The following is a 113,945-nucleotide window of genomic DNA, read 5'->3' as shown; positions in this document are numbered from 1 at the left end:
CCTTGCCGGTCGTTCTTTCTGGCGGGCGGCGAAACCGTCGTTGGTTGAGCGTTTCCCTGACGGTACCGGGGATTTTTGCGAGCATGGGTAAAATGACAAAGAAGGTAAGTGCCATCATGCCAATCAGACCACCCAAGGCGGTACCGGCATTGCTTGAAAGGTAGCTGATGAAACCAAGGTCCAGTATGGCGTCTGGTGAGGTTTGAATAAACATGAAATATAACAACGCCAGCGCCAGGACCAGTGACATCATAAAACCGGCTACAATCAACATGCTGCGCTCCCTTACTCAATGAAATTGACGAAAGCGACATCCGGCTTTCTTGCGTTGTACTTGATTTCAATGATCTCTCCGGGGGCCACATCGTGGATGAAGTTCGGCGGGAGATTTTTAAATTCTTTAACGGTATCCAGGTAGGCGATGCTGGCATCGTGTAGCGGCTGGTGTTCGCCACCGAGAAAGGTGCCATTCGCTCTGATCGACAGTACTTTGCCTTTGGTGACCGCGTTGCAATGGGCTTTTCTGTATTCCTTTGCTAACAGTTGCCAAGCCAGGTGAATGCTGAACAGGCCACCGATTAACCAGGCAGGTGAATCAACAATAGCCATGACGATTGAAAGCACCGACATCCCTAGTACGATATAACCGTAGGTTTTCATAGCTGTCCTTAAGCGTATTGACACAGTGGGAATATACAGAAAGTTACAATCAATATGCAGGGGATGACGCAAAAATAGCTGCTATTGGCAACTAAAAGTGGCTTATGGCCGGTGTAATGTCAGGTTTGATGAACCCGGGGCCGAGAGTGTTCTCGCAACCAGGACGCCCCTTCGGTCTTTCACTGTGCGGCTACAGGCAGCAGAGGCACCTGGTTCACATAGCCCAGTCGCGTACACTGCTATCTGCGTGAAAGCGGTGGTTGGCGCTGGTGCTGTGGGCGTGATATGACGCCAGCACCGCCCCTTATGTACCGCCTTAGAGTATAGCGTTGCTGGTCTTGTGATCTATTTTGCAATGGTTCCGTCTGCGTTTTTAACGTACCCTTGGGTCGGTGCCTGGTTCAACGCGAATGAACGATACAGCATCACAACAGACGTGACATTCTACCCGCAGGGGTATCAGCGCAAAAGGAATCACAATTGGAAACGAAATACTCTGAACATCCAGCCATGTTCAAGAATAATCCGCTCGGGTTCATTCTTGCGGTCTTGTTGATTCCACTCGCAGTAGGCATTCTGATTCTTCTCATTTGGTATTTGAAGTGTAAGTCCACCACCCTCGAGTTCACGGGTAACGACCTTATTCTTGAGAAGGGATTGTTAAGTAAAGATCGCACTGAATTGAATGTTAGAAGTATTCGTACTGTGAAGGTCTATCAGACGTTTCTCAACCGGATATTCGGGGTCGGCAAGATTTCCGTGTTTACTGCGGGCGACGATGCGGAAATTGAAGCAGCCGGGGTACCACGACCTCATGATCTGAGAGATATGATCAAAGCTCACCTGGCTGAATAACCATGGCCGATGACACTGGAAAGAAAGACGAGAGGGAGGCCAGAACGATTGCGATAGCACTGATTGTTCTCGTGGCTCTGCTCTTTATTGGCGGTTTCTTTGCATTACCCATGCTGGCTGAGTTCAATCAGGTTTACCTGGCACCGGGTGTGGGTATAAAAGATGCGGCGGTCATTGCGTTTACCCTGACTGTCTTGGTTCTCATCGTTTTTGCGGTTGCTGCCGGTGATGGACTACTCGGTGAAATACAATTCTTACTTATTGGGTTTTTTGCCTTTTTCGTTGTCCTCTGGTTGCTGATCTCTTGGGTGTTCTGACGCAGGACTCGTGATACGCCCAGACTGGGCGGCATCAGCCCATGGTTTTTGACGGCTTTGACGCGTGCAGACGTTGGCGGCTACCCTTGCGACTATGCATACCAAGAGAAACGACACCAGATTCGCAAATGCGTTGTATTGTGAGGCCGGAGGCCTGGAGCTTCTGCGGGAAGCAGTCACATTGGCCGGGGTCAATGAGTTAAAGGTACCCGAGGTATTTTCGGTCAGTGAAGGTCAGCTTCAGATGACTGAAGTTGATGCATCACCTCCCTCTGACACTCTTTTTCGGGCACTGGGGAAAGGGCTTGCCCTTATTCATCGACTGCCGCAAAGCCACGTCGGTTTTCACCGTGATAATTATATAGGTTTGAACCCCCAGAAGAATGGCGAAAGTGACAACTGGGGTGATTTCTTTCTGGAATACAGGCTTGGCTATCAGGTAGGGATGATCAGTGATGCTCGGCTAAGGGATCAATTCAGTGAGGTACTTCACCTAAAGGGCAACATTCTGGCCGCGTGGTTAAATGAGCATACGGGTGCACCCGCTTTGCTTCATGGCGACCTATGGTCCGGCAACGTGATGTTTGATCGAGCGTCGAGCTGGCTGATTGACCCGGCTGTCTATTACGGTGACCCGGAAGCGGACCTGGCCATGACTGAGATGTTCGGTGGCTTTGGAAAGCCTTTCTATCAAGCCTATGAGGCGGTGCGGCCGCTTAGCACTCACTATGGTCGCAAGCGAGAGATCTACAACCTTTATCACTTTCTGAACCATTACAATCTGTTTGGTAGTGCGTATTTGGCATCCTGCCAGAAGGCGTTTAATAGCATCGAGAACCTCTAGCCCGGGTGTTCCGTTTACGCCTGGGCATTAGAACAGCGGCGCCCGACTATCGCTTCCGGTCGCCGCTTCCGGCCTGGTTATGCTTCGGTTACTGCCTGGTGAGCTCAATGCCTGAATAGTACAGGCCGGTTCGAATGGCGTCGTCAATTAGCGGTGGAAACGCCGCACTCCTGTGCGCTACACGATCCTTTAACACCAAAAACCCCGGAATTCCGGGGTCTTGGTCCTGGTGTTTGGAGCACGCTGTAAAATTGATCCACACTGAGTAGGGTTTCTGTAACGTGCATCACCGGATGGGGGTTCAGAATCCATCGACCGGGCGTTGATGACCGGTGGGTTCTTCAACCTCAAGCGCCTGCAGAGAATTGGGAACCCGGGTATTGACGTAATACACCCGGCCTTCGTCTTCGCCAGCGGGTAATACTTCAATCAGCCGGTGTGGCCCCGGTGCCATACCGCGCATCAGGACGTTATCGGGCGTTGAATCCAGGTCGCCCAGTATGACCAAGCCCAAACCTGGGTTGGTGGCGATCACCGCCCCGATGTATCCGTCACGCCAGAGAAACACCTCGCTGAGCTCTGTCATGTTGCTGATGGAATCTCCCTTTCCCGTGGAGGACGCCCCAAACCATTGAGCGTCGGGAATCTCCAGTGAATCGCTGCCATCCATCTTCATGGCGACGGCGTGGTCTTGCCCGGTGTGGTCGGCGCGGTTGTAGTATATCCAGCCGCTGCGGCTGCCCAGCACGTCGGTCATGATCCCGGCAAAGGTTGTTGTGCTGTCATCCAGTACCTGCCGGTCATTACCGGTTGTGTCCCAACTGACGACCTGGCTGCCTACCGAGGCCGCCACCCGGCCATCGCCCGCGATGATAAAACCCGTATAAAAGCCCAGCGAATCCTCCTGTTCAGCGAACAGGCTCCAGTTGTCGCCTTCGATCCGGTACAAGTCCTGTTGCCCCAAGCCTGATGCGTTGGCTATGCCAAAAAACAGCACGTTGCCTTTGCGCGCCATATGGCGATCGGCGGGCATGAAAGGTGCCCCCGCAACGCCGGTGGGGAAAATGAGTGGTTCATCTGCCCCATTCAGTACCTGTGTCAGGCCTGAACTTACCGGCGCGGATGGATCATAGCGCCATACTGAAGCTTCCTGCGCTGTACAGTCAGCCTGGTTCAGGACATTAATAACCAGGTATTGGGTCTTATCCGTTAATGGGCCACCCAGCGGAGCGGCGAAACTCGCCTCCCTTGTGTTCGGGAGCAAATTATCTACACCGAGGCTCGTTGAGCCGTTTGAATTGGAGGTCGCGCGCGACAAAAAATAGCCGTTACATAACGTGGCGTCGTCGGTTTTCAGCGTCAGGTATCTGTAGCTCCCGGAATCACTCGCTACATGATCAACGGGTGTAATGTACTCGATAAGTTTTGAGTCTGGCATTAACGGGTCGTCTGCTGCGGGGTAATCCATTCGCACGAGCATCTTGTTACCTGCCCCACCGTAGCTAAGTTCCGTTCTATCGGCGTTAATATAGGTTTGCCGCAACGTTGCGCCAATACTGCTCATATTCTGCGCTTCGGTGAACGTTTCCGAAGACACCCTCACACCCATTTGGCCGTTTAGAAAGAGGTCTCCATCGGTGCTTGCCCGGGCGAAGCCTTCTGATGACGCGATGCCGGATTCCCGGTTGTGCGCGAACAGCACGTCGGATACCCGATAGTTATCAACACGGCCGTCGTTTTCATCTATGTCGGCTTCAACTAGTGGGCGGTACAGCGTCCGCCCAATCGACTCGGGGTTGTCGCCCGTTCCTTCCACGGTCAGGTGTTGCCGAAAGATGCTGTCGGGGTTAGCCGGGTTCATCGCATACAGGGCGGAATGGTTGCCGTCATCGTCCTGGTAGCTATTGCTGAAGTACAGTATGTCCTGGTTATCGGCATCGCCCTCCAGGCCGGGTAACTGAGGCAGGGTCCAGTCTGCGCCAGATCCGTTGTCGCTACCTCCGGAGTCATCGCCACCTGCGCCATTTCCTCCACCTCCTGAACTTTCCCCACAGCCTGTGATGACTGCGCTGGCCAGCGCGAGAGCAAGTAATCCATTGATTCTTCTGTGCGAAGTCATTGTCTACCTCGTTATTGTCAGGTTTGTTTTTTACCGCCTAACCATAACGGGGTTGATGCAACACCGGTGTCCTGCAAATGCTGTACACGCCCACTGACCCGACATCTGAAGGATACCGGCTTAACCATGTCATCCCTAACATTGCCGGGCTAAGTGCATCCCTTTAAAGGAGAAGACGCATGAACAGTATTGGAATGACAATGGCGCGATGGCAGCTTGCCGCCGTTCTGATAACATTATTAAGTGCCTGTGGTAGAGGAGGCGGTAGCTCTGACTCTGCTGACGAAGGAAGAGGCGAAACGGATGGCGATACCATGGCCGTTGCTGCCAACGCCGAGTACAGCACCGCCACAGGCACTCAGGCCAGTGCCGAAGAACAAGCTGACAACGACGGAAACAACACGGGGGCTGTATACCTTTACTGATCGTCTGAATCAATCGTGAAAACGGGCGTCTATTGAATGGCACTTAGTAGGCGCCCGTTTACGGTTACCTCTCCATATTCAGCGCCGGATTGCCATTCGGCAAACGAATACCGCAGTAGTTGCCCTGGCTGTGTTGACTGCTTGTACTGACGGTGGCAACTTCTCAGCTTACCTCACCAGCTTCTGCATATATGACGTCAGAATCAACCTATGCACCACACATTAACCCCGGAGATCGAGTGATCCTGTTTGACGGGGTCTGCAGGCTCTGTTCTGCCTGGGCACGTTTCCTGATCAAGTTTGATAAGGAGCGCAAGTTCAAGTTGGCTACCGTGCAGTCACCGGAAGGTCAGGCCATTTTGCAATGGTATGGTTTGGCAACCGATCATTATGAAACCATGCTGCTTATTGAAGGGGCAAGCATTTATACGAAGTCTTCCGCCTTCTTCAGAGTGATGCGTCGATTGCCATGGCCCTGGCCTATGGTATGTATTGGCTGGGTAGTGCCATCGATTATTCGAGACTGGCTTTATGATCGTATTGCATTAAACCGCTACCGTTTATTTGGTCGTTTTGACGTTTGCGTTGTGCCGACTAAGGATCATGAATCGAGGTTTCTGGGTGAATAGTATTCATGTCAGGTATGCAGTGTGTCGGCCCTTTCGATAGTGGGGTTACAGTTGCGAAAATTGATGACCGACAACGTTAATCTATTATCTGATGTTCCATAAGACCCCCGCAGGCAGCACTTATGCTCACCTGCCACATTACAGCTTACGGTGCTTTCGGCGGTGGGGTCTTGTCTTGCCGCCAGGGGGTGCCATTGCAGGTTGGGTAGCTACTGCAATTTGGCAGGCAACCGCGGCAGGGGAGCCGGTTCGGTGTAGCGGGAGGTGTCGCGTGGGGTTGTGACATGGGCTTATGCTCTGTTCGGTATTGATAGATGTTGATACGGGTCCCCTCTGCTTTTGGACGACCTCAGCCCTGGCCATATTGATACCCCGCGTGCAGGGGGAGTTATTGGACAAGGCGTTCAGGTGATCTGCATCGGCGTCTGTTGCCTTGCCATACCGCCGTTTCCGGCCACGCCCGTTGAGTCCGTCTGACTGCGGTTGCCTGACCGCCAGGGCCTGTTGGTTAATTGCCTGAGCGACGGCTTTATTGGATAATCGCCGCTTTGCAGCGCGGTATTGGATAAGTTGTCTCATGGATTTGAAGGTTGGCCACACACGCGTTTCAGGCGGGTTCACGCTGGTTGAGCTGGTTCTGGTAATAGTCATTCTCGGCGTGCTGGCGGCCGTTGCACTCCCTCGCTTTGTCACGCTTTCATCGGAAGCCCGTATTGCGACCATCAATTCGGTCTCGGGTGCGATGAAAAGCACCGTTGGTATTGTCAGAAGCAAAGCCTATGTCAGCGGTCTCTCGCCTGCTGCCAGCAACCCCGGCGGCAGTAATCAGCTGGATTACGTGATAGAGACCGAGGTTGGGCGGTCGGAAGTAGACTGGCGTAACCTCTGCCCCGAAAGCCAGGCCGAGGTGGGCGACGCGCTCACCATGCTGGATTACATTTCTCTGCAAGCCAGCAGCAGTGCCAGTCTCAAGACGTTCGTTGATAACCGGTATACCCGGGTAGGGTTTAACCTCCCGTCAGATCCCGGACCGGGTTGCTACGTTGAATACGATTCGTTTGGCTTCCCCGACTGCACTGTCACTACCGTTACTGTCGACTGTTGAGCGTCTGCTTGCCGCCCAGCTTTGGGGGCGTGCCCTATTCCGACACCTGAACCTCCCGGGTATGGGCATCCACAATGGTCCGGTACTTTTCGCTTTGAAGGAGGGTGTTGTGGGCTTCATTGAAGCGGTCTACAAAGGTTGCATCGATCGATGCTTTGGAAAAAATGATATACGCTGGGTCGGATGACAATTTGATCCCGGTGCTGACAATTCTGTCCTGAAACCCCAGCTGGCTGATTTCCATTAAACCGGTCAGGTAGCTGGCCGCTACGGCGTCAATGCGATCGCGATCGAGCATTTGCCACAGCACAGGGCGGTTTGGCACCAGCGTCAGCCTGCCTTCCAGGTCACCGTTTGCCAGTGCTTGCTGGTACTCGGGGCCATAATTCACGCCAATTTGTCCGCCGAGCGTGATATCGCTTTCGAGCAGGTCGGAAAACTGCTGCCAGGCAACCGCACCGGGGTTGTCTGCACGAACAAAGATGACGTTCGGTGAGGTGTCACCCTGGTTGGCATAGTGGGCATAGGCCCGGCGTTCGGGGGTATCAAAGGCACCACTGACGATATCGACCCGTCCTGTTTGTAGCGCCGACAAGGCACGCGCCCAGGGCATATCGACAAACCGGACGTCGCAGCCCAACTCGCTCAGCACGGTACGTATGACATCGGCGGATATGCCGCTGACACCGCCCGGTGCGTCAGCTGAGGCGTAGGTGTAGGGCGGGTCGTCGGTCCAGCGGAAGGTTTTTACACAATCTTCGGCCAGCGCGGGCGACGCCAGCACACTGCTTAGAATGATACAGCCGGCCAGGCACCGGCCGTAGGGGGATGACGTACTACTCAGCGTCATCAGCAGGTGCTTTATCATTCGGGTATCCTTGTTCGGTAATAGCGTTCAACGGGCCATCGGGCTGTGCAGGTCTTATGAGTCTAGTCGGTCTTTTTTAAGGTGGCAGCAAAAGTGACCGGACTGGCTATGCTATGCTTCCGCCCGGTTCAGAAAATTGATTCTGGATACTCTGGAAAACCCCGAAACAGCAGGCTGCTGTTAAGTTGATACTGCCCAATGACCATACCCGTTGAAGACATCACTGATCCAACCGTCTCCTGCTCAACCTGCCAGGCCTGTTGTTGCCGCCTGGAAGTGATGATTATTACCGATACTGGCGTTCCGGCCCGGCACATCGCCGTTGATAAGTGGGGTGGTGAGACCATGCTGCGTTTGGATGATGGCTGGTGTTCAGCGCTGAACCGTGAAACCTTTCTGTGCACTATTTACGAGAATCGCCCGTTGATCTGCCGGGAGTTCGAAATGGGGTCTTACGAATGCCGGGTGGAGCGGGCAGCGGGTTTGTGAGCCCGTGTCGTTGTCACCTTAAACCGGGAAAAACAGGCCATATGGCCCGCTAGCCGCGTTATGGCCCCGTCCATGAACGCCACTCTTTACGAATAGCGCCAAACAGGCGCCGAAATGGGCCGGCGGCGTCATTGACCTGCTCGGCCAACCGGGCTTCTACGCGGCGTCGAAACCCCCGGTACCAGCGCCAGAATAAGAAACCGGCGACGGCCAGGGCAGTAAAGAAAACGATGCGAACCCAGTTGACCGGCCGGTACCCTGGTTCCACCATTTTCATGTCGACCAAATTGGGAAACAGCGACAGCAACTGGATGCGCCAGCCGTAATAAGTCACCTGTACAAAGGGCTTGTCACCGGAAGATAAAATGCTTTGCGTTCTGGCCGTCATGTCGGCGCTGTCGAACTTGAAATAGGGTGGCCAGTGCCAGCCCGTGTCTTCATTGCGGTATACCCGAACCTTGTCTTCCGCCGTAATGGCATTGATAAAACGAATATCCCGGGTGTAGGTGGGGGCCACTCGTTCGACGTTGGCTCCTTCATGATCCAGGTAGCGCCCTTTGCGGGTGTCCATCCGTTTAACGTCGGTGCCGGTGAGCTGTACCACGGCTTCACTGGGCAGGTAGTAATCGAGAAAAGCCGCCAGGCCGACTACCACCAACGTGCAAAAAATCCATTTGATACTTGTAAGAAAGACCTTCATTGATTCATCTCCAGGGGGCGCTGTCGGGTCGTTGATCACCATGGCGGGTGATGTATCGGCCTGCATAGCTCTGCTTGGCCGGTGGCCAGTGCTCAAATTGTTGCCAGAATAAAGCGCGGTTCCACCGGTACAGATAGCGAAAGTGTTCGGCACGGTAGTGGGCCAGTAAGTGGTGGATCAGAGGTGCCATGTCACCCCCTTTGGGTTCGACCAGATAGAAGAACGCGTCACCCGTTGCCAGCGAATCCAGATCGCTGCTGCCCTGCTCCAAAAGGCGAATCGCTGACAACAGGGTTTTGGCGACGTCTGGCAACGCATCCCAGTGCCGATGAATCAACTGAGTCTGGTCGCTAGCGGTCAGAGTGGAAAAGTCGCCATCCTGGTGGTCGCTGGCGTACTGGTCGAGCAGGAAGCCGCGCAGTATTTCCTGCAGTGATTCGAGGTTCGATATTGTTTGTACCAGCCGGCGATCGGTCAGGTACCGGTAGACCTGCTCGCTGTCCTGTATGCGGTGATGCTGAATCTGGGGGTTACCTCTGCCAAGGGGTTCTACCTGAGGGTCGACCGACAGAATCACAATTCGCCGGCCATGGTCGAACCGGTACAAGCCGCCGAGATGACGCGTAAAATAGTGACGGATCTGGTAGGTCTCATCGATGGGCGCTACCGGGTGGCGGCGGATATCCCCTGTTTTTTCAGCCAACTGTATAAGGTTGTTCAGGCGTGCGTCATCGAGCCAATGTTCAGGCTGTTGCATCAAATCGTCGATGGTCTCATGTATGCGGCCCGCCGCGTCAAGCAAGCCATCGGGTGTCTTTAATGAGATGGACACCGTTCTCATATCGAGCAGTTCGTCTACCGATTCCAGCCGATAAATGGAGTTCTGAATTTCTCCATAAACGGAGTCTCTTGCCATAAGGGTGAACAGTTGGCTGCGGTTCACCTCCATAAAGCTTTTCAGGATATCCGCCGTCCAGGAAAACATGGGGCCGTGCAGCGTTAAATTCTGTTGTTCGGGTATCAGCAGAATAAAACGCCGGTTAATGCCATGAGGGTTCAGGTAGTAAGGGTCCTGAAGCTCCTCTGCGATTTCAGGGGAGAACCCGGTCAGGTCGATGTGAAAGCGCCCCAGCTCGGTTCTGCACCCGCACAGTTGCTCCATCGCCCGGTTGTACCGTTCCTTTAACGTGTCGCTGCTCACCAGAAACCATTCGTTGTTGCAGAATGTCCAGTTGAACACAGGCTCGGACGGGAGTGGGTTCTGGGTGTCCATCGGCTGCATTTACTCGCCCTGCCGCAACCGGCGCTCTGCTTCCAGCTGCCATTTAATCTGGCGCACACGTTCGGTGATTTCGGCTTCATCGGATGCACCGGCATAGCGGAATTCGCTGTCGGCATAACGGTTGATTTCCTGAATCACCATCTCCGGGGTTATTGGCGTCATCAGCTCGCTGAGCATGGCGAGTTTGGTGTCGTAATCGCGATGTAAGAACTGATCCGGGTGTTCCATCCAGTCGTCCGGCAGTTCGAAATCCATGGCTCTCAATTTTACCGCATCGGTAATGTTCTTGATGGCCCGGCCGGTAAACCGTTCGTCGACTTCCTGAATCGCTTTTAGGTAGCCACCCAGGGAAGCGATCGTTACGTTGCTTGCCGAGCCAGTGAGCATTCGATCAAATACGTCGGCCAGCGCGGGTGCGGTAGGGCGGTTGTGCGCGTCGAACGAGCGTTGCACAGCGCCTTGTATCGCCTGATTCGCGTACAGATCATGATCACCCAGCGGTATATCGTGGTTTTTGCCGAGCAACAGATTCAGAATGTCGACGTAATCTTCGCGCGATTGTGGTCCGTCGATCAAAAAGCGGGCACCGGCTCGCTGGCGCAGGGCATCATCGACCTGTTCCGGGTAGTTGGAGAACATGCCAAAGGTGCAGTTACCGCGAACCACGGTGCTGGCACCGGCGAAGCTTTCCATCAGCACGGCGGTGATTTCCTGCTGCCCGGCCGACGACTGGCGGTCACCCCGCTTGCCGGCGACCTGGTCAATATCGTCGATGGTGCCGAAGCCAATGATGTTCGGGTCGGTGACGTTGCGGATAAACTGTTTCGCGTTCTGGCCGGATTTACCCTGAAAGCTGTCTACGTTGTCGGTCGATAAGTTTTCATAGCGGAAGGTGTAGCCTGCGACCTCGCAATAGTCGTTCAGCAGACCGGCGAGCATCTGAATCAGCGTCGTTTTGCCCGTGCCGGGTTTACCGTCGCCCATAAAAGTAAAGATGAAGCCGCCCAAGTCAACGAAAGGGTTCTTCTTATGGGTGAAATCGTAGGCCATCAGCATTTTGGCGAGTTTCAGCGCCTGGTACTTGGCAATATGGTTCCCGATAACCTCTTCCGGTTTCTTGAAGCTCATGACCAGTTGGGTGGCGCGGCCGCGCTGGGAGACTTCGAAACCATCGACGGTAAAGGCATCGGCCTCAACCCGGTAGGTTGCGGATAGAAAGGGCTCAAGCCCTGGCATGCCGTGCCGGCGAATGTGCAGCGCATCGATCAGGCGGGTTGCGTAGTCGCGCACCACTTTTACCAGGGCTTCATCGCTTTCTGCATGGTCATCAATAAAGCGGTCGAGTTCCCATAAGGCACCATTCAGGGCATCGATGGGGTTGTCCAGTACGATCTCTTCGGGGTCGGGAAGCGTGATCGACAGGTTATCGGCCTCGGTCAGGTAGTCGCTGAGTACGTACTGCAGGTAGCTGGCAAAGGTGAACAGCCCGATCAAGCCGGAAGCGTTAAGCAGTTCGCCAAACTCCTTTCGTTGCAGGTCGCCCAGGCGTCCCTGGGTGTTTTCCCGCTTAAGGCTGTTCAGCGGAGTTTGGTCCCCGAAGGTATCGATCAGGGTATTGGCAACCGCCAGGCCGCGACGCAGCACCCGAATAATATGGCTCTGTACTTCAGTGGGTAAGGGGTCGTCCGGAGTGACGCTGGCAATGGTGTGGGCCAACCCGGCCTGCGAAGACGCCGCCGATTGCGTAACGGGCGACATACCCGGAATGGTGTTGCGAAAGCGCCGCCGTGAGAAGCCACCACGGCTGGTCTGGGGTTCATCGTCTGCCGAGGCAAATTGTGGGCGGTGGCTGAGCGCGCTCAGCGTGTGAAACGCCGCTTCATAGTGACCACGAATGTCTTCTTCCTTCAATTGCATGGCTTGTTGGGGTTGCGTCATCGTTCTTCCCTATTGAATTCGGTGCAGCAGTGAGCCTTCCGGTCCCACCACATATTTGGTCATGGCATTCAGGCGTTCGTCGTTGAGCGAACGCATGCTTTGGTATGGCCCTATGGGCATGATCATGTAGCGATCGATTGAAGAGGCACCGGCGGAGACCAGATCGGGGCGGTAGGCATCGATGTGGTAGGTTTCTCGCCGTCCGCTGCGGAACAACCCGCGCGACACCTGGCGGCTGTCTTTTGAAACCAGAGTTTCCACCGTCCATTCAAATACCCAGTCCTGACCGGGGCGGCCCGCCTGCTCGGCCAGAACCCGGCGGATGGCATCGGAGTGGCTGGTGAATTCGTGCAGGTACAGGGGGCCTGCATGTATACGCCGAAGCGTCAGGGGGTGAATATCCGGGAAGTCTTCATCGAGGCCGTGCGCAATGGTCAGCAAGGTCAGGGATGACAAAGACTGGTTCAGCAATGCCTCCCGGTAGGCGTGCCAGCGCTTCTCGTCTTCGTGGAGCGGAACGGCGCCGCTTTCTTCGATCAAGCTGAAATAGAGGTTGGGCAGGTTTCGCTCGGAGTCGAATACCGCCCAGTGCAGCAGGTACCGTCTGGGAACCGTTTGGGTTTTCGACACCAGGGTTAATTGAGGCCTATTGCGTGGCAGAAAGCAGGGCTTCAGTGTGAGCGCTTCGCGGTACAACCGCTGAGACAGCCGAAACTGCAGCTCGCGCGGTAGTGAACGGTGATTCAGGCAATGATCCAGAATCTTTTCTTCCAGTTCCGCAACGGTATCGGTGTTTGCCAGGCTCGCCTGGGCTACGTCGAAGTCGCCCGCCAGTTCCAGCCATTGCTGGCTGACGGGCAAGCCATTGTACACACTGAATTCCGATGGCCAGTAATGCTCGGGTACGCGTCCTGTCATCGCATTGCGCAACCTGAAGCATTCCAGGCTGTGAGCCAGCTGGCGCAGATATTCCTGCACGATGCCGGTGGCATTGTGAGCCCCCGGTGCACCGGGAGCCTCCGTGGCCATCAGTTCGATCAGGGCCTGGGTAACAGCACCCACCGTGGCGAAATAGTGCTGAGCCAGGCGGGGTTCAAACCCTTGTGCACTCGCTTGCATGAATCAATCCTTTGCAATGGATCAGTCTGCGCTGGCCGTGTAGTTGGCACGGTCGTGCCGTTCCATAACCGCTGCAAACCGACGCGCAAAGCGCTCGTCCGCTTTCGCTTTCTGTTCCTGCACCATCTGGCTAAAGGCCATGTTGCCTTCGTGGGCTTCGAGCATTTCAGCAATGCGCTGATTGGTGGCAGCACCAATATGAGCCATGGTGGTTTGTGCCTCGTTATCGACGGCCGAGCCGATATCGTTGATGCGGTGGGCCACATCCTGTTGCTGGGCAGTTTTAAGGGATTTGTTCAGCGCATCGTAGAGCAATACGCGCTGCTCGGTATCCGTTTGCAGTTTGTCGACCAGTACCATCTGGGTGGCCACCTGGTTCTGCAGGGAATCGACAAAGGTCTGGCCCATCTTGATGTACTTTTCCAGGGTTTGGCTCAGCGCCAGTTTCACCTGTTCTTGTTGTACCAGCTCGTTGTGGGTCTCGTTGATGTTCTGTAACTCGCTTTCAAGCTCCGTTCGCTTGGCGGCATCGGCTTCCATGGAAATTTTGTTTTCCAGGCGGATGATTTCCGGGTCCATCTGTTGCAGCTGGTTCCTGATTTGTTCCAGCTCGGAGACTACTTCGCCGCGTTGCGTCAGAACCACGCTCAGGTTATCGGAGACTTTCACCTGCTGGGTTTCCAGTTCTTTCAATTGTTCCTGCAGCAAACCGATAATGACGTTGGATTTACCAATCAGGTCTGCCAGCTTGCTGTCGATGTTGGTATTGCGAATACGACTGGCACGCATGGATTCAGACTTGTGGGAAGACAGAAAGCCTATCAGTTTTTCGCCCATGGTTTTTGAACGCATGGTGTCGAACTGTTTGCCAAAGCCAGCGGTGACTTCATCCAACTCGACAATAAGTTCAGCGATATTGCCGTTCATGGCTTCCTGCTGCAGTTGAACATCTTCCAGTTCTGCATTTTCGATATCCAGGCCGACCCCCAGTTCACCGACTTTGCTCTCACCCGATTGCAGCACAGAGGTGACTTTTTTCTGTCGTTGGCGGTTTTGTTCGATCTGAGACTTGACCGTCTCCATGGCACTATCGATATTACTCATAGCGTTCTCCTTTTTTAGTCAGATTCGCAGGGGTTAGGCAAGGGAAAGCGGGGCGTTGGCCCGCCTTCTAAAAGCGCAATTAGGGTGTGGTGTAAACGAGGTGTGTCGATACAGCTGATATCCTTATTCGCTGGGAACGTGGTCGACTGTACCCAGACAGAGTTCCGGCAGATTGTTCAATCCTTGAACGGAAGCGTGTGAAAGCCCGACCATCATGTCGGGATAGGGGCAGAAGATAAGGGAAAAACTCACTTCATGGGAACAGGGAACCGATGCCAATGCCATGTTTTGTGACGGACTTCTCTTCTAGCGCGTATAGGTCTGCGCTTCCAGAGGCATGAGTTCGGGGTTGTCACGTATCCACAGAACGGCCGGTTCGGCCAGCCGATTGAGATCGCCCCTTCGCCCTTTGATCTTTGTCGCCAGGGCTTCGACGTCTTTCAGGTGCTCACTACTCAGGCCATTACCGGTATGGATCAGTTGCTGGTAAGGGTTGAAGCGGTTGCGGTAAAACTCGAACTGTTCGCCAATGTCAGTCACTCTCTGGGCCATGAGCCCGTGCGGTTCTGTTTCTTGTGTCAGAAGGTAAGTGAGCGTTGCAACAGGCACTGATCCGCTATTTCACGCGAAACGGAGTAGGTGTATAGCCGGTTGTAGTCGAGCGACACTTCCCCCACGATGACCTTACCTATTTCGCTGGAAGGTGGCTCAATGCGTGTATTTTCCAATCCTGTGGGTGCCGGGTCGCTCTGGTTCGATAACCTGACCACCGCTGAAGGCACCCCCGTTGCCTATGACCCCCAGGCACGTGCTTTTTTGCCGACCCCGCCGTTCTGTGCGAACCGGGAAAAAATCGGCTGCAACTGGATAGCCCCGAAACAGGGGGCGTTTTGTCGATCCTGTGCCATGACTGCGCTGGCGCCCGATCCGACGCTCCCCAACGCCATTCCCAACTGGGCACAAACTGAGGCCGCCAAGCGCTGGGCGTTGGATAACCTGGGCCGCTGGCACTGGTTCCGCCCGGAAGACCCGGGCGCGCCGCCGGTGTTTCATTTGCTGGCGGAAGGGCCAACGCCGGTGCCGATGGGCCATGCGCAAGGTGTGGTGACCATCAGTGTCGCAGAGGTCGACCCCATTCTGGTCACCTCCCGCCGTGAAGCCTTGCAGGAGCCGTATCGAACCATGATCGGCCATATGCGTCACGAGATCGCTCATATGCTCTGGTGGCGCCTGAGCCTGCGGGAAGATTTTCTGGATGCGTTTCGCGCCATGTTCGGGGATGAACGCATCGACTACCAGGCAGCGCTGCAGTACCACTATGAAAATGGTCCGCCGGCCGAGTGGCGGCAACATTACCTGACCAGCTATGCGTCATCCCACCCGCATGAAGATTTCGCGGAAACCGCGGCGCATCTGTTGCACCTCACCGACATTGCTGACAGCTTTGTGGCGACCGGCCTGGCGTCGCCACAGATACCGGATTCGGGCTGGGACCCTTATTCGGAACCCGACGCTGAGCGGCTGATTCGCGTTGCGGCGTCGCTCACCGTGGGCGTCAACCATGTTAACCGTTCCATGGGACTGTCGGATCTGTATCCCTTCGTGCTCTCGGAGCACGCGCGTTATAAACTGGCGTTTGTACACGATTGGCTGCGGCGGGGAGCGCTGGGGCTATAGCAGGTTGTTGAAAAAGGCTTCCTGAGTTTTTCAAAACACGAGAACCAAAAATTGCGATTTTTGCTTCTCTCGCAAAATCAATGACTTAACAGTCATCAATTTTGCCGGAACGTCCATGTTCCGGTAACAGGCGGCTGAAATTCTTTGAATTTCAACAGCCTGCGAAGGGAAAATGTGACGGTGAATCCGGATATTAAAGCCAAATTCGACAGCTACCCAAGCCCGGCCAGGCAGCAGCTTGAACGTGTGCGTGATCTCATTCTGGCACAGGCAGCCGAGCACGAGCTGGGTGAAGTTGCTGAAACCCTAAAGTGGGGTGAAGCAAGCTTTCAGGTAAAGGGTGGCACCCCGATTCGGGTGGACTGGAAGCCCGAAGACCCGGACGCGATCAAGCTGTTCTTTCACTGCCAGATCCGCATGATCGAAACGCTCAGGGAGCGGTATCGGGGTGAGTTCCGCTTTGAAGGTAAACGGGCAGTTGCGATTCCCGTCGGTGCGGATATCAGACAACTGCCGTTAGCGCATTGCATCGAGGTGGCTTTGAAGTATCACAGCCTCAAGCATCTGCCATTGCTCGGCGTTTGCTGAGCCAGTTACTGCACACACATCAGGCTGTTTCTGCTTGCGCTGCAGCCTGGTCTTCCGCCAGTTTCTGGTCCTGCTGTTCGACGTTGATATAGGCCGGGCGCGAGATAATGCGTTCAATATAAGCATCAACCGCTGGGTTGGTATCTACCATGCCGAACTGACGGCACCATTTCAGTGTCATCCCCCAGAAAAAATCGACGGCGTAGGGTTTTTCGCCCAGTAAGTAGGGGGCTTTGGCAATCTGGTCGAACAGGGTGCTTTGCATCTGCTCGAAGCTTCGATACGGCATGATGGACGGATCACCCGGTTCGCGTTTTAGGGCACGGTCGACAACGGCGGGTTCAAAACTGCTGCCCTGATACGCCATCCAGCGCAGATAGGCACCGCGCTTCGGGTCATTCAGACCGGGGGCCAGACCCTTTTCAGGAAAGAGGTCAGCCAGGTAGAGGTAGCACGCAACCTGCTCGGTAATCACCATGCCGTTATGAACCAGCGTCGGGAACTTGCCAAGTGGGTTGATGTCCAGAAACTCCGGCTCCTGGTTCTCGCCTTTCTTTAGGTTCAGGATCTTCATTTCGTAAGGAACGCCCAGCTCTTCCAGCAGGAACCAAATGCCGGTTCCGCGTGTTTGGGGCGCATGGTACAGAAGGATGGTGTCTTTGCTCATGGTCAGTCTCCTTGGGTGGTATTGGGTGTCAGTGGTAGTGCTCGGGTCATGGTAGTGACCAAACCTGACATCTTGTGTCAGGTATAAGCGCTATACTGAAAAAAATTTTCGACACTGCCCGAGAGACCCTGACGCCATGAGAGCTGGCCGGTTACTGAAGCTGCTGATGACATTGCAAACCCACGACAAAGTGACCGCGACGGAGCTGGCGCAGGTCTGTGAGACCTCGGTGCGCACCGTTTACCGGGACATCGATGCGCTCAGTGAAATGGGGGTGCCGGTGTACAGCGAGCAGGGGGCTCATGGGGGGTATCGGTTACTGAACGGCTACCGCACGCGTCTGAATGGCCTGTCGGCCGAAGAGGCGGAAACCCTGTTTCTGGCCGGCTTGACAGGCCCGGCCCAGAAGATGGGCCTGCAGTCGACCTTGGCTGATGCCCAGCTGAAACTGATGACGGCGCTGCCGGAAGGCATGAGACGGGAAGCGAACCGGCTGCAAAGCCGTTTTTTGCTGGATGCACCCAACTGGTTTTCTGATGATGAAAAGGCAGAGCACTTGCCGCAGTTGATGACCGCGGTGCTTGATCAGCGGCTGGTTGGCATGTCGTATCAGAGCTGGAAGGGCGTGCGTCAGCGTGAGGCTCAACCGCTGGGCGTCGTGTTGAAGGGTGGGCAGTGGTATCTGGTGGCTCAGGTGGGGGTGGACATTCGAACTTACCGCGTTTCCCGGATAGAAGCACTTGAGCTGAGGGAAACGGTGTTTGAGCGACCGGCCGACTTCCATTTGACTGAATTCTGGCAAGCCAGCCTGCGACGGATGGAGGCCCTGCAGTTTCCAGTGATGGCCGAGGTACGGGTGTCGGCCACCGGGGTGAAAATCATGGAATTTCTCTGCACCAGCTATGTGCTCGACCATGCGACTGTCGAACCGGCCGATGCGACAGGCTGGCATCGCGTTACCATGCCCGTGGGCAACCCGTCTCACGGCTGCGGCGAGTTGTTACGGTTTGGCGCGGAGCTGGAGGTCATTGGCCCGCCCCACCTGCGTCGGGCGATGGAAAACCTGGTCTCACACCTGTCCCAGCGTTACCGTTCATCCGGGCCTGCTGTCGGGGGTGAGCCGCTTGCTGAGTAATTCAATGACAGTAACGCCGGCGAAGCCGGTGAGGGCACCGGTCAGGAAAGCACCGGCTTCTGTACTGACGACCGCGACCGGCAAGCCCAGGTAACCCACACCCAGCACACCCGCCACGTAGGCGATGATCGCGACCGCTAACCCTTCGGCGATGCGGGCGACGCCGGAACCACCCGAGGCGTTTCGGCTAAACCGTCGGGAAAACCCGCCCACAGCGCCACCGAGCAGTGCAGCCAGCACCGGGGTGGTGGGAAACCGTTGCGGTATGGTGATGCTGTCTGAATGGGCGCCCGCGGTCACCCGAACTGTCACGTCTTCCAGCCCGCGTGAGCGGAGCATGAACCTGGCATCCCCGTCCTGAAAGGTGAGCACCGAGGGCTCGGGAATAGCGCCACCGGCGGTCACTTCAATCGTTGCTCTTAGGTTGTTCAGGACATTGGCTTCGGTGCCGTCCGGCTGCAAGCGGACGACTCGTACCAGGGTTTCACCCAGCCCAAGTCCCACCATGGAATCATTCACCGGCCGCAGGGCGATTCTTGGCATGGCCTCAATCGGATAGTCGATATCAGTAATCGCCGAGCGCAGCTCCAGAACCGGCTGCTCTGTGGTAGGCAGGAACAGAAACTCGAGATGCTTTTCGTTGGCGATGCCGGTCTGCTCTAGCGTGACGGCTTCAAGGGGATCGGCGTTCAGGCCGCGAAAGCCAAATTGTACGGTAACCGGTTGTTGCAGGGTGGCGCCCGCAGGCAGGTTGTCGCCGCGTAGACCCAGCGACAGGCGCATTCGATATCGACCCAGGGTGCTGTCCCAAACCGCTGGCACCGGGCTGGCTTCCAGCGTGGGCTGAAACCAGCCTTCGGATACGGCAGAATCGGCTTCATCAAATCGGGTGACGGCAACACCACCGGGCAGGTCAATGGGTTCGCTGGTAAGACGGATCGTTACCGTACCCGCTGGCCGTACGATCAACTGGGATGCAGCGCGGGTAGTATTCAGGGTGGGCAATGCCGGCTGGGCGTAACGCTCGGGAGACTGGGCGTCGCGAATCATCGTGCGTCCCTGGAAGTCGGTAATCTCTACCTGGCGATCGCCGAAATCGCGTCGTTCGAGCAATTGCTGGAACTGGGTGGTGACGGCTGGGGCGCTGATGGTCAAAGCCTGGCTGCTGAGCTCCCGGGTTTCCTCTGCTGGCACAGATATCGACATCGTTGCGGCCGTGATGGCCAAGCCAAAACCCCGTACCAAACACCAAGTAGTCGTCTGCACGATACGCCCTCCCTGTAAGCGACAGAGGGCAGTATAGCCGGGCTTTTCGATGTCGCACTTTTATCGAGGGGTCAGTACGTTGCGGCGGGTTCTGGGCACCGGGGCGTTTGGAAACGTTCTACAGCCCGGCGCCCGTCGCTCATGAGCTTTCTCTGAGCGTACGATTGCGTGTCAGGCGTTTAAGCTTGCATTCAGGGTTATGTCTGCCTTCAGCAATTTCGAAATGGGGCAACCTTGTTTCGCAGCCTCAGCGGCTTCCTTGAAGGTTTTCTCATCGGCTCCCGGAATGCTGGCTTTCAACGTTAAGTGAACCGCTGTAACGGCGAACCCACCCTCGACTTCTTCCAGTGTGACATCGGCTTTGGTGTCAATGCTGTCGGCGGTCAGGTCTTTCTCGCCGAGTATCATCGACAGAGCCATGGAATAACAGCCGGCATGAGCGGCGCCAATCAGTTCTTCGGGATTAGTGCCTTTGCCATTTTCAAAGCGCGTGCCGAATGAATACTGTTGTTTGTCCAGTACGCCACTTTCTGTGGAAACGGTGCCTTTTCCGTCTTTCAGTCCACCCTGCCAGTGGGCGCTTGCGTGACGTTTCGTGAGCAGTCTCCTATTGTAATGAATGACGCTTGGGACGTTAGGCCATGCTGCTCAGAATTCAAGGCAAGCACTCGACTTGAGTGGCTTCAATCAATGCTTGTTATCGGGTAGCTGTGCTGTTTTTCGGGTGGTAATCCGTCTTTTTCTCCGGGTACTGGTAACTCAATACTTTGCTCGTTCTCAGGTTTAGATTCACCATAGCATCGGCGAAACTAACGGCGATGCGTACACCGTCGAGTACCGCAACAGCGGCTACCGCCAGGTACCAGGCTGGTTGAGGCGCAACTGGTAGACAGCCTGAAGGCTAACCGCAATCACATACGTTCGGCTCTGCAACGACTGGCATTGCGCCGTATCGTCAGCATTCAGCCCAATCGCGGTGCAAGCATTGCGCAACCCTAAAAACAATCCAGTCGATCTGCCAGAAAATCCATCAGCAATCGTATTCGGCGGTTGTGCTTCACATCCCGGTGGCAGCACAAATAGAGCGGTAGGCTTGGTAGCGTTATTTCAACCTCGACGGGCAGCAGCCCCAATGACGTAGCCAGTTGTTTGTGTGTCCCGACAATCCCACCACCGTGACACGCCATTTCCAGGTGCAGCGACATACTGTCCGTTCGAAAGTAAAAGTCCTCATTGCGAATCGACCAGCCCAAATCGGCAGCGCCGTTTTCAAATTGTTTGTCGCGGTCATAGCCCAGTAACCGATGTGTGAGCAGTGCATCCGCACTCGTCGGGTTGCCGTGCCTGGCGAAATAGCGGGCGCTGGCGAAAAAGCCAAGGGGAATATCAAAGAGGTGGCGCGCGATCAGGTCGGGCTGCTGCGGGGGGAACATTCGGATCGCAATGTCAGCATCGCGCTTGTCCAGGCTGGTGGCTTTGTTGGTGACTTCCACTTCGACCGAGAGTGCCGGATTGTCATCCATGAAATCCGGAAGAATTCTGGGTAAATAGTGAAGGGCGATCGGTTCGTTAGCCGACAAGCGAACCCGCCCCGTCACGGCCTGGTCCTGCCCGGCGGCCAGGCGTTCGAGCCGTTGGGCCGAGGTGCGCATCTGTTCGGCTTCCTCTATGAGGCTTTGTCCGAAGCGGGTTGGGGACAGCCCCTGGGTGCTGCGGTCGAACAGTGTCTGGCCGAGTTGTTGTTCCAGGGTGTGCAAGTGCCGCGACAGGGTGGGCTGAGAAACACCCAGTGCGTCAGCGGCCCGATTCAGGCTGCCTGCCTGTGCAATGTGCAGAAAGTACTGCCAGTGTTGCCAGTCGAGGTTATTCATATATGCATATCCACGGCCAATTATTGTCGATTCTATATATCGATATGAATAATAGAATGGCGGTATCAACTCAGACAGGCAAGGAGAATCACTATGAAAACTGCATTGATCATCGGCATTACGGGCAATTTCGGCGCACAAATGGCGCTCGCCCTGCGTGAGCAGGGCTGGGGTATCCGCGCGCTGATGCGCGACCCGGCCAAGGCACCCGGCTGGCTACAACCAGACTGTGTTATCAGCGGTAGCGCTCAGGATGAGTCGGCCGTATTACAAGCCGCACGAGGGGCCGACTTGCTGGTCTATGCTGCCAATCCGCAGTACCACCGCTGGCATCAGCAAGCGCTGGCCATGCTGGAACCGGCTGTGAGAGCGGCCGAACAGCTAAAACTTCAGCTCGTATTCCCGGGGAATGTGTATGGGTATGCGCCGCAGGCTGAGCCGGTTGATGAACAGGTTCGCATGAACCCACCGACCGACAAAGGCCTTATTCGTCAGCAGATGGAGCAGCGACTGCAACGGGCCAGCGAGCAGGGTGCGCGGGTATTGATCGTGCGCGCTGGCGATTTTATCGGCCCCAACACAACCATGACCTGGCTGGACCTGATGGCTTCGGTTAAAGGCAACAGGGTCCGACTGAAACTGCCACACGACGACCAGCATGTGCATTACTACAGTTATCTGCCAGATCTGTGTACGAATACGGCGAAGCTACTGAACGGGCCGTTGCTCGACTGGGAGGTGTTTCACGACCCCGGGTTGGCAGTGAGCAAAGCCGATTGGCAGAACGCCTTTCAGACGATGGGGATCAGCGCCAGGATGTCGGCATTTCCCTGGTGGGGGCTCAGATTGGCAGCGATAGTCAGCCCGCTACTAAAAGAGGTGATGAAGATGCGTTATCTGTGGCAGCAGCCGGTGATCATGAAGGGTGAAAAGATGATTCAGCGGCTGGGAAGTGACAGGCAGGCTACCGCGTTAACGGGTGTCATTCGGGAAGCGCTGTTGAAATGATGACATTGTTCTGTAGCAAACCAGCGTGTGTTTTAGGCATGCTGACAGCCGCTCTGACTGTGCAGTGGGCAATCAGTTCGATCTTCGGGTGCATAACTGGTGTGCGCTAGATCGTGCATTCAGCTGGATTTTTACTCAATGGGCCGGGGGAGGCCCTTAAAGAAAATTTCAGGGAAGAACGAGGTTCCGTATTTTGATGCGATCATTAACGGGAATAGTGGCACCATTGATGTACTCGTAAAATACGTCGTAGTTGCCGTTTAAAGCGAACAGGGTTGTTGGCGAGAGGAAACTTCTCCCCAGGTAAACCTCATTGTCCATGTCCGTTTTTTGCATCACGAATAGCGCATGCTCATCCAGGGTTGCCGGAAAAGGGAACCCGTTCAGGGTAAACGAAGGGTGAATTTGAGTGGCCTCCAGGTTCACTGGCAGTGCTGTGGTATTGTTTACGTCCACGTCGCTGAGGATGGTAGCGTGTTTGTTGCCTGGTACCTGACTACCGGTCACGTGCTCGTAAATTACATCATAAGTCGTTGGAATAACGCGGACTGTGCCACTGCCGTTGTAGCTGTTACCCAGAAATATTGTGTCACCTTCCTCAGACCCTTCCAGGAAAAACCGACCGTAGTGTACCGGGTTGGTTGTGAACGATGCGTCATTCAAACTGAACGTTGCGGTTGCAATCGCTGATTGCACGGCAATCGCCAGCTGTCCTGAACTGTTGAGTACGGTGGCTTGCATGACAACGGCATTGGTATTCTGTGGCACTGAACTACCGGTTTCGTGACGGTAAATCACATCGTATGTACCAGGAATAATGCGCACCGCCGCCGGGTCGGGGTCGTGTGTGTTGCCAAGAAAAAACAGGTCGTTCTGGTTGGTGCCCCGCAGGAAGATGTTGGCATCCTGGTATTCGCTGATCGGGAAGGGTACACCGTCCAGTGTATAGATTGGTGTTATGAGAATACTCGGAATGTTGGGCTCAGCGATGGGGGTAGCTTGGCTGATTTCCTGATCACTGAGGATAATCGCTTCAGTATTGGCCGGAACGGCCGTACCAGTCTCGTGCCGGTAAATAAGATCGTAAGTGCCTTCGATGACTCTTACAGAGAACGGCAGGTTGTAGCTGTCGCCCAGTTCGACCCTATCCTGAGTGGATGATACCAGCAGAAAGTTGCCGTCGTTGTACTGGCTGACTGGAAACGCAAGACCATCCAGTGTGGCCGATAGCCGAAAATCCGTTGCTTTTACATCGATGGTTATGTTGATGGCGCTATCGTTCACCACTACCTGCCCGACGATGGCGTTCTGGTTCAGGGGTACCGTCGCACCTGGCGTCTCCAGAGTGTAAATCACCTCGTAATCGCCGGGCATCAGCATGACCGGTGGAAGCACAGCGTGACTGTTGCCCAGCAGAATGCGCTCGCCACCATCCTCTGGCTGCAAGTAGAACAAAGCGTCGTCGTATTCACTGGCTGGAAACGGCGCACCGTTGAGGGTTAAGGTAAATTGCGCCTGGAACGCCGTGGCGTTGATGTCCAGCGACTGGTCTTCCAGCAAAGAGAACCCTGTCTCGATCTCCTTGCCCCTGTTGACAGGAACCTGTGCTCCTCCATAAACATGGCTGTACTGTGTTCGGTAGTTACCAGCGACCACCTCGGTCTGATAGCTAACACTGTATGTTTTGCCCAGTGGCGCTTCGTTGCCGTTGCTATCGGCCAGAGAGATTATTCCGTGTTCATATTGTGACGCCGGGAATGAGCCGCCGTTCAGGGAAAAGGCGCCGTTGATGGTTATGGCCGGAACGTTGATGTATACGGTTTTGCTGTTTGGGTCGCCGTCTGTATCACAGCCTGCGAGCGCAGCCATGGCAACCAGAGCCGGGAATGACTTCGATAGGTACATCAGGATTTCCCTCTCCAGAGCCTAAGCAGGACGGTACTAATATAGCGTTATAAAAGCCGTTGGTGCCATTCTTTACGGAACCACCGGTTGGGTCCTGAATAAGTCGGCCTGTTCAGAGCGGATTTACCGTTGCGGCGGCTCCTGCGCATAAGGCCAGGCAGCGAAGGTCGCCACATACAATGCTTCTACCTGATCCCGGGCCCACTGCGTGCGCCGCAAGAATTTCAGGCTTGATTTCACCGAAGGGTCGCTTTTAAAGCAATTGATATTGACCCGTTGGCTGAGCCCTTCCCATCCGTAATGCCCCTGCAGTCGAACCACGACCGTCTCCAGGGTGATGCCGTGAAGTGGGTTGTTGACTTGTTTCTCGGGCATGCTTGGGCCTTGTTATTGGGCAGACTCGACTGCGATCAATGCAGGTTAGCCTGACTGATAGTCTGCGGCAATAGAGGCGTGGTGGCCGGGCTCCGTGTTCTGTTTATCGCCGTCTCTGGCCCCAGTGCGGGTAGTGGGTGCAGCGGCTAAGTAACTGACCAGCCCGTACCCCGAATACGTATGGTAATATTGTCATTCCTTTGAACCCGTAAAACAGTGAGAGCACAATCATGGCCCAAGCCGCAGCACGTCATATTCTGGTTGCCGATGAAGCAACCTGTAACGACCTGAAATCAAAAATTGCCGCCGGTGAAGACTTCGCCGCCCTGGCACAGCAGCATTCCAGTTGCCCCTCCGGCCGTAATGGTGGTGATCTCGGCACTTTTGGCCCCGGTCAAATGGTTCCTGAGTTTGACCGCGTCGTATTCAGTGCCCCGGTCAACGAAGTCCAGGGCCCGGTTAAAACACAGTTCGGCTACCACTTGCTGGAAGTCACTCAGCGCACCGACTGAGCCAAATTAGTAGCGGGCACCCGGCCTAATCCGTTTCCAGGAGTCCGGGTGTCTCGCCGGGTCTCTTGAGTACCCCCACCCTTACCGAAAAGAACGTCGCGCCCCCGCCCATGTCGGATATCCGGGTATCAGTCAGATGGTTAACCGAGCGAAGGCCCTGTTGCGGGTCATCCCACCATAGCCCCAGTGATACCGCCGTGCCGGGCAGAACATCCTCGGTCACCTCAGCAACCAGCTCGCAACTGCCCCGGTTATTGAATACCACGACAGGATCACCCGATACTATGCCATCAGCCTGCGCGTCCTGCGGGTGAAGTTGCACCGTTGGTCGCTCGCCCTCCAGGCGTTGCATGCGTTCGTCGTTGCTGCAGGTTGAGTTCAGAAAGCGGTGATTGGGTGGCGTAATGAATGCCAGGGGGTAACGACCTTCCTGCTCGTCCAGGGGCGTATGCTCCGGCAGTGGTGGCAAACCCCGGGCGGCCATGGTGGCCGAATAAAACTCGAACTTGCCGGAAGGCGTGGGTATCCGGTGCGGGAAGAGCCCGCCTTCCGGTACCTTGAGCTTGGCCCAGCCATCGCGCCGCAGGCGAGGCAGATCAATCCCTTCAAGATAGGGGCTGTTTGAGTTCAGTGCCTGTTCAATCAGGGTTTCATCGGTGTCTTTAAAGCAATCGTCCTCAAACCCCATTTCAACCGCCAGGTTGCGAAACAGTTCCGGGTTTGAACGACACTCTCCTTGTATTGGCAGCACCGGTTCGTTGAGCTGCACATAAAGATGCCAGTACGATTTATAGAGATCCAGATTTTCAAAATGGCTGGTGGCGGGCAAAACAATATCGGCGTAGGCGCAGGTGTCGGTGAGGAACAGGTCGTGCACCACGGTAAACAGCTCCGGGCGCAACAGACCCTGCCGTAAACGGGTTTGGTCCGGCGCGACCTGGGCCGGGTTGCTGTTGTAGACGAACAGTGCCTGTATCGGCCGGGCGTCATCCAGCAGGGCATCAGCCAGTTGGTTCATATTTACGCGTCGGCCGTGCGGGTTGGGGTGTAGGTCGGGCCGTTGCAGGGTGGTGGTATTGAACTGCGCGTACCAGCCATTGCCCTTGATCAACCCACCGCCGCGCTTGCCCCATTGACCCGTTAAGGCGGGCAAACAGGTGATGGTGCGCATGATCATGCCGCCGTTGTCGTGATGTTGCAGGCCATTGCCGAGGCGAATCAGCGCCGGGTCGGCTGAGCCATACAGATGGGCCAGTTCCTCCACCTGGTTGGGTGTCAGACCGGTTAGCTGGGCGGTTGTCTTCGGGTCATAGTGCTGAACATGGTCGGCTAGCTCCGGGTACCCCAGGGCATACTGTTCAATGAAGGCGTGGTCGACGAGGTCATCCCGAATAAGAACATGCATCATCCCCAGCGCCAGGGCGGCATCGCTGCCCGGCTTCACCTGGTAGAACCGGTCACCCCAGCGCGCGGTGCGGTTGCGATGCACATCAATGACCACCAGAGTCGCGCCGCGCTTGCGTGCCTCATTGGCCAGCATAACCTGGTGCATGTTGGTGCTAACGATATTACAGCCCCAGACCAGAATCAGCTTAGCGTGTACGCTGTCTTCCGGGTCAACACCTGTTGGCGCCCCCAGGGTGTAGGCACTGCCGGCTGTGGCGGCGGAATTACAGATGGTTCGATCGAGATGGCAGGCACCCAGACGATTGAAGAAGCGGCGATCCATGGATTCGGCGCTGAGCACGCCCATGTTGCCGTAAAAGCTGTAGGGCAAAATGGCCTCGGCGCCTTGCCCGGCAATGATGCTCTGGAACCGTTGCGCGATCTCTGCCAGGGCTTCCTCCCAACTGATGCGTTCAAAATCATCGGGCGTTGCCCGCTGCACGGCCAACCCTTTGGGCCGCACCCGACGCATCGGGTACAGCAGCCGTTCCGGCGCGTGTGTGCGTTCCGGGAAGCGCTGCACTTTGTGGCAAATGGCACCCTGGGTAACCGGGTGGTCCGGATGTCCCGCGACCCGGGTGACGCGCCCGTCTTCTACCGTTACGCGAAGGGCGCAGGCATCGGGGCAATCGAGCGGGCAGACTGAGCGGTGGTGCTTCATAACGGAGGCTTGGTGACAAATTCGGAATCGATGGTATCGTTTTTTTGTGCCAATGGCCCGCGGCAAAGTTTTAATAACAGCCCTGGTAACACACCGATCAGAAGCTCAGACTTAGAGGCACTGGCCACTCAAGTTTCGGAGTTCGGGGTTGGCTGAGTGGCATTGGTCCGCACCGGCTACCGTGAGTGCCCCTGTGGGGTCGGCGTAAATCCGTCAATGGCGGTCCGACGTCTCGGGCCTAGACCGCAGCATCCCTGCTGCGGACTACCCCACAAGAGCACTCCCGGCAGCCGCCGCTTGTCACTGCAGCGAACTCCGAAACTTGAGTTAGGCAGTATCATTGCCAAATACTGCGGAGATAACGCTATGACAGAACAGCAGGCCCGGCATTGGGCCGAAGCGACGCGTGCCGCTTGTCAGCAGGCAGCGCAGAATGCATTTGAGGAGGCCTCAATATTGGGCTTGTGTCGGGAGGGGGCGATTGAAGCGGCACTGAGTGCCATTGAGATGGTTGATGTGAACGAGGTAAAAGCCAAACCATAGTCCGGCCTGGTAACCCTGCATGGGCGCCTATTGATTGATGTTCAATAGACGCCCGCTGGTGTCATGAACCAGGCATGTTAGTACAGGTAAACCACGCCCCGGTTATCTTTGGAATTATCGGCTTGCTCTTCGGCACTGGCTTGCGTACCCGTAGCATTGCTGCCTTCGCTTCTTGCTGCAATGGCCAGCGTCTCTCCGTCACCACTTAGGCTGACGGCATTGCCAAAACGGTCGCCATTGTCTGTGTTCGTGGCTTTCAGGTAAGCGTGCTGAGTCCACGCCTGGCCTGTGCGACGAAACACATAGGCGGCACCCGCTGGGTCTGTGTTGTCGAACTCATTGCCATTGATGCCGACGGCGGTACTGGCTTCATCCACTGCGCCAACCACCAGCACATTGCCAGTATGGCTCAAACTCACGGCGCTTCCGAAGCTGTCGCCGGCATCGGTATTGCTCGCTTTGAGGTAAGCCTGCTGCGCCCAGTCAGTGTCGGTACGGGTAAACACATAGACGGCGCCAGCACCGGGTGCTTCATTGTTTGACTGGTCGCCATCAACGCCGGTGACTGCACTGTCCTCAAATCGGGTACCCACCGCCAATGTGTTTCCGTCACCGCTGAGGCTGACGGAATCACCAAAGCGATCCTGCGTTTCTGTATTGCTGGCTTTAATAAAAGCCTGTTGTGTCCAGTCGACGCCGTCATACTCAAATATATAGGCGGCACCGGATTTGTTTGCTCCAATATCGAACGCGTCACCGTTGACACCGGTCTCGCTGCTGTCTTCGAAAAAGGCGCCCACGGCCAGGGTTGTTCCTTCGCTATCGACACTGATGGAGCGACCGAAGAATTCGTCACCCACGGCATCGCTGGCCTTAATGTAGGCCTGCTGCTGCCAGGTATCGCCATCATGGGTGAATACGTAGACCGCGCCGACGTTTGTGGCATTGTTGTTTTGTTGGCCGTTGATCACCTGGGCATCACTCCGTTCACCAGCAGCCCCTACGACCAATACCGTACCGGCATCGTTTAAGTCGATGGATTCGCCAAAGTTGTCATTGGCGTCCGAATTGTTGGCTTTGATGTAGGTTGGCTCAGACCAGACGCCCTCGGCACGGGTGAACACATAGGCCGCGCCAGCATTCCCTGCGTCATTGTTGGTCTCGTCGCCGCCGATTCCATCGGCATCACTGTCTTCGTTACTGGCGCCGACAGCGAGCGTATTGCCGTCTGCGCTCAAGCTCAACGCAACGCCGAAGTTGTCACCGGAACCACGAGTGCTAGCCGGTAACCGCTGTTGTTCTGTCCATTGGCCGGGGCCGGTTTTCGTAAAGACGTAAATAATGCCCACTTTATCACCACTGCCGTCAGAGAATGCCCTTGCTTGGGGGGCACCCACTGCCAGGGTATTGCCGTCGGCACTCAGGCTGACCGCTGTGCCAAAAAAGCTGCCGTTGTCGACATCACTGGGCTTGATGTAACCGATCAGGTCGTTCAGGCCGTCATCGATGGTGAGGGTGCTGGCGTCAACGCAGCCCACCTCGTTGCAGCTTTGCAGAATGTACTCGGCGTTAAACCGTGTATAGGTGGGGATTTCCAGTGCCAGGGTTTCAGTACCTTGAGCAATCGGCTCACCCAAGGGGCTGAACCCGGACACGCCGTCTGGGTTTTCCAGTAATATGTAGTGGGTGGCGCCTTCGACGTCAGTCCAGTCGAAGCGCAGGGTTTTTATGGCGTCAAAGCTCAGGCTGACCTCGGCTGCCGCGGGAGGTGTCGGATCCGTGCTTGTATCTGTGTTCGGGTCCGTGCCCGGATCAGGGTTGCCGTTCTGGGCGTTGTTTTCGGAACTGCTGGAGTTACAGCCGCCAAGCAGCGCCAGTAAGGCGAAGCTCAGTAGGAGGGCGATTGATCGCATGGGCATAAGCATGGTGAGGGTTCCTGTTTCCATTCATTTTACGGCCCGCCAATGAGCCATTGAGTCTGTGACGATGGGCGACACTGTTTTGGATGCATTCAGACATTTTTTTGTATTGGGCGAGTGAAAAATGCACTTGAGAACGGGTCGCTGTTTTCGGTCGCACCAAACCAATGCATAACGTTTGATGCTAAAGGCTGTTGCCGATGGTGTGTACCCTACAGTTGTCGGGGGTTTCATGAGCAACTGCCGGAGCCGGTCCAAATTTACGGTCTAGTGCATGACTCTCTGAGTGCCTTGGCAAAAACCAACACACCTTAAGGGCACGGACTCTGCGATAACATTTCTCTACTTATTCATGTAAAAACGTGCTTTGCTGCACTCTATATAGTGGGTGCAACACACAGGCCGAAGGCCTCTTTTAGGCCGAGTTAATAGGGCCAGTTTATGGTGGAATCGTTTAAGCCAGCGTTTGAAAACGCATGGTTTTGTCGAATATTTTAGAAAATGGCATAGCAGTTCGACTTTCGATTGCCAAAACCGCCTGGGGAGTAGCCTGCATGACGTTGACGATCACGACCCTTGGCGAGCTAACTCTGTGGAGCGAAGGCCAGGCTCTCAAGTTACCCGCCTCAAAACGTACGCGCGCCTTGTTGGCGTACCTCGCCATTACCAATCGACCGCATCGACGTGACCGGCTATGTGAAGTCTTCTGGGATTTGCCAGATGACCCGAGGGCAACGCTTCGCTGGTCATTGAGCAAGCTCAGGCCCCTGATTAACCGGGGTGCAACCGAACGTTTGCAGGCAGACAGAGAACGTGTGTCACTCTCCATGACCGACGTTGAGCTGGATATTCGTCGTCTTGCCAGCGCTATCGAAGCGCCCGACATAGCAGCCGACGTGCTGGAATCCATGCACCGGCAGCTAGCCGAACCTTTTCTGAACGGCATCGATTTGCCCGGCCAGCCTTTGTTCCAGAACTGGTTGACGTCAGAACGCCAGGATATTCTGCGCCTGCAGGGCAAGGTATTGGCGCGGCTGGCCTCACACCCCAGTGTTCCACGCGAAACCCAACTGAGCCATGCCCGCGCATGGGGAGAGCTGGAACCGTTTAGCCCGGCAGCGGCAAACCGTACGCTAACCCTGCTCGGCTTATTGGGGCGCCCGATGGAAGTCGCCCGTCTGACGGACACACTCAAGACCCGATTTCGCAATGCAGGCATTCAATGGACTGCCGAGGCAGCTCAGTCAAGGCGATTGGAAACGGAATCGATCAGTCAGGAACTGACTCGTCGTGAGATGCTGTCCCGTCAGAATGTTGCCTTTTGTCAGGCGGTTGATGGCGTTCGGATAGCCCATGCTTCAGTGGGAAAAGGCACCCCCATTATTAAAGCAGCGAATTGGCTCAGCCACCTTGAGTACGACTGGGATGCACCCATCTGGAGCCCGCTCTTTCGCGAGTTGGCCATGCATCACCAATTCATTCGCTACGATGAACGGGGCAACGGCTTGTCAGACTGGGAAGTCGATAATCTGTCGTTCGAGGCATTTGTTACCGACCTGGAATCGGTCGTCGAAGCCAATAACGTCGACAAATTCGCACTGTTGGGTATTTCCCAGGGGGCTGCCGTTTCGATTGATTATGCCGTTAAACACCCGGATCGCGTTACCCACCTGATTCTGTTTGGCGGCTATCCGGCGGGCTGGCGAATCAACGCCACAGAGAGTGAGGTTCAAGAGCGGGAAGCGGTGATGACTCTGACGAAAACCGGCTGGGGTAGAGATAACCCGGCTTATCGCCAGATATTCTCCTCGACCTTTATGCCCAGTGCCAGCTCAAAGGAACTGACCTGGTTCAATGAATTTCAGCGGCTGACGACATCGCCAGAGAATGCCGTGCGTTTCCTGTCGGTTTTTGGTGATATTGATGTGCGTGAACAACTGGCCAGGGTGACCGTTCCCACCCTGGTGATTCACTCATTGGGCGATCGCCGGATACCCGTCTCCGTGGGGCGTGACATTGCGGCCGCCATTCCTAATGCCGAATTTGTGGGACTGGAGAGCGACGGCCATTTGTTGCTGGGAAGGGAGGCCGCCTCCAAAGCGTTTGTGGATGCGGTTAGAGAATTCATTCAAAGGCACTGAAATACTCATTAAGGATTGGTATACACCCAAACGCAAAGAACGGGACAAAGCCCCGTTCTTAGTTGTTCCAAATAGTCAGGTTTGTTTAGCGGTGGCGCAATAACCGGACACTACCCAGCATCAGTGTGAGCAAACCAAACCAGAGCCCCAGGCTGCCACCACTGCTGCTACCGCCGCCGTTTGAGCCGGAAGAGGCTGAGGCATTAACGCGTTCAAAAGCACCGATGTCACAGCCTTTGCCGTTTTGCTGGCGGTCAACACCGCGCTGGTCGGTTGGCAAGCAAGTATCCGGGTTACCCGCATTGTCACCCAGGCTACCTGCGACGAGTGCGTGCGTCAGGGTTGGCCCGCCATTGCCGGCCAGGGGTGCCAGCAGTTCGGTCAACACGAGGGGTGCATTAATCAGTTGGTCAGTACTGTGCGTTGCGCAGCCAGTGCCATTGCCGATAACGTTATAGCCGAGCGAGCGAGCCCCTGGATTTAATTCGCAGTCCGGCCCTTCTGTGGCCGTATTACCCGCAATGATGCTATTGCCATACGCAAGCAGGCTGTCGGTAGCGCCCTGAAAAACACCACCGCCCAAATTAGAGGCAACATTGTCGGCCATCGTGACGTGGTTCAAATTGGCGATGGCTCCACTGTCCAGATACAGCGCACCGCCATCGCCACCCTCTACCCGGTTGCCGCTTAGGGTGGTGTTGAGCAGTACCACGGCGTTGTATTCAGCGAAGAGGCCACCACCACTAAACAGTGCGCTGTTGTCGCGGATAATTGAGTGTTCCGCCCGAAGCTGCGCACCTTCGAGATACAGCCCGCCGCCGGAACCGGCTGGGGCCGAGTTATCAGCAATGCTTGCATTCATCAGCGTCAACGCGGCCTCATAAAGATACGCGCCACCGCCATCGCTCGAGGTAGATGTATTACCCAAGACCGAGGTGTTGGTAAGCGTTGCACTACCGGGGTACTCGAGATAGAACCCCCCACCAATAAACGTACTGGTGTTGTTGTCGATTTGACTTTCAACCGCGTTCAACACGCCTTCATAGATATAGAGACCGCCACCGTCTGACGAGGACGAGTTGTCAGACACGGTGGATCCAAACAGGCCGACCGATGAACTGTAGAGGTATAAACCACCGCCGTCGCCTACGGCCTCGTTGCCTGTTAAACGAGTATTGACCAACTTTACCTGAGTGGAATAGTCGGTATAGATGGCGCCACCATCGTCACCGGCGAAGTTTTCAAATAAGTCGCTGTCTTCAATAATCAGCAATTCGTAGTCATTCATGCTGATCGCACCACCATCACTGCCTGCTTCGTTGTTGGACAGGAGGGTACCACTCAGTTCGACAGTGCCCTCGCTGTCTGAAGCTATCGCGCCACCATCTGTTGTCGCAGCGTTGTTCGTAAGGGTTGACTCGTTGACGACCAGGTAGCCTTCATCGCTGTATACCGCGCCACCATCACCTGTTGCTGTGTTTCCGGAAAACGTGCTTCGGTAAACGCGAACCGAGCTATCTATTCCGGCTATCGCTCCACCATCGGTACCTGAGTTGTTGCTGAATGTACTGTCGTAGACGGTTAGGAAGGCTTCTAGTGCATTAATGGCTCCTCCTTTTAAATCGCTGGCGTGGCCGCTGAATTGACTGTCACGTATGGTTACACTGGCATCCGGCATAATGGCCATACCAGCGCCAGCGAGCGGGCTGCCGCCATTGGCAATGCGTATGTTCTGCAGTTCAAAGTCAACCGCGTCGACCTCGGTACCGACTAAAAGCACTTGAACTGAATTGCTACCGTCGATGATGGTATCGGTCTTGTTGGCACCTTTGAGGATCAGATCTTCGGTAATGGCGAGTGTATCGTTCAACACGAAGATACCCTCGGGTAGCGTTACAAGATCTGTGGCGCTGGTCTCACCAGCCGGGCATTCGCCGGTGCTGTCACCGGAGGGGACATTGGTGTTTGCTGCAATGATGGCTTCCTGCAGGGAGCAGAAACCATCATTGGCCGTTGTGTTGTTGGTGGTCGATACGGTCAGCGTCGCGGCCTGAGCCGAGACGGCTGCGGTGGCGATCAGCAGGGTGTAAGGCAGTAATTTCATGTTGTCCTATTCCTTTAAGCGAATGTACGTAAACGGATATAACCCGGGCCTAGCGCCTGATATAGAGCGTCAGCAATATCTGGCTCGTTAAGACAATTAAGCCTGACGAGCCCCGTTTGATTTGCTCCCTTTGAGGCGCTAGCAAGAAGCATTGGTTCATAGACGACGGTCAACGACCGTTTGGATGCAATGGAGCGATATTTTATGGGGCTACCGTTTGAAAAAGCGTTTGAACTTGCTGAGTAGGGGAACTATTGACAGGAATCTGGTCTTGGGTAGTATTTGAAGAATGATTATCTGGATGCACGCACATCGATTTACTGACCTCCGAGTCCTGAAGCAGGGCACGGTGGTCTGACTTTTCCTGTCTGAAAAGCCAACTCCGGGCTCTGGGCTCGGAGGAACATTCCACAATCCCCCTTGGAATATTGCAGTCATGCCAATGCCGTGACTGCAGGCTTTTTGGAGAATTATTATGTCCATACATCTCACTGCCGGCCAATTGGTAGAGGCCCTCACGCTTCGCGATCTCAGTAACCCCAGCCAGGGCGTTCATGCCATGCAACTGTTGCTGGATGACATTCAACATGCCATCGAAACCCTTTGCGACTGTGAGCTGCAACGACTGTCGGGCCACCCTCTGGTTCGTGTGCAGGACAATTACGACGCCCTCGGTTACCCTGAAGATGGCCCAGCGCGGGAAAGCCGTTACAGCCGTTACCTGTCCAGGCGCTGGATGCTGCGTACCCAAACGTCCTGTCTGGTCCCTGAATGGCTGAGCAGTTGGCGCGATAAAACACCCCGGAGATTGGGGTTACTATGCTCAGGCCGAGTATATCGTCGAGACAGTATTGATCGGCTTCACGTTGGCGAACCGCACCAGGTAGATGTATGGGTGCTGTTACCTGTCAGCGAGGTTACCGATCTGCAGACGATGTTACGGGATGCCATCGATACAGTGATGGCCGCGATATTGCCCGAGCATCCGCTTCGACTGGAGGCGTCATCGCACCCTTATACCCGGGACGGCTTGCAACTGGAGGCACTCTCAGAACGCAATCAACTGGTAGAAGTTGGGGAGTGTGGTCGAATAGACCCGGCGTTGCTTGCTCGTCACGGTTGGGACCCGGATAAAGTCACCGGCGTAGCGATGGGACTGGGCCTCGATCGATTGCTGATGTTGCGCAAACACCTGCCTGACATCCGCTTACTGCATCATTCGGATCACAGAATAGTGGCACAGATGCAAGACCTTAAACGATGGCGGCCGGTTTCCTACCAACCAGCGATCATACGTGACCTGTCCATAGCTGCCGAGTCGGATATGGACAGCGAGGTGTTGGGCGACCGTGTTCGTGAAGCCATACCGGAAAAGCTTGACTGGTTGGAGGCCATCGAAATAGTCAGTGAAACCGCAGGTGACGACTTGCCTGCAGTGGCCGTTGACCGGTTAGGTCTGAAGTCTGGTCAGAAAAATGTGCTATTGCGACTGACCATGCGCCACCCAACGAGGAGCATTGGCCGTGACGAGGCCAATGCTTTACGTAACCGTGTATACCAGGTCTTGCACCAGGGAAGTGTGACGGTTCTGGCTCAATAGTGATTAAGGGGGAGGGTAAATTCAGTGGCGGGTGAAACCGCTTGTGCCGGCATTAACCCATGCGAGAGGGGTTGGAGGGTCGCTGGGAACCCTCGGTCCCTGTCGCTTACTATCGCCAGAACGGTTTGCTGGTTTCCCGAATGGCATCTGCTCTTTTCAAGCCAATATCTTTCAGGATGTAATCCGGCAAGCGGGCCAATTGTGCTCGGGTTTTGTAGTTGCGATACCAGTGCCGGGCGGAGCTATAACAGTACGACATTGCGCTGCGTACGCTGCGAGCGACCAGGGCGAAAGGAGAGCTTATTAGCGGCTGGTGACTGTGATCGACTGTTTCGGCGGGGTTACTCACAAGAAGGCTCCTCAGGTGTTAATCGAAAACGGGTATTTCCGATTGACACCATGTTAAGCGCATCACCTGAACCGGTACAGATGCAGAAAATAGGAAAATTGACCATAACAGATAGTGTCGATAAGCTACTGTTCCGGTTCGTTGTGAGCGATCTGTACTGGTCTCCAGAACCGCTAATGTCTGTAATGTTCTGGTCGATGCTCGACTGAGGGTGCTGATGGAAACTAATCTCTATGCTCAACTTGCTGACTCACTGGTTGAGCAGATCCGCCAGGGTGTGTTTCGACCGGCTGAAAAAATGCCTTCAGTGCGTTTACTGGCGCGACGTGAATCGGTGAGTATTTCCACGGTATCGGCTGCCTATGAACAGCTTGAACGCAGAGGTTGGGTCGAGGCACGTGAGCGTTCAGGCTACTTCGTGAAAAGCAAGAACGAAGAGGCGTTGTCGGCGCCGAAACAGGCGCGTACCCGGCCCCGGCCATTGCCGACGACCCTTTCCCAGCTGGTTATGGAGGTACAGCGCGGTTCCATTACCGAGGGCGCTAATTTTTCCCGGGCGATCCCCTCGTCAGACTTCCCAATCATCCGTCAGGTACAGCGCACCTATACGCGATTATCACGAACCCAGCCCTTTCTCGGCATTGGCTATGACTCCCCGGAAGGCTTGCTGGCGCTAAGGCAGCAAATCGCGCGTCGAGCGGTCGACGCTGGTGTCTTTGCCCCGCCGGAAAGCATCATCGTGACTACCGGGTGTCAGAATGCGATGGCGCATTGCCTGCGGGTAGTCACCCAGCCTGGCGATATCGTGGCAGTAGAGTCTCCCTGCTATTACGGCCAGTTGCAGATGATTGAAGCTCAGGGTTTGCAAACCGTGGAAATTCCAGCGCACCCTGAAACCGGTTTAAGCCTGGAGGCCTTGCAACTGGCTTTGGATAAGTGGCCGATCAAGGCCATCATGACGGTGCCTACTTTCTCTAACCCGCTGGGCTGCAACATGCCAGACGAGAACAAGCGGGCGCTGGTCGATATTCTGGATCGCTATGACATTCCGCTGATTGAAGACGATATCTATGGTGACCTGCATTATGCCGAGCAGCGACCGAAGGCAGTAAAGGCGTTCGACAGGAACGGCCGGGTCTTGTTGTGTTCTTCTCTGTCAAAAACCATCGACCCGCAATTTGGGATAGGCTGGATCATACCGGGGCGCTATTTCGAGGAAGTCGTGCACAGCAAGTTCGTCACCTCGCACGCCATGGCATCGTTGCCACAACTGGTGGCGGCGGAAATACTGGCGCAAGGGGCCTATGAGCGACACCTGCGCCTGGCCCGTGAAACCTATCGGCAACGCTACCAGTTTATTGTTGAGCGAATCACTGAGTACTTCCCGCCTGAAACACGGGTGTCTCGTCCTGAAGGCGGCTTGGTGGTCTGGCTGCAGTTTCCACAGCAAGTGGATACTACAAAACTCTACCACCGGGGGCTTGCTGAAAACATTCGCATCGCCCCGGGTGAACTGTTTTCAGTGACGGGGAAATACCGTAATTGCATGCGTTTGAATTATGCCCTTGGCTGGTCACCTGAAAAAGAAGAGGCGCTGCGCAAACTGGGGGGCTGGGTAACAGAGGTGATTAATGAGGAGTGAGAGGCTTCTCCCGATGGAATGCCGACTCAAGCTTCCCGGGTAGCTTCCTTTTCGCTGGGGCTGGCTTTTGGCAGGCGCAGGCTCTTGTCGAACAGGTCTTTGTAGAGACCGCGTGCTGCCTGAACGAAGTAATCGACGTTTTGCTGCGACCATGCACCAATCAACCCGCCTTGCAGCGTGGCCAGTACCTGACACGCTCGTTGATGGGCCTGGGTTTTGGGCAGGTTATCGCGCGTAAATATCACAGTCAGCCAGTTCAGATTGAGTGCATAAAAAGCGTCGACTGTAGCGTTGATGTCCGCCGTCAGGGTTGCTCTTTCGACACTCAGCATAGCGCACAAACACACTTGTTTGGAGTGCGTCATTTCGGTGTAAAACATCCGGATGTACAGTCGCAGCAGTTCCGCCGTGGCGAGGCTCGAGGTGGCCGGGTCGGGAAGGGCTTTTTCAAAGCGCTGGTTGTAGCGTTTGGCCACCGCAGTGCCAAGATCCGACTTGCTCGGAAAGTGGTAGTGCACGCTTGCGCTTTTGATGTTCAGGTCTTTCGCCAGATCGCGGAAGCTGAACGACCCGAAGCCACCCTGGCGAATGTAGTGTTCCGCACGATCCTGTAGTTGTTCGCGGGTATTACTCATGTTCATGGCCTTATTTGTGGGTAACGACTGTGTGCGCTCAGGCCCGTTTTTTGATCTTCGGGTTAGGTAAGTCAGTGATTGTACCGGCCCCGAGTTCAGCGGCAAGCCCCACGGTCTCGTGCAAGGTCGGGTGGGCGTGAATGGTCAGGGCGATGTCTTCGATGTCGGCCCCGAATTCGAGGGCCAGGCTGAGCTCGCCCAGCAGCTCCCCGGCGTTAATGCCGACAATGCCTGCTCCCAGAAGAGTGCCCTTATCTTTGTGGAAAATCAGTTTGGTCTTGCCTTCGCTTCGATCGGCGCCGATTGCGCGCCCGCTGGCGGTCCAGGGGTAGATTGCGGTCTCAACATTCAGGCCCTGGGTTTTGGCTTCTTTCTCGGTTAGCCCGGTCCAGGCGATCTCGGGGTTGGTATAGGCGATGGACGGAATGGCCTTTGGCTCGAACACCGCTTTGTGACCGGCAATAACCTCGGCGGCTACATGGCCTTCATGCGAGGCTTTGTGTGCCAGCATTGGGTTGCCGATGATGTCGCCGATGGCAAAAATGTGCGGAACCGATGTTCGTAACTGCTTGTCGACTTCGATAAAGCCGCGTTCATCAACGCGAATGCCTGCGTGATCAGCGCCAATTTTATTCCCATTCGGGCGTCGCCCGACCGCAACCAGAAGGGCGTCGTAGGTTTCCTGGCGGGTTGTACCGTTGGCGTCCTCAATCGTGACGTTGAGGCCATCCGGTAAAGCGTCTACTGCCGTTACCCGGGTTTTCAGGTGGACGTTGAACCGGTCTTTGTTGAATCGCTGGTAGACTTTGACCAGGTCGCTGTCGGCAGCCGGTATTAATTGCGCGGCAAATTCTACGACGGTGACATCGCTTCCCAGCGCTTGATAGACAGTGGCCATTTCCAGCCCGATGATACCGCCGCCAATCACCAGTAAACGTTGGGGAATAAAGGGAAGTTCCAGGGCTTTGGTGCTGTCCCAGATTCGGTCATCGTTGTGGGGGACGAAGGGGAGTTGCACCGGTGCCGAGCCAGCGGCGATAACGCAGTGGTCAAACTCGATCAGGGTATTTGTATCGCTGCCGGTTACCTCCAGCCGGTGCGCGTCTTTGAAAGTGCCGTACCCTTGCACCACCTCAACCCGAAGGCTTTTTGCCATGCCACCGACGCCACCGACCAGTTTATCGACCGACCGTTGCTTGAAGGCACGAACCGCATCGAGGTCGACCTTGGGTTCACCGAACTGAATACCGATGGAGTCGGATTCCCGGGCTTCCGTTAACACGGCAGCGACATGCAGCAATGCCTTCGATGGAATGCAGCCAACATTAAGGCAAACACCGCCAAGCGTAGGGAAGCGCTCAACCAGGGTTACCTCCTTCCCCAGGTCTGCCAGCCTAAAAGCGGCCGAATAGCCCCCGGGGCCAGAGCCTAGAACCAGAACCTCGGTCTTTAGTGTCGTTGCCATAGCGATGCCTCTGTTTATACCATACCTATCAGTAGGTAGGTAAAAGCATAGTCGGCCCCCTGGTTTTTGTAAATAGGGTGATGGTGGATGTTGAACTAAGGTTTTGGCGGTCGTTCCGAAGACTTTCCTTGCATTCGGTTCAAAGGGTGTGTTGCAGTTTCGCAGCCATTGCGGTGTTCAAACCGGGTGACTTCGGGGTATGGTGTTCAGTGACTACAGGATCGGACACAGGTTGAACCACAATGGAAGCGCTTCCCTATCTGCGTGAGATCGTCCTGAAACGGGATCAGGTAGACGGTTTCGACCGTTATCCCTTTTCTATTCCAGCGGTACGGGAGCTGGATTCACTCGAATTTGCCCCGGAAGTGACGTTCTTTGTCGGCGAAAACGGCAGCGGCAAGTCGACGCTGATGGAAGCGATCGCCGTCTCACTGGGGTTTAACGCAGAAGGCGGCACCAAAAACTTCAATTTCGACACCCGTGCTTCGCATTCTTCGCTGCACCATTACCTGAAAACCATCAAATCCTACCAACGGCCCAAAGATGGCTTCTTCCTGAGGGCGGAGAGTTATTTCAACCTCGCTACCAACATTGAAGAGCTGGACAAGGACGACCCGGAAAGCCTTATGCCACCGCCGCCACCGGTGATCGACTACTATGGCGGCGTATCGCTGCACGATCAGTCTCACGGCGAATCGTTTCTTGCCCTCTTGTTGCATCGTTTCGGCGGCAAGGGCCTGTATCTGCTCGATGAGCCCGAAGCCGCGTTGTCACCGACCCGGCAACTGGCGGTGTTGAGCCGGATGCACCAGTTGGTTGGGGATTCATCACAGTTTATTATCGCAACCCACTCTCCTATATTGCTTGCCTACCCGGGTGCCTGGATATACCAGATCGACAGCACGGGTATCAGCCGCGTGAACTATGAGGATACGGAGCACTATGCGGTGACGAAGGCGTTTTTGAATAACCCGGAGAAAATGTTGGACGAGCTTTTTAAGGACTGAGAAATTCAATTACATAACCTAAAGGATAGCAACCAACAATTCTTTCCACTGTTGTCTTCCTTTCTCATTACGGTAGTCGTGTACTCAAGTAATCCACCCGGGCTTAATATTAAAGTATTCAATTTATCAATTCGTATAGAAATCCGACACGTCATTGACTGAAAAAATTCGTTGGTCTCGGTGACATTAGCAAGTTACTTATTGATATATTTTGAAACATTAGTTAACGGACTTCATTCAATTCTCGGCTAATAATCAGCCTGGGTTTCGAGTGTGCAGTCCGTGACTCATTCCGTTCAGTCGACAATAAAGGAAGACATGGAATGAAAACGATGAAATCAATGATAGTGATATTCATGGGAATACTGCTCGCCGCATGTGGAGGGGGTGGTAGTGATGGAGATGGTGACAATTCAGGGTACTCTGGGAAGACCTCACCGGCAACGGTTGATGACTCGAACAGTACCGATGTGGCCAAGGGCGTGCATGTGGCTTCCAAGCAGGCCGTTAGTTCGGAAGAGGGTGGTGGTGCATTACGTTCGTTGTTTGTACCCGACTCTCCCCGCGACATATTGATTGAGCAAAGTCTCGCGGATTCACAATCGTTGTTTGCTCGAAATACGTCAAGCGGAGATTATTCCGAGTTCTGTAATGGCGGCGGCTCTGCTTCTTATACGCTCACGACGTCACAGGATGGTCAGTCAGGTGAATTCACCTATGTCTATAACAATTGCACCTATACCTATGGCGAGTACTCCATTAATTACAATGGCAGCATGTACTACGAGTATGATAACAACGGTAATTATTGGTTGTGGGAATACGATTTAACGGTTTCCACGAATTACATGGGAAGCTACACGTTAACCTCTTCATACGAATGTTCCGGTGACCTGGGTTTGGGCAGTTGCATCGTTTCTGAAAACTTCAGTGATGACGGCGTCTCTTATCGGGTAACCGACGTGTCCTTTAGCAGTTCAGGCAGTGATTTCGATTTCACCGCTAAGATATACCATGAGGATTACGGATACGTTGAAATCGTAGCGACTGACTTGGTGTTGTGTGACAACGGAGGTTTTTCAAGCGGTAGCATCGTTGTGACCGACTCGTCATCTACCGATGTACTAACGTTAACCTACTCCGGCTGTGATGACCCGGTGGTGGTTACCTATAATGGGACAAGCTTTAACGTGAATCAGTAGCGATCAGGTTGGACGGTTTAGACTGCAAAAAAGCCCGCGCACATCAAGCGGGCTTTTTTATTTTCAACGATCAATTTCAGAACAAACTACTCTGCCCACCCTTCATCAAAGCTTCAATGTCTCCCGGGTCTTTGGCCACATCCTGCGTCAGCACTTCACAGCCGTCTTTGGTCACCACGACATCGTCTTCAATGCGCACACCAATACCACGCCAGCGTTTCTCGACGTTCGTGTTGTGTGGTGAGATGTAGAGGCCGGGTTCGATGGTCATCACCATGCCGGGTTCCATGACGCGCCATTCGCCGCCGACTTTGTAGTCGCCCACGTCGTGCACATCCATGCCCAGCCAGTGGCCGGTCTTGTGCATGAAGAAAGGGGCATAGGCATTGCTGCTGATCAGGTCGTCGACATTGCCATCAAGCAAGCCCAGTTCGACCAGGCCTTCGACCAGAACCCGCACAGTGGTTTCGTGCGGGGCGATCCAGGGTTGGCCAGGGCGTACGGCTTCGATGCTAGCGTACTGGGCTTTCAGTACCAGGTCGTAAATGGCGCGCTGTTCGGTGTTGAAGTGGCCATTGGCGGGGAAGGTGCGGGTGATGTCGGAGGCGTAGTATTCCAGCTCGCAGCCAGCGTCGATCAGCACCAGGTCGCCGTCTTTGATTTTGGCGGTGTTTTCGATGTAATGCAGAATGCAGGCGTTGTCGCCGCTGCCAACAATGGCGGGGTAGGCAGGCCAGGGGCTGCCGGCCATCATGCATTCGTGCTCGATTTCGGCTTGCAGCTGGTATTCCATCACGCCGGGTTTGCAGGCCTTCATGGCGCGGGTGTGGGCACGGGCACTGATTTTAGCGGCCTCGCGCATGATGGCGATTTCCTGTTTCGATTTGAACAGGCGCAGGTCGTGCAGCAAGTGCGACATGTCAGAGAAGTCTTCCGGTGGCTGGGCACCGGTCCGCACCTTGGCGCGAATCTGGTTGACCCAGGTCATCAGCTGGTGGTCGAAGTCGCCATCGACCCCCATTTGCGAGTAGACGCGGCTGCGGCCTTCCATCAGGCCGGGCAGAATGTCGTCGATGTCGTCGATCGGGAAAGCATCGTCAGCCTGGTACTGTTCCACTGCGCCATCGGGGCCAGCGCGGTAACCATCCCAGATTTCACGGGCCGGGTCTTTGTCGCGCACAAACAGCACGTATTCGCCCTGCTCGCGGCCGGGCATCAGCACCAGTACGGCATCCGGCTCACGGAAGCCGGTGAGGTACATGAAATCGCTGTTCTGGCGAAAGCGGTGGTGCACGTCGTTATTGCGAATGGTTTCTGTGGCGGACGGCAAAATGGCGATGCTGTTATCGGCCATCTGTTCCATCAAACGCTTGCGCCGTTCGGCAAATTCCGCCGGGCTGATGTGTTTCATGCGGTCGTCCTCAGGGTCTGTCTTTCCAATAGAGTTAGCGTATTTTTTCGGCAAGCGTCCCGGGTCAGTGAACGACCGGGGGTTCGTCGTCGCTGGCGGCGTTGGCGTTGTATTCCAGAAACAGGGTGAGTACGCCCAGACGAACGTGTTCGCTGATTGCCAGGAAGTCGGCCTCGGCCTGGTCGCCTTCATCGTATTCGGTATCGACCTGGGCAATGGCCGACAAGTCTTCCAATACCTCTTCTACGGCTTCGGGCAGGGCCTGGCCTTCCGCCACAACGCCGACCGAGCCAAAGGCACCGAGAAAGCTGCCGCTCCAGTCGCTGAGCGCATCGAGGCGTTCATCGAGCGGGGCTTCGTCGGTAGGCAGTAGCAGGGTAAAGCCAAGGCCTGTGTCTTCGAGTGACTGCAATGTCCACACATAGAGGCCTTTGAGAATGATGTGGTGGCCTTCGGTGACGGTTTCCGTCGGAGCCAGTAGCTCCAGCGCCCAGTGCACCCAATCTTCGCTGCTCATGCGGTGGCCGGCGGCCAGAATGCCCGCCAGGGAGGCATGCAGTGAGGTTGGGGTTTGGCCGGTACCCAGGCGTCGAAACAGCTCGGCGAGGTCGTCATAGGCCATTTCAGGGGCTTCAGGGCGGGATTCAGGGTGTTTTGCTGACGAGTCGGACATGAAGTCTCCAATCGGAGGGCCAGGAGGGGGGTGGCCCAGAGAATGCGCGGGTCCGGGTCCAGTCCGGACATACTTTTTACCTGGTACTTTTTACCTATAAAACATGCTATCACAGCCCAGGCTGTGACCGCAGTCGTTGACCGTTACCAAGCCGCGTTTATATAGTAGAGCCCCGTAAACAATGCTGGCCTGCCAATGTCTGAACCATCCTTAACGAGTCTGGAACATAAACTGGACGCCTTGCTCGACCAATTTCAGCGCCTGGAGCAGGAGAACCAGCTGCTGAAAGCCGAGCGGTCTGCCTGGCAAGCCGAGCGCGCTAAACTGATTAAACAGAATGAGCTGGCCCGAGACCGGGTTGAAGCGATGATAGTGCGCTTGCGGGCCATGGAGCAATCGGAATGAGCAATGTACAGACCCTGACCGTCACCATTCTTGACCGCGAATACCGCGTCGCCTGCCCGGAAGGCCAGGAGCCCAAGCTGGAAGAAGCCGCGCGGGCGCTGGACCGCAAAATGAAAGAAATACGCGTAACCGGCAAAGTGTTCGGCATTGAGCGCATCGCGGTGATGGCGGCATTGAACCTGACCCGGGAGTTGCTCGATACCACCCCGGTGGCCGCTCACGATCAGGACACCCTGGCACGGCTTGAGCAGAAAATCAGCCAGGTATTGCCCGAGCAGATCAGCATAGCGATGGATCTGGATGAGGATGATTGAGGGTAACCTCATCCTGCGAAAAATTTTCGATCAGCGTTGCGGGGCCAGGGAGCGCGTCCCAGGCGAGCCGGGCGTTTCAAAGTGATCGTGAAGTGAATAAATCGTATCTGTCAAGACTGTCATTCGCCGCATTTTCATTATAATTCAAGACATCCCTGGGCTATGCGCCAGCTATGCAAAGTCCTCGAGCCGATAATTTTTACCCAGGTGTTTCTTAGCTGGTAATGTGAGCATGTCCGCTTGTCGGAAAGCCTAATTTATCACGAGGGACGCCGCCTTGAACTCTACGGTTCAAGGTCTCTCATGGCAGCGGTAGTCTGGGGATACCCGTTTTTTGGAGTCTGTTTCGGATGACTCAGCCCGACCCTGAAATAGCTCATCAGAAGCGTGCCTTGCGCAAAGACCTGCGTGCTCGCCGGCGCGCCCTGTCACCAACCGAACAGCACCTGGCTGCTGTAGGTCTGGTTCGTCAGGTTCGCCATCACCCCGATTACCCTCGCGCCCGACGCATTGCCCTGTATTGGGCGAACGATGGTGAGATCGATCTCGCTCCGCTAACTGAGCAGTTGAAGGCTGATGGAAAGTCTGTGTTCCTGCCAGTGCTTAACCCCCTCGATCCCGTCCGTCCGCATCTCTGGTTTTGCCACTGGCAACCGGGCGAGCCAATGCGAGCCAACCGGTTCGGCATTCCGGAACCGGCCAGGCCGAAGCGTATTCCCACCTGGACGCTCGATTGGGTGCTGATGCCGCTGGTGGGGTTTGATGCCGCCGGGGGCCGGCTGGGCATGGGCGGCGGTTTTTACGACCGGACTTTCGCGCAGGAAGGGCGCTGGCCACAACAGCCGCAACGCCTGGGCGTAGCGCATGAGTGCCAGTGTGTAGAGGCTATTCCCCAGGAAGGGTGGGACCTGCCCCTAGCGGCGGTGATCACCGACCAGGGCGTATACAAGTAGCGTGGGATGCAGCACCTGGCCTGAAGCCAGAGCGCCTATTGGCGGTTAAGCTCGGTTCCCAACAGGATACCGGACGCCTTGGCATTCACATCATTGATGCGTTCGCGATTGTCTCCCTTCGACATGCCGCTCAGGGTCAATCCTAACCCGAGGATCAGCGCCAGCATCACCAGAATATCCGGTTTACTGCGTTTCATAGTGGCTTTCTTTTTTAATAATGGATGTTGGTTAGCCGGTTTTACCGGTCTGTTCACCCCGGCCTCGACACCGGTGGTACTGCGTTCTACTGTGATACAGCGCTGATTCCGACGCGCTGTCAGAATCGTGGCGAAGTATCCGTCAACTAATGTGACAAATCTGTGATAAAAATCAAAGTATTTTATTCTTAAAACGCACAAACGGACTAAAAAATGGCAAATTGGCTGCTAAAGACCGAACCTGATGTCTTTTCAATCGACGATCTGGCCGCTGCTGGCAAGCAAGGTGAGCCCTGGAACGGCATTCGCAATTACCAGGCCCGGAACTTTCTGCGGGAGATGACACCGGGCGACCGGGTACTGATCTACCATTCTTCCTGTGCCGAGCCGGGCATTGTCGGCGAAGGAGAGGTGATCAGTGCACCAGCCCCCGATCCGGATGCCCTGAACCCGGAGTCCCCCTATTACGACCCGAAAAGCTCGGCCGATAACAACCGCTGGTCGGTGGTGCAGATTCGCTATGTCAGGCACTGGCCGGGTGTTATGAGCCTGAAAACCCTGAAGGCTGTGCCTGAACTTGAGAACATGGCCCTGCTACGCCAGGCACGGCTCTCGGTAAGCCCGGTAACGGACGCCGAATGGCAACATCTTGTGCAGCGATAACCCCGGTGTGACCCGACGCACCGAATACAACGTCGGGGTATGGTTAACTGTGCCAACACACAGCGGGGCTACATGAGCCGGTATGGATAAGTTAAAGCCCGTCAACTACTCCAGCCTGGCGGTCGCCGAACTGATTGACCAGACGACCTGGGCGAATGACTTTACCTGGGATGAGATCAAAATCCTCGGCGCCTACTTCACTGCCTACGAAGTCGAGAAAGGCACCGTTATTTTCTACGAGGGTGCCCGGGCCGATTATATGGGGCTGATCGTAAAAGGCCGGGTTCGCATCAGTAAAACCGGTGCCGACCATTCCGTGATTCCGCTGGTGGTGTTGTCGGAATCCCAGACGTTCGGCGAGCAATCGCTGATCGACGGCGAACCGCGCTCCGGCCTGGCCGAGGCCATGGAACCCACCACCTTTGTGATCACCAAGCGCCACCAGCTGTTCACCATGGCCAAAGAGGAGCCAGACCTGGCGTTCCGCGTGCTGTGGAAAGTCTCCCACCTGTTGAGCCAGCGCTTGCGTCACACCAGCTTCAAGCTGGTCGATGCCCCCGGAAGCAAGGCCTAGCTGTTCCTAAAGCCAGCGATACGCCAACATCCCCAGGTATTCATGCAACGCCAGGCTGCTTTGATGCAAAGCCAGGCTGGACGGTAACCAGCCCATCCAGGGAACACCAAAGTAATGGGTCATGGCCGTAGGGGCCGCGGTCACGGTCAGGCCGGTTTGTTCAAACACCCGAACTGAGCGAGGCATGTGGAACCCTTCGGTCACCAGCAGAATATGGTCGATACCCGCCTCGTTCAGCAGTGCGGCCGAAAAGTCTGCGTTTTCCCGGGTGGTGCGGCTGCGTTCTTCCAGCCATCGGGTGTCAATCTGAAAGCTGAAATCCAGTTCGTTGGCCATGGTGGCGGCGAGCGTTTTGGCATCGTCCCCAAACACCGACCCGCCGGAGACCAGGATGGGCAAACCGGTTTCCCGATGCAGGAAAGCACCGTAGCGCAAGCGCAGCAGGGTGTGATCTAGGCTGACCGGGACGCCAAATTCAGGCGCGGAATCATCAATACCACCGGCCAGAATGACGATGGCCTCTGCCTCTGTGGATTCCCGCTGCGCTTCGCTTAATGCCGGGTAGTGTGCTTCCAGCGAGCGCATCAGCGTTGTGCTGACAATGGGCGAGGAAAATAGCCACAAGCTGGCCAGGGAGACAACAGCCAGGGTGCGGGCCAACACCGGGCGCTGGCGCCAGAGCAGAATGGCCAGAAGAGCCACCAAAATCGAGATCATCGGAGGCAGAGCCAGGGTTTTTAGAAAGTAGCGCAGAATCATTCGACGTCCCTGTTGGAAAACTGTGTAAGTGCGAAGCTCACCCCGACGTTGTCTGCCGGAGGTCATAGCGTCGCGTGGCCACTTTAACGGCATTGTTGAGATAACAGAAGCTTCGGCCCGAAGGCTGACTTAGTACTCGAAAATCATCTCCATCGGCATACGGTTGGGGGCGAGCATCGTCATATCCATGTTGCCTTGCCTGCACCAGATTACCTTTGTCACGGTGCAGCACAGGCCTTGCGTGATAACATCGCCGGCCTTTATCGGTTCGATGAGTACATTTTCCCATGACCCGCACCAACCACGCCCTAACCAGCGCTGTTCTACCCACCTTCTACCGGCTGTGGATACCTTCCATGTTGGGCCTGTTGGCGCTGTCGACGGCCAATATTGTTGACGGTCTTTTTATCGGCAACTACGTCGGCGCCACCGCATTGGCCGCCGTAAATCTCATCATACCCTTCTTCGGCATTCTGTTCGGCCTCGTCTTTATGCTCGCCATGGGAGGCGCTGTGCGAGCCGGGAAATACATCGGCGAAGAAAACTATGCTGCCGCCGGCGGTATTTTCTCCAAAACGCTGATGGCCGTCGTCGCTCTGGCAGCGACGGTCACCACGCTGGCGCTGGTGTTTGAAACAACGCTGCTGCGTGGCTTGGGCGCCACTGATGAAGTGCTGCCGCTGATGCAAATCTACTTCCGCATCACCATGGGCTTTGTTTGGGCGCAGCTGCTAACCGTCACCCTGTACTTCTTTGTCCGCCTCGACGGCTACCCGGCTCTGGCGGCCATTGCGCTCGCCATCGGCTCTGCCATCAATATTGGTTTGGACTACCTGTTCATTGCCCACTTGAACCTGGGTATTGCTGGTGCAGCCTGGGCTACCGGTATTTCGCAAACCACACCGCTATTGGTGTTGTGCAGTTTTTTCTGGTTTCGCAAACGACACCTGTACTTCAAATTGCAACAACAAGGCTGGCGAGAGCTGTTTCAATCTGCTTTCAATGGCTTGTCGGAGTTTGTGAACGAAGTATCGGGCTCCATCATTGCGCTGGTGCTCAACTGGCTGTTCGTATTGCGCTATGGTATCGAAGGCGTCGCGGCGTTTACGGTCCTCAACTATCTGCTGGTGATCGGCATGATGATGGTGTTTTCCATCGGCGATGCGGGCGGCGTATTCGTTAGCCAGAACTTCGGAGCTCGCCAATTGGAGCGCATTCGACGCTTTTTGTTGGTCAGTGCGGCGAATGCCATGCTGATCGCCTTGGTTTTTGTCGGTTTGCTGGTCGGTTTTACCGAGCAACTGGTGACGGTGTTTTTGCAGGAAGACGAATCCAGCGTCATCGTACTGGCTGTCGAATTAGTGAGTTGGATATGGCCGGTGTTTCTGGTGAATGGCTTGACGATGATCGTCACCTCTTATCTCACCGCACTGCACCTGCCGGTGGCATCAGCACTGATTGCCATGAGCAGAGGCTTGGTACTGCCCGCGGTGTTATTGGTCACCTTCTTCGTGCTGTTGCCAGAACAACCGTTTATTGTAGCCATCCCCTTGGCTGAATGGCTGACCTTTGGTTTGGCGTTGTTGTTCTTATGGCGGTATTTTCCGAATGCGCAGCTGTTTAAGCGCATTGGTCAATCAGATGTCACCGGTTCCGCTTAACCTCATCTGAGTGCGGGTGATTGCACCCGCAGCTCTTGATGCTGTGCGGGCGCTATGGTTTATCTGAGAAGGACTCTGCTGTTGGTGTGGTTATTCTGTTGATTGTCCAGCCCGAGTTTGTTGGTGCTGTCGGGTTGTTGGGCGCATTGTTTGCGCTCGACGTGAGGGGGGCATTCGGCTCGAAAACGAGCCGGGTTTTGATCAGCGCCGGGTGTTCATCTTCACGGTGGCTGACAAACAACAGCGTGGTTGGCCCAGTTTCCAGAATGCGCTCCATGGCGGCCAGAACCCGAAAGCGATTTACGTCGTCGAGGCCCTGAGTCGGCTCGTCGAGAATCAGCAAGGGTGGCTGTTTGATCAGCGCCCGGGCGATCAGGACCAGACGTTGCTCGCCGGTCGAGAGGCTGCGAAAGGAATCGCCAGCGCGATGATCCAGCCCCAGCAGTTCAAGCCATTGGTGCGCCAGGTGGGCCTCTTCGGCGCCGGTGTTGGTGTAGACCCCGATCGAATCGGTTAGGCCGGAAACCACGGCCGTAATCACATTGCCGGCGACCCGATAATCCCGATGCAAGGCACCGGAGACCAGCCCCAGGTGTTTTTTAATGTCCCAGATGGTTTCACCGCGACCACGGCGATAGCCGAAAACGGTCAGGTGATTGGCGTAACACTGTGGGTGGTCGCCACTGACCAGGCTCAGCAGCGTCGACTTGCCACAGCCGTTGGGGCCAATGATCTGGGTGTGCTCGCCCGGCATCAGTTGCCAGTTCAGGCCCTCGAACTGAACGCCGGTGGCGTATTCCACCTTGCCGTTCTGTAAATCGACCAGCGGCTGATCGGCGGGCCAGTCGGGCAGTTGAAAGTCTGACTGGCGCGGTGGCAGGGTAAGCGCATCGGCGCGGGTGAAGGCGAGGGCGGCCTGCCAGTCCGGATGGGCCTGAACCTCATCGGCAACACCGTTTAGCACCAGCCTCCCGCGATCCAGCAAGGCCAGATGGCTGGCCCAGGCGGGAATGTCCTGGCGCTGGTTGATCAGCAGTATCAGCCACTGGCCCTGTTCGGCGAGCAGTCCGAGTGCCTGTTCAAGATCGTGTCTCGCGTTCGGATCGAGCCCTTCATAGGGTTCATCGAGCAGCAGTAAATCCGGCTGTTCCAGCACGGCCCGGGCCAGCATGACTTTGCGACCTTCACCGGAGCTGAGCAGGCGGTAACCGCGATCCAGCAAGCCGTTCATGCCCAGGCTGGCTACCAGCTCGTCGTGGCGGTCTGACCAGGGGGTAATTTCTTCCATCAGAGCACGCACCGTGGTACCCGGATCAATGTGATCGGTCAGGTCGGTCTCATCCCGGTAAAGCTCTCGTTCGTACAACGCCTGCTGATTCTCCAGCGATAGCCAGTGCACTCGCTTCGGCCGATCTATTAACGTGCCTGCCGCTGGCTGCAGGTCATCACACAGCAATCGTGCCAGCGTACTTTTGCCGCTGCCATTGCCACCCAGCACCACCCAGCGTTCGCCCGGTTCCAGCCTCCAGTCGGCCAAGTGCAAGGCAGGCCCTTTGGGCGCCGTGACGGAGAGGTGTTCAAACTGCATGCCGATACCCGCATTTTTGTGAAAGGGGATTACGCTAGGCGCAGCCAGTGCTGTGATCAAGGTCATCTTTGCCAAGAGGGTGTTGCAGATTGTGATTCACTGGCGACGCTCGGGTGCTCCGTTCACGCTAAAGCGACGTACGTGATGCAGGTGTAGAGAAAGCATTGTGCGGGATACTGCGTTCGGGCTGCTTTCCCGCCCGGGTCAATTGCGCTTTGAATCACCCCTGTGGTGCAATGCCCCGTCGATTTACCGTATTCTCAACGGCACTCAGGGTGCCGAACAGAAACCAATACCTAGCTGGAGAGTCTTGATGTCTGCTCGTTTGGACGAAAAACTGGATTTGATCTACCGGGATGTACTGCACCGCAACCCGGGCGAAGAAGAGTTTCATCAAGCGGTTCAGGAGGTTCTGGAAACGCTGGGGCCGGTGATGAGCAAGTACCCGGAGTTTGTCGACCGTAAGGTCATTCAGCGCATCTGTGAGCCGGAACGGCAGATCATTTTTCGAGTGCCCTGGCAGGACGATAACGGCGAATTTCACATTAACCGGGCGTTTCGGGTGGAGTTCAACTCGGCACTGGGGCCTTACAAGGGCGGCATGCGGTTTCACCCCTCGGTGTACCTCGGCATCATCAAGTTTCTGGGGTTCGAACAGATCTTCAAGAATGCACTGTCCAATATGCCCATCGGCGGTGGTAAAGGCGGCAGTGATTTTGACCCGAAAGGTAAGTCGGACGATGAAGTCATGCGCTTTTGTCAGAGCCTGATGACCGAGTTGTACCGCCATTTGGGGGAAAATACCGATGTGCCCGCCGGTGATATCGGCGTTGGCAAACGCGAAATCGGGTACCTGTTCGGCCAGTACAAACGCATTACCAACCGCTATGAATCCGGCGTGCTGACGGGCAAGGGGCTCGACTGGGGCGGCATTTTGGCGCGCAATGAAGCGACCGGTTATGGCCTGGTCTACTTTGTCGATGAAATGCTCAAGGCCAAAAAAGACAGCCTCGACGGCAAGACCGTGGTGGTCTCCGGTTCGGGCAACGTGGCCATTTACGCCATCGAGAAAGCCACGCAGCTGGGTGCCAAAGTGATTGCCTGTTCCGATTCCAGTGGCGTGATTGTCGACGAGGAAGGCATAGACCTTGATCTGCTCAAGCAACTGAAGGAGGTTGAGCGTCGTCGGCTGAGTGCCTATACCGATACCCGCACCCATGCCAAATACAGTGAGAACGGGGATATCTGGAGCGTTGCGTGCGACGTTGCCTTGCCCTGTGCGACCCAGAATGAGTTGAACGGGAAAGATGCCAAGAAACTGGTCGAAAACGGCGTGGTGGTCGTCGCCGAAGGCGCGAATATGCCTACCACACCGGAAGCCGCGCGCATCTTTGCAGAGGCAGGCATTGCCTTTGGGCCCGGCAAGGCGGCCAATGCCGGTGGGGTTGCCACCAGCGCGCTGGAAATGCAGCAAAACGCGAGCCGCGATTGCTGGACTTTCGAGCACACGGAATCCCGCTTGCACCAGATCATGGTCGACATTCACAAGTCGGCGTTCGAGACCGCCGATGAGTTTGGCTCGCCTGGTAACTACGTGGTCGGCGCCAACATAGCGGGCTTCCTGAAAGTTGCTCGCGCCATGGATGCGATGGGGCTGGTTTAACCCGTCATTCCGGCCACCAGCACAGGCAGCGCTGAGTGACGACATCCGAAACCAGACGCAGCGGTGATGCGCCTGCGTCGATGACCTTAACGCAGCGCGCGACGGCCTCATCCCGGGCTGCCTCGCTGTCTTCCGGGTGAGCCAGACCTGGGTGTTCCGTCAGCTGGTCGAGTTGAACCCGCTGGTCTGACCCGTGGGGGAAAAGCGCGACGTAGCCCGTCTGGTTTTCCACCAGATCCATAAAAAAGTGTGAGCCATAAGACAGCTCGGGCACCAGTCCACGCCCAAGGTCGGCCACCTCGGCCAGAACCGTCACACGGTGGATGTCCGAAAAACGTACGGGCACGCCCAGTTCCGGGCTGCTGGCCCCCCACCGGCCGGGGCCGATCAGCAGCACCCGGTCGTCGGCTTCAAGGTGCCGGTTCCAGTCTCCGATCAGTCGGGCAACTGACTGCTTTTGCGTTTGAGAAAGCGGTGCGTAGGCTTCTGCGTCGACCCAGAGAACGCGGTTGAAGGTCCAGTCCATGGTGCCGCCCATAACCTGCCCTTGGGTCTGAAACAGCACCCGTTCATCCGGAACTGACTGGGGGAACTCTACCGCGCGCTCTGCCCCCAGAGTCCCGAGTGGGCGGCACTGCACCAGGTTGACATGGGGCGTACCCTGATCGTCGAGCCTCAGGGTGAATTCGGTATCCACCGGTTGGCCATAAGCCTGTTCCAGCCGCTGCAGGCAGCGTTGCAGTTGGGTAACGAAGGCAGTCTGGTTCAGCAAGGCCTGAAACGTCAGTCGCCAGATCGGGCTGGTTAGGTTCAGTTCCCGGGCGCGTTGGCTGGCCTCCCGGTCGACTTCAGCCAGGTGATCAAACGGCAGGTCGGTCGCCTCCGCCGCAAGGCGTTGCAATGGCACGGTGGTCAGGCCAGTGCCGGTGATATCCAGTACATCCACCTGATGCTGTGAATGCTGGTAGCGTTCTTCCCGGTTCCGGTAAGGCTGCTTGTTCGGATGATCCAGGGCGATCATGGCGGCATGATCACCGCTGATGCGATCCACCGCCCGGGTGCCCAACCCCATCACCAGGCGAACCATGCCGGCGCCCGGGTCCATGTTTTCATCCCAGACGTAGGCGTTACGTGATACCGCGACTCCGGCGGCATCGGGCAGGTAATAGGATTCGTGGTAGCAGCCATTGACGCGTTGAATTAACAAGGCCATTGATTCTTCCTGGCCGAGCAGCCCCCGTTGCTCGCGGTAATGCAGAGCGTCATGATTGAAAGCTGACGCATAGACGGTGAGAATTGCCTGCTCGAGCGCCGCCAGCCGTTCGTCCGGGCTGCCCTGGTTAACCAGAAACACGCTCTCGTATTTGCCAGCAAAGGCGTTGCCAAACCCATCTTCCAGCACGCTGCTGGAGCGAACCATGATCGGGTATTGACCATAGTAGTCGAGCAGGCGTTCCAGCCCCTGGCGAATTTCCGTCGGGAAGGAGCCGCTTAGAATGGCGTTACGCAAAGCGGGTGCATCTCGGTAGACGCCAGTCGCTGTTCGCTGCTGCACGATGTGCACCCAGCAGTCGTTGTGTACCAGAAACGAATAAAACGCATCAGCGCCCAGGTGCCATGAATCGTGTGGGTCGAGGCTGTTTGCGGTTAACTCGGGCTCATCACGAGCCAGAATCGCCCGGGCGAGTACCATACCCACAGCCTTGCCGCCAATAAACCCGCTGCCGATCAGCCGCTGCCGAATGCCGACCAGGTCGGCCAGAGACAGGTAGGCTCGGGCCAGCGATAGCATGCGAGGCTGGCGCGCGATCAGTACGGTCAGAATCCGTTCTTTGAGGGTGTCGTCCTCACCGGCGTCGGCCACGAGGTGCTCGGCCTGAACAAAGAGCGTGTCCCAGTAATCCAGCGCGAGGCGTTGACTGTCTGCGTTGTTGTGTTGCGCTATCTCGGCTTGAAGCGCCGTCGCCGAGGCGCTGTCCCGTACAGGTTCGAAGCGGTCGTCTGAGTGCCAGAGGTGTGGCAAGAACAGGGTCGGGCGGTGGCGTTGCCAGACTTTCACCGGCTGCAGTTGGCGGGACGATTCGTGATGGTGGATATCGATCAGCACCTGGGTTGTCTCGCGAATGCGCGCCACGGTGGCGCCCGAATGGCGCCGGGCATTCAGGGCGAAATAGGCGACGGTGTCCAGTTCATACAGGTAGGGGCACACCACCTGAAAAAAGTGACCGACCATGGTGTCGGTGGCCCAGGCGTCGAGCAGTTCCGAGAGACTGTCGAACACGTAAAAGGCACCAGGGCCGTAATCGGTAATCAACTGCCAAACGCGCTGGGTGAACGACTCGAAACCGCCTTCCGCCTCAATAGCCACCACCCGCACACCGGGGCCGGCCTCAAGCAGTGGTGCTTGTTGCCCAAAACGCACGTAGATGATGTCACGGCTTTGCGTTACGGCGGCTTCGGCAAAAAGCGTGACCAGACGCCGGTAATCATCGAGGTCGCTGACCCGCCAGACGACGTTGTCGCCAATGCGCAGGTCATCGAGCAGACGGTCGAGCTGGCTTAGTCCGGTGGAAACCCTTGGGAGGTCCGTCATTCAGTCGCCTTCTTCTTCCTGAGCATAGAGTTCAAGCCCATCGTACGGATGCGCTTTCAGGGCCGCCAGGCGACAGGCCAGATCGCCGCTGTGTATCTCCAGCTTGTGCCCGTCCGGGTCCAGAAAATAGAGCGAATCGCCTTCGCTTTTGTTGTCTTTCCAGACAGTGGCTTTGTGCTGGTAAATGGCGTCTGCGCACGTTTCAAACGCCACCGGGTCAACTGAGAAGGCCAGATGCGTATAGTCAGCGCTTGGGCCTTGCCGGGTTTGTGCGTCGAGCGACAGGCAGATCCAGTCGTTACCCGCTTCAAGGTAAGCACCTCTGGCCCACTTCGCCACCGGTTTTAACCCCAAGACTTTGACGTAAAAATCGAATGACCGTTCAAGGTCGCTGACAGCCAGCGTTACGTGGTTGATGCCGGTGATCATGCAGGACCCCTGTGGCTAAAAGGATGAACATTCAGGATATCTTAAAATTGAATCGAAGGTGCCACGGAGGCTCCCTAATAATTATCCGCCACGGGTGTCGAATTCAAGCTCCGTTGTTCGACGATTCAAGGCAGCGACTGTATTAAGCTATGGTTCTGCGTGCCAGTTAGCGACCCACACAAAGGAGAGTATCCGATGGTCAGTAGTTCCGAAAAGGTAGAAATGCAAAACATCAATAGTCCCGGTCACGTTGTACGGGTGGATAAACGCAAGTATGAGGCAATGAAAACAGCGCTCCTGGCGGTAATGCCAAACGCTGAACCCGGGTTGACCGTTGCCGAGCTCAAGCAACAACTGTTGCCGCTGCTACCCGAAGACCTGTTTCCGGGTGGCGACAAAGCGGGCTGGTGGCTGAAAGGCGTGCAGCTGGACCTTGAAGCGAAGGCCATTATCGTCCGGGAGAATACGAAACCGCTCAGGCTGCATTTAAATGGCGGGTCTTAGGTCGTTTATCCGTGGGTCTGCTTGCCCGTTCTGGAACAGAGTTGCTATTGTCTTGAAGCAAGCCGACTGCGTTCTCGACCATTAACTCAGAGTAAATCAGGCCATGACACATCCCAATCAACCTCTGTTCTGGCGAGATCCGCGCATGCCCCACGTGGAATTGCGCAAGGTCGATGATGGCCGCAAGGTGTGTTACGCGCCGCACAGTCATACTCAGTGGTCACTGGGTGCCATCACGGCGGGCGAGAGCACGTTTCATTACCGCGATGATCGCTACAACATCAGCGCCGGGGACCTCGTGCTGATGAATCCGGGGTGGGTGCATGCCTGCAATCCCATTGAAGACAGACCCTGGGCTTACTTCATGCTGTATGTGGATGCCAGCTGGCTGACACAGTTGCGATACGCTGCCGGGTTGCTGGAAACACCGCACTGGCAAGATATTCCTACCCCGGTTTTGGCGGGACCCGTCTGGTTTGATGGTTATTGTCGAATGGCCAACTGCTTGTTGAATCCCGAGCGAGACTTGCTGGATAAACAGACGGAAGTGGTTGAATACCTCTCTGCGCTGATGCATGAGCTGGCTGGTCAACCGGTCCTGCCTATACCCAATACACCAGCCTCTCTTCGGGAACTCGCCGTTCATCTGAACGATCACGCGGTGGACGAGATATCCCTTGATGATTTGTGCGATCGCTCAGGCTACAGCCCCGGCCATTTAATCCGAGCCTTCAAACAACATTATGGGCTCACGCCTCATGCCTATCTGATCAATCGCCGGATCCAACTGGGCCAGCGTGACCTCAAGCGGGGCACACCCATCTCTGAGGCTGCGCTAAACGCCGGCTTCAACGATCAGCCGCATTTCCAGCGCACCTTCAAACGACTGGTCGCCGCTACCCCGAACCAGTATCGCCAGACTTCACTCAACCAGCAGGTAGACGCAGCTGGCGGCGAGTAATATCGCCAGCGTTCGGTTGATGGTGATCAGTACCCCAGGGCGATGAACGTAACGGCGCAGGAAAGCGCCAGCATAAACCCAGCTCCCCAGTGACAACCAGCAAATGGGCAGGTAGAGCAGGGCAAAGAGGAGAATCTGGTGCAGATCGTCACCGCTGGTATAAGCCCCGATACCTGAGGCCGAGGCCATCCAGGCCTTGGGATTGAGCCATTGCATCAATGCTCCCGTCATGAAACCCGGCGCTTTATTGTTGTCTCCCTCCGGCAGTTGACCATCGTCCCGAAACAGCCGAACACTCAAATAGAGCAGAAAAGCGATACCGGCCCAGCGCAGCGCTTCCTGTAACCCGGGAACGACCGCCAGCATAGAATAGAGCCCCAGCCCGACGGCGATAAACAGGGCGATAAACCCCAGACTGGCACCGGTGACGAACACCAGCCCCTGCCTGAGCGGGTAACGAGTGCCGCTGGTGAGACACACCAGATTTACCGGCCCCGGTGAAATTGAGGCGGCCAGCGCAAACGCTGACATTGGCAGAACCATGGAAAGGCTCATTGCTATTCTCCTGGGTGGCAATGGCTGCAGTCTGCTATGGAGGTGGGTCAGGGTATTGCACAAAATTGAGGTGAGTATTCATTGGCAGTAATCCCCCGGACTCAGTGAGGAACTGATGTTCGATTCTGTTACGCGTCAAATACCAGCGACCGGTGAACCGCAACGCCTGCCATGGTGCCCGATGCGATGGCGAAGGTGCCGTTTTGCATGGGGTTGGATAGATCACCCGCTGCGTATATTCCTTTAACTGAACTTTCCTTCATGGCATCCACTTTAACGATGGAGCCCAGCGGTGTTTCCTCAATCTCCAGTTTCAGTTGTTCGATTAAAGGCGAGGTCAAAGTAATTCTCGGGCCTACGTACAAGCCCTGAATGGGAACCGTGCGGCCGTCTACCAGCAATACGCCTTCAATGTCAGCATCGGTGCCCAGAACCTCGACAATCGGTGAGTGTTCGAGGGTAACGCCTCGTGACAGCAGACCTGGCTGAAAGCGACAGGGTGCGAAACCAGGGTTGATCGTTATATAGTGTTTGCTTCCCTCAACGAGCAAACCGGGAGACCTCTAAATGTCAGCCAACGAACAGACTGGAGCCTGCCTGTGTGGCAAGGTCCGCATCAACGCAACACCCGAGACTTTGCATATGGTGGCTTGCCACTGTACCCAGTGCCAGACATGGGGCGGCGGGCCTTTTTTGTCGGTGGAATGCGGCGGCTCGGTGGTGATCGAGGGTGAGGAGGCTGTAGCCGTCTATTCATCGTCCCAGTGGGCTGAACGCGGGTTCTGTCGGGAGTGCGGTACGCATTTGTTTTACCGCCTGAAAAGCCAGGGCGATTATGCCATTCCGCTGGGGTTGTTTTCTGGCGAAGCGAACTGGGCGTTTGAACGCCAGCTATTTATCGATCAGAAACCCGCCTGCTATTCATTTTCGGAGCCGACTGAAAACCTGACCCGGGATGAAACGTTTGAGCGCTACGCCTGACGCCACCGGCGACGGGTGACCCGGCCCACACTACCGCTAAAAAGTCAGGAAGGCCGCCTGACAACCTGATAGAGTCAGGAAAACATATCCAAAGAAGGGGATTTATATGAAGCTCGATAAAGCATCTCGTCTGGTTACCGTTTTTTCCGTCGTTGTCGCCCTGGTGGTTGGCAGTTTGGGGTCGCAACTGGCGGTAGCCGATATTGTCGGCACTGAAACCCTGTTACAGGAGCAAAACGGTACAATAACCCGTGATGAGCTGCAGTCCCTGATTGCACGCGGGGATGTTCAACAGCAACTGATCGAGTACGGTATTTCCCCTGAAGAGGCCTCCGACCGCGTTGCCGCGCTGACCGATACCGAACTCCAGCATTTATCCCAGCACATGGACGATGAACCTGCGGGTGGCTCCGTTACGCTGATCCTGCTGATCATCATATTGATTATCCTGTTGCGTTAAACCATGCCCTTAAGGCAAACGGGCTGGTCGCTGATCATGGTGGCCGGCTTGTTAACCGGTTGCGCTACAGGCTCGCTTCAGCACAAGCAATTATCCTCCGACCCGGCTATAACCGGTCTGGCTGACAGGGTGTTGCTGGAGGAAGTGCCTTTCTTCCCTCAGGAAACCTATCAATGTGGCCCGGCCAGCCTGGCCATGCTGATGAGTCATCAGGGTAAACCGACACAGCCCGCTGAGCTGGTGGATCAGGTGTTTATTGAATCCCGACAGGGCAGTTTGCAGGCTGAAATGCTAGCCGCGACTCGTCGTCACGGGCTTCTCCCCTACGTGCATGACACCCGTTTTTCGACACTGCTGGAGCAACTGGCGGCCGGGCATCCCGTTCTGGTGTTTCAAAACCTTGGCTTTGGCTTCTATCCGGTCTGGCATTATGCCGTTGTCATTGGCTACGACCTGGACGACGAAGTCATGGTATTGCATTCCGGCACAACGGCTGGCCTGGAACGCGATTTCAGACGCTTCGAACTGGAATGGCGCGGTGGCGATTACTGGGCGATGACCATGCACCGGCCGGGTGAGCTTCCAGTCAACGCAAAGCCCATCGCCTATCTGGAAGCGACGGCCGGTCTGGAGCAGGCGGAACAATTAGAGGCGGCCGCACTGGCCTACCAGGCGGCTACAGAGCGTTGGCCAGATCAATTGATCGCCTGGATGGGCCTCGGCAACGTTCGTTACCGCCAACAGCAGTTTGAAGCAGCCCAGCACGCCTACCAGCAGGCACTCAGACTTGATGCCGATAGTGCCGCTGCGCATCATAATCTGGCCTGGGCCCTGATGCGTCAGCAAGAATACGAAGCGGCTTATGAGCCTGCCCGTGTCGCGAACCGTCTGGCTGACGAGCAGGGCGAGCGCTACCGAAGCGCCTGGCAGGCCTGGCAGGCCAATAACAAATAGTGCTTTTTCCGACTCCCGGGTGTTAGGACACGGCGGCCCCTAATCCAGGTGCTCGATCGTTTGCCGTGAAGTCCGGTTCTACCTGGTAACCTGCGCTCTGCAGGGCATTGGCCAAGGCCACTTTGTTGCTCACGCCCAACTGACCATAAACCTGACGCAGGTAGGTTCGCACAGTTGCAGGCGTTAAGCCTAACGACCTTGCCACCTCCTTGTAGGACTGACCCTGGGCGTACAACAACGCTGCGCTTAGTTCGCGCGGTGGAGGGAGGCCGTCTTCATGTTGAGTAAGTGTTAGAGAGGCGAGTTTGCCACAAGGTTGCACCATAAGGCCGGTTCGGTCGCGCGGGTGACGAGGCTGCTGTTGTGACGCAGGCAGGGTATCTAACAGAAGGCAGTACAGTGCCTTGCCAGTCTTTAAAACGTTCGCCCAGCACCCGGCCCAATTGTTTGCCGATGTAGAGTATGCGGCCGGTCGATGTGGTTAGTGCGGCACGGTCCCAGTGGTTGCGAAAACGGCCATAGTTAGCCTGGTGCAGGCAGCGAATCCAGCCATTCAGCAGGTGTGTTCCGTATTCCTCCAGCCAGAGGGCATCCAACTGGGTAAAACCCGTCCGGGTCTCGTTTCGATAAATGGAAATGAAAAATAACAGTCCGCTTGGCTGGAACTGCAGTGTCACTGCCAAACAATGGTAAAGCCGGTGGCGGCGGGCAAAGGCGTTAACAGTGGCGCCTCCCGGTTTTTCATCTTCAGTGGAGCTATTGTAGAGAATAGCCTTGCCCAATTGGTTGATAGAAGCTCGCGCAAAGTTGTCGCTCTGGGCTATTGCGTTCCATTCCTCGGCAAACTGTGGACTCAGCCCGATGCTGCCGTGCATCAGGTTCTTAGCATCGCCGTGAGGAGAATCGGCCTCTACCTGGCCCCACCAGGCTGAATCGAACGGGACCAGTGACTGGAGGGCGGATACGGCCTTAAGCAGCCAGGCTTCAGGATCGGTGGTGGCTGTCGGGTCGGGGAGGTTCAGCAGGCACTGACTGAAGGCACGCAACTGAGTGGTGGTTGGGCTCATGGCGGTCTCCCAGACGATTGAGCGAAGCCAAATAACCTCGCCACTGTTCAACTGCAGGTATACCGCTGACCCCCGGCCTTGTCAAAGCCAGGGGTTGGCTGATCACTGTTAAAGCTGTTCAGCCACTGCTTTGAAAAAGTTGATGTTCGGTTCTTCCCAGCCCAGCGGGTCAGTCGAGTAACTTAACTTGACGATGACCACATCGCGCTCGGGGTCGATGTAGATGAACTGATTGAACAGGCCAATGGCGGCGTAAGCATCTGAATCGGTCAGAGTCCACCACTGGTATTGGTAGCCCAGCGATGCGCCTGGCTCGTAGGGTTCATAGCCAGCGTCCGGTATGGTGGAAGCACTAACCCAGTCGGACGGTACGACCTGGCGGCCATTGGCTTGCCCGTCATTGAGCATCATCAGTCCGAAACGTCCCAGGTCCCGCAAGGTGGCATTAAAACCTGCACCATAGAATTCATCGCCGACCGGTTCCGGCCCGTCCATAATCCAGTAAGCCGGGTGCTCCATGCCAGCAGGCTGCCAGAGTTTTTCAGACATATATTCGGAAACCTTGGTGCCGGTTGCTGCGGCCAGCAGACAGCCCAGAACGCTGGTATCCAGCGTGGCATAGTTAAAAGTTTCGCCGGGCGTCACCTTTGGTTCGGAGCGTTCGGCGTAATCGCACCAGCGGTAGTTATAGGCGACCAGCGCGTTGTCGTGTACTTCGGTCAGCTGTGTGTCACTGCCGAACTCATAGCGCTCTTCCCAGTTAACCCCGGAGCGCATGCTGAGCACTTGCTCAATCGTCACACCATCGTAGCCGGAGCCCGCCATGGCCGGTAAATAGTCGGTGACCTTGTCATCCAGGCTGCCGATGGCGCCTTCGCTCTGGGCGATGCCGATGAGGGTGGCGATAATGGATTTGGACACGGAGAACACCGTATGCCGGGTAGCCGGAGTCATGCTGTTTCGATATTGCTCGTGAACGATGGTTCCGTCTTTGATGACCAGCAAGCCGTTTGTTCTGGTTTTTTCCAGGAAAGCTTCCAGGTCGTAGTCCTCACCTTCGAATTGAAACGGACCGTTCAACGCCGTGGCGTTTGACGGCAGGTGCCAGGCCTGGCTGCCGGCGGCAACGGTCCGGGTAGCAAAGAGTTTGTTCATGTGCTGGAAAGTCAGGTAATTAAGGCCTGGAAAAAACATACTGGCCCGGGCGCTTACCAGCGTATCGCTGGTCCAGTCGGTGGGCTCTGCCATGGCCGGGCTCAACAGAGACAGCATGCAGGACAGTGCTGCAACGGCGAGGGGTTTGGTCGGATTCATGCGGTGACTCCTGTTATTGTTTTGGGATGGTCACCGTCATGCTAGGAGGATTAAATCGCCGTAGTAACCTCTGCAAATGCAGGGGTCGGGATCGTTGGTTTTATCTGGTTACGTTTTGCGCACCAGCACCGCCGCCCGAAAGCGCTGCTTGCCATAGCGGGTCATGGCGTCCATCGCCTCTATGGGCACCGGCATAAACTGGTTGTCGAAGGCGGACTGCGCCTCGTCTTCATCAATTTCCGGGTCGTTCAGGTAGGCGTGGTGCTCGTCTTCACCAACCCACCAGACCCAGTGCGGGGCTTTGTTGCGATTCAGTCTCCAGGTGCTGATCAGTACCAGAATTTGCCATCCGGCCTGGCGCAGGTCATGGGCTTCGTTCGCCATCAGTACACGCTGATGCAGTCCAATGCCCCTGGCCTGGGCTTCTTCCAGAAACTGGTTGTGAACATCAATCATCACCTGGCGCTTGTGCTCAACACGCACACTGTCAATAAAAGGCGGCTCCAGATGGCTGGCCCATACTTCGGCTTCAAAACCGCGTTTGTCGGCGGCCAGTGCCAGCCCAAGGGGCGATGTGCCACCAAGGCCCGTGGTCATATAGACGGTCGTGGCTTCGCGCCACAGCTGGATTTCCTGGGCCCGGTTCAGCGGTTGTGCCGGGTCTAGGTGGTTCAGGGCCATCATTAACGCGGCCGGTCCACAGGTGAATGGCGTCGACTGAGAGTAATAGGGTCGTAACGGGTGTTGCGACAGTTGGCTGTGCAGCCGTTTTTCCAGGGAAAAAGCGTCTCCACCATCCACATAGTAACCGTTTCGACGCTGCAGGATTTTATAACCCTGCGCTTTGTAGAGCGCCAGGGCTGCCGCATTACCGTCGCGTACCTCAAGTCGCACGAAGCGGCACTGGGTATCGATTGCCTCGGTTTCCAGTGCCTGTAATAACTGTTTGCCCAGCCCCATGCCACGTGCATCAGGCGAGACAGCGAGTGAGTATATACGCGCCAATACGGTGCCGCGACGGTGCAGCAACAGGCCGTAACCCAATAGAGTGCCCTTGTCGCTTTCGGCAACGAGCAACCGGTCTTGCGGCTGACGTAAAAAGCGTTGAAAGCTGCGGCGGCTGATCTGATCGTAATCGAAGCATTGGTTTTCGAGCGAAACGAGGGCACCGAGATCGGCTGGTCGAGCAAGCCGAATTTGCATAAAGACAGTTCCTGGCGGTTGGATGAATGAGCTTGTATAGACTAGGTTAAAAAAGCGGTCAGCAGAGGGTGGATTTCCATAAATATCACACTCGGCCATCTTGCGTTTTCAACCGTGTAGCGCACACTTTCAACGCCTGCGGGATCGGTGTGATGGTCACCCGGTTAAGCCCGCAACCTGGAATGCAAAAAGGACCCTAGTGACTACGTTAAAACTGGTTATCGACCGTGATTCGGACTGGAAAGCCTACTACCCTTCAGACGACGTCACCTCGGCGCAGCGTTATATCGATGAATCGCCGCTGACGCCACATCGCATCATCAACCTGTGCCGCAACTATCAGTACCAGAGCCGGGGCTATTATGTCTCGCTGCTGGCCGAAGCGCGTGGCCACAAAGTCATTCCGTCGGTGAAAACGCTGACCGACCTGGCGCAGCCGGCCGTTTATGGCGTGCTGGATCACAGCATTCAAAAGCCGTTAAACACCCTGGCCGGTGAAGAGACCCGCTGGCGCTGGAACATCTATTTCGGGCAATGCGATTTCCCGGGGCTCGCGGAAGCGTCGCGGCAATTGTTCGAACGGTTCCCGGTGCCCATTCTGAGCGTGACGGTACAGAAGAAAACCAACTGGCAACTGGCGTCGATCAAGGCATTGGGTCTGCACTCATTGTCCGAGCCGGAAGAGGGTGTGTTTGCCGAAAGCCTGGAGCGGTTTTCCAGGAAAGTCTGGCGCGCGCCGCGCGCCCAGCGCCGTTACCGCTACGACCTGGCGATTCTGATCAACGACAAGGAAACCACGCCGCCCAGTGATAGGGGCGCTCTGAAAAAGTTTGAACGGGCGGCGCATCGGCAGGGCATGGATGTCGATTTTATTCAGCCATCAGATTACTACCGCCTGGCCGAATACGACGCCCTGTTCATTCGTGAAACCACCAACGTGAACCACCACACCTATCGCTTTTCGCGCAAGGCGGCCCACGAAGGCATGGTCGTGATGGACGACCCGGACAGCATTTTGCGCTGTACTAACAAGATCTACCTGGCCGACCTGATTCGCACCCGACATTTGCCCGCGCCGAACAGCCGGGCCATTACCTCCACGCAACACAGCGTGCTGGTGGATCTGGAGGCTTCACTCGGCTTTCCCATGGTGATCAAGATTCCGGATGGCTCGTTTTCAAAGGGCGTGGTTAAGGTAACGGATTTAACTAGCTTGAAAAAAACGGCCGATGAACTTCTGAAGCAAAGCGCCATTATTCTGGCCCAGGCTTACGTGCCGACCGATTACGACTGGCGCATTGGCGTGCTCAACGGCCGGGCCATCTATGCCTGCCGCTATTTCATGGCCAAGGGGCACTGGCAGATCTACAACCATTCGGCCAAGCCCAGCCAGCAAAGCGGTGGCTTTGAGACCGTGCCAACGCATGAAACGCCGCGCGTGGTGTTGAAGGCAGCGCTGGATGTTGCCAGTGCCTTTGGCGATGGCTTGTATGGTGTCGATCTGAAGCAGCGTGGCGACGACGTTTACATCATTGAAGTAAACGATAACCCCTCGATCGACAGTGGCGTGGAAGACGCCTGGTCCGGCGACGGGTTGTACGACACCATTATGAGTGAGTTCCGTCAGCGTCTGGATCGCCGTTAACGGGGGCCGGCTTCGTGGCTAAATAGCGCAGCAGCACTTGCTGCAATTGCTGGTAGCGAAACGGCTTGGTGATGAAATCCGACATACCAGCTTCCAGGCAGCTGTGGTGGCTTTCGGTGGTGGCATTGGCAGTGAGTGCAACAATGGGGGTCAGGTCGCCCCGGGCAATCAGTTGCCGGGTGGCGTCGAGCCCGTCGAGGCCCGGCATTTGAACGTCCATCAGAATCAGGTCGAAGCGCTCCCGGGCACAGCGCTCCAGCACCTGATGACCGTCGCTGACCAGCGTCACGGTCACGCCGGCCTTTTCCAGCATGCGCCGGGCAATTGTCTGATTGACCGGGTTGTCTTCTGCCACCAGCACCGAACCGGTCAGGGCCGGGTGCGAGCGTTCGGGCTCTGGTTGGATGTTCAGGCGAGCCGAAGGCGGGTCAATTTTGGGCAGCGTCAGCACCAGGCGGAATTCACTGCCACGACCGAACTGGCTGTCGAGCTCAATGCGCCCGCCCAGCAGCTGGGCCAGTTGCTGGCTGATCGCCAGCCCGAGCCCGGTACCGCCATAGCGGCGGCTGGTCGAGGCATCGGCCTGATGAAACGGCTGAAACAACAGCAGTTGTTTCGACCGGGAGATGCCAATGCCAGTGTCTCTAACGCGCAGACAAACGTCGTAGTCGCCGTCTTTATCGGTTAGATCCATACTGACTTCCACCGTGCCGCGTCCGGTAAATTTAATGGCATTGCCCACCAGGTTCAGCAGTATCTGGCGGATCTTGGCATCGTCGGCATTGACCCAGGCCGACGCCTGAGGCGGGGGTAAAAAATTCAAACCAATGCCCTTGGCGCGCGCCTGGGCATAAAACACACGAGTGGACGATTCGATCAACTCTATCAGGTCAAACGGCTGGTTGTCGGGATGCTGATGCCCGGAATCGAGTCGGCTGTAATCGAGTACATCATTGATTTGTGATAACAGCGCCTCTGATGATTGCTCCAGCGTTCCGATCAGTGACTTGTGTTCTTCCTTGTCGGGCGATTCGGAGAGCAATTGAATGGTGCCGATAATCCCGTTAAGCGGGGTGCGAATTTCGTGGCTCATATTGGCCAGAAAGTGAGACTGAACGCGATTGGCCTTTTCGGCCGCCAGGCGCAAATTGCGGTTGCGGTTGAAGGCCCACAGTAATACAACCAGCAAACCGGCTCCGAGTGCACCCAGTGTGAGCAGTACCGTGCGGATTTGCTGGTAAGCCTGCTGCACCCGCTCTCCCCGTGCATCGGCCTGCGACATGGCGTTTTCCGTCAGCCTCGAAATGCGGTACCGGAAAGACTCTATCCAAGTTTCGAGTACGGGTAATAACCGGCGTGCGTAGTCGTTGGTCATCTCGTATATGAAAGCTTCATCGGCACGCAAACGGTTAAGTATGCTATTGACCTGATTGTAAACCTGAGTGTCGTAGGCGCGGGCGAAATCGCCGGTTTCACCCTGGGTCAATAGTGCTGCGCGGCTCCATAAAATCTCGGCCGAGATGGACGCTTCTTCCTGGTACTGGCCGGAAGGGTTTTCCAGGTAGAGCGCCAGCGCTCCACGTAGACGTTCCATTTCCAGCTGCAACTGGGTGATGTGCCAGACACGATCGTCACGCAGTTGGTCGCGATACACACTGATCTCGCCAGAGACGCGCACGATAAGGATACTCAGCCAGATCAACATGAGCACGAACGACACCACCCAGGCGGTGATGAATCCAATGCGGTTTAACATGCCTCAGTCCAGTACGCTTAAGGCTTGCAACTGCCAGACCGACCAGGCACGGACATCGCGGGTCAGCAGATCTGGGTGTTCACTCCAGGGAAAGACGATCCAGAAGGGGCCCTTGTCCTTAATGCGCATCAGCTCGCCGTTCATGTGTACCGCCAGAAAGGCGTGCGCCGCCAGTACCTGGTTAACCGGCAGGTTGATGGAATAATTGTTCAGCCCCCGGGCATTCACCCAGCCCTGCTCGATCCCCGCTTCAGCCAGTACTGCGGCCAGCGGCGCCCCGCGAAAGGTCAGGCTGCCATCTGTCCAGGGGGTTTCGGTAACCACCTCCTGATCCGATAGCGCCAGAATGTCTGCCTGGCTGAAGCTGAACTCGCCGTCAGGCCCGGTTATCAGCAGGGGTTCTGCCCAGGCAGGTACCACCAGGGCAATCAGAACCGACACCCGCCATAAGGCACGGCGAACCGGCTTTAGCAAACCGCGGTAGCTGACCATAACAGCGGGTGCATGACGAGTAGGGTTGGGAGCTGATTGCATGGAAACTACTTCTGCGAATGGAATGGTAAGAGCATAGAAAACCGGGAAGGAGGTGTCGATAGGTAAAGTGTGAACGAGCCGACTTTGCTGCGCCTCAGGTGATGATCAGCCAACGAAATGCCCCATTGTACCCGTGACAGCACAGACCGGATGTCCGATCATGGTGCAATCACCGTTCAAGTACGGCCACAGACATACCGGGGAATGCTATGAGTTACTCGACACTGGAGAAAACCTTTCATCGCCTGGCCCAACTGGGCCATGCCGAGGCCATGCTGAGCTGGGACCAGCATGTGATGATGCCGCCCAAGGGCAACGCGGCCCGCAGTAAGGCCATGGCTGAACTGACCGTTCTGCGAACCGAGATACTGCAGGACGAGCGTCTTTCCGACCGCTTTGACGAGGCGGAACAGGAAGCCGACCTCACCGACTGGCAGCAGGCCAACCTGCGTGAAATGAAACGGTCCTGGCAACAAACCCGTGCCATTCCCAAAGATCTGGTCGAAGCCCAGTCGCTGGCCAGCAGTGAATGCGAACACGCCTGGCGAACCCTCAGGCCCAACAACGACTGGGCCGGTTTCGAGCCCCTGCTGCAACAGGTCTTCGATCTGGCGGGCGAAGCGGCCGCTGCCTATCAGGACGCATTGGGCGCCGACCGCGGCTACGCCAATGCCTACGACGCCCTGATGGATCAGTATGACCCAGGCACGACCATGAGCCGCATTGACCCGGTGTTTGACCGGTTGAAGGCCGAGCTACCAGGTACGCTGCAACAGATTCTGGAACGCCAGTCGCAGCGGCCTACGCCGAATAAACCGGAACGACCCATCGCTATTACACAGCAGGATGCCCTGGCTCGAGCCCTGATGTCGACCCTGGGGTTCGATTTCGACGCCGGTCGTCTCGACCAGACTGCCCACCCGTTCAGCGGCGGCGTGCCGGCCGACAGCCGCATTACCACCCGTTACGATGAACACAACGTTATCGAAGGCCTGATGGGCGTGATCCACGAAACCGGCCACTCCCGCTATGAAACCGGCTTACCACAAGCCTGGACCAGCCAACCCGTCGGGCAGGCGATGGGCATGGGTGTGCACGAAAGCCAGAGCCTGTTCTTTGAAATGCAACTGGGCCGCTCCCGCCCCTTTATCGATGCCATCGCTCCGATGGTGCGCCAGCATCTGGGTGACGACCCGGCCTTCAGTGCCGACAACCTGCACGCCCTCTACACCCGGGTAGAGCCAGGCCTGATTCGGGTCAATGCCGACGAGGTGACGTACCCGTCACACGTCATCCTGCGTTACGAACTGGAGCGCGACATCATCCTCGGCAACGCCAGCGTCAAAGACATTCCCGAGCGCTGGAACCAGGCCATGTCCGACCTGCTGGGGCTCGATACCCGAGGCGACTACCGCAATGGCCCGATGCAGGACATCCACTGGCCCATGGGCGCCATCGGCTACTTCCCCTCCTACACCCTGGGTGCCCTGAACGCCGCTCAACTGCACGCTGCCTTGTTACGGGACGTTCCCGACGCTGCTGAACGCATAGCCCAACTGGACCTTGCGCCCATCTTCGACTGGCTGTCGCGAAACATCTGGCAACAGGGTCGCTTTAACAATTACGACGACCTGATGACCCAGGCCACCGGCGAAGTGCTGAACCCCGATTACTTCCTGGACCATCTTCAGTCGCGGTACTTGTCGGCTTAATGTTGGGTTGTCTCCTGTGGCGGGAGTTCGTGTCGGATGCCGGGTATGCCTCACCGGGGTCGGCGTGAACCCGTCCATGGGGCCTAGGCCGCAACATCCCTGTTGCGGACTTCCCCGGAGAGGCATACCCGGCACCCGACACTTAGTGTTTTGCCACCACTTCCCCTTACAAAAGCCGGTCTATTAGACCCGTGTAATGAGTATCGCGGTAGGCAGAAGTGATGGTAATAGGCATCGGAATCGAGTTGGCTTGACCGGGGTGACTCTAGGGCTACCCGGTGGCCTGCACGCACTAGGCCACCGAAATAAAAATAACCACCGTATTGGAAGTTTAAGCAACCACGGAATCAGTCAGTCATCCAGCATCTGCAAAATACGCGCTTTGAGCATCTCAATGGCAACGCGGTTTTTGCCGCCGCGAGGCACGATGATGTCGGCGAATTGCTTGGTCGGTTCGATGAACTCCAGAAACATCGGGCGGACGGTGCGCTTGTATTGCTCAATGATCGATTCGACCGTGCGGCCACGCTCGGCGATATCGCGTTGCAGGCGGCGCAGCAGGCAGATATCGAGTGGGGTGTCCATGAACACCTTGGCGTCGAGGCGCTTGCGAATGGCTTTGTCGTGCAACAGTAGAATGCCCTCAATGATGACGATGCGGGCGGGCTTGAGCGGGAACGTCTCATCGGAGCGATTGTGAATGGTGTAATCGTAGATCGGGATCTCGACGTCCTTGCCCGAATGCAGTGCATCCATGTGTTGGATCAGCAAATCGTGATCGAAGGCATTGGGGTGGTCGTAATTGATTTCCGTGCGTTCTTCGATGGTCAGGTTGCCCTGCTCGCGGTAATAGCTGTCTTCCTTGATGATCGCCAGTGCCGAGTCGCCCAGCTCTTGTTTCAATTCCTGATAGATCGTGCCTGCAAGCAGGCTCTTGCCGGAGGCAGAGGCACCGGCGATGCCGATGAAAATGGGGGTGACAGACATGAAAGGCTTCCAGCAAATGACTAAAGAATGGCTGGGTAAGCATTGTAGCAAGGCACCGCAGACTTGTCTTTGATCAAATGTTCAGGAAAAACAGGCAGCGGAAGACTTGTAATAAAATTACAGACCCCGTGATTCTCGACCCTACAGGGTCTACAATGGCGATCCCATTTTAAACGACGTCCCCTAAGGAACTGCCATGTCTGTGATCAAAATGTCTGACCTCGATCTGGCCGGTAAGCGCGTACTGATCCGTCAGGACTTGAACGTGCCACTGGATGACCAGGGCAAGGTCACCTCGGATAACCGCATTACCGCCTCGCTGCCGACCATTAAAGCAGCCCTCGAGCAGGGTGCCAAGGTCATGATCATGTCGCACCTGGGCCGTCCGGAAGAGGGCGAATTCGACGAAAAAGCGTCACTGGCCCCTGTTGCTGCCTACATGAGCCAACTGCTCGGGCAGGACATCCCGTTGATTCGCGACTGGGTTGACGGTGTCGACACCGACGCCTCGGTCGTCATGTTGGAGAACGTTCGCTTCAACAAAGGCGAAAAGAAAAACGACGACGCCCTGTCGAAGAAAATGGCCGCCCTGTGCGACGTCTACGTCATGGACGCTTTCGGCACCGCCCACCGGGCTCAGGCTTCTACCCATGGTGTCGCCAAGTACGCCCCCGTCGCCTGTGCCGGTCCGCTGCTCGCCGGCGAACTGGAGGCCCTGGCCAAAGCCATGGATAACCCGGCCCGGCCGATGGTCGCCATCGTCGGCGGTGCCAAGGTATCGACCAAACTGACCGTGCTGGAAAGCCTGTCGAAAGTCTGCGATCAACTGATCGTCGGTGGTGGCATCTCCAACACCTTTGTCGCCGCGCGCGGCTACAATGTGGGTAACTCCCTGCACGAGAAAGACCTGATTCCGCAGGCGAAAAAACTGATGGAAGAACTCGATATCCCCGAGCCGATCGACGTACGTGTCGGCAAAGAGTTCAGCCCCAAAGCCGAAGCCGTGATTAAGCCGGTCGATCAGGTGCAGGACGACGAGGAAATCATGGACCTCGGCCCGGAAACCGCCAAGCGCTTTGCCGAAGTGATCAAAAACGCCAAAACCATTCTGTGGAATGGGCCCTGCGGCGTATTTGAATTCGACAACTTTGCTCATGGCACCCGTGATGTTGCTGAAGCCATTGCCGACTCCGGTGCGTTCTCAGTACTGGGTGGTGGCGATGTGATCGCCGCGGTGCAAAAATTCGGCATGGAAGATCGCTTCTCCTACATTTCTACTGGCGGTGGTGCCTTCCTGGAATTTGTGGAAGGCAAAGTGTTGCCTGCCGTTGAAATTCTGGAACAACGCGCTAAGGGTTGAGGAAAGGATAGCTTTTAGTACTCAGTACTCAGTACTCAGTACTCAGATTTAGATTTGGCACCATTCCGAGTGGCGGGTGCCGGGTTACCCTGCCCGGGGATGTCCGCAGCATGGACTAAAACGCCAGGAGCGTTTTAGCATGAGCGCAGCGAGCCCGAAGGGTGAATCCCATGGATGGGATGAATATCATGCGGTCAAGGCCCCATGGATGGGTTCACGCCGACCCCGGACAGGGTAACCCGGTATCCGCCACGGATCCCTGGCAACGTAATCTGAGTCGCCAGGAGCCAGACAACAATAAGCGGTAGCCACTGGAAGGGGTGCCGTTCATCGACAGCAGAGGATACGACTCATGTCTCAAAAAGTACTCGACGTAGTAAAACCCGGTGTTGTTACCGGTGACGACGTTCAGAAAATTTTTGCCATCGCCAAGGCCGAGAAGTTCGCACTGCCGGCGGTGAATTGCATAGACACCAATACCGTTAACGCCGTGCTGGAAACGGCCGCTCGCGTGAAATCACCCGTGATCATTCAGTTCTCGAACGGTGGCGCCGGCTTCTTTGCGGGTAAAGGTTTGAAACTGGAAGGCCAGGGCACCCAGGTGCTCGGCGGTATTGCCGGTGCCAAATACGTGCACGCCGTTGCTGAAACCTATGGTGTTCCGGTGATTCTGCATACCGACCACGCTGCTCGTAAGTTGCTGCCATGGATCGACGGCATGCTCGACGAAGGCGAAAAGTTTTACGCCCAAACCGGTAAGCCGCTGTTCTCCTCGCACATGATCGACCTGTCAGAAGATTCGCTGGAAGAAAACATCACCACTTGCTCGGAATACCTCGCCCGCATGGCCAAAATGGGCATGACGCTCGAGATCGAACTGGGTGTGACCGGCGGTGAAGAAGACGGTGTCGACAACAGCCATCTCGATGCCTCCAACCTCTACACCAAGCCCGAAGACGTCGCCTACGCCTACGAAAAACTGAACGCCATCAGCCCGCGCTTCACCATTGCCGCCTCATTTGGCAACGTGCACGGCGTTTACAAGCCCGGCAACGTCAAGCTGACGCCGACCATTCTGCGTGACTCACAGGCGCATTGTTCCGAGAAATTTGGCCTGGAAAAGAACGCACTGGATTTCGTCTTCCACGGTGGCTCGGGCTCTACCGAAGCCGAGATCGAAGAATCGATCAGCTACGGTGTCATCAAAATGAACATCGACACTGACACCCAATGGGCCAACTGGAACGGCATTCGTGAGTACTACCAGGCGCACGAAGGCTACCTGCAAAGCCAGATCGGTAACCCCGAAGGCGAAGACAGCCCGAACAAGAAATACTATGACCCGCGTGTCTGGCTGCGCAAAGCCCAGGAGAGCATGAGTGCCCGCCTGGAAAAAACCTTTGCCGACCTGAACGCGGTCGATCGCAACTGATCGACCGAACTCGCCCCGGCATGCCGGGGCTTATGCCTCAGGCTCAGCCGTTCAGCGCGGCCGTCTGTCGATGCAAGGCCCGGTACTGCTCAAGCTTGCCCTGGTAATAGGTCGCCCGAGACGCATCGGGCTGATGGGTCTGCACGATGGGCGGAGCCGGGCACTTCGAGCGAATGTTCTCCGGGCCGTCACCCTCGACCGCCAGCTGCGCCAACCGGGCGGCTCCTAGGCCGGGCCCAACCTCCCCCCCTTCACGAAAATGCAGCGGTCGTTGCAATACATCCGCAATCAACTGGCGCCACAACGCCGAGCGTGCACCGCCACCGATCAGCGAAATGTCATCCAGCGGCGTGCCGGCCGCCGTCAGCGCCTTCTCGCCATCGGCCATGCTGAAGGCAACGCCTTCGAGAATGGCGCGGGTCATATCCACCCGGCGCGAGCGAGTGTTAAGTCCAAAGAACTGAGCGCTGAGCAGCGGGTTGTTGTGGGGAGTACGTTCGCCACTGAGGTAAGGCAGAAACACCACGCTGGTCTCGGTTTGAGGGCTGTCTTCAACCTCTTCGAGCAGCTTTGGGACCGTCGTGTTACTGATATTGGCAAACCAGTCGAGGCAACTGGCCGCACTGAGCATGACTGACATCTGGTGCCAGCGGCCGGGTAAACAATGGCAAAAAGCATGCACCGTTTGCTCGGGCGCTGCGCAATGCTGCTCGCTCACGACAAAATAAACCCCTGACGTACCCAGCGAAATAAACCCCTGGCCGGGCTCGGTCACCCCAACGCCCACCGCACCGGCGGCGTTGTCACCCGCCCCACCGGCGATCGGAACCGGGTTCAGGCCCAGTGCCTGAGCGGCTGCTTCGGTCAACGTTCCGCTTGGCTGACTGCCTTCAATCAGATCGGGCATGTGTTGCCGACCGAGGCCGCTGATCGCCAGCAGGTCATCGTCCCAGTCGCGTTTGGCCGGGTCGAGCCAGAGCGTGCCGGCGGCGTCCGACATCTCAGAAACACAACGGCCAGTCAGCAGCAGGCGCAGATAATCTTTCGGCAGCAGCACCTTATGAATCCGGGCAAAGGCATCTGGCTCGTGGTGCTTGACCCACAACACCTTGGGCGCGGTAAAACCGGGCATGGCAACGTTCCCGCTGCGCGCTCGAAAATCCGGCAACGCCGCTTCAAGCTCGGCACACTCGGCGGCACTGCGGCCATCGTTCCACAAAATGCAGGGCCGGATGACCTGATGATCGGCATCAATCAAGACTGCCCCGTGCATATGCCCCGACAGGCCAATGCCCTTGATCAGTTTCAGATCCTGACGTCCACCAAGTGTAGCCAGCACCGATTGAATGGCTTGCCACCACTGTTGAGTGTCTTGCTCACTCCACAGCGGCTGCGGTGAATCCGTCGTCAGGCTCGCGCTGGCGGTATCAACCACCTGTCCGGCTGTGTCGATCAATACCGCTTTCAACCCGGAGGTGCCAAGGTCGAGTCCCAGATACATAGGGTGCTCCTGTAATTATTTTATTAGTCAAAATATAATGCCGGGGTGGCCGGTTAGCGTCAAATGTTCATTGCGGTGGAGTGGTCATTGATGGACGAGCGTTTGGTAGTTTTATTCAAGTTTCGAATTTGCTGAATTGTTGAGCGGCGGCTACCTGAGGCGCCCCTGCGGGCTAGGCCCGAGACGTCGGACCGCCAGGGAAGGATTGACGCCGACCCCACAGGGGTGTGCCAGGTGGCCAGTGCGGGCCAATACCACTTAGTCCACTCGGACTCCGAAGCTTGGGTTACAGCCAACTGGCCTCCAGGCGCAGGCTTTGGCCTTCGAGGTTGGCTTCCATCCAGTCCTCCAGATGGCGTGCTTCGGTTTCTACCTGGCCCCGGTCAATGCCCAGAAGGACCAGGGCGGCTTCACCGCGATCGGCTTCGGACCAGGGTGCCAGCGTCAGCGCCACATTGACCTGGTCGCGGCAGTAGCGCTTAAGCGGACCAAAGGCACGCGCCAGATCGGCGGTGTTATTCACGCCGGGGACATAGCGCTCAATTTCGATCAGCCGGATGTGCAACGTCATGGTTCAGGCTCCTCCAGTGTAATGGTTTAGGGAACGGTGGCCGGTCAACGATTCGTCTTTGTGCTGTTTCAAACGCTGTACACGCCGCGCTACAGCGAGCCCCGTGTCGGGTGCTACAAAACTGCGACAGGGTGTTGATACCTGCAGTGAATGTTCTAATCTGACAATACTACTCAGATTATCCACCGCCCAAGCACCTACTGTTTCCCGTAAAGGATTGTCCATGTTTGAAAACCTGAAAGCCATTGGCGTTACCGACACCGACCGAATCGAAAAATACACCCTGCGCACCGAAGGCCGGTTCGATATCTTGAAGATTTATTACAAGCGTGACAAAGGCGAGATGTTTGCGCGAAGTGAAAAATTCAAATACCCGCGTCAAATGAAGCGCGTGAAAGTCGACAGTGGCACGCAGAAATACGCCGACACCACCGAGATTGCCCCAACGCTGCGGTACGTAGTCGAAGAACTCGACGTCATCGCCAAGCGTGAAGTCAAAGAAGTCGACCTGAAGAAAAAGATACTCAACGATCTGCAGCACCTGGAAAAAGTGGTGCAAAGCAAGATCGAAGAGATCGAAGCTGACCTGAAAAAGCTGTAAAAGGCCATACCTCGCTCAGGAATTCTTGTTAAACCTCGAAGCGCTTGACCAGGCGGTTCAGGTTGTCAGCCAGGCTGGCCAAGTCCCGGCTCGAGCTTCGGGTCTGGTCGGCGCCGGTGGCGGTATTGGCCGCCAGGTCGCGCAGGTTGACCAGGTTCTTGTCGACTTCCTTGGCTACCTGGGCCTGCTGCTCGGCGGCGCTGGCCGACGACGTGTTGCGATCATTGATGGTGTTGACCAGATCGGCAATAGCGACCAGCGCCTCGCCAGCCTCGTGGCCGGCATCCAGCGTGTGCTGTGCATCGGTATCGCTGTCGCGCAAGGTACCCGCCGCCTGTTCTGAACTGGTTTCCACCGCCTGAATAATGGCTTCAATTTCGCGTGTTGAGTCAGCCGTGCGGCTGGCCAGGGCGCGTACTTCATCGGCCACCACGGCAAAGCCCCGGCCCGCCTCTCCGGCACGGGCGGCTTCAATGGCCGCATTCAATGCCAGCAGGTTAGTCTGCTCGGCGATGGCGCGAATCACATCCAGTACCGACCCCACATCGGCCACACGTTGCGCCAGCGTTGCCATATTGCCACTGGCGCCCTGAATGCGACTGGCCAGTTGTTCAATGGCTTGAACGGTCGACTGCACTTTCTCGCGGCCAAACTGGGTGCGTTCATTGGCCTGCTGCGATTCATTGGCGGTGCCCACGGCATTACTGGCCACTTCTTCAATGGCGGCGGTTAGTTCGTTAACAGCAGTGGCGGCTTGTTCCAATTGATCGTTTTGTTGCTGCAACTCCTGCAGGGATTGCTCGGTAACGGCATCGAGGGTAGTCGAGGCCTGGCTGAGCCGGTCGGCTGATTCAGCGATCTGGCTCAGGGTGTCGCGCAGGCTGTGCTGCATGGTTTGTAGTGCCTGCAACAGCAGGGAGATCTCATCCTTGCCCTCGATTTTGATATCGGTGGTGAGTGTGCCGGCAGCGATGTCATTGGCGACATGGATGGCCTGCTGCAACGGCCGGGAAATGCTTTTGACAAGTGACCAGGCGATCAGCGCGAGCAACACTGCCACCGAGCTGATCGACGCCATGGTGACGAGGCGCGATGCCTGGTAAGCCTGACCGGCTTGCAGTTCAGCCCCGGCGATACGCTCCTGCTGATAGTTGATCAGCGCTTGCAGATGGCCAAAGGCTTGCTCAGCCAATGGCAACATGGTCTCGGTGCGCAGACGCAGTGCATCGGCGCCACGCCAGTTGGAGGCCAGTTGTATGCCGTCGTTCAGCGCTTGCAAAAACTGGGTCTCGGCGGCCACAAAGGCATCGAAAATCTGCTGGTTCTCATCCGCCGTGATGTTCTGCTGATACGCTTCTTTGGCCGCGTTCAGCGCGGCAACCGATTCATCGATGGTCTGCTGCAAGGCTTCCCGCTCCGAGGCGGAACTCGAAAAGATCATCGCCGTGGCAGGCACCTGAATGTCGCTGAAGTACTTGAACAGGGTGTTGGCGGCGATCAGGTTGGGTAGTCGATCCTGGGCAATAACGGAAACCTGGGCATTGCTTGCGTCGAGCCGGTTCAGGCTGAGTGACCCCAGCACGATGAAAACCAGAACGATGCCGACAAAAGTAGCGGTAAGCCGCTGACGGATGGTGAAGCGTTTAAACACAGGGCGATTCCTCGGCATTCTAATGGATTGTTGTTTTGGCCCGGGAAGGTCTGCCTATTTGTTGATTAGCCTATTCACTACTGAAGTTTCAGAATTGGCTGAAGTGACCAGCGGCGGGTGCCGGGTGTGCCCCTGTGGGGTAGTCCGCAGCATGGATGCTGCGGCCTAGGCCCGAGATGTCGGACCGCGATTGACGGATTTACGCCGACCCCACAGGGGCGCACCCGGTAGCCGCTGCGGACCAATGCCTCTTGGGCGAACCGAACTCTGAACCTCAGGTTGTAAGTGTAGTATCGGCGGGTTTTGCTGGCCATTGAGTTTTTAATGCGGCTTGATGGTAGACTGCCGCCGCCCCGGCGTTCGCCGCGGTGGTTGTTCAGTTTGCCTGCCTGCGAGGAAACGCCCTGGTGTTGTCTCTATTGTTGTTTTCGCTACAGATTACCGGCCCGATTGCCCTGGTGGTGGTGTTGGGGGCGGCTTTCAAACGCTGGGAATGGATCAACGATGCCTTTGTGCAGAGTGGCTCCAAACTGGTGTTTAATGTTGCTCTGCCCAGCCTGTTGTTTTTGAACATTGTCGGTTCCCGGCCGGAGAACATACCGGGCGGCGGCATCATTCTGGTCGCAGCCCTGTTTACCCTGGGCTGGTTTGTTGTGTTGTCAGTGCTGGCCCCCTGGCTGGTGCCGCACAAAGACGAGCGCGGTGTTTTTGTGCAGGGCAGCTTTCGCGGCAACATGGGCATTATTGGGCTGGCCTTTGCGCTGAATGCCTTTGGTCAGGAAGCCGCCGTGCTGGCGTCAGTCTATCTCGCCTTTATTACCTTACTGTACAACGTACTGTCGGTGATTACGCTAAGCCGCTGGTCGCCGCGCCAGGTTGTGGGCCACCCGCTGGTGTCTGCCGTCAAAGACATTATTCGCAATCCGCTGATCATCGCCATCGCCCTGGCCGGTGCCATCGTCGTGCTGGGTATTCCGGTTCCGGACTGGGTGCTCGATACCGGCGACTATTTTGCCCGTATGACCCTGCCTTTGGCGCTGATCTGTGTGGGTGCCAGTTTAAGCTGGGCCGGGTTTGTTGAAGCCGGGAGGGTGACCACCCTAACATCGGTTTTCAAACTGGCGCTGATTCCGATCAGTGGTGTGCTGATTGCCTACAGCCTGGGGTACCGGGAGGTTGAGCTGGGTGTGTTCTACCTGATGGCCAGCACGCCCACAGCTGCTGCCAGTTATGTGATGGTGCGTGCAATGGGCGGTAATGCCAATCTGGCGGCCTCCATCATTGCCACGACGACGGTGGTGAGCCTGGTGACGACCAGCCTGGGGCTGGTCGTACTGCGCGCCCTGGGTTGGGTTTAATTGGCCTGGCTTTGCACGCGTTCCAGTGACGCCTGCAGCCGGTTGACGACCTCAACCGGAGTGTCCTTGTTCATCGCCAGGTACATGTCGACCGTGCGAATAATCCAGGCCGGTTCGATGGCAGGGTAGCCGGCTTCTTCGGCCAGGTCGTAAGCATTGACGTCGGAGGCAATCCACACGTCGATCTGGCCCTGAGCCAATCGTTGCGCATTCAGGCTGTCGTTGGGTAGGGTAGAGACTTCAATGCCCTGGTCCTGCAGGAACAGAGTGGTGGCCGAGTTGGCATAACCACCCACTCTGAGCGTGCGCAGGTCATCAATATCGTTGACCTCGACATCACTGCCTTCATACCGAAAGATCGTCCAGTTGTACTGGGCGATAGGGCCTACCCATTGAAAAATGTCTTCCCGCTGCGGCGTTCTGGCCGTGGAAAATAACCCGTAATACGGGCGTTCCAGGGTTCGGCCGTACCCAACTCCCCAGTTACGCAATCGCATGCGGTATTCGTAACCGGCATCGGCAAGCAATGCCTTGACGACCTCGGTTGACGTGCCACCAATATCATCTCGCCGGTGTTCGTAGTCGCGGCCACTGAGGCTGTAGTTGTAGTTGCCGTAGTTCTCGGTGTAGATGTACAGCTGGGTATCATCGTCTTCGGCGACGGCTGGTAAACCGATCAGGCAGAGCAAAGACAACAACAAAGAATTAGTCAGGGTAATGCTGTTTTTCATGACAGTGACTCTCAGGTGATTCCAGTCAGAAGGCTGGACGTTTTTGGGTCAGGCTATCCATCGATTGGTCATCATGAGCGGTCCCTGGCTCAGACTGTGCTTGGTCAAAACAGTTCCGTACAGCAAACCGTGTGCGCACAGACGAGCCGCGGCTTGGGCGCTGCGGGAGGGTAAAAACCGTGCTTTATAAAACACCGGGGTGGAGCAAGCGACAGGCGAGCCAGGACTGACTCGCCTGTTGTAAACATCAACCCGTTACGCTGAAACCGGGTTTGTTGCTTTTTTTAATGACCCAGAATCTGGCTGAGGAACAGCTTGGTCCGGTCGTTCTGCGGGTTGTTGAAGAACTCGTGAGGTTCGTTTTCTTCAACAATCTGACCAGCGTCCATGAAGATTACCCGGTCGGCAACCTGTTTGGCGAAGCCCATCTCGTGGGTAACGCACAACATGGTCATGCCTTCTTCGGCCAACTCGATCATTACGTCCAGAACCTCCTTGATCATCTCCGGGTCGAGCGCTGAGGTCGGTTCATCGAACAACATGACTTTCGGGTTCATGCACAATGATCGTGCAATCGCCACGCGCTGTTGCTGACCACCGGATAGCTGCCCCGGAAACTTGTTGGCCTGCTCGGCAATCTTAACCCGCTCAAGAAACTTCATGGCCGTTGCTTCGGCTTCCCGCTTGGGTTGCTTGAGCACGAACATGGGTGCCAGCGTCAGGTTATCGAGCACGGTCAGGTGCGGGAACAGGTTAAAGTGCTGGAACACCATGCAAACATCCTTGCGGATGACTTCGATGTTCTTGACGTTGTCACCCAGCTCAATGCCGTTGACAGTGATGTCGCCTTCCTGATGTTCTTCCAACCGGTTCAGGCAACGAATCAGGGTCGATTTACCGGAGCCGGAAGGGCCACAGATGACGATGCGTTCACCCTGTTTCACGTCCAGATCGATGTCGGTCAGTACGTGAAAGTCACCGTACCACTTGTTCATTTTTTTGACCTGAATAACAGATTCACGGTCGGCCAGGCGGCTTTGTTCAGTCATATTCTGGACTCCTAGTGTGAGGTGCTCTTCTTCAGGTCATTGTCGAGGTACGCACTGTATCGCGACATAAAGAAGCAGAAGCAGAAGTAAATAAGGGCAATGAATACATAGGCCTCAATAAATTGCTGGCGCCACATGGGGTCATTGACGGCTGCGCGGGTCGCTGCCAGCAGATCAAACAGGCCGATAATGACCACCAGAGAGGTATCCTTGAACAAGGAAATAAAGGTACTCATGGTTGGCGGAATCACCAGGCGCAGTGCCTGTGGCAATATGATCTTGAACGTCTTTTGCCAGTAATTCAGGCCAAGCGAATCTGCGGCTTCATACTGACCTTTGGGAATAGCCTGCATCCCCCCCCGGAAGACCTCGGCAAGATAGGCGGCCTGGAAGATAATAATGCCGATCTGTGCCCGAAGCAGTACGTCAATACTCACACCCTCTGGCAAGAACAGTGGAAACATGACAGATGCCATGAACAGCACGGAAATCAGAGGCACGCCGCGGAACACCTCGATGACCACGATGCACACCACTTTGATCAGTGGCATTTCGGAGCGACGTCCCAGAGCCAGCAACAAGGCCAATGGTGCTGCGAAGGCGATACCAACGACGGCCAGAACCAGTGTCAGAGTCAGGCCACCCCACTGGGCGGTGCGCACCGGCGACAGACCCAGTACACCACCCCTGAGGACGAAGTAGACCGCGATGAACCCGACAATCCAGGCGACGGCCAGCCAGGGTGACCAGAAGCGACGGTTCATGCTCAGCAACATACCCGATGTCAGCATGATCATCGCCAGCAATGGGCGCCAGTGCTGATCAGCCGGGAAGGTGCCAAACAACAGGAAACGCCACATGTCGTGAACGTAGGCCCAACAGGCACCGGTAGCGGCTTCACAGGCCTCTTTGGCTGCACCAAAGCTGGCATTGAGAACTGCCCAGGAAACAATAACGTCGAGTATGTTCCAGATAATGTAGACGCACAGCAGAGTAATGATCGTATTGATCGGAGACGAGAATAGATTATCTCTCATCCAGCGCAGACTGCGATTCAGAACGGGTCCGCTGATGGGCCGGGCTCGGTTGGTATTCTCGGTCATATCAACGCTCCACCAGCGACATGCGCTTGTTGTACCAGTTCATAAAGAAGGAGACCAGCAAGCTGATGCTGAGGTAGACCGTCATGAAGATTGCGACCCCCTCAACGGCCTGGCCCGTTTGGTTCATGGTGGTGTTCGAGACAGACACCAGATCAGGGTAACCAATGGCAACGGCCAACGAACTGTTCTTGGTCAGGTTCAGATATTGGTTGGTCAGTGGCGGAATGATGACGCGCAGTGCCTGGGGCAGCACGATCAATCGCATGATCCAGGTAGAGCGCAACCCCAGAGAGGTGGCTGCTTCCGTCTGACCATGGGGAACCGACTGGATACCGCTTCGAACCACTTCCGCGATGTAAGTCGTGGTGTAGAGCGTCAGACCCAGTAGCAAGGCAGTAAACTCAGGGCTCATGCGTGCGCCACCCTGGAAGTTGAACCCTTGAATCGCGGGCATATTCATCTCGGTAGGAGCGCCAAATACCAACCAAACCAGGAAGGGAACCGCAACAACAATGCCCAGACCCACGCTCAGGTGCGGGAAGATGTGGCCAGTCGCTTCCAGGCGTTTCAAGCTCCATTTGCGCAAGATGATCGCGCCGATGATGCCGACGATGAATCCAGCACCCACCCAGGTCCAGGCCGGATGGTCGGCCATCACGGGAATATAAAGCCCCCGGTTAGACAGGTAGACCCCTTCGATCGGGCTAAGTGCTGAACGGATGTTGGGCAGACCGCGGTTAATGATGGCGTACCAGAAAATTAACTGCAGCAATACTGGAATGTTCCGGAAGGTTTCAATGTAGGTGACGCCGATGAAACGCAGCAGCCAGTTTTTTGAAACCGTGGCAATACCGATCAGAGTCCCGAGAATGGTCGCGAGAACAATACCGATGCTGGCCACTTTAAGTGTATTGGTAATGCCAACCAGCAAGGCTCGGCCGTAGTTACTCTCAGGCGAGTAGGCGATGACACTTTCGCTGATACCAAAGGCGGCTTCTCGTTCCAGAAAACCGAAGCCGGTGGCGATGTTTTGGCTTTCGAGGTTGGCCATGGTGTTGCCGACCAAATACCAGCCGAGCAGAAAAACTCCACCAAAAACCAGAATCTGATAGACGACAGAGCGAAACGTCTTGTCATACAAAAGAGTCAGAATCGGGTTAACGTCGTTACTTTTTGAGTGTTTGGGGCTCATACCCGACGTCTCCAAAGGGAATGCAAATCAGAATAATGCAATGAGCTTATAGAAAGCGGCCCTGAAGGACAGGGCCGCGGCGTTAAACAGAGATCAGCAATATTGCATTGCCAGGCTCATGATTAACGAACGGGTTGGGCATACATCAGGCCACCGTTGGTCCACAAAGCGTTAATACCACGCTCCAGGCCCAGCAGTTCGGTTACGTTGGTCTCGTAAGACTCACCGTAGTTACCAACCTGGGAAATGATGTTGTACGCCCAGTCTTCGTCGATGCCCAATGCTTCACCCAGACCCGGAGTCGTGCCCAGCAGACGCTGGACGCCAGGGTTTGAGCTGTTGTCACGCATGTCATCAACATTCTCGGAAGTAATGCCATATTCCTCAGCTTCGATCATGGCGTTCAATGTCCAGCGGACAATGTCCATGAACTCATCATCGCCGTGACGAACTGCTGGGCCCAGCGGCTCTTTGGAGATGATTTCTGGCAGGATCATGTAGTCAGCCGGGTTCTCAGCAGAGACGTTACGCGCAGAGGCCAGACCTGAAGCATCTGTGGTGTACACGTCGCAACGGCCGGCGAAGAAGGCGGCGGTGACTTCAGAGGTGTTCTCGATAACAACCGGCTCGAATTCCATGCCCTGAGCACGGAAATAGTCGGCCAGGTTCAGCTCGGTCGTGGTACCTGGCTCAACGCAGATTGCCGCGCCGCTCAGTTCCTTGGCACTGGAAACACCCAGATCTTTACGAACCATGAAACCCTGGCCGTCGTAGTAGTTGACGCCAGCGAAGTTCAGGCCCAGAGCCGTATCACGGGTCAGAGTCCAGGTGGTGTTACGAGACAGGATGTCGACTTCGCCAGACTGCAGGGCAGTAAAACGCTGGTTGGCGGTCAGAGCAGTAAAACGAACGGCTTCTGAGTCACCCAGCATGGCTGCGGCAACCGCTCGGCACAGGTCGACGTCAAGTCCGGCCCACTCACCGCCAGTGGCGTTTGAGAAGCCAGCCAGAGAGGTGTTAACACCGCACTGAATGTAGCCTTTGTCCATGACTGCATCAACGGTTTCACCGGCTTGTACGCCAGCTGCCAGGACAGACAGTGACAGCGCCGCTACGGCGCTAGTGCTGGTCAGTTTCTTAAGCATTTTACTCTCCATTATTTCATTGCTTTTATTATCGGCTTTGGCAGACCTGTCGGTGTACCCAAGCACTGAAGACCACTCAGACCGAAGATCTGTGTGGATTCTCGTCTTCGGCTCGTGACCGAAAACAAACATGATGCACACGCCGAAACGTCTGCAGTCTGTAAGGAGGATCGAGCGGCAACCTAGAGTCGCCTTACTTTATTTTATTATGGTTCGATGCGGTTAATGATTTGCAAGGATAAGGCCAATTTGTACCGATACACTCTAACATATTGATATTAAAGACTTTATTGGATATTTAACAGCGTTTCCAGGGAGGTTGGGGCTATAACCAGAGGAATAGCCGCCCGCCCCGGGGCGGGCCCTATTCTGCACTGCGCCAAGGCAGTGCGTGGGTTCGCTGTGAGAAAGTGCACTGAGGCAGTGCTTTACATAGGTTTATCGGGTGTCAGAGGATTGTCAGGAGGGTGTATGGGGCCGGATATAACCATTGGAATAACTATAACCAAAGGAATAGCGGGGCGCCGTTTTGAGTGTTGGCACACAAATTCCTCGCTGCCGGGCGCGTTTTACCGGCCGTTTCACGATTCGAGTTCGCGCTGCCGCTTTAGCCGCTTGCTTAAAGCAGGCTGCGAAATGCCCAGAATACGGGCGGCGATAGACTGATTGTGGTCTGCCCGGTGCATGGCCTCGGCGATCAGTAGATCGTCGATTTCAGCCAGGGTAGGCAATCGATTGTCGGGCGGGAAGTGAACCAGGGTGTTGTCGTGACTGCTGGTGTCGCCCCCCTGGGTCTGACTGAACAGGTGCAGATCCTGACGAGTCATGGCACCACCATGATGCCGGCTCACCGAGTCGAACGCGATGGCACGCAACTCGCGCACGTTGCCCGGGAATTCATAGGCCTGCAGTGCGGCCCAGAGGTCGGGGCTGAACTCGGGCAGTAGTTTGCCCATATCTTCGGCGGCCTGCTCGGCGAAAAAGGTAAACAGCAGGCGAATGTCTTCGCGGCGCGCGCGCAGCGGCGGGATTAACACCTGGTGGGTGCAGAGCCGGTAATAGAGGTCGCGCCTGAAGGCTCCGTCGCGCTGGCGCTCTGCCAGGTCCTGATGGGTGGCCACGAAAATGCGGGCCTGAAGGCGCTTCGGCCGATCTGCGCCCATAGGGTAGAACTCGCCTTCCTGCAGTAACCGCAGCAATTTCACCTGGCTACTGGGGCTCAGGTCGCCAATTTCATCGAGAAACAGGGTACCACCGGAGGCTTCTTCGACCAGGCCGCGCCGCTCCTGGTCGGCACCGGTGAAGGCGCCCTTGCGGTGGCCGAACAGGGTGTCGTTGAAGATGTGATCGTCGAGCCCGGCCACATTCACCGTGACCAGCTTGCCCTGGCGGCCGCTCAGGGTGTGAACTGCCCGGGCGATCAGTTCTTTGCCGGTGCCACTCTCGCCGCAAATCATCACAGGTTGCGAGCTTTTCGCGACTGACTCCAGATATTGAAACACCGAGGCCATGCTGCGGCTTTGCGTTAGGATGTTGGCAAAGGCCTCGGGGGAGTCGAGTCGTCGGCTGAGTACCCGGTGACGCAGCTCCTGGTTTTCCCGTTTGATTTCCTGCAGTTGAATGGCGCGTTTGATGCCTTCGAGCAGCCGCGCCGATTCGGTGGTCTTCACATAAAAATCAAAGGCACCCAGACGCAGGCACTCCACCGCCGTCTCGACCTGATTCAAACCACTGATGACTACCACGGCAACATCGGGGAAGGCCTCGGCCATCTCGATCAGCAAGTCTTTGCCGGATTTATGGGGCATGTTCAGATCAAGCAGAACCACGCCAATGGCGTGGTGTTCCAGGTAGCTCATGGCCTCACGACTGTCCTGGCAGTAATGCAGGTTGGTGATTCCGCCTTTGCGTTCGAGCATCAGGCCGAGGCTGCGGTGGTAGGAGGGTTCATCGTCGATCAGTAACACACCGAACTCAGGGTAGAGACTGCGTTTCTTGTTTTTATTGTCTGTCATTGAGGTTCGACCATCTTCCACGGAAAGGTGACGTCTACCCGGGTGCCTTCACCGGGGCGTGAATGAAACTTCATGGTGCCATCGTATGCCTTAATGATACCGGCCGAGACCGACAAGCCAAGCCCGGTGCCGCCCTGTTCGCGTTTGGTGGTGAAAAACGGGTCGGTCAGGTTGGGCATCGCATCCGGTTCAATGCCACAGCCTTCATCGTGCACGGAAAGCACAATGCGCTGGCGGATGTGGTCGATGCGGGTCTCGACCTTTACACCGTGCTGGTCGTCCGGCAGTGACTGGCAAGCGTTGATGATCAGGTTGATCACCACCTGCTCGATGCGCTGCGGGTGGCCCAGCATCGAGGGCAGGTAGGGATCGAGAATCAGGCTGAACCGGTTGGTGTAGCCACGAATGGTGACATCGAGCAGGCGCACGGCGGTGGAGACCACATCGTTCAGGTTCATCGGTTCGATGGCATCGGTCGCTTCCTGGCGAGCGAAATCGCGCAGGTCGTTGACGATGCGTTTGATGCGCTGGGCGCCTTCGTTCATCTCGTTGATGATGTAGGGGATTTCATGGCGTATGCGACGATAATCGAGCCCGGCAATATCGAAGCCGTCGCGCTGTTCATAGAGCCCGTCCAGATGCGGCAGGGCATCTTCCCAGGCATCTTTCAGCATCGGCAGATTGAGCAGGATCAGTCCGCTCGGGTTGTTGATTTCATGGGCAACCCCCGATACCAGGGTGCCGAGTGAACTCATCTTGTCGGCCTGAATCAACTGCTGCTGCTGTTTCTTGACCTCCTGAGTGCGGCGTTCAACCTGACGCTGCAGCGTGCGAATCCAGAGGGTCACCAGAACCAGACCCAGCAACAGGACCGCGCTGCTGATGGCGGCAATAATGCCGAGCAAACGCCAGTTGGTAGTGCCCTGACGTTCCAGCGAGCCCAGCCATTTGTCGTAGATGTCTTGCTGGCGGCCGGTGTTGCGCAGAATGGCGAGCCCTTCTGAGAACAGCGTCAGAATCTCTTCGTTGCCTTTGCTCACCGCATAACCATAGGGCTGAGGGCGCAGCGGCCGCCAAACGACGCCGATGTTGGACAGTTTGTTCTCGCGGCTGTAATAAAGGCTGGGTAGGGTAGCGCCCAACGCGTAATCGTAATTACCGGCTGCCAGTTGGCGTAGTGCATCGGAATGAGCCCGCACGGTGACGATGATGACACCAAAATCATTTTCACGCAGAAAATCGTGAACGATGCCCTCATGCTGAACCACGACTGACTTGCCTTTCAGGTCGTCATAGCTGGCGGGTTCCGGGTCGCCCTTGCGCGCAAAGAAGGAGTAGTTAACCATCACCGACGGTGCACTGAACGAGAACTCCTTTTCGCGCTCTTCAGAGGCCACCATGCCCTGAAGCACATCCATTTCGCCAGTTTCCAGTTTTTCCCGCATGATCGACCAGCTGTCGAGGGTGATTTCCACATCGATCCCCATCACTTCGGCGATGGCCCGGGTCATATCGACGTTGTAGCCGGCGATGTTGCCGTCCTGGTCAACGAATTCGTAGGGTGGGTAACTGTCGTCACCGCCAACGCGAATCACCTGATTGGCGGGTTCCGCGTAAACCAAAGGTGAACAGCCCAGCACTAGTAGGACCAGGAGGGTGAGGTAACTCATGCAGGCTGTTTTTAGATGTGGCATGCAGCGTCCGGTGTGTCAGGTCCCGAATTCCGGGCCCAGTTCCTCGTGAAAGCGCTCTACCTGTTGGGCTACGTCTTCGTGCATACCGCGGTAGCGGGCAATGTGGAACAGGGCGTCGCCCTCGTAGACCAGCGCCAGCTGAGTCAGGCCGACCAGTACGCCGGCGCGGGAAGCCCGAACTTCTGAAGCTTCCATGGTGCTGGGGTTCATGATTCGCGCCAGGATCTGCTCTTTCTGGATATAGGTGCCGGGTTTGACCAGGCATTGAAACACGCCCGAATCGCTGGCGCGCTCCCAATAGGAGTTGTCGGCAATCGCCTGTTCCTTGCGGATTTTGGGTGTGCCGTTGAGCATGCCAAGATGCATCATGACGTTAATAATGCCCTGGGTACCGGCCTTGATGCTGATTTCGTCGAGACGCAGTGCTTCGCCGGCTTCGTACACAATGACTGGAATGTTGTTCTGCCCGGCCGACTCCCGCAGCGACCCCTCTCGCAATTCACTGTTCAGTACCAGTGGCACGCCGAATGCTCGCGCCATACCTTCCACGACCTCATTATCGAGCTCAGCCCGTATTTGTGGCACGTTGAACCGGTGTATTGCCCCGGTGTGCAGATCAATGCCGTAGTCGGAATGCAGCACCACTTCCTGCATGAGCACTTCCGCAACGCGCGCCGCCAGAGACCCCTTGGCCGAGCCCGGAAACACCCGGTTTAGATCTCGCCGGTCGGGGAGGTAGCGCGAGCCCATCCCGAAACCGTGCACGTTCACCACCGGAACGACGATCACTGTACCCTGCAAACCGCCGAGTTTGCGGCTGCGCATAAAGCGGCGAATGATCTCCAGACCGTTGAGCTCATCCCCGTGCATGGCCGCAGTGATGAAGATGGTCGGGCCCGGTTTGCGGCTGCGACGCACAAAGCAATGCATGATGGCGTCGGAGTTACCGGGTGCACCGGGCAGCGACAAGGGCACATTATGCCACTTGCCGGAGGTTAGCCTGGTGGGGTTAATCTGAGTCACAGTCAGCCTTCCACTCGTTTGGGTTTTTCACTCATTTCTTTTGCCAGATGATCGATGACCATTCCGGCAACGTCTTTGCCGGTCGCCATCTCGATGCCTTCCAGGCCGGGTGAGGAATTGACCTCCATCACCACCGGGCCATGATTGGACCGCAGAATATCCACCCCGGCCACCTGCAGCCCCATAATCTTGGCGGCGCGAACCGCCGTCTTGCGTTCTTCCGGGGTGATTTTCACCACCGCGGCAGACCCACCCCGGTGCAGATTGGAGCGAAATTCTCCCGGCGCAGCCTGGCGTTTTATGGCCGCGACGACTTTATCGCCAATGACAAAGCAGCGAATGTCGGCACCACCGGCTTCCTTAATGTATTCCTGCACCAGGATGTTGGTGTCGAGGCCCAGAAATGCCTCGATGACCGATTCTGCTGCCTGACGGGTCTCGCACAGCACAACGCCGATGCCCTGGGTGCCTTCCAGAAGTTTGACGACCAGAGGCGCCCCACCGACCATTTGAATCAGATCGGGCACTTCATCTGGGCTGTGGGCGAAGCCGGTAATTGGCAAGCCAATGCCCTTACGCGCCAGCATTTGCATGGAGCGCAGTTTGTCGCGTGAGCGGGAGATCGACAGTGACGAATTCAGCGTATGAGTGCCCATCATCTCGAACTGGCGGACCACGGCGGTGCCGTAGAAGGTAATTGAAGAGCCGATGCGCGGAATAATGGCATCCATGTCTTCCAGTGGCTCGCCCATGTAATGAATGGACGGACGATGCGCCACGATGCTCATGTAGCAGCGCAGGGTATCGACAATGCGAATCTCATGGCCCCGTTTTTCGGCCGCCTCGACCAATCGCTGGGATGAGTAATTCGAAGGCTCGCGTGAAAGCACCGCCAGTTTCATGGATAACTCCCAAAGTTGTACCGGTAATGTCTGGTGTTGCGCAGGGGATATGGCAAATCAGAGTGTAGCAGGAACGGCGTTGTGTCCGGTTCCCGACAAGGTGTGCATCATCCCCTTAAATGCCGGTGTTGCCAAGTGAGGTCGGCGTTAACCGGTTTTTTAAACCAGTTTAGCGCTTTTACAGGATCCGTGCGTGCGTTAGCGGGGCCGGGTGTCTGCTTTTTTGCTAGAGTTAGCAGTAATTATCCGGAGACTGACCTGCTGCAATGGCTGAGTTCTTCAGCCGGTTCACCCACCAAAGGGAAGCATTACTCATGGCCACCCGCGAAGATACCTTGCTTGAACATGTCGACTACTGGCTCGGTGAGTTGGCTGAAGACCGAGAGCCCGCAGCAGACTGGCTGGAAGGGTTGTCGGAAGCTGACATCGCCTTTGCGCTCGAGTGTTTGCCGTTTGAGCAACGCCTGACCATCTGGCAAACCGTGGCACCGGAACTGCGCGGTGCGGTGTTGGTCGAGCTGCACGATGAGCATCGTCGCTCCTTGCTCAAAGCGGCCCCTCCGGAGGCCCTGCTGCAGTGGCTGGGCAAAACCGATCCGGAAGACTTGCTGGAGCTGATGGATGACCTCCCGGGGCAACTGGGCCGTAAAGTCCTGCATCGGATGGACAGCGAAGACCGCGAACAATTAAAGAATGCCTTAACCTACGATGACGACCAGGTGGGCCGCTGGCTCAGTTTTAAAGTCATTACCGCTGAAGCATCAACACCGGGCCGGTTGTTTCGCAAGGCGTTGCGGGAGACCGGTATTCCGGAAATGACCGATGTGATTGTTCTGCTCGATGAAGACGGTCGCTTTCAGGGCTGCTTGTCGCTCGACGCGGCCATGCAAACGCCCAGCACGGCACCACTGAGCGATTACGCCGATGACGAACTGACCCCGCTAAACCCAGCCTCTTCGCTGCACGAAGCGGCACAGCGGTTGCGCGCAGCCGATCGGGCCATGTTGCCGGTGGTGGATGAAACCGGCGCGGTGATGGGACGATTCACCTCGCGTGATGCGCTCGATGTGATGCTGGAAGAAAAAGAACGCCAGATGATGCAGTTGAGCAGTGGCCTGGATGAAGAGGATTTGTTTTCCCCGGTGCGTCGTTCGGTGCCCAAGCGCGGGCTTTGGTTGGGCATCAACCTGATCACTGCGTTGCTGGCAGCCTGGGTGATCGGCCTGTTCGAACTGGCATTGTCGCAATGGGTCGCACTGGCGGTGATGATGCCGGTTGTCGCTAGCATGGGTGGCATTGCCGGCAGCCAAACGCTGGGGCTTGCCATTCGCGGTCTGGCGACGGGTCAGTTGGGGGCCGCGAACGTGCGCAACCTGATTCGCAAAGAATTGATTCTCGGCACCATCAATGCCTTTTTCTGGGCCATTGCCATCGGCTTAATTGCCGCCTGGTGGTTCGACAGCTGGATGCTGATGTGGATCATTGCCTTTGCCATTCTGGTGAACATCATCGCTGCGTCCCTGGCGGGTGTGATCGTACCCTGGGTATTGTCGCGCATGAAAATCGACCCGGCCATTGCCGGCTCAGTCGTGCTGACCACGGTAACTGATGTCGTCGGTTTCTTCGCGTTCCTGGGGACAGCGACCATTGCGTTGAGTTTGGCAGGATGAAAAGACGCAGGGCATAGACTGACGCAGCACATGAACAGACGCGAGACATGAAGGGACGCAAAGTAGCGCGATTGTTGCGCGTCTTTCCATGTTTAACGTCTTTTGTAGTTTTGCGTCTCTTAGTGTCTTGCGTCACTCAATGTTGCACGTCTTTCCATGTCTCACGTCTTTAGCTGCTGTTAACCCGTCTCGCGAACTTGCAGGTGGGTGGGTAATACCCGGCTTTCATAGCGCTCCGGGTTCAAAACCATCATGGCGGCCAGGCGGCCTTTTTCGATGCTGGGCTGGTACACAGTGGTGATGGTGGGGTGCATCTGGCGGGCTTCGGGTATGTCGTCGAAGCCGACGATGCGTACATCGTCGGGCACGCTCAAGCCCATGTCACGGGCGACGCTTAACGCCGCCAGTGCCAGCTGATCCGACATGCACAGCATGGCGGTGGGGCGAGGGTTCATCGTCAGGGCTTCCCGGGCGGCTTTAACACCATCGGCCCAGGTACTTTCATGGGTGTTCCAGACGCGGTCGTCGCCAAGTGTATAGTGGTGAGCCAGCGCGGAGTCCCGATAGGCTTCGAGGCGCTGACGGGAAATCGACATTTTCGCATCGAACAATTCATGGCTGTCGATGCGCCCGACATCATCCGAACTGGTGAGCCGTAATCCGATAACAACCACGTCGCCCTGTGTCTGGCTGAACACATGGTCAGCGGCTTGCCTGGCCCCACCGTAGTTGTCGACGTTTAGCGACAAATGATTTTCCAGCGTGAAATCAACGGTGACAACCGGTTTATGTTGCCGCACCAGCCGGTCCAGTACGCTGAGGTCGCGTGGTGGGCCGTACACGATGTAGCGGTCCGGAATCGATTCCATGGATTGCTCGTGATAGAACTCGTCGCGCCCGGGCATCAGCAATAGGTTGGCTCTGGCGTCGTCGAGCACCTCGGAAACGCCTTGCAGAAATTCTGTCGCACAGCTGTCGCGAAAATTGTAAGACAACCGTTCGGCCAGCATGACACCCACAATGCCGGTTGCACCGGTACGCAAGCTGCGGGCAGCCGCGTTTGGCCCGTGATAGCCCAATCGCTTGCACTCAAGCAGAATGTGATCGCGCAGGCTAGCGGATAATTGGTCGGGTCGGTTGAAGGCATTGGAGATAGTGGCCGTGGAAACATTCAGTTCCCGGGCAACCGCCTTTAATGTCATCCGTCGCGACGCACTGGTGGAAGGTGCGGGCTTACTCACTCTGGTTATTACCTGCCATTTTTATTGTTGGTTGTGACCGTAAGCTTGGGTCTTGTATGTCAATTGAGTGCTGCTAACGCGCGTCGTCGTGGTTCATTCCGGGCAGGGGAGTGTAACGACCTGCTCGTTTGAAGGCCAGTCATCAACGGGAGCACTGAATTTCAGTTCCGTTGATGACTGTCTGGCTTATTACTGCCGGAGCACCGACAGCCTGTTAGTGAACCCAGGCGGCAACACTGTAGGCGGCAATGGTATCACTGCCCGTCTGTGTAAACCCCGGTACCGGAATGGCCTGGCCTTCTACCTTGGTCGGCAAGGCGCTGGCGGTCATGTTGATAGCCACGGTGATGGTTTCCTGCGCATTGGTGCGCCGGAATACCAGTAACGCCGGGTCACTTTCCAGCCATTCGAAGTCACCGTTTTGCAAGGCCGGGTGCTCCTTGCGCCAGGCGAATAAGCGACGCGTGAAATTCAACGTCGACTCATCCACTTTGGTTTGTTCGGATACCGCCAACTGACGATGAATCGGTTCTACCGGCAACCAGCTGTGCCCGCCACTGGTGAACCCACCCATGGCTTCATTGATCCATGGCATGGGGGTACGACAGCCATCACGTCCTTTGAATTCCGGCCAGAATTCGATGCCGAACGGGTCTTGCAGTTGTTCGAAGCCGACGTCCGCTTCTGGCAAACCCAGTTCTTCGCCCTGATACAAGCAGGGGCTACCGCGCAAGGTAGCCAGCAAGCTCAACGCGGTTCGAACAAAACCGTCCGGGTCTTTGGCATCCTGACCCCAGCGCGTTGCACTGCGCACCACGTCGTGGTTGCTCAGTGCAAAGCAGGGCCAGCCATCACCGAGGTTGTCTTCCACTTTTTGAATGGTCTTGCGAATGTAATCGGGGTCATGCGCATCATTGAGCAGCTCAAAGGTGTACGCCATGTGAAGCTTGTCGCCACCGGAGGTGTACTGCGCCATGTATTTCATGCCCTGGGGTGCACCAATTTCTCCGACGGTGGTGGTGCCGGGGTACTCGTTCATCACGCTGCGCAGGCGCTGCAAAAAGGCCAGGTTGTCATCGCGACACATCTGGTTGATGTGGTACTGACGACAAAACGGGTTTTTCGGATCGACACCGACAAACACTTTTTCCGGACTGTCGGCCAGACCATTGTCGGTGAATGATTCATCGTGGAAATACATGTTCACCACATCCAGACGGAAACCGTCGACACCCAGGTCGAGCCAGAACCGGGCGGTATCCAGAATGGCATCCTGCACGTCCCGGTTGTGGAAGTTCAGGTCTGGCTGGCTATCGAGAAAGTTGTGCATGAAATACTGGCCACGGCGTGTATCCCATTGCCAGGCAGAACCACCAAACAGCGATAACCAGTTGTTCGGTGGCGTGCCGTCGGCTTTGGCATCGGCCCAGACATACCAGTCGGCTTTGTCGTTGGTGCGGTCTTCCCGGCTGTCCTGAAACCATTCATGCTGATCTGAGGTATGGCTGTAGACCTGGTCGATCAGCACTTTCAATCCGCGCTGATGCGCTTCATCGATCAGGTGCTTGAAGTCGTGCAATGAACCGAACATGGGGTCAACATTTCGGTAGTCCGATACGTCGTAGCCAAAGTCCTTCATCGGTGAGGTGAAGAAGGGTGACAGCCAGATCGCATCGACATTCAACTGTGCGATGTAATCGAGTTTGGAAATGATACCGGGAATATCCCCGATACCATCGCCATTGCTGTCGAAATAGCTGCGCGGGTAAATCTGGTAAATGACACCGCCACGCCACCAGTTCAGTTCAGTATTCGACAAGATTTTACTCCTCTATTTGACCGAGCCAGCCAGTAGGCCGCGGACAAAGTAACGTTGCATTGAAACGAAAACGACAAGCGGCACCAGCATGGTAATAAAGGCGCCACTGGTCAGAATTTCCCAGTTGTCACCGCGGGAACCCAACAGTTCAACCAGCTGTGCCGTCATCACGGTTTTGCCTTCGCCCTGCCCCAAAAATACCAGTGCTACAAGCAGGTCGTTCCAGACCCAGAGGAACTGGAAGATGGCAAAGGAGGCCAGCGCCGGAATCGACAGCGGCAGCACAATGGTGCGGAACACTTCGAAGTGACTGGCACCGTCCATACGGGCCGACTCCATCACTTCTTTCGGCAAGCCGGCCATGTAATTGCGCAACAGGTAAACCGCCAGCGGCAAACCGAACCCGGTATGCGCCAGCCAGACTCCGCCGTAAGATTTTGCCTCCCAGCCGAAGATGCCCGACAGGCCGGTGTACATTCTGAGTACCGGGATCAGCGATATTTGCAACGGCACAACCAACAGACCCACAATGCCGGCCAGAATCCACAACCGACCGGGGAAGTTCATCCAGGCCAGGGCGTAGGCCGCGAAAGCAGCGATCAGAATCGGGATGAACGTCGCGGGCAGGGTGACCGTCAGGGTGTTGATAAAGGCACGGCCAACCCCTTCAGAGGAAAGGACTTCTTCATAGTTGTTGAGCGTGAAGGTTGGCGGTACTTGCGAGACGTAAAACACACGTTCGCCTCGGGTGAGCTCGAACGGTTCGTCGGACTCCCAGCGGAACTGACCGTCTTCCGTCAACGTCATGCGGGTGCCGTTATCCAAGGTAACAACGTCACCGGCCTGGTTGGCCGTCAGGTCGGTTGGTCTCTGACCCCAGGTGTCCAGCGAGCGAGCGCCTTCTTCAAACAAGCGGTCTTCGATCACGAAGACATCGCCGGATTGCGTTTGCGCTTCAGCCGTTGGCGTACGGAAAACCTCATTGCGTTCGGCTGGTGCCAGTGCGGTCCACCAGCCCGAGGTGGTCAGCGAGTCTTTGTCTCGAACCGAGCTGATCAGCAGACCCAGGGTCGGTAGCGTCCACAGCAGAACGAGCAGAAAAACAGTGGCGTGCTTGGCAAGGGTGGCCAAAGGCAGTTTGTTTGCTGATTGCATCTTGGCCTCCTTATTGGTTTTCCATGCGGGCACGGCGGATGTTGTAGATCATCACCGGGGTTACCGCGAGCATAATGACAATGGCGACTGCACTGCCGCGTCCGATATCACCGGAGCGGAACAGCTGGTCGTACATGAAGTTGGCCAACACCTGCGTTTCCCATTGACCGTTGGTCATGGCAAAGACAATGTCGAAGATCTTGAGTACGAGAATGGTGATGGTGGTCCAGACGACGACGATGGTGCCGAAGATCTGGGGAATCACAATCTTGAAGAAAATCTGGAAGTTATTGGCACCTTCCATGATGGCGGCTTCCAGGGTGTCCTCGGGAACGCCGCGAATGGCCGCACCCAGAATCACCATGGCAAAGCCGGTTTGAATCCAGATCAGAATCACCATCAGCAAAATGTTGTTCCAGGGTTCCAGAGAAATCCAGGCCTGGGGTTCGCCACCCAATGCCATTACGACGGCATTTAACAGGCCGATTTCTTCACCGGAGCCTTTGTAGTCGTAAATGAATTTCCAGATAACCGAGGCGCCTACAAACGAAATGGCCATCGGCAGAAACACCAGGGTGCGGGCAATCTGGCCCCACCACAGTCGGTCGGTCATGTAGGCGATTACCAGTCCAAAGGCGGTGGACATGGTCGGCACGATGATCAACCAGAGAATATTGTTACGAATCGCGATTTGGAAACCTTCGTTACCAAAGGCCCAGGCATAGTTCGCGAGGCCGACAAAGCCGTTAGCCTGGCGGTCTTGCAACGAATAAATGAGTGACGCAAAAACAGGGTAGACGAGATAGACAACCAGAACCAGAACGGCTGGGCCAACAAATATCCAGGGGCGAATGCCTTCACGTATCTTGTCGCGCCGCTGACGGTCCGAATCGGACGCCAGGGATTCACTGGATAGAAAGCGATCCAGTATAAAGTTAGAACCAACAAAAAAGAGTGCGCTTAGCCCGATCGCCAAAGCGATGACAAACGAGGCCGTTATGATTTGCGAAATCACGGGGGATACTCCTGACCTAGACCGGTAATGAACTCGCCCCGGGGTCGGGGCGAGTTGTCCTTAGTGCAGTTCCCGATTACTTATCGGGCAGCATCCCAGGCGTCCTGGATGGAATCAGCGACGTCTTCGGCCGAGTCACCGCCGACGAAGTCGACCATGCCAGTCCAGAAAGCGCCTGCGCCGATTGCACCCGGCATCAGGTCAGAACCGTCGAAACGGAAGGTCGTTGCGTTCTGCAGGATCTCGCCCTGGCGACGCAGTGTGTCGTTGGCGTACAGATCGTTGTTGACGTTGTTGTGCGGTGTCAGGAAGCCACCGTTCGCCATCCAGATTTCATGGGCCAGCGGCGTGGTCAGGTACTCAAGCAGTGCCTGAGCGGCTTCGTTCTCACGCGGCATGGTAACGATGGTGCCCGCACCCAGAACCGGAGAGCCGAGATCTTTTTCTTCAAAGGCCGGGAAATAGAAGAAATCGATGTCTTCACCAACGACGGTTCCTTCAGGGAAGAACGCAGGGATGAAGCTGGCCTGGCGGTGCATGAAGCAGCCGGGAGGAATGCTGAACAGGCCGTTCGGGCTGTCGCGGAAGTCGGTTGTACCAACAGAAGCAACGCCACCCTGAACGTAATCCGGGTTCTTGGCAAAGCTGCCGAATGTATCGATGGCTTCTACAACCCGTGGATCGTTGAACGGGATGCTGTTGTCGACCCAGCCGTCATAGACTTCAGGTGCGTGCAAACGCAGCATGATGTCTTCAACCCAGTCGGTTGCCGGCCAGCCAGTCGCCGCACCGGAACCCAGACCGATACACCAGGGGCTCACGCCATCGTCAACCATCTGATCGGACAGGGCGATCAACTCTTCCATGGTTTCCGGAACGTCGTAGCCGTAATCGGCGAAGTTATCCGGGGAGTACCAGACCAGGCTCTTCAGGTCGACGCGGAAGAACACGCCGTAAAAGTCATCCTGACCGTTTTCGTTCGGATAGGTACTCAGATCAACCCAGGATTGGCCGGCTGCGTAGTTTTCCAGAACGTTTTCACGCGTTGCATCGTCCAGCGGCTGCAACAGACCACGGCTGGCCATGTCTTTGGCCAGACCCGGCTGCGGGAAAATTGCCAGGTTGGGTGCTGAACCAGCTTGAAGGTCAATGACGATCTGCTGTTCGAAGCTGTCGGAGCCGGTATAACGAACGTCCGCACCGGTCGCCGCTTCAAAGTGGCTGACGATGCCTTCGAAAATGGCATTTTCAGGCGCAAGCCAGGGGCCAGCGACGGTCACGGTCTGACCGGACAGGTCCATATCTTCAAACGGAGCCAGGCTGTCCCAGTTGTAGTCACCGCTGCCCTTGGTCGGGTTAACTTCAGCGGCAACACCGGCAGACATGGCAGCGGATACTGCGATGACGAGTGATTTTTTTACTAAGGAGGTTTTCATTATTTTGCCCTTTCGTGCTGTTTTATTATTGGTTTGGTTCGTACGTTTGCTGACTGAACAGCGCCAGCGGTTACTGAATAGAGCCAGTAGGTGCTGGGTTGAACGTTTTAATCAGTCAATGCCGATCGAAACCGGCATTGGGCTTACTAAGCACCCTGTTAGCTTAATCGTTTAAGACACATTGTCATCTGCTTTTTTAGAACAATTTCTTCTGACCAGCAGACTTAACTACTTCTTAACGTCTTAATCGATACAGCGTAGACGTGCTTTGGAGCATTTCCAGTCTAGACAACGGGAAATTAACACCGCCTGAACCTGACTGCCTTGACCCGTATCATCTCTAACAGCTTGTTACCGGAACAAGGACGTTCCGGCAAAATTGATGACTGTTAAGTCATTGATTTTGTGAGAGAAGCGAAAATCTCAAATCTTGGTTCTCGTGTTTTGAAAAAGGCAGGAAACCTTTTTCAACAACCTGCTAAAGAACAAACAGTTCGGATCCCGTCTGGTCCGTGATGCGGGCCTTTCGAGCCAGACAGTCCAGAGTCAGCGTCAGTTGAACGTCGCCATTCGTCCAGCTTAGGCTTAGCTGGTTGTGAGCCTGGCCGATCGAGAAGGCGCCATCGAATGCCGGGTGTTCGTTTCGCAGGCGCATCAGAGCGATCAGTTGCCGCACCACCGGCCGTTCCAGCGCTTCGTCGATGTCCGCCGAGCGGAAATAGGCCCGGTTAATGTCACGGCCAACCCCGGTTTTCGTTAGCAGGGCCATGTCATTGCCGCCAGCCAGCAGGCCGGTGTAGTACACCTGGGGAACACCGGGTGCGAAGAACTGCAGGGCCCGGGCGATGAGGTATTCGTTATCGCGCTCACCCAGGGCCGCATAGTAGGTGCAGTTGACCTGGTACAGATCGAGGTTCGACGCGGCGGCACCGGTGGCTAACCGGCTCTGGTCGTTTGAACGCTGGTGAATGGTTTCAACCAGCTGATCGATCGCCTCGGGTGGCAGCAAGCCCGGCTTGTCGCCGTCGGCCCCGACATCCAGCACGCCGATGCCATCGTGGGTATCCAGCACGGTAATGCAGTTGCGTGGCGATTGTTCCAGCCAGTTGACCAGGGGTTTGGCGTCGCCGGTATACAGCAGGTGCAAGATCAACGGCGGCAAGGCGAAGTCGTAAACGCGACCAACCCGGTTGGCGATGTCGATCTGGGTCTGGTAATGACTGTGAATTTCAACCAGGGTTTCAATGCCCCGCGCAGCGGCGTTGTCTGACAATTGCTGAATAAAGGCATAGGTTTCCGGCAGCATGAAGCAGCGGGTGCCCGGGCGTTTGATCGCGTAGCCTGCGGCGTCGAGCCGAATCATCGACACGCCGGATTGTTCAAAGCGATCGAGGATGCTGTCGAGGTAGGCTTTTCCGACCTCGGTTTCGACATTGATGTCCAATTGCTGAGGCGTGAACGTCGTCCACATCAGGTGTTTGGTATCGCCCAGGGTATAGGGTGTCCAGGGCAGGCTGGGCCGCGGCCGGTAGATCGCGGTGATCTCCTCTTCGCGGGCACCATCGGGGAAGACGCTCTGGTAAGTCAGAAACAGCGGGAACCATGGGCTGTCGCTGCCCCGGGCGACAACATCGGCAAACTGTGGCGACCGGCTGGAAACGTGATTGACAATCAGGTCGGCCATAACGTTGGTGCTGTTACTCAGTTCAAGCACATCGTCCCAGTCACCGAGGCGAGGGTCCACAGTCAGATGATCGTCCGGATCGAAGCCGGCATCGGAACCGTCGATGGGGGTATAGAACGGTAACAGGTGAACACCACCAAACACGCCCTCAAGCGAAGTGGTCAGTAACCGGTGCAGAGCCTGAATGCCACTGCCTCCCAGGCGGTCGACGTAGGTAATTAACTGAACCTGATTTTTCATGCGCGGTCTCTGTAGGGCGTTAACAGGAAGCGGACGATAATGTTCTTAAACGATTAAGTAAAGCACAAAACCATCGTCTGATCCTGCATTGGTGACTCAACGGACAAACTGACTCTCAGAGTCTAAAGTTCTATCACTGATTGCAGTCATACTTCTGGCAAAGTTGCTGAGGTGGTTCGATGTTGACGTGGTTCTTGCCCAATACTGAGGGTGATCAGGTTCGGGAAAAGGCGGTTGTGGTGTTTTGCCTGCTGGCGTTGCTGGTGGGTGCTTACTCTCTGGTTAAGTGGCGCGCCTTCAATGTGGGCGAGTTGCAATTAACCGCCCTGATACTGATGGCACTGGTGTTGCCGGTGCCATTTCTGGTGCGCCAGGGGTATTCCGTGGTACTGAGCGGCAATCTCGCCATTTTGGGCATGGCGGTCCACGCGCTGTATTCAGCCTATATGTTCGGCGGCATCGACTCGCAGTATCTGTTGTGGATGGTCACGCTGATTGTACTGGCGTACATGATGACCAACCCGCTATGGGGCTCAGTCTGGTCTGTGGCGATGCTGTTGGTGGCGGTGGTGTTTGTTCGCTTCAAGCTGACCGGGCATGACTTTCCGGAGCCACCGTTAACAGGGTCTGATCTGAATCGGGATATCGTCGTGGGCTATCTGCTGCCGGTGATCATGATTTGGGTCGGGCAATCCTACATGCAGCGAATCACCTTGAGCGCTGTGGCCGATGCGCGGTCGGCTGAAGCGTCTGTGAGTCAGCAAAAAACCAGCCTTGAGCAGGCGGGCGAGCAGATGAATAGCGTGATGGCGCAAACCCGGGATGTTTCCGGTAGGCTGGTTAAGGCGACCTCATCACTGGGGCAGGTACAGTCGGAAATTGGCGCTCAGTCTGGTGAATTGAACGATGCGGCAGGGCGTCAGCATGAATTCGCGGCGAGTCTTTCGGACAGTCTGGCCCGGGTACAGGCGGCAGTATCGGTCAGCGAGCAGGCGCTGAGTCAGGTAGGGCAATCTCTGGATGCCACGGAATCCGAGAGTGAACAGACACGCCAGTTGGCCGAACAGTTGCTGACGTTGATGAATACGATCAAGACCAGTAATGATCGAATTGAGAGTGCTTCCCAGGTGATCATCGACATCGCCAGCCAGACCAATCTGCTGGCCCTGAACGCCGCCATCGAAGCGGCTCGCGCCGGAGAACATGGGCGCGGTTTTGCCGTGGTTGCCGACGAAGTGCGTTCTCTGTCCAACCGCAGCGACCAGTCGGCCAATGAAATTCACAACTTGCTGGCTAACAGCGCGAATCAGATTAAACAGGGCCTGTCACAAGCAAGCGACAGCCAGCAGCGGGTTCGGGCGGTCACCGAACAGGTAACCGCCATGCGCCAGGCCTTTACCGAGCTGGAACGTCAGGTTGGCACAGTGGCTAACGAGATGCACCAACTGGCACAAGGTGGCAATGAACTCAGCAACGTCAGCAGCACGACATTGAGTACCGTGCAGAACCTGACTGAACGACTGACAGCATTGGCCGGCGTTGCAGGTATGGTGCAACAGTCGGCGGATGAGTTGCGTTTAGCCACACAGTCCTAACGTCAGGGCATCCAAACCAGCTCGATCAGCGTTGTATCCGGATGGGTGAACTGTGTTGCCAGTTCAACCAATTGGTCGGGTGTCGCCGGTGGTGCTGAATCAAAGCGCAGTGCTGCGATCGGGTCCTTGCCAAACAAGGGAGCGTACGCAAGGGCTTCCGCTTGTTGTTCGGCACCGTTGATGGTCTGCAGAAAATCCCGCTCCAGGGTCTCGTGCCACTGTCTAACCTGGCTTTCTGTTGCCGGTGATTCAACCAGTGACTGCAGCCGGCTTTTTACCTCGGAGACTACTGCCTCTACACTCGCAGGGTCGGTTGCCAGTTCAATGATCAGGGTATAGTCACTTTGGGTAACGGTGGCGCCATCAATGATTGAGCTAATGGCGTATACATGGCCCTTGTTTTCCCGAATGTCTTCAAACAGAGCATTGTTGATCCAGGCTTCGAGCAAGCTGAGCGTTGTAAAAGAGGCCTCTGGCATTTCCGTTTTGGGCAAGCTGTACCTGAGCACAACAGCTGCGCTTTGTTCGCCGCTGTTCGACACTGTGTGTGAACCGGACGCCTGCGGCGAGGGGTATGAGCGTGGGGTAGTCCAGTCGGCTGATTGCCGGGGCAGGGTTGCAATGGCTTCCAGCAGCGATGACTTCACTGCACTTTTACTGACATCGCCGACAATGCTCATGCGATAGTTTTGGGTACCGGCATAGTAGGTGTTATAGACCGCCTGTATGGCTGCTGTATCGATGCGTTCAAGTTCTTCCGCCGTTAAGCGAAGCGCAACATCGTTGTTAAAAAGCGACGTCTCAACCAGGTTGAACCAGGGTTCATGGGGGTTGCCTTTTAACTGGTTCAGGTGGTCCCGGTATTGGTTACGAATGTGTCGCCAGGCGACCTCATCGACCTCAGCCTCTGTCAGGGCAATGTGCAATAATCGCATCATGACCGGTAATTGCGGACTGGGGCCCGAGCCATACATGCCACGATCGAAAAAGGAAAAGGTAGGCACCTGGGTGATGGCCCTCGCATTGAGCCATTCGTTTAACTGGGCGCCGTTCATTTCACGCAGGCCGCTGGTACCCATTGCGGGCAAAGCCAGACGGGCGACGGCTGTTTCATTGGGAGGCAAGGCGTTGAACCCCTGCAGACCGTGCAGTTCATAGTATACCTTGCCGGGTGCCTGATCGCTGTATCGGTAATAAACGGTCACGCCGTTGCCGAGTGTCCAGCGGGTGACCGCTTCGGGCAGGCTTTCTTCCCTGACGATGGTTCCGGTTGATGCCGGGGCAATGGTCCACAGCGTTTCACTTTGAACGTCGTTGTTTGAAGCCTGTGCACTAGTGACTTCGATCCCGGCAAGCCAGGTGTCAACGTCGGCTGTTGAGGGTGCCGGCGACTGGTAGGGGTGTACCAGGGTTACTTTCGGGTCTGAATGAAACAGGGCTGCAAACGCCGCCTGAACACTCTGGGGTGTTAACTCGTCGAGTCGGTCTTCATACAAGGCGATGCGTTCCGACTGACTCAGCATTGGCCAGCCGTAGAGGATGTGATCGTAGATGACGCCTGCCAGGTGGCCTGCCGAGTCTTGTTGTGAACGCTCATGTTCGAGCAGGCCGTTACGCCAGTTATCGAGTTCAGATTGGCGAACACCTGACGTGGCAATGTGTTGTCTTTCGCGTTCGATGACGCCGATGGCTTGCTCAAAGTCACCGTTGGGCAGATAGGCAGACAGGCTGACATTCAATATTTCCGGTGACACCGTTTCCCAGTAGTAATCTGCGTCGACAACGGCGCCTTCGGTTTCCGGCAAGCGAGCTTGAACCCGGTCGTACCAGATATCCAGCGCTGCCTGCCAGTGCTGGATGGCCAGTACATCATTGACTGACCGGGGAGAGGAGTAAGGAACATAATAATCGAAGCTCACGTATCCGCCGGATTCGTAAGGGTCGGTCAGGATCAGTCTGTCTTGCATGGCACTGGGGTTAATGGAAAAAACACCAGGGTCCGGGCTTTGCTGGGTGTCTTCAGGGAAGTATTGCGCAACCAGTTCCGATACGAGCTGTTCATCGACGTCACCTGTCACGATGATGGCCATGTTATTGGCACGATACCACCGCTGGTAAAACGTTTCTAAAGCATCGGCAGTCGCAGACTCAATACTTTGCTTTGTTCCGATAGGCAACCGCTCTGCCAACCTACTGCCAGCAAGATAATTTTCTTGAATTCGAGCGTCGACCCGGTCTGCTTCCGTTTCCGACAGCCGCCACTCTTCAATAATGATGGCTTTCTCTTTTTGAACTTCTTGGTCGTTAAACTCAATGCGGTAAGCCCACTCCGACAGCAATTGAATCGCGGCTTCCAGTCGTTCCGGATCAACCGTGTTCAAATGCAGGTCGTAACTGGTGTGGTCGAAGGTGGTATAGGCGTTTGAATGGTCACCCAGACTCATGCCCAGGCTTTCCAACTGGGTCCGGATAGTTTCGCCCGGAAAGGCTTCGGTCCCGTTAAACGCCATGTGTTCGACGAAATGCGCATAGCCGAGTTCCGATGCCTCTTCTTGCAGACTGCCGGCCTTCACCAGAAGACTGATGGAAGCTTCATTTTTGGAGTGGCTGTTGCTGTTGGGCCAGACATAGAGTTCGGGTCGATTTTTTTCGAGCGAGAAGCTGGGTTGGAAATAAGCTGTCTGATTTGCACAGGCGGCAAGTGTCAGTATGACTGCAGTAATAAACAGGGCACGGAAACGTCCGCAGTGGGAGTATTCTGGCAACATTAGTCTGAGGTTCCTTTAGAGTATGTGATCCTTCCATCGCTGCCAGCCATAGCGGTTGACGTTGCTGACTGATAGCACTCGAAATGCTATTCGAAATTGCCTTTTTCGAACAGTCATGGTCGAGGTAACTGAGCAATATTGGTAAGCTCGATTAAGTGTTGATGTGCTCTTTGTGATGGAGTTGGCTTTAAGCGCGGCTGATTGGGCATCATCGGGCCATTGAGCCAAGTCATACGTCGTGCCGTTTCAATCAAGATAATACCGGCGCAGTCGTTTAGCCCCGGCCGGCTTTGTCGCGACAAGTGTGGCTCGCAACGGCGCCGGGTGCCCTTCGATGGTTTTTGTGGGATCGCTGGGATTCAAGTAATCGGTTAACGACTGGCCGGGCTTCCAGTCGGTTGTTCGTTGTTCGTCAGATGTCGTTGGGGTGACATCAGCAATGTGCACGTTTTCAAAGCCGGATTTTTCCAGCCAGTGCGCCAGGGCTTTCGGGCTTGGCAGAAACCAGACGTTGTTCATGCGCGCATAGCGACCGGGTGGCACAAAGGCTTCGCGTTCGTTGCCGTCGACTACCAGTGTTTCCAGTACCACTTCACCGCCGGGTCTTAACGCAGCGCGCAGTTCGGCGAGGTGATCGAGCGGCGAGCGGCGGTGGTACAGCACGCCCATGGAGAAGACCGTATCGAAGGCTTCTAGGTCTGGCGTCATCGATTCCAGTGTGAACGGCAACACGGTGTGAGTGGCATCGCCCACATAGGTGTTAATTGCCAGGTGTTGCGCGACCGACAACCAGGACGGATCTATGCCTGCCACGATTCGCGCGCCGGCCGCTTTCATCCGCCAGCCGTAGTAGCCATTGCCACTGCCGACATCCAATACGCAGCGGCCAGTCAAATCGCTTAGGTGCGGAGCGACCCGAGCCCACTTTAGATCACACCGCCATTCGGAATCGATGTGGGTGCCAAATATTCGAAATGGGCCTTTGCGCCAGGGAATCAGATCGCGCAGTGCCTGATGCAGTTTGGCCTGGTCTTCATCAGTCAGCGCGTTTGCCGAGGTTAGGGTGACTTTGCTCAGGTCGAACTGGGCATCCTGTACCGCCGGCAATTGGTCGATGCAGGCCAGGAATCGGGGCAGGTTGCCATCGTTGAGGTTGGCGAACAGGTCGGCCAGTTGAGTTTGCAATGGTGCCTGCCAGGCGGCCAATGGCGTTCCGGTCAGGGAGTCGATAAAGGGGCGATAATCAATCATGCGGTCACTTAATGGCCAGAAAGGAGGCGAAGTTGAAGCTCTGAAACCAGAGCGTGGCGGTGCTGAAGCCGACGGCTTTGAGGCGGTTCAGGTGGCCTTCGGCGGTTTCCGGCAGCAGCACACGTTCAATGGCCTGGCGTTTCTGGCTGATCTCCAGGTCGCTGTAGCCATTGGCGCGTTTGAAGTCGTGGTGGTGTTGTATCAATAATTGGTCCTGTACTGGATCCGGGAAGCGGAGCTTTTCAGAAAGCACCAGGGCGGCGCCGTGCAGCATGCCGTCGTAGATCCGTTGCAGCGTTTCCTGGCGGTGTTCGAGCGGAATGAACTGCAGGGTGAAGTTCAGCACCACGAAGGAGGCGTTCTCAAGCGTCAGGGAGGTGATGTCCGCGCAGAGGGTCTGCACCGGGGTTGGCAAGTCCTCACTCTCCAGGAAATCCCGGCTGCGTTCGAGCATGGCTTCGCTGTTGTCGACCGCGACAATCACGGCACCCGGGGCATGTACCCGGTGGCGCATGGCCAGACTGGCCGCGCCGAGGGAGCTGCCCAGATCATAAAGCCGGCTGTTGGGCTGGGCGTATTGTTCGGCGAGGATGCCAATCATGCCGATAATGTGGCTGTAACCTGGCACCGAGCGCTTGATCATGTCCGGAAACACGCGCGCGACGGTGTCATCGAAGCGGAAATCAGCGACCTGGCCGTGTTCGCTGGCGTAAATCGTGTCTTTGGCGGGTTCGGGTGGCTGGCGATGCGTCATGGTCGAAACGGGTCACTTCAGGCGTTAGGAGGCGGTATTTTACATGGACCGCCGACTATCTTCGCCCCTGTGGTCGAAAATCAGGCGGCGAACGTTATAATGCGCGGCAATTTGAACCGCTTTGTCTGGGAAATGCCGCTTATCTATGAGCACCATTGCTGAAGAAGTCTCAAAACGTCATACCTTCGCCATCATTTCGCACCCCGATGCCGGTAAGACCACCATTACTGAGAAGGTGCTGCTGTTCGGGAAAGCCCTGCAGACGGCCGGTACTGTGAAGGGCAAAAAGTCTGGCCAGCATGCCAAGTCGGACTGGATGGAAATGGAAAAAGACCGGGGTATTTCGATTACCACCTCAGTTATGCAGTTCCCCTACCACGACAAGCTGGTGAACCTGCTCGATACCCCGGGGCACGAGGACTTTTCCGAAGACACTTACCGTACCCTGACCGCGGTGGACTCCTGTCTGATGGTGATCGACGCCGCCAAGGGCGTTGAGGACCGGACCATCAAGCTGATGGACGTCGCCCGAATGCGCGAAACACCGGTGCTGACCTTTATGAACAAGCTCGACCGGGATATCCGCGAGCCGCTTGAGCTAATGGATGAAGTCGAGAATATTCTCAAGATCAGCTGCGCGCCCATCACCTGGCCGATTGGCCAGGGTAAACAGTTCAAGGGCGTCTACCACTTGTTGAACGATGAAGTGCTGCTGTATCAGACTGGGCAGGGGCACACCATTCAGGAGCGTCGGGTGATCAAGGGGCTCGACAACCCTGAAGTGGACACGGCGCTGGGCGAATACGCCGATGAACTGCGTCAGGATGTTGAGCTGCTGGCCGCCGCCAACAAGTTCGATCTGGAAGAGTTCCTGGCCGGGCAGCTGACGCCGGTGTTCTTCGGTACGGCGCTGGGTAACTTTGGCGTTGACCATATGCTCGACGGCTTGGTGGATTGGGCGCCGAACCCCCAGTCGCGGGCCACCGATGACCGGGTTGTTGATGCCAGCGAAAGTAACTTTTCCGGTTTTGTGTTCAAGATCCAGGCAAACATGGACCCGAACCACCGCGATCGCGTTGCCTTCCTGCGCATTGTGTCCGGAAAGTACGAGAAAGGCATGAAGATGAAGCATGTTCGCACCGGTAAGGATGTGCGCATCTCTGATGCTTTGACCTTTCTGGCGGGTGATCGTTCAGCGGTCGAGGAAGCCTGGCCCGGTGACATCATCGGGCTGCACAACCACGGCACGATTCAGATTGGTGATACCTTTACCCAGGGTGAAATGGTCAAGTTCTCGGGTATCCCGAATTTCGCGCCCGAGCTGTTCCGTCGCATTCGCCTGCGCGACCCGCTTAAGGCCAAGCAATTGCAAAAGGGTCTGATGCAGCTGTCTGAAGAGGGTGCAGTGCAGGTATTCCGGCCGCTCAAGAACAATGACCTGATCGTCGGCGCTGTTGGTATGCTGCAATTCGATGTGGTGGCCCAGCGTTTGAAGTCGGAATACAAGGTCGATGCGGTTTACGAGCCCATCAGCGTAGCCACGGCGCGCTGGGTCGAATGCTCGGACCCACGCAAACTGGAGCAATTCCGCGATAAGGCCTACGATAATCTGGCGCTGGATGGCGGTGATAACCTGGCCTATGTGGCCCCGACCATGGTCAACCTGCAGATGGCGCAGGAACGCCATCCTGACATTGCGTTCCGGAAAACCCGGGAGCACTGAGGCAGGGCCTGGTGCCCGTTTTGGCCGTTGCCGAATGACGGGCGGCATCATTCAACCTGGAGGGACGGCATGATCATCTATCTGGTGGCGCTGGCGCTGATTGTTGCGGGTGCCTCGACCGGTCTCTTCACGCTGCTGCACAGCCGGGTGCTTAAAGGTAGCCTGCGGCTCTACGATGCCAAGGGGTACTGGGTGGTCAGCATGCTGATGCTGACGTTTCTGGTGACCAGTCTCGCCTATTTCTGGGGCGTCACCCGCTTTGCGTTGAACCCGGGAGGTGGCCTGGAGCCTGAAACCGTCTTCGGCATGCTGGTGACGGTTTTTGGCTGTATAGCTGGCCTTGGCATAGGCCTGGTGCGCTTCTCAAGAGTGAGAATGCCGGGCGGAACCACGGGAAGCGAAGGGTTATAGCGGGATCATTCGGTCATCGTCCCGTTTTTGAATACTATTTGATCGAAGGCGCTTGCAAAGGGGTGGTTGTTTCTTTACTATCCGCGCCCTTATTTCGGATTAACTGCCCCTGAGCCCCCCACTTTTATTAGGCGGAGTTAAATGAAAACTTTTGTAGCAAAACCGGCTGAAGTAAAGCGCGACTGGTACGTAGTCGATGCCCAAGGCCAAACGTTGGGTCGCTTGTCGACCGAAATTGCTCGTCGTTTGCGCGGCAAGCATAAAGCAGAGTTCACACCTCACGTGGATACCGGCGATTATATCGTCGTGATCAACGCCGAGAAAGTGGCTGTGACCGGTCGCAAGACCAAGCAAAAAATGTATCACCGTCATACCGGGTACCCGGGTGGCCTGAAGTCTATGAGCTTCGAAAAAATGATCGACCACAAGCCCGAGCGTGTGATCGAACTGGCGGTTAAAGGCATGATTCCCCGGAATCCGCTTGGCCGTGCCATGCTGAAGAAGCTGAAGGTGTATGCCGGTGTCGATCATCCGCATACTGCACAACAGCCCAAAGAACTGAAGATTTAATGGGGAGCGACATGACAGCAATTCAGCAATATTACGGTACAGGTCGCCGCAAAACCTCAGCCGCACGTGTCTACCTGCGTCCGGGTACCGGCCAGATCAGCGTCAACAAGCGCCCTCTGGATGTGTATTTTGGTCGTGAGACGTCACGCATGATCGTTCGTCAGCCTCTGGAACTGGTTGAGCTGACTGACAAGTTCGACGTCATCATCAGCGTTGCTGGTGGTGGTGCCAACGGTCAGGCCGGTGCGATTCGTCATGGCATTACCCGTGCCCTGATGGTCTATGACGAGACTCTGCGCAAGCAGCTGCGTGCCGCCGGTTACGTAACCCGCGACGCCCGGATGGTTGAACGTAAGAAAGTCGGTCTGCACAAGGCGCGTAAGCGTCCGCAATACTCCAAGCGTTAATCGTTCTGGATGGCCCTGCTTTCAAAACGCCCGGACTTGTCCGGGCGTTTTTGTTTGTCACAGTGCCCTTCAGTCAGTACCGTGGCAGTGTGGATTGTTAATAGCGCCTGTCCGACCCCTGCCAATACCCCTGTAGGGCGAAGGGTTTTCTTGTCAGTGGGAGTGTAATTCTTTAGTATTCCCGTCATTTTGTGGAAACTGCCCCGTATTTTTTCTACCTTCAGACAGAGGACCTAATAATGACGCAAGACGGCGTAAATAAGGGTCGGCGCCGCTTTCTCTATATCGCGACAGGCGCCATGGGTGCCGTAGGCGCGGTTGGAGTTGCAACCCCGTTCGTCCGCTCCTGGTTTCCCAGTGAGAAAGCTAAGGCGATTGGGGCTCCGGTGACCGTTGACATCAGTAAGCTCGAGCCCGGCGAAATGCGCATTGCAGAATGGCGCGGCAAGCCGATTTTCATTGTTCGACGCACTGACGAGGCCATCGCCAACCTGACAAAGGATGATCTGGTAAGTCGTCTGTCCGACCCCAACTCAGAAGTGGCGTCGCAGCAGCCAGAATACGCGCAGAACCCGGCGCGTTCCCGCTCCGAAGACTTGCTGGTACTGGAAGGTGTCTGCACCCACCTGGGTTGTTCGCCACAGTTCATCCCAAGTGTCGAACCTCAGTCTTTCGACGAGAACTGGATGGGTGGTTTCTTCTGCCCTTGTCACGGCTCGCGCTTTGACCTGGCCGGTCGCGTCTTTCGCGGTGTGCCCGCCCCAACCAACCTGGTGGTGCCGCCGCATATGATCGAAGGGTCCATGCTAACCATTGGTGAGGATACTGTCTGATGAGTACAAACAAGCCAGCCTTCATGCAATGGCTCGACCAGCGTCTGCCGGTCACCAATGCTTATGAAAAGCACATGTCCAAGTACTATGCACCGGTTAACCTGAACTTCTGGTACGTGTTCGGGTTACTGGCAACGCTGGTATTTGCCAACCAAATCCTGACCGGGATTTGGTTGACCATGTCGTTTGTCCCCAGCTCCGATGAGGCCTTTCGCTCTGTCGAGTACATCATGCGCGATGTCGACATGGGTTGGTTGATTCGCTATATGCATTCAACCGGTGCGTCTTTCTTCTTTGTCGTCGTCTACCTGCACATGTTCCGCGGCATTATGTATGGTTCATACAAAAAGCCCCGTGAGCTGATCTGGGTGTTCGGCATGTTCATCTATCTGGCCCTGATGGCGGAAGGCTTTATGGGCTATGTATTGCCCTGGGGTCAGATGTCGTTCTGGGGTGCTCAGGTCATTATCTCCCTGTTTGGTGCTATTCCCGTCATCGGCGATGGCCTGACTGAATGGATTCGGGGCGACTTCCTGATTTCCGGCATTACGCTAAACCGTTTCTTTGCGTTGCATGTCATCGCTTTGCCGCTGGTGCTGGCGCTGCTGGTTGTGCTGCACATACTGGCGCTGCACGAAGTGGGGTCGAACAACCCCGATGGTATCGACATCAAAAAACACAAGGATGAGCAGGGTAAACCGCTGGACGGCATTCCGTTCCACCCCTACTACACCCTTGGCAAGCTGCCGATGATCATCGTGTTCCTGTTTGTGTTCTGCGGCGTGATCTTCTTCTTCCCGGAAGGCGGCGGCTATTTCCTTGAACACGCCAACTTCGAGCCAGCCAACCCGCTGAAAACGCCGGCACACATTGCACCAACCTGGTACTACGGTGCTTTCTACTCCATCCTGCGGGCTGTTCCTGACAAGCTAATGGGCGTTATCGCCATGGGCGCCGCCATTGCCATCCTCTTTGTCCTGCCCTGGCTGGACAAAAGTCCGGTACTGAGCTGGCGTTACAAGGGCTGGATGAGCAAAACCGCTATTGTTGTGTTTGCTCTGGCCTTCATCATGCTGTCTTACTTGGGCGGTCAGCCGGTAACGGACCTGAACACCTGGTTAGCACGCTTTGGTTCCGTGATCTATTTCGGCTTTTTCTTGCTGATGCCGATATACACACGCATGGAAACCACCAAACCTGTACCGGAGAGGGTGCCAGCGAAATGAAGAAACTGTTCCTGTCTCTCATACTGAGTGTGTCACCACTGGTGGCATTGGCCGCGGGTGAGTCCGTCGAGTTGGATCACATCGATACCGACATCACTGACACGGCGTCCCTGCAGCGTGGTGTTCAGACCTACATGAATTATTGTATGGCCTGTCACTCGCTGGAGTACGCCCGCTACAACCGCGTGGCCGCTGACCTGGATATTCCCGAAGATATTTTCGCGGAAAATCTTATTTTCACTGAAGCTGCCTTTGGCTCGCTGATGACAAACTCAATGAGCAGCGAAGACGGAAAGGCTTGGTTTGGTGCTGCACCGCCAGACCTTACTCTGGTTGCCCGGGTACGGGGAGAAGATTGGCTCTATACCTATTTGCGCGGGTTCTACCAGGACGAAAGTCGTCCATTAGGGGTCAATAACACAGCCTTTCCTAATGTCGGTATGCCGCACGCATTGATGGAGCTTCAGGGTCTCTGTGCTGAGCCGCCTCACGCCGTCAGCGAGCGTCGCTTTGATCCGTTGACCGGGAACCTCATCACTGAGGGTGGTTGTGAGCACTACGCCGTGGAAGGGTCGCTGACCAAGGCTGAATATGACGAGACCATTTATGATCTGGTTAACTTCCTGCAGTACATGGGTGAGCCATATGCCAAAGACCGCGAACGTATCGGTTGGATGGTATTTGCCTTCCTGGCGGTGTTCCTGGTGATTGGTCAGTTGCTGTATCGCGAGTTGTGGAAAGACATTCACTAAGGTGAATGCCGAGTAGTATTTTTGATAAGCGCGGCTGGTCCGCGCTTGTTTTGTCTTGTATCAGGGTGTTTTTACATCGAGGAGAGTACCTAATGGGCGTCGTTGCCAAACGTTCTTCCATGACTTTTTACTCCGATCCGGCCAGTCAATACAGCCATAGGGTGCGTATTGTACTGGCGGAAAAGGGCGTAGCGGTCGACATCAAAGACGTCGATCCGGATGACATGCCTCAGGAAATTGCCGATATCAACCCTTATAACTCTCTGCCAACACTGGTCGACCGTGACCTCACGCTGTTTGAACACTACGTGATGATGGAGTACCTCGACGAGCGTTTTCCGCACCCGCCGTTGCTGCCGGTATACCCCGTTGCCCGGGCCGAGAGCCGTCAGTACATGGCTCGCATCCAGCGCGACTGGTGCGACAAGGTCGATGTTATCGTTGCTGCCAAGAGTAAAGACAGTGTGACCAAGGCGCGTAAAGAACTGCGCGAAAGCCTGCTGGCCATTGCTCCTTTGTTCGACGAAAAGCCGTTCTTCATGAGCGAGGAGTTCACTCTGGTCGATTGCTGCGTCGCCCCTATTCTGTGGCGTTTGCCGGCCCTGGGTATTGAGTTGACTGAAAAACAGGCCAAGCCGATCCATAAGTACATGGAACGTCTGTTTGAGCGTGAATCGTTCCAGATCAGCCTGTCTGAAGTCGAGCAGGAGATGCGCGACTGATGAGTGAAATGACCTCCAACAAACCCTACATGCTCAGGGCTTTCCACCAGTGGATTGTCGACAACAACTGCACGCCTTATCTGGTGATTGCAGCCGACTTTCCGGGTGTTGAAGTGCCTGTTCAATTTGTTCGGGATGGTCAGATCACACTTAATATAGCGCCTTCGGCGGTCAGGGAATTGGTACTCGACAACCGCTGGGTTGAATTCAGTGCCCGTTTTTCCGGTGTGCCTACTCTGGTCAGAGCACCCATGTCTTCTATTATGGCCATTTTTGCCAAAGAGAATGGTCAGGGTATGGGCTTCGACCTCGAGGCACCGGAAGATCCGGATCCGGAGGACACGCCGCCTGGTGACGACGGTGGTAGCAAGAAGCCGTCTTTGCGCGTGGTAAAGTAGTTCCACCCTGATAGCTGAGAGTGCACTGCTAAAGGCGTTCCCCGGGACGCCTTTTTTAATTTCCGCAGAAAGTTTTGAAGAAATTCAGTAAAGGCGTTGACCCGGGGAGCTCAGTCCCTATAATGCGCCTCCGCTGTGACCGAACAGCGGCTCCAACCAGCCGAGAGGCGGGATGAAGTGAAGGCTCTAAAGAACTGATTCTAAAGAACATTTCTTAATAAAAGAGTTGACACAACGGAGCGGAGGCGTAGAATACGCG

106 protein-coding genes and 1 other RNA gene (1 of these 107 running past the window's edge) are annotated in these 113,945 nt (G+C 56.1%); 49 read left to right on the top strand and 58 right to left on the bottom strand.

Annotated features, from left to right (window positions below):
- Both ABJT94_RS04490 and ABJT94_RS04485 read right to left on the bottom strand, forming a co-directional pair.
- A protein-coding gene (locus ABJT94_RS04490; RefSeq protein WP_348474465.1) for a hypothetical protein crosses the window boundary here: on the bottom strand, positions 1-274 show its 5' portion. 437 nt of this gene lie to the left of the window's left edge; the window shows 274 of its 711 coding nt (coding positions 1-274); it begins with the start codon at positions 272-274; its stop codon lies off the left edge, out of view.
- 11 nt (positions 275-285) lie between these two features.
- Complete coding sequence (locus ABJT94_RS04485; RefSeq protein ID WP_348474464.1) at positions 286-660, bottom strand: hypothetical protein; 375 nt, start codon at positions 658-660, stop codon at positions 286-288.
- Between the two features lie 480 nt (positions 661-1,140).
- Here ABJT94_RS04485 and ABJT94_RS04480 point away from each other — a divergent pair, with 480 nt between their 5' ends.
- From ABJT94_RS04480 to ABJT94_RS04470, 3 genes are all read left to right on the top strand, one after another.
- A complete protein-coding gene (locus ABJT94_RS04480) occupies positions 1,141-1,515 on the top strand; it encodes a PH domain-containing protein (RefSeq protein ID WP_348474463.1) in 375 nt (124 codons plus the stop codon).
- 2 nt (positions 1,516-1,517) lie between these two features.
- On the top strand, positions 1,518-1,832 hold the full coding sequence (locus tag ABJT94_RS04475) for a hypothetical protein (protein ID WP_348474462.1): 315 nt from the start codon (positions 1,518-1,520) through the stop codon (positions 1,830-1,832).
- Positions 1,833-1,926: 94 nt separating this feature from the next.
- On the top strand, positions 1,927-2,676 hold the full coding sequence (locus tag ABJT94_RS04470; RefSeq protein ID WP_348474495.1) for a fructosamine kinase family protein: 750 nt from the start codon (positions 1,927-1,929) through the stop codon (positions 2,674-2,676).
- Between the two features lie 301 nt (positions 2,677-2,977).
- Here ABJT94_RS04470 and ABJT94_RS04465 read toward each other — a convergent pair whose 3' ends face one another.
- Positions 2,978-4,795 (bottom strand): hypothetical protein, encoded by a 1,818-nt coding sequence (locus tag ABJT94_RS04465; protein WP_348474461.1) that lies wholly within the window; start codon positions 4,793-4,795, stop codon positions 2,978-2,980.
- 179 nt (positions 4,796-4,974) lie between these two features.
- Here ABJT94_RS04465 and ABJT94_RS04460 point away from each other — a divergent pair, with 179 nt between their 5' ends.
- The 3 genes from ABJT94_RS04460 to ABJT94_RS04450 all read left to right on the top strand — a co-directional run bounded on the left by ABJT94_RS04460 (position 4,975) and on the right by ABJT94_RS04450 (position 6,954).
- Entirely contained in the window at positions 4,975-5,220 is a 246-nt protein-coding gene (locus ABJT94_RS04460) for a hypothetical protein (protein ID WP_348474460.1), read from the top strand.
- 239 nt (positions 5,221-5,459) lie between these two features.
- A complete protein-coding gene (locus ABJT94_RS04455; RefSeq protein WP_348474459.1) occupies positions 5,460-5,849 on the top strand; it encodes a thiol-disulfide oxidoreductase DCC family protein in 390 nt (129 codons plus the stop codon).
- A gap of 577 nt (positions 5,850-6,426) precedes the next feature.
- Complete coding sequence (locus tag ABJT94_RS04450; protein WP_348474458.1) at positions 6,427-6,954, top strand: type II secretion system protein; 528 nt, start codon at positions 6,427-6,429, stop codon at positions 6,952-6,954.
- Between the two features lie 34 nt (positions 6,955-6,988).
- Here ABJT94_RS04450 and ABJT94_RS04445 read toward each other — a convergent pair whose 3' ends face one another.
- Positions 6,989-7,822: a transporter substrate-binding domain-containing protein gene (locus tag ABJT94_RS04445; protein WP_348474457.1), complete on the bottom strand. Its 834-nt coding sequence runs from the start codon at positions 7,820-7,822 to the stop codon at positions 6,989-6,991.
- Between the two features lie 198 nt (positions 7,823-8,020).
- On the opposite strand from ABJT94_RS04445, the gene ABJT94_RS04440 reads away from it, so the two are divergent.
- Positions 8,021-8,311 carry a YkgJ family cysteine cluster protein gene (locus ABJT94_RS04440; protein ID WP_348474456.1) on the top strand — a complete coding sequence of 97 codons (291 nt, stop codon included), beginning with the start codon at positions 8,021-8,023 and terminating at the stop codon, positions 8,309-8,311.
- Between the two features lie 58 nt (positions 8,312-8,369).
- On the opposite strand, the gene ABJT94_RS04435 is transcribed toward ABJT94_RS04440, so the two are convergent.
- The 6 genes from ABJT94_RS04435 to ABJT94_RS04410 all read right to left on the bottom strand — a co-directional run bounded on the left by ABJT94_RS04435 (position 8,370) and on the right by ABJT94_RS04410 (position 15,006).
- Positions 8,370-9,011 carry a DUF1523 family protein gene (locus ABJT94_RS04435; protein WP_348474454.1) on the bottom strand — a complete coding sequence of 214 codons (642 nt, stop codon included), beginning with the start codon at positions 9,009-9,011 and terminating at the stop codon, positions 8,370-8,372.
- Between the two features lie 4 nt (positions 9,012-9,015).
- A complete protein-coding gene (locus tag ABJT94_RS04430) occupies positions 9,016-10,293 on the bottom strand; it encodes a DUF6638 family protein (RefSeq protein WP_348474453.1) in 1,278 nt (425 codons plus the stop codon).
- Positions 10,294-12,231, bottom strand: coding sequence for an ATP-binding protein (locus tag ABJT94_RS04425; RefSeq protein WP_348474452.1), 1,938 nt, complete (start codon positions 12,229-12,231; stop codon positions 10,294-10,296).
- A gap of 9 nt (positions 12,232-12,240) precedes the next feature.
- A complete protein-coding gene (locus tag ABJT94_RS04420; protein ID WP_348474451.1) occupies positions 12,241-13,350 on the bottom strand; it encodes a hypothetical protein in 1,110 nt (369 codons plus the stop codon).
- A 21-nt stretch (positions 13,351-13,371) separates the two neighbouring features.
- Entirely contained in the window at positions 13,372-14,454 is a 1,083-nt protein-coding gene (locus tag ABJT94_RS04415) for a hypothetical protein (protein WP_348474450.1), read from the bottom strand.
- A gap of 306 nt (positions 14,455-14,760) precedes the next feature.
- The gene (locus ABJT94_RS04410) at positions 14,761-15,006 is read right to left on the bottom strand and encodes a hypothetical protein (protein WP_348474449.1); all 246 of its coding nucleotides are present in this window, start codon (positions 15,004-15,006) and stop codon (positions 14,761-14,763) included.
- Between the two features lie 159 nt (positions 15,007-15,165).
- Between ABJT94_RS04410 and ABJT94_RS04405 the strand changes: the two genes are divergently transcribed.
- Complete coding sequence (locus ABJT94_RS04405) at positions 15,166-16,131, top strand: putative zinc-binding metallopeptidase (protein WP_348474448.1); 966 nt, start codon at positions 15,166-15,168, stop codon at positions 16,129-16,131.
- Between the two features lie 180 nt (positions 16,132-16,311).
- The gene (locus ABJT94_RS04400; RefSeq protein WP_348474447.1) at positions 16,312-16,719 is read left to right on the top strand and encodes a DUF1801 domain-containing protein; all 408 of its coding nucleotides are present in this window, start codon (positions 16,312-16,314) and stop codon (positions 16,717-16,719) included.
- A 19-nt stretch (positions 16,720-16,738) separates the two neighbouring features.
- On the opposite strand, the gene ABJT94_RS04395 is transcribed toward ABJT94_RS04400, so the two are convergent.
- Complete coding sequence (locus ABJT94_RS04395; RefSeq protein WP_348474446.1) at positions 16,739-17,386, bottom strand: glutathione S-transferase family protein; 648 nt, start codon at positions 17,384-17,386, stop codon at positions 16,739-16,741.
- 136 nt (positions 17,387-17,522) lie between these two features.
- Here ABJT94_RS04395 and ABJT94_RS04390 point away from each other — a divergent pair, with 136 nt between their 5' ends.
- Positions 17,523-18,521, top strand: a complete 999-nt coding sequence (locus ABJT94_RS04390) for a YafY family protein (RefSeq protein ID WP_348474445.1) — start codon at positions 17,523-17,525, stop codon at positions 18,519-18,521.
- On the opposite strand, the gene ABJT94_RS04385 is transcribed toward ABJT94_RS04390, so the two are convergent.
- The gene (locus ABJT94_RS04385; RefSeq protein ID WP_348474444.1) at positions 18,480-19,787 is read right to left on the bottom strand and encodes a hypothetical protein; all 1,308 of its coding nucleotides are present in this window, start codon (positions 19,785-19,787) and stop codon (positions 18,480-18,482) included. The genes ABJT94_RS04390 and ABJT94_RS04385 overlap by 42 nt on opposite strands.
- A 171-nt stretch (positions 19,788-19,958) precedes the next feature.
- On the bottom strand, positions 19,959-20,390 hold the full coding sequence (locus ABJT94_RS04380; protein WP_348474494.1) for an OsmC family protein: 432 nt from the start codon (positions 20,388-20,390) through the stop codon (positions 19,959-19,961).
- A 264-nt stretch (positions 20,391-20,654) separates the two neighbouring features.
- Between ABJT94_RS04380 and ABJT94_RS04375 the strand changes: the two genes are divergently transcribed.
- Positions 20,655-20,786, top strand: a complete 132-nt coding sequence (locus ABJT94_RS04375; protein ID WP_348474493.1) for a hypothetical protein — start codon at positions 20,655-20,657, stop codon at positions 20,784-20,786.
- Here ABJT94_RS04375 and ABJT94_RS04370 read toward each other — a convergent pair.
- Entirely contained in the window at positions 20,783-21,658 is an 876-nt protein-coding gene (locus ABJT94_RS04370; RefSeq protein WP_348474443.1) for a LysR family transcriptional regulator, read from the bottom strand. The genes ABJT94_RS04375 and ABJT94_RS04370 overlap by 4 nt on opposite strands.
- 93 nt (positions 21,659-21,751) lie before the next feature.
- On the opposite strand from ABJT94_RS04370, the gene ABJT94_RS04365 reads away from it, so the two are divergent.
- Complete coding sequence (locus tag ABJT94_RS04365) at positions 21,752-22,666, top strand: NAD-dependent epimerase/dehydratase family protein (RefSeq protein WP_348474441.1); 915 nt, start codon at positions 21,752-21,754, stop codon at positions 22,664-22,666.
- A gap of 168 nt (positions 22,667-22,834) precedes the next feature.
- Here the strand turns inward: ABJT94_RS04365 and ABJT94_RS04360 are convergent, their stop codons facing one another.
- Both ABJT94_RS04360 and ABJT94_RS04355 read right to left on the bottom strand, forming a co-directional pair.
- Positions 22,835-24,571, bottom strand: coding sequence for a hypothetical protein (locus tag ABJT94_RS04360; RefSeq protein WP_348474440.1), 1,737 nt, complete (start codon positions 24,569-24,571; stop codon positions 22,835-22,837).
- 123 nt (positions 24,572-24,694) lie between these two features.
- Positions 24,695-24,946 carry a VF530 family protein gene (locus ABJT94_RS04355; protein WP_348474439.1) on the bottom strand — a complete coding sequence of 84 codons (252 nt, stop codon included), beginning with the start codon at positions 24,944-24,946 and terminating at the stop codon, positions 24,695-24,697.
- 230 nt (positions 24,947-25,176) lie between these two features.
- On the opposite strand from ABJT94_RS04355, the gene ABJT94_RS04350 reads away from it, so the two are divergent.
- Positions 25,177-25,458, top strand: a complete 282-nt coding sequence (locus ABJT94_RS04350; protein ID WP_127559385.1) for a peptidylprolyl isomerase — start codon at positions 25,177-25,179, stop codon at positions 25,456-25,458.
- A gap of 25 nt (positions 25,459-25,483) precedes the next feature.
- Here ABJT94_RS04350 and ABJT94_RS04345 read toward each other — a convergent pair whose 3' ends face one another.
- Positions 25,484-27,565, bottom strand: a complete 2,082-nt coding sequence (locus tag ABJT94_RS04345; RefSeq protein WP_348474437.1) for a molybdopterin oxidoreductase family protein — start codon at positions 27,563-27,565, stop codon at positions 25,484-25,486.
- Positions 27,566-27,931: 366 nt separating this feature from the next.
- Between ABJT94_RS04345 and ABJT94_RS04340 the strand changes: the two genes are divergently transcribed.
- Positions 27,932-28,108 carry a hypothetical protein gene (locus tag ABJT94_RS04340; RefSeq protein WP_348474436.1) on the top strand — a complete coding sequence of 59 codons (177 nt, stop codon included), beginning with the start codon at positions 27,932-27,934 and terminating at the stop codon, positions 28,106-28,108.
- 77 nt (positions 28,109-28,185) lie between these two features.
- On the opposite strand, the gene ABJT94_RS04335 is transcribed toward ABJT94_RS04340, so the two are convergent.
- A complete protein-coding gene (locus ABJT94_RS04335; RefSeq protein WP_348474434.1) occupies positions 28,186-30,033 on the bottom strand; it encodes an FG-GAP repeat protein in 1,848 nt (615 codons plus the stop codon).
- Positions 30,034-30,581: 548 nt separating this feature from the next.
- Between ABJT94_RS04335 and ABJT94_RS04330 the strand changes: the two genes are divergently transcribed.
- Positions 30,582-32,168, top strand: a complete 1,587-nt coding sequence (locus tag ABJT94_RS04330) for an alpha/beta fold hydrolase (protein WP_348474433.1) — start codon at positions 30,582-30,584, stop codon at positions 32,166-32,168.
- Positions 32,169-32,253: 85 nt separating this feature from the next.
- On the opposite strand, the gene ABJT94_RS04325 is transcribed toward ABJT94_RS04330, so the two are convergent.
- Positions 32,254-34,272 (bottom strand): choice-of-anchor Q domain-containing protein, encoded by a 2,019-nt coding sequence (locus ABJT94_RS04325; protein WP_348474432.1) that lies wholly within the window; start codon positions 34,270-34,272, stop codon positions 32,254-32,256.
- Between the two features lie 475 nt (positions 34,273-34,747).
- Between ABJT94_RS04325 and ABJT94_RS04320 the strand changes: the two genes are divergently transcribed.
- On the top strand, positions 34,748-35,872 hold the full coding sequence (locus tag ABJT94_RS04320; protein ID WP_348474431.1) for a hypothetical protein: 1,125 nt from the start codon (positions 34,748-34,750) through the stop codon (positions 35,870-35,872).
- Between the two features lie 109 nt (positions 35,873-35,981).
- Here ABJT94_RS04320 and ABJT94_RS04315 read toward each other — a convergent pair whose 3' ends face one another.
- The gene (locus tag ABJT94_RS04315) at positions 35,982-36,221 is read right to left on the bottom strand and encodes a DUF1127 domain-containing protein (protein WP_348474430.1); all 240 of its coding nucleotides are present in this window, start codon (positions 36,219-36,221) and stop codon (positions 35,982-35,984) included.
- 217 nt (positions 36,222-36,438) lie between these two features.
- Here ABJT94_RS04315 and ABJT94_RS04310 point away from each other — a divergent pair, with 217 nt between their 5' ends.
- Positions 36,439-37,863: a PLP-dependent aminotransferase family protein gene (locus ABJT94_RS04310; RefSeq protein ID WP_348474429.1), complete on the top strand. Its 1,425-nt coding sequence runs from the start codon at positions 36,439-36,441 to the stop codon at positions 37,861-37,863.
- A 26-nt stretch (positions 37,864-37,889) separates the two neighbouring features.
- Here ABJT94_RS04310 and ABJT94_RS04305 read toward each other — a convergent pair whose 3' ends face one another.
- Both ABJT94_RS04305 and lpdA read right to left on the bottom strand, forming a co-directional pair.
- Positions 37,890-38,498, bottom strand: a complete 609-nt coding sequence (locus tag ABJT94_RS04305; RefSeq protein ID WP_348474428.1) for a TetR/AcrR family transcriptional regulator — start codon at positions 38,496-38,498, stop codon at positions 37,890-37,892.
- 37 nt (positions 38,499-38,535) lie between these two features.
- Complete coding sequence (lpdA, locus tag ABJT94_RS04300; RefSeq protein ID WP_348474427.1) at positions 38,536-39,963, bottom strand: dihydrolipoyl dehydrogenase; 1,428 nt, start codon at positions 39,961-39,963, stop codon at positions 38,536-38,538.
- Positions 39,964-40,205: 242 nt separating this feature from the next.
- On the opposite strand from lpdA, the gene ABJT94_RS04295 reads away from it, so the two are divergent.
- Positions 40,206-40,970: an AAA family ATPase gene (locus ABJT94_RS04295; protein ID WP_348474426.1), complete on the top strand. Its 765-nt coding sequence runs from the start codon at positions 40,206-40,208 to the stop codon at positions 40,968-40,970.
- 323 nt (positions 40,971-41,293) lie between these two features.
- Positions 41,294-42,172: a hypothetical protein gene (locus ABJT94_RS04290; RefSeq protein ID WP_348474424.1), complete on the top strand. Its 879-nt coding sequence runs from the start codon at positions 41,294-41,296 to the stop codon at positions 42,170-42,172.
- Positions 42,173-42,248: 76 nt separating this feature from the next.
- Here ABJT94_RS04290 and pepP read toward each other — a convergent pair whose 3' ends face one another.
- Entirely contained in the window at positions 42,249-43,583 is a 1,335-nt protein-coding gene (pepP, locus tag ABJT94_RS04285) for a Xaa-Pro aminopeptidase (RefSeq protein ID WP_348474423.1), read from the bottom strand.
- A 64-nt stretch (positions 43,584-43,647) separates the two neighbouring features.
- Positions 43,648-44,256: a UPF0149 family protein gene (locus ABJT94_RS04280; RefSeq protein ID WP_348474422.1), complete on the bottom strand. Its 609-nt coding sequence runs from the start codon at positions 44,254-44,256 to the stop codon at positions 43,648-43,650.
- Between the two features lie 195 nt (positions 44,257-44,451).
- Here ABJT94_RS04280 and ABJT94_RS04275 point away from each other — a divergent pair, with 195 nt between their 5' ends.
- The 4 genes from ABJT94_RS04275 to ABJT94_RS04260 all read left to right on the top strand — a co-directional run bounded on the left by ABJT94_RS04275 (position 44,452) and on the right by ABJT94_RS04260 (position 45,928).
- Complete coding sequence (locus tag ABJT94_RS04275) at positions 44,452-44,661, top strand: TIGR02449 family protein (RefSeq protein ID WP_348474421.1); 210 nt, start codon at positions 44,452-44,454, stop codon at positions 44,659-44,661.
- A complete protein-coding gene (locus tag ABJT94_RS04270) occupies positions 44,658-44,975 on the top strand; it encodes a cell division protein ZapA (protein ID WP_127559416.1) in 318 nt (105 codons plus the stop codon). The genes ABJT94_RS04275 and ABJT94_RS04270 overlap by 4 nt, the downstream gene beginning before the upstream one ends.
- Positions 44,976-45,124: 149 nt before the next feature.
- A non-coding RNA gene (gene ssrS, locus ABJT94_RS04265) (6S RNA) lies at positions 45,125-45,303 on the top strand.
- A 22-nt stretch (positions 45,304-45,325) separates the two neighbouring features.
- Positions 45,326-45,928: a 5-formyltetrahydrofolate cyclo-ligase gene (locus ABJT94_RS04260; protein ID WP_348474420.1), complete on the top strand. Its 603-nt coding sequence runs from the start codon at positions 45,326-45,328 to the stop codon at positions 45,926-45,928.
- A 35-nt stretch (positions 45,929-45,963) separates the two neighbouring features.
- Here ABJT94_RS04260 and ABJT94_RS04255 read toward each other — a convergent pair whose 3' ends face one another.
- A complete protein-coding gene (locus ABJT94_RS04255) occupies positions 45,964-46,125 on the bottom strand; it encodes a hypothetical protein (RefSeq protein ID WP_164743999.1) in 162 nt (53 codons plus the stop codon).
- Between the two features lie 213 nt (positions 46,126-46,338).
- Between ABJT94_RS04255 and ABJT94_RS04250 the strand changes: the two genes are divergently transcribed.
- Both ABJT94_RS04250 and ABJT94_RS04245 read left to right on the top strand, forming a co-directional pair.
- Positions 46,339-46,788, top strand: coding sequence for an EVE domain-containing protein (locus tag ABJT94_RS04250; RefSeq protein WP_348474419.1), 450 nt, complete (start codon positions 46,339-46,341; stop codon positions 46,786-46,788).
- 82 nt (positions 46,789-46,870) lie between these two features.
- Positions 46,871-47,362 (top strand): Crp/Fnr family transcriptional regulator, encoded by a 492-nt coding sequence (locus ABJT94_RS04245; protein WP_348474418.1) that lies wholly within the window; start codon positions 46,871-46,873, stop codon positions 47,360-47,362.
- A 6-nt stretch (positions 47,363-47,368) separates the two neighbouring features.
- On the opposite strand, the gene ABJT94_RS04240 is transcribed toward ABJT94_RS04245, so the two are convergent.
- Positions 47,369-48,121, bottom strand: coding sequence for a YdcF family protein (locus tag ABJT94_RS04240; RefSeq protein WP_348474417.1), 753 nt, complete (start codon positions 48,119-48,121; stop codon positions 47,369-47,371).
- 287 nt (positions 48,122-48,408) lie between these two features.
- Between ABJT94_RS04240 and ABJT94_RS04235 the strand changes: the two genes are divergently transcribed.
- Complete coding sequence (locus tag ABJT94_RS04235) at positions 48,409-49,782, top strand: MATE family efflux transporter (protein WP_348474416.1); 1,374 nt, start codon at positions 48,409-48,411, stop codon at positions 49,780-49,782.
- Between the two features lie 52 nt (positions 49,783-49,834).
- On the opposite strand, the gene modF is transcribed toward ABJT94_RS04235, so the two are convergent.
- Positions 49,835-51,436, bottom strand: coding sequence for a molybdate ABC transporter ATP-binding protein ModF (gene modF / locus ABJT94_RS04230; RefSeq protein WP_348474415.1), 1,602 nt, complete (start codon positions 51,434-51,436; stop codon positions 49,835-49,837).
- 247 nt (positions 51,437-51,683) lie between these two features.
- Here modF and gdhA point away from each other — a divergent pair, with 247 nt between their 5' ends.
- Positions 51,684-53,033, top strand: a complete 1,350-nt coding sequence (gdhA, locus tag ABJT94_RS04225; RefSeq protein WP_348474414.1) for an NADP-specific glutamate dehydrogenase — start codon at positions 51,684-51,686, stop codon at positions 53,031-53,033.
- Positions 53,034-53,037: 4 nt separating this feature from the next.
- On the opposite strand, the gene ABJT94_RS04220 is transcribed toward gdhA, so the two are convergent.
- Positions 53,038-55,626 carry a PEP/pyruvate-binding domain-containing protein gene (locus tag ABJT94_RS04220; RefSeq protein ID WP_348474413.1) on the bottom strand — a complete coding sequence of 863 codons (2,589 nt, stop codon included), beginning with the start codon at positions 55,624-55,626 and terminating at the stop codon, positions 53,038-53,040.
- Positions 55,627-56,055 carry a fosfomycin resistance glutathione transferase gene (locus ABJT94_RS04215; RefSeq protein ID WP_348474412.1) on the bottom strand — a complete coding sequence of 143 codons (429 nt, stop codon included), beginning with the start codon at positions 56,053-56,055 and terminating at the stop codon, positions 55,627-55,629.
- A 195-nt stretch (positions 56,056-56,250) separates the two neighbouring features.
- Here ABJT94_RS04215 and ABJT94_RS04210 point away from each other — a divergent pair, with 195 nt between their 5' ends.
- Positions 56,251-56,559 (top strand): hypothetical protein, encoded by a 309-nt coding sequence (locus ABJT94_RS04210; protein WP_348474410.1) that lies wholly within the window; start codon positions 56,251-56,253, stop codon positions 56,557-56,559.
- Positions 56,560-56,662: 103 nt separating this feature from the next.
- A complete protein-coding gene (locus ABJT94_RS04205; RefSeq protein ID WP_348474409.1) occupies positions 56,663-57,520 on the top strand; it encodes an AraC family transcriptional regulator in 858 nt (285 codons plus the stop codon).
- Here the strand turns inward: ABJT94_RS04205 and ABJT94_RS04200 are convergent.
- Both ABJT94_RS04200 and ABJT94_RS04195 read right to left on the bottom strand, forming a co-directional pair.
- Positions 57,482-58,075 (bottom strand): LysE family translocator, encoded by a 594-nt coding sequence (locus ABJT94_RS04200; RefSeq protein WP_348474408.1) that lies wholly within the window; start codon positions 58,073-58,075, stop codon positions 57,482-57,484. The genes ABJT94_RS04205 and ABJT94_RS04200 overlap by 39 nt on opposite strands.
- A 128-nt stretch (positions 58,076-58,203) precedes the next feature.
- Positions 58,204-58,626 (bottom strand): hypothetical protein, encoded by a 423-nt coding sequence (locus tag ABJT94_RS04195; protein WP_348474407.1) that lies wholly within the window; start codon positions 58,624-58,626, stop codon positions 58,204-58,206.
- Positions 58,627-58,642: 16 nt separating this feature from the next.
- Here ABJT94_RS04195 and ABJT94_RS04190 point away from each other — a divergent pair, with 16 nt between their 5' ends.
- The 3 genes from ABJT94_RS04190 (at position 58,643) to ABJT94_RS04180 (ending at position 60,470) form a co-directional block, all read left to right on the top strand.
- The gene (locus tag ABJT94_RS04190; protein ID WP_348474406.1) at positions 58,643-59,056 is read left to right on the top strand and encodes a GFA family protein; all 414 of its coding nucleotides are present in this window, start codon (positions 58,643-58,645) and stop codon (positions 59,054-59,056) included.
- Positions 59,057-59,162: 106 nt separating this feature from the next.
- The gene (locus tag ABJT94_RS04185) at positions 59,163-59,516 is read left to right on the top strand and encodes a PA2779 family protein (protein ID WP_348474405.1); all 354 of its coding nucleotides are present in this window, start codon (positions 59,163-59,165) and stop codon (positions 59,514-59,516) included.
- Positions 59,517-59,519: 3 nt separating this feature from the next.
- On the top strand, positions 59,520-60,470 hold the full coding sequence (locus ABJT94_RS04180) for a PA2778 family cysteine peptidase (protein ID WP_348474404.1): 951 nt from the start codon (positions 59,520-59,522) through the stop codon (positions 60,468-60,470).
- Positions 60,471-60,745: 275 nt separating this feature from the next.
- Here ABJT94_RS04180 and ABJT94_RS04175 read toward each other — a convergent pair whose 3' ends face one another.
- The 3 genes from ABJT94_RS04175 to ABJT94_RS04165 form a co-directional block, all read right to left on the bottom strand.
- Positions 60,746-61,537, bottom strand: a complete 792-nt coding sequence (locus tag ABJT94_RS04175; RefSeq protein ID WP_348474403.1) for a hypothetical protein — start codon at positions 61,535-61,537, stop codon at positions 60,746-60,748.
- 108 nt (positions 61,538-61,645) lie between these two features.
- Complete coding sequence (locus ABJT94_RS04170) at positions 61,646-62,851, bottom strand: serine hydrolase (protein ID WP_348474402.1); 1,206 nt, start codon at positions 62,849-62,851, stop codon at positions 61,646-61,648.
- Between the two features lie 108 nt (positions 62,852-62,959).
- Complete coding sequence (locus tag ABJT94_RS04165) at positions 62,960-64,054, bottom strand: GNAT family N-acetyltransferase/peptidase C39 family protein (RefSeq protein WP_348474401.1); 1,095 nt, start codon at positions 64,052-64,054, stop codon at positions 62,960-62,962.
- Between the two features lie 199 nt (positions 64,055-64,253).
- On the opposite strand from ABJT94_RS04165, the gene ABJT94_RS04160 reads away from it, so the two are divergent.
- Positions 64,254-65,699 carry a RimK family protein gene (locus tag ABJT94_RS04160; RefSeq protein ID WP_348474400.1) on the top strand — a complete coding sequence of 482 codons (1,446 nt, stop codon included), beginning with the start codon at positions 64,254-64,256 and terminating at the stop codon, positions 65,697-65,699.
- On the opposite strand, the gene ABJT94_RS04155 is transcribed toward ABJT94_RS04160, so the two are convergent.
- Both ABJT94_RS04155 and ABJT94_RS04150 read right to left on the bottom strand, forming a co-directional pair.
- Entirely contained in the window at positions 65,662-67,455 is a 1,794-nt protein-coding gene (locus ABJT94_RS04155) for a response regulator (protein ID WP_348474399.1), read from the bottom strand. The two genes, ABJT94_RS04160 and ABJT94_RS04155, sit on opposite strands and share 38 nt — an antisense overlap.
- Before the next feature lie 3 nt (positions 67,456-67,458).
- Complete coding sequence (locus ABJT94_RS04150; RefSeq protein WP_348474398.1) at positions 67,459-67,989, bottom strand: molybdopterin-dependent oxidoreductase; 531 nt, start codon at positions 67,987-67,989, stop codon at positions 67,459-67,461.
- Between the two features lie 209 nt (positions 67,990-68,198).
- Here ABJT94_RS04150 and ABJT94_RS04145 point away from each other — a divergent pair, with 209 nt between their 5' ends.
- Positions 68,199-69,701 (top strand): carboxypeptidase M32, encoded by a 1,503-nt coding sequence (locus tag ABJT94_RS04145; RefSeq protein ID WP_348474397.1) that lies wholly within the window; start codon positions 68,199-68,201, stop codon positions 69,699-69,701.
- Positions 69,702-70,052: 351 nt separating this feature from the next.
- Here ABJT94_RS04145 and udk read toward each other — a convergent pair whose 3' ends face one another.
- Complete coding sequence (gene udk / locus ABJT94_RS04140) at positions 70,053-70,688, bottom strand: uridine kinase (RefSeq protein ID WP_213678689.1); 636 nt, start codon at positions 70,686-70,688, stop codon at positions 70,053-70,055.
- A gap of 196 nt (positions 70,689-70,884) precedes the next feature.
- Here udk and ABJT94_RS04135 point away from each other — a divergent pair, with 196 nt between their 5' ends.
- On the top strand, positions 70,885-72,048 hold the full coding sequence (locus ABJT94_RS04135; RefSeq protein WP_348474396.1) for a phosphoglycerate kinase: 1,164 nt from the start codon (positions 70,885-70,887) through the stop codon (positions 72,046-72,048).
- A gap of 352 nt (positions 72,049-72,400) precedes the next feature.
- Complete coding sequence (fbaA, locus tag ABJT94_RS04130) at positions 72,401-73,480, top strand: class II fructose-bisphosphate aldolase (RefSeq protein ID WP_348474395.1); 1,080 nt, start codon at positions 72,401-72,403, stop codon at positions 73,478-73,480.
- A 43-nt stretch (positions 73,481-73,523) separates the two neighbouring features.
- Here the strand turns inward: fbaA and xylB are convergent, their stop codons facing one another.
- The gene (gene xylB / locus ABJT94_RS04125; RefSeq protein ID WP_348474394.1) at positions 73,524-74,981 is read right to left on the bottom strand and encodes a xylulokinase; all 1,458 of its coding nucleotides are present in this window, start codon (positions 74,979-74,981) and stop codon (positions 73,524-73,526) included.
- A gap of 286 nt (positions 74,982-75,267) precedes the next feature.
- Positions 75,268-75,552, bottom strand: coding sequence for a hypothetical protein (locus tag ABJT94_RS04120; protein WP_348474393.1), 285 nt, complete (start codon positions 75,550-75,552; stop codon positions 75,268-75,270).
- A gap of 223 nt (positions 75,553-75,775) precedes the next feature.
- Here ABJT94_RS04120 and ABJT94_RS04115 point away from each other — a divergent pair, with 223 nt between their 5' ends.
- Positions 75,776-76,153, top strand: a complete 378-nt coding sequence (locus tag ABJT94_RS04115; RefSeq protein WP_213678684.1) for a DUF3461 family protein — start codon at positions 75,776-75,778, stop codon at positions 76,151-76,153.
- A gap of 28 nt (positions 76,154-76,181) precedes the next feature.
- Here ABJT94_RS04115 and ABJT94_RS04110 read toward each other — a convergent pair whose 3' ends face one another.
- Complete coding sequence (locus ABJT94_RS04110; RefSeq protein WP_348474392.1) at positions 76,182-77,804, bottom strand: methyl-accepting chemotaxis protein; 1,623 nt, start codon at positions 77,802-77,804, stop codon at positions 76,182-76,184.
- A 407-nt stretch (positions 77,805-78,211) separates the two neighbouring features.
- On the opposite strand from ABJT94_RS04110, the gene ABJT94_RS04105 reads away from it, so the two are divergent.
- Entirely contained in the window at positions 78,212-79,162 is a 951-nt protein-coding gene (locus ABJT94_RS04105; RefSeq protein ID WP_348474391.1) for an AEC family transporter, read from the top strand.
- On the opposite strand, the gene ABJT94_RS04100 is transcribed toward ABJT94_RS04105, so the two are convergent.
- The 9 genes from ABJT94_RS04100 to rimK form a co-directional block, all read right to left on the bottom strand.
- The gene (locus tag ABJT94_RS04100) at positions 79,159-79,893 is read right to left on the bottom strand and encodes a transporter substrate-binding domain-containing protein (RefSeq protein ID WP_348474390.1); all 735 of its coding nucleotides are present in this window, start codon (positions 79,891-79,893) and stop codon (positions 79,159-79,161) included. The genes ABJT94_RS04105 and ABJT94_RS04100 overlap by 4 nt on opposite strands.
- A 284-nt stretch (positions 79,894-80,177) precedes the next feature.
- Entirely contained in the window at positions 80,178-80,942 is a 765-nt protein-coding gene (locus ABJT94_RS04095) for an amino acid ABC transporter ATP-binding protein (RefSeq protein ID WP_127559477.1), read from the bottom strand.
- Between the two features lie 11 nt (positions 80,943-80,953).
- Entirely contained in the window at positions 80,954-82,045 is a 1,092-nt protein-coding gene (locus ABJT94_RS04090; protein WP_348474389.1) for an amino acid ABC transporter permease, read from the bottom strand.
- A gap of 1 nt (position 82,046) precedes the next feature.
- Positions 82,047-83,237: an amino acid ABC transporter permease gene (locus ABJT94_RS04085; protein ID WP_348474388.1), complete on the bottom strand. Its 1,191-nt coding sequence runs from the start codon at positions 83,235-83,237 to the stop codon at positions 82,047-82,049.
- Between the two features lie 122 nt (positions 83,238-83,359).
- The gene (locus ABJT94_RS04080) at positions 83,360-84,382 is read right to left on the bottom strand and encodes an amino acid ABC transporter substrate-binding protein (RefSeq protein ID WP_348474387.1); all 1,023 of its coding nucleotides are present in this window, start codon (positions 84,380-84,382) and stop codon (positions 83,360-83,362) included.
- 581 nt (positions 84,383-84,963) lie between these two features.
- A complete protein-coding gene (locus ABJT94_RS04075; protein ID WP_348474386.1) occupies positions 84,964-86,397 on the bottom strand; it encodes a sigma-54 dependent transcriptional regulator in 1,434 nt (477 codons plus the stop codon).
- Positions 86,394-88,091 carry a transporter substrate-binding domain-containing protein gene (locus ABJT94_RS04070; protein WP_348474385.1) on the bottom strand — a complete coding sequence of 566 codons (1,698 nt, stop codon included), beginning with the start codon at positions 88,089-88,091 and terminating at the stop codon, positions 86,394-86,396. The genes ABJT94_RS04075 and ABJT94_RS04070 overlap by 4 nt, the downstream gene beginning before the upstream one ends.
- A gap of 15 nt (positions 88,092-88,106) precedes the next feature.
- Positions 88,107-89,114 (bottom strand): succinylglutamate desuccinylase/aspartoacylase family protein, encoded by a 1,008-nt coding sequence (locus ABJT94_RS04065; RefSeq protein ID WP_348474384.1) that lies wholly within the window; start codon positions 89,112-89,114, stop codon positions 88,107-88,109.
- A 2-nt stretch (positions 89,115-89,116) separates the two neighbouring features.
- On the bottom strand, positions 89,117-90,016 hold the full coding sequence (gene rimK, locus ABJT94_RS04060; RefSeq protein ID WP_127559487.1) for a 30S ribosomal protein S6--L-glutamate ligase: 900 nt from the start codon (positions 90,014-90,016) through the stop codon (positions 89,117-89,119).
- A gap of 314 nt (positions 90,017-90,330) precedes the next feature.
- Here rimK and ABJT94_RS04055 point away from each other — a divergent pair, with 314 nt between their 5' ends.
- Complete coding sequence (locus tag ABJT94_RS04055; protein ID WP_348474383.1) at positions 90,331-91,686, top strand: magnesium transporter; 1,356 nt, start codon at positions 90,331-90,333, stop codon at positions 91,684-91,686.
- 179 nt (positions 91,687-91,865) lie between these two features.
- Here the strand turns inward: ABJT94_RS04055 and ABJT94_RS04050 are convergent, their stop codons facing one another.
- From ABJT94_RS04050 to gtfA, 6 genes are all read right to left on the bottom strand, one after another.
- The gene (locus tag ABJT94_RS04050) at positions 91,866-92,927 is read right to left on the bottom strand and encodes a LacI family DNA-binding transcriptional regulator (RefSeq protein ID WP_348474382.1); all 1,062 of its coding nucleotides are present in this window, start codon (positions 92,925-92,927) and stop codon (positions 91,866-91,868) included.
- A 214-nt stretch (positions 92,928-93,141) separates the two neighbouring features.
- On the bottom strand, positions 93,142-94,749 hold the full coding sequence (locus tag ABJT94_RS04045) for an alpha-glucosidase (protein WP_348474492.1): 1,608 nt from the start codon (positions 94,747-94,749) through the stop codon (positions 93,142-93,144).
- Positions 94,750-94,758: 9 nt separating this feature from the next.
- Positions 94,759-95,901: a carbohydrate ABC transporter permease gene (locus tag ABJT94_RS04040; RefSeq protein ID WP_348474381.1), complete on the bottom strand. Its 1,143-nt coding sequence runs from the start codon at positions 95,899-95,901 to the stop codon at positions 94,759-94,761.
- 10 nt (positions 95,902-95,911) lie between these two features.
- Complete coding sequence (locus ABJT94_RS04035; RefSeq protein ID WP_348474380.1) at positions 95,912-96,916, bottom strand: sugar ABC transporter permease; 1,005 nt, start codon at positions 96,914-96,916, stop codon at positions 95,912-95,914.
- A gap of 80 nt (positions 96,917-96,996) precedes the next feature.
- Positions 96,997-98,352 (bottom strand): ABC transporter substrate-binding protein, encoded by a 1,356-nt coding sequence (locus ABJT94_RS04030; protein WP_348474379.1) that lies wholly within the window; start codon positions 98,350-98,352, stop codon positions 96,997-96,999.
- 478 nt (positions 98,353-98,830) lie between these two features.
- Entirely contained in the window at positions 98,831-100,276 is a 1,446-nt protein-coding gene (gene gtfA, locus ABJT94_RS04025) for a sucrose phosphorylase (protein WP_348474378.1), read from the bottom strand.
- A gap of 179 nt (positions 100,277-100,455) precedes the next feature.
- Here gtfA and ABJT94_RS04020 point away from each other — a divergent pair, with 179 nt between their 5' ends.
- Entirely contained in the window at positions 100,456-101,871 is a 1,416-nt protein-coding gene (locus ABJT94_RS04020; RefSeq protein WP_348474377.1) for a methyl-accepting chemotaxis protein, read from the top strand.
- A 2-nt stretch (positions 101,872-101,873) separates the two neighbouring features.
- On the opposite strand, the gene ABJT94_RS04015 is transcribed toward ABJT94_RS04020, so the two are convergent.
- From ABJT94_RS04015 to cmoA, 3 genes are all read right to left on the bottom strand, one after another.
- Positions 101,874-104,639, bottom strand: coding sequence for an insulinase family protein (locus tag ABJT94_RS04015; protein ID WP_348474376.1), 2,766 nt, complete (start codon positions 104,637-104,639; stop codon positions 101,874-101,876).
- 246 nt (positions 104,640-104,885) lie between these two features.
- Complete coding sequence (gene cmoB, locus ABJT94_RS04010; protein WP_348474375.1) at positions 104,886-105,890, bottom strand: tRNA 5-methoxyuridine(34)/uridine 5-oxyacetic acid(34) synthase CmoB; 1,005 nt, start codon at positions 105,888-105,890, stop codon at positions 104,886-104,888.
- 4 nt (positions 105,891-105,894) lie between these two features.
- Positions 105,895-106,644 carry a carboxy-S-adenosyl-L-methionine synthase CmoA gene (gene cmoA / locus ABJT94_RS04005; protein ID WP_348474374.1) on the bottom strand — a complete coding sequence of 250 codons (750 nt, stop codon included), beginning with the start codon at positions 106,642-106,644 and terminating at the stop codon, positions 105,895-105,897.
- A 145-nt stretch (positions 106,645-106,789) separates the two neighbouring features.
- Here cmoA and prfC point away from each other — a divergent pair, with 145 nt between their 5' ends.
- The 9 genes from prfC (at position 106,790) to ABJT94_RS03960 (ending at position 113,686) form a co-directional block, all read left to right on the top strand.
- Positions 106,790-108,367 (top strand): peptide chain release factor 3, encoded by a 1,578-nt coding sequence (prfC, locus tag ABJT94_RS04000; protein WP_348474373.1) that lies wholly within the window; start codon positions 106,790-106,792, stop codon positions 108,365-108,367.
- A gap of 69 nt (positions 108,368-108,436) precedes the next feature.
- The gene (locus ABJT94_RS03995; protein WP_348474372.1) at positions 108,437-108,778 is read left to right on the top strand and encodes a hypothetical protein; all 342 of its coding nucleotides are present in this window, start codon (positions 108,437-108,439) and stop codon (positions 108,776-108,778) included.
- A gap of 141 nt (positions 108,779-108,919) precedes the next feature.
- Positions 108,920-109,348 carry a 50S ribosomal protein L13 gene (rplM, locus tag ABJT94_RS03990; RefSeq protein ID WP_127559511.1) on the top strand — a complete coding sequence of 143 codons (429 nt, stop codon included), beginning with the start codon at positions 108,920-108,922 and terminating at the stop codon, positions 109,346-109,348.
- A gap of 11 nt (positions 109,349-109,359) precedes the next feature.
- Complete coding sequence (rpsI, locus tag ABJT94_RS03985; RefSeq protein ID WP_127559513.1) at positions 109,360-109,755, top strand: 30S ribosomal protein S9; 396 nt, start codon at positions 109,360-109,362, stop codon at positions 109,753-109,755.
- A gap of 239 nt (positions 109,756-109,994) precedes the next feature.
- A complete protein-coding gene (gene petA, locus ABJT94_RS03980; protein WP_348474371.1) occupies positions 109,995-110,588 on the top strand; it encodes a ubiquinol-cytochrome c reductase iron-sulfur subunit in 594 nt (197 codons plus the stop codon).
- Positions 110,588-111,814: a cytochrome bc complex cytochrome b subunit gene (locus tag ABJT94_RS03975; RefSeq protein ID WP_348474370.1), complete on the top strand. Its 1,227-nt coding sequence runs from the start codon at positions 110,588-110,590 to the stop codon at positions 111,812-111,814. The genes petA and ABJT94_RS03975 overlap by 1 nt, the downstream gene beginning before the upstream one ends.
- A complete protein-coding gene (locus ABJT94_RS03970; protein WP_348474369.1) occupies positions 111,811-112,566 on the top strand; it encodes a cytochrome c1 in 756 nt (251 codons plus the stop codon). Before ABJT94_RS03975 ends, ABJT94_RS03970 begins: the two co-directional genes overlap by 4 nt.
- Positions 112,567-112,658: 92 nt before the next feature.
- Positions 112,659-113,288, top strand: coding sequence for a glutathione S-transferase N-terminal domain-containing protein (locus ABJT94_RS03965; protein ID WP_028672244.1), 630 nt, complete (start codon positions 112,659-112,661; stop codon positions 113,286-113,288).
- On the top strand, positions 113,288-113,686 hold the full coding sequence (locus ABJT94_RS03960) for a ClpXP protease specificity-enhancing factor (RefSeq protein WP_348474368.1): 399 nt from the start codon (positions 113,288-113,290) through the stop codon (positions 113,684-113,686). Before ABJT94_RS03965 ends, ABJT94_RS03960 begins: the two co-directional genes overlap by 1 nt.
- The last annotated feature ends 259 nt before the right edge of the window (positions 113,687-113,945 follow it).

Origin of the sequence: Saccharospirillum sp., assembly GCF_039982735.1 — a bacterium.
Taxonomy (GTDB): Bacteria; Pseudomonadota; Gammaproteobacteria; order Pseudomonadales; family Natronospirillaceae; genus Saccharospirillum.
The sequence above is the reverse complement of the archived record's forward strand: the minus strand, read 5'-3'. Positions and strand labels throughout refer to the sequence as shown.

Excerpts from the sequence above, each read along its gene's own strand:
- ABJT94_RS04190 (WP_348474406.1), top strand. The coding sequence starts at position 58,643 with ATGTCAGCCAACGAACAGACTGGAGCCTGCCTGTGTGGCAAGGTCCGC.
- rpsI (WP_127559513.1), top strand. The coding sequence starts at position 109,360 with ATGACAGCAATTCAGCAATATTACGGTACAGGTCGCCGCAAAACCTCA.
- ABJT94_RS04445 (WP_348474457.1), bottom strand. The coding sequence starts at position 7,822 with ATGATAAAGCACCTGCTGATGACGCTGAGTAGTACGTCATCCCCCTAC.
- ABJT94_RS04440 (WP_348474456.1), top strand. The coding sequence starts at position 8,021 with ATGACCATACCCGTTGAAGACATCACTGATCCAACCGTCTCCTGCTCA.
- prfC (WP_348474373.1), top strand. The coding sequence starts at position 106,790 with ATGAGCACCATTGCTGAAGAAGTCTCAAAACGTCATACCTTCGCCATC.
- ABJT94_RS04015 (WP_348474376.1), bottom strand. The coding sequence starts at position 104,639 with ATGTTGCCAGAATACTCCCACTGCGGACGTTTCCGTGCCCTGTTTATT.
- ABJT94_RS03970 (WP_348474369.1), top strand. The coding sequence starts at position 111,811 with ATGAAGAAACTGTTCCTGTCTCTCATACTGAGTGTGTCACCACTGGTG.
- ABJT94_RS04305 (WP_348474428.1), bottom strand. The coding sequence starts at position 38,498 with ATGAGTAATACCCGCGAACAACTACAGGATCGTGCGGAACACTACATT.
- modF (WP_348474415.1), bottom strand. The coding sequence starts at position 51,436 with ATGACCTTGATCACAGCACTGGCTGCGCCTAGCGTAATCCCCTTTCAC.
- ABJT94_RS04485 (WP_348474464.1), bottom strand. The coding sequence starts at position 660 with ATGAAAACCTACGGTTATATCGTACTAGGGATGTCGGTGCTTTCAATC.
- ABJT94_RS04200 (WP_348474408.1), bottom strand. The coding sequence starts at position 58,075 with ATGAGCCTTTCCATGGTTCTGCCAATGTCAGCGTTTGCGCTGGCCGCC.
- pepP (WP_348474423.1), bottom strand. The coding sequence starts at position 43,583 with ATGAAACACATCAGCCCGGCGGAATTTGCCGAACGGCGCAAGCGTTTG.
- ABJT94_RS04150 (WP_348474398.1), bottom strand. The coding sequence starts at position 67,989 with ATGCAATCAGCTCCCAACCCTACTCGTCATGCACCCGCTGTTATGGTC.
- ABJT94_RS04410 (WP_348474449.1), bottom strand. The coding sequence starts at position 15,006 with ATGGCCCAGAGAGTGACTGACATTGGCGAACAGTTCGAGTTTTACCGC.
- ABJT94_RS04070 (WP_348474385.1), bottom strand. The coding sequence starts at position 88,091 with ATGCCACATCTAAAAACAGCCTGCATGAGTTACCTCACCCTCCTGGTC.
- ABJT94_RS04370 (WP_348474443.1), bottom strand. The coding sequence starts at position 21,658 with ATGAATAACCTCGACTGGCAACACTGGCAGTACTTTCTGCACATTGCA.
- ABJT94_RS04465 (WP_348474461.1), bottom strand. The coding sequence starts at position 4,795 with ATGACTTCGCACAGAAGAATCAATGGATTACTTGCTCTCGCGCTGGCC.
- ABJT94_RS04245 (WP_348474418.1), top strand. The coding sequence starts at position 46,871 with ATGGATAAGTTAAAGCCCGTCAACTACTCCAGCCTGGCGGTCGCCGAA.
- ABJT94_RS04270 (WP_127559416.1), top strand. The coding sequence starts at position 44,658 with ATGAGCAATGTACAGACCCTGACCGTCACCATTCTTGACCGCGAATAC.
- ABJT94_RS04390 (WP_348474445.1), top strand. The coding sequence starts at position 17,523 with ATGAGAGCTGGCCGGTTACTGAAGCTGCTGATGACATTGCAAACCCAC.
- ABJT94_RS04170 (WP_348474402.1), bottom strand. The coding sequence starts at position 62,851 with ATGAATCCGACCAAACCCCTCGCCGTTGCAGCACTGTCCTGCATGCTG.
- ABJT94_RS04210 (WP_348474410.1), top strand. The coding sequence starts at position 56,251 with ATGGTCAGTAGTTCCGAAAAGGTAGAAATGCAAAACATCAATAGTCCC.
- ABJT94_RS04420 (WP_348474451.1), bottom strand. The coding sequence starts at position 13,350 with ATGCAAGCGAGTGCACAAGGGTTTGAACCCCGCCTGGCTCAGCACTAT.
- gdhA (WP_348474414.1), top strand. The coding sequence starts at position 51,684 with ATGTCTGCTCGTTTGGACGAAAAACTGGATTTGATCTACCGGGATGTA.
- ABJT94_RS04325 (WP_348474432.1), bottom strand. The coding sequence starts at position 34,272 with ATGAAATTACTGCCTTACACCCTGCTGATCGCCACCGCAGCCGTCTCG.
- ABJT94_RS04120 (WP_348474393.1), bottom strand. The coding sequence starts at position 75,552 with ATGACGTTGCACATCCGGCTGATCGAAATTGAGCGCTATGTCCCCGGC.
- cmoA (WP_348474374.1), bottom strand. The coding sequence starts at position 106,644 with ATGACGCATCGCCAGCCACCCGAACCCGCCAAAGACACGATTTACGCC.
- ABJT94_RS04235 (WP_348474416.1), top strand. The coding sequence starts at position 48,409 with ATGACCCGCACCAACCACGCCCTAACCAGCGCTGTTCTACCCACCTTC.
- ABJT94_RS04090 (WP_348474389.1), bottom strand. The coding sequence starts at position 82,045 with ATGACCGAGAATACCAACCGAGCCCGGCCCATCAGCGGACCCGTTCTG.
- cmoB (WP_348474375.1), bottom strand. The coding sequence starts at position 105,890 with ATGATTGATTATCGCCCCTTTATCGACTCCCTGACCGGAACGCCATTG.
- ABJT94_RS04080 (WP_348474387.1), bottom strand. The coding sequence starts at position 84,382 with ATGCTTAAGAAACTGACCAGCACTAGCGCCGTAGCGGCGCTGTCACTG.
- ABJT94_RS04340 (WP_348474436.1), top strand. The coding sequence starts at position 27,932 with ATGACAGAACAGCAGGCCCGGCATTGGGCCGAAGCGACGCGTGCCGCT.
- ABJT94_RS04155 (WP_348474399.1), bottom strand. The coding sequence starts at position 67,455 with ATGTTAAACCGCATTGGATTCATCACCGCCTGGGTGGTGTCGTTCGTG.
- ABJT94_RS04350 (WP_127559385.1), top strand. The coding sequence starts at position 25,177 with ATGGCCCAAGCCGCAGCACGTCATATTCTGGTTGCCGATGAAGCAACC.
- ABJT94_RS04405 (WP_348474448.1), top strand. The coding sequence starts at position 15,166 with ATGCGTGTATTTTCCAATCCTGTGGGTGCCGGGTCGCTCTGGTTCGAT.
- ABJT94_RS04185 (WP_348474405.1), top strand. The coding sequence starts at position 59,163 with ATGAAGCTCGATAAAGCATCTCGTCTGGTTACCGTTTTTTCCGTCGTT.
- ABJT94_RS04095 (WP_127559477.1), bottom strand. The coding sequence starts at position 80,942 with ATGACTGAACAAAGCCGCCTGGCCGACCGTGAATCTGTTATTCAGGTC.
- ABJT94_RS04295 (WP_348474426.1), top strand. The coding sequence starts at position 40,206 with ATGGAAGCGCTTCCCTATCTGCGTGAGATCGTCCTGAAACGGGATCAG.
- ABJT94_RS04335 (WP_348474434.1), bottom strand. The coding sequence starts at position 30,033 with ATGCTTATGCCCATGCGATCAATCGCCCTCCTACTGAGCTTCGCCTTA.
- ABJT94_RS04215 (WP_348474412.1), bottom strand. The coding sequence starts at position 56,055 with ATGATCACCGGCATCAACCACGTAACGCTGGCTGTCAGCGACCTTGAA.
- ABJT94_RS04310 (WP_348474429.1), top strand. The coding sequence starts at position 36,439 with ATGGAAACTAATCTCTATGCTCAACTTGCTGACTCACTGGTTGAGCAG.
- ABJT94_RS04280 (WP_348474422.1), bottom strand. The coding sequence starts at position 44,256 with ATGTCCGACTCGTCAGCAAAACACCCTGAATCCCGCCCTGAAGCCCCT.
- ABJT94_RS04255 (WP_164743999.1), bottom strand. The coding sequence starts at position 46,125 with ATGAAACGCAGTAAACCGGATATTCTGGTGATGCTGGCGCTGATCCTC.
- ABJT94_RS04460 (WP_348474460.1), top strand. The coding sequence starts at position 4,975 with ATGAACAGTATTGGAATGACAATGGCGCGATGGCAGCTTGCCGCCGTT.
- ABJT94_RS04320 (WP_348474431.1), top strand. The coding sequence starts at position 34,748 with ATGTCCATACATCTCACTGCCGGCCAATTGGTAGAGGCCCTCACGCTT.
- ABJT94_RS04145 (WP_348474397.1), top strand. The coding sequence starts at position 68,199 with ATGAGTTACTCGACACTGGAGAAAACCTTTCATCGCCTGGCCCAACTG.
- udk (WP_213678689.1), bottom strand. The coding sequence starts at position 70,688 with ATGTCTGTCACCCCCATTTTCATCGGCATCGCCGGTGCCTCTGCCTCC.
- ABJT94_RS03975 (WP_348474370.1), top strand. The coding sequence starts at position 110,588 with ATGAGTACAAACAAGCCAGCCTTCATGCAATGGCTCGACCAGCGTCTG.
- ABJT94_RS04240 (WP_348474417.1), bottom strand. The coding sequence starts at position 48,121 with ATGATTCTGCGCTACTTTCTAAAAACCCTGGCTCTGCCTCCGATGATC.
- ABJT94_RS04360 (WP_348474440.1), bottom strand. The coding sequence starts at position 24,571 with ATGTACCTATCGAAGTCATTCCCGGCTCTGGTTGCCATGGCTGCGCTC.
- ABJT94_RS04085 (WP_348474388.1), bottom strand. The coding sequence starts at position 83,237 with ATGAGCCCCAAACACTCAAAAAGTAACGACGTTAACCCGATTCTGACT.
- ABJT94_RS04365 (WP_348474441.1), top strand. The coding sequence starts at position 21,752 with ATGAAAACTGCATTGATCATCGGCATTACGGGCAATTTCGGCGCACAA.
- ABJT94_RS04165 (WP_348474401.1), bottom strand. The coding sequence starts at position 64,054 with ATGCAAATTCGGCTTGCTCGACCAGCCGATCTCGGTGCCCTCGTTTCG.
- lpdA (WP_348474427.1), bottom strand. The coding sequence starts at position 39,963 with ATGGCAACGACACTAAAGACCGAGGTTCTGGTTCTAGGCTCTGGCCCC.
- rimK (WP_127559487.1), bottom strand. The coding sequence starts at position 90,016 with ATGAAACTGGCGGTGCTTTCACGCGAGCCTTCGAATTACTCATCCCAG.
- ABJT94_RS04100 (WP_348474390.1), bottom strand. The coding sequence starts at position 79,893 with ATGAAAAACAGCATTACCCTGACTAATTCTTTGTTGTTGTCTTTGCTC.
- ABJT94_RS04450 (WP_348474458.1), top strand. The coding sequence starts at position 6,427 with ATGGATTTGAAGGTTGGCCACACACGCGTTTCAGGCGGGTTCACGCTG.
- ABJT94_RS04415 (WP_348474450.1), bottom strand. The coding sequence starts at position 14,454 with ATGAGTAATATCGATAGTGCCATGGAGACGGTCAAGTCTCAGATCGAA.
- ABJT94_RS04055 (WP_348474383.1), top strand. The coding sequence starts at position 90,331 with ATGGCCACCCGCGAAGATACCTTGCTTGAACATGTCGACTACTGGCTC.
- ABJT94_RS04250 (WP_348474419.1), top strand. The coding sequence starts at position 46,339 with ATGGCAAATTGGCTGCTAAAGACCGAACCTGATGTCTTTTCAATCGAC.
- petA (WP_348474371.1), top strand. The coding sequence starts at position 109,995 with ATGACGCAAGACGGCGTAAATAAGGGTCGGCGCCGCTTTCTCTATATC.
- ABJT94_RS04290 (WP_348474424.1), top strand. The coding sequence starts at position 41,294 with ATGAAAACGATGAAATCAATGATAGTGATATTCATGGGAATACTGCTC.
- ABJT94_RS04030 (WP_348474379.1), bottom strand. The coding sequence starts at position 98,352 with ATGAAAACCTCCTTAGTAAAAAAATCACTCGTCATCGCAGTATCCGCT.
- ABJT94_RS04040 (WP_348474381.1), bottom strand. The coding sequence starts at position 95,901 with ATGCAATCAGCAAACAAACTGCCTTTGGCCACCCTTGCCAAGCACGCC.
- ABJT94_RS04475 (WP_348474462.1), top strand. The coding sequence starts at position 1,518 with ATGGCCGATGACACTGGAAAGAAAGACGAGAGGGAGGCCAGAACGATT.
- ABJT94_RS04430 (WP_348474453.1), bottom strand. The coding sequence starts at position 10,293 with ATGCAGCCGATGGACACCCAGAACCCACTCCCGTCCGAGCCTGTGTTC.
- ABJT94_RS04425 (WP_348474452.1), bottom strand. The coding sequence starts at position 12,231 with ATGACGCAACCCCAACAAGCCATGCAATTGAAGGAAGAAGACATTCGT.
- ABJT94_RS04175 (WP_348474403.1), bottom strand. The coding sequence starts at position 61,537 with ATGAGCCCAACCACCACTCAGTTGCGTGCCTTCAGTCAGTGCCTGCTG.
- ABJT94_RS03995 (WP_348474372.1), top strand. The coding sequence starts at position 108,437 with ATGATCATCTATCTGGTGGCGCTGGCGCTGATTGTTGCGGGTGCCTCG.
- ABJT94_RS03965 (WP_028672244.1), top strand. The coding sequence starts at position 112,659 with ATGGGCGTCGTTGCCAAACGTTCTTCCATGACTTTTTACTCCGATCCG.
- ABJT94_RS04135 (WP_348474396.1), top strand. The coding sequence starts at position 70,885 with ATGTCTGTGATCAAAATGTCTGACCTCGATCTGGCCGGTAAGCGCGTA.
- ABJT94_RS04470 (WP_348474495.1), top strand. The coding sequence starts at position 1,927 with ATGCATACCAAGAGAAACGACACCAGATTCGCAAATGCGTTGTATTGT.
- ABJT94_RS04435 (WP_348474454.1), bottom strand. The coding sequence starts at position 9,011 with ATGAAGGTCTTTCTTACAAGTATCAAATGGATTTTTTGCACGTTGGTG.
- gtfA (WP_348474378.1), bottom strand. The coding sequence starts at position 100,276 with ATGAAAAATCAGGTTCAGTTAATTACCTACGTCGACCGCCTGGGAGGC.
- ABJT94_RS04330 (WP_348474433.1), top strand. The coding sequence starts at position 30,582 with ATGACGTTGACGATCACGACCCTTGGCGAGCTAACTCTGTGGAGCGAA.
- ABJT94_RS04355 (WP_348474439.1), bottom strand. The coding sequence starts at position 24,946 with ATGCCCGAGAAACAAGTCAACAACCCACTTCACGGCATCACCCTGGAG.
- ABJT94_RS04275 (WP_348474421.1), top strand. The coding sequence starts at position 44,452 with ATGTCTGAACCATCCTTAACGAGTCTGGAACATAAACTGGACGCCTTG.
- xylB (WP_348474394.1), bottom strand. The coding sequence starts at position 74,981 with ATGTATCTGGGACTCGACCTTGGCACCTCCGGGTTGAAAGCGGTATTG.
- ABJT94_RS04115 (WP_213678684.1), top strand. The coding sequence starts at position 75,776 with ATGTTTGAAAACCTGAAAGCCATTGGCGTTACCGACACCGACCGAATC.
- ABJT94_RS04220 (WP_348474413.1), bottom strand. The coding sequence starts at position 55,626 with ATGACGGACCTCCCAAGGGTTTCCACCGGACTAAGCCAGCTCGACCGT.
- fbaA (WP_348474395.1), top strand. The coding sequence starts at position 72,401 with ATGTCTCAAAAAGTACTCGACGTAGTAAAACCCGGTGTTGTTACCGGT.
- ABJT94_RS04395 (WP_348474446.1), bottom strand. The coding sequence starts at position 17,386 with ATGAGCAAAGACACCATCCTTCTGTACCATGCGCCCCAAACACGCGGA.
- ABJT94_RS04075 (WP_348474386.1), bottom strand. The coding sequence starts at position 86,397 with ATGACAGACAATAAAAACAAGAAACGCAGTCTCTACCCTGAGTTCGGT.
- rplM (WP_127559511.1), top strand. The coding sequence starts at position 108,920 with ATGAAAACTTTTGTAGCAAAACCGGCTGAAGTAAAGCGCGACTGGTAC.
- ABJT94_RS04260 (WP_348474420.1), top strand. The coding sequence starts at position 45,326 with ATGACTCAGCCCGACCCTGAAATAGCTCATCAGAAGCGTGCCTTGCGC.
- ABJT94_RS04020 (WP_348474377.1), top strand. The coding sequence starts at position 100,456 with ATGTTGACGTGGTTCTTGCCCAATACTGAGGGTGATCAGGTTCGGGAA.
- ABJT94_RS03960 (WP_348474368.1), top strand. The coding sequence starts at position 113,288 with ATGAGTGAAATGACCTCCAACAAACCCTACATGCTCAGGGCTTTCCAC.
- ABJT94_RS04180 (WP_348474404.1), top strand. The coding sequence starts at position 59,520 with ATGCCCTTAAGGCAAACGGGCTGGTCGCTGATCATGGTGGCCGGCTTG.
- ABJT94_RS04345 (WP_348474437.1), bottom strand. The coding sequence starts at position 27,565 with ATGAAGCACCACCGCTCAGTCTGCCCGCTCGATTGCCCCGATGCCTGC.
- ABJT94_RS04205 (WP_348474409.1), top strand. The coding sequence starts at position 56,663 with ATGACACATCCCAATCAACCTCTGTTCTGGCGAGATCCGCGCATGCCC.